Origin of the sequence: Streptomyces sp. NPDC097617 (genome assembly GCF_044761485.1) — a bacterium.
Classification (GTDB): Bacteria; Actinomycetota; Actinomycetes; order Streptomycetales; family Streptomycetaceae; genus Streptomyces.
Map to the genome: position 1 here is coordinate 159,531 of NZ_JBIWCL010000005.1, position 83,296 is coordinate 242,826.

The following is an 83,296-nucleotide window of genomic DNA, read 5'->3' on the forward strand; positions in this document are numbered from 1 at the left end:
TGGCGTACGGGGTGAGCACCGCGACCCGGAAGAAGGCCGAGCCCCGCAGCCGGTAGTTGAGCAGATGGGCCAGGCCCAGCGCGATCGCCAGCTGCGGCACCGTGGACAGCAGCCCGATGGTCACGGTGTTGCGGAGCGCGTTCCAGAAGAACTCGTCTTCCCACAGCCGGGTGAAGTTCCGCAGCCCCACCCACGTCATGCTGTCGGGGTCGGTCAGCTCCACCTGGTGCAGAGAGGCCCAGCCCGTATAGAGCAGCGGGAACAGCCCGAAGGCGGCGAAGAAGAGGAAGAAGGGCGCCACGAAGGCGTACGGGCTCCAGCGCAGGTCCCAGCGGTAGCGCCGAGAGCGCCACACCTGACCCGGGCGGCCCCGGTCGCCCCCCTCCGCCGCCGGCCGCTTCGGGCCGACGGTGGAAGGGGACAGAACAGCCGTCTCGTCCGTCACCCGTACCTCACTGGTCCAGGGCGTTGTCGATCGCCTTCACCGCGGCATCCCAGCCCTCCTGCGGGCTGCGGCCCTTCTGGTCGACCTGGAGCATCCCGATGTCCGCCAGGTTCTGCGCGATCACCAGGTCCTTCGGGCCGACCACGGTCACCGGCACCCCCTCGGCCGCCTTCGCGAAGATCTCGCCGATCGGGGCGCCGCCGAAGTACGCGTGCTGCGCGCCCGACACCGACGGCAGCTTGTACGCGGCGCTCGCGCTCGGGAAGCTGCCCCGCTTCTCGAAGAGCTTCGCCTGCTGCGCCGGGGCCGTCAGCCAGGCCGCGAGCTTGGCCGCCTCCTCGGCGTGCTTGCCCGCCTTCGGCACCACCAGGAAGGAGCCGCCCCAGTTGCTGGGCTTCGGCGCCTGCGCCACGTCCCACTTGTCCTTGCCCGCCGGGCCCGCCTTGTCCTGGATGTAGCCGAGCATCCAGGCCGGGCAGGAGAGGGTGGCGAAGTTGCCGTTGGAGAAGCCCTGGTCCCAGGCCGGGGTGAACTGCTGGAGTTTGGCGCTCAGTCCGTCTGTGGCGAAGGAGGCCGCCAGGTCGAAGGCCCCGCGCACCGCCGGGTTGGTCTTGTAGACGACCTTGCCCTGGTCGTCGTAGAACCGCTGGGCGCTGCTGCCGGTCACCGCCGCCATCACGCCGGACGCCGAGTCCACGAAGGCCTTCCCGTCACCGGCCTTGGCTTTGTACGTGCGGCCCGCCTCCAGGTACTTGTTCCAGTCGCCCGCCCACAGCGCCCCGACCGCCGCCCGGTCGGTGGGCAGCCCGGCCGCCTCGAAGAGGTCCTTGCGGTAGCAGATGCCCTGCGGGCCGATGTCGGTGCCGAGGCCTACCGTGGCCCCGCCCTTGGCCGCGCTCGCCGTTCCCTGCGCCCACTTCCAGGGCAGGTACGCGGCCTTGTCCACGCCGGGGGCCTTGGCCAGGTCCACCAGCTTGTCGGCCTGGGTGGCGGTGATCTCGGCGATGTTGTTGACCTCGATGGCCTGGACGTCGGCGAGCCCGCTGCCCGTGCCCAGGTGGGTGAGGAGCTGGGGGTAGTAGTTCTCGTTGCGCTCGATGGAGGTCTGTTCGATGCGGATCCCGGGATTCTGCGCCATGTACTCGTCGTAGAGCCCGGCCTCCTGGAGTCCGAAGGCACCGAAGACGCCGACGGTGAGGGTGGTCTGTGCCCCGCCGCCGGACTTGCCGGCGGCGGGGCCGTCCTTTCCGCCGCCCTCCTCGGGGTCCTGGGCGCACCCCGCGAGAAGCAGGGCCGCCGCTCCGACCGCGGTGACGGTCGTGAAGAGGGTTCTTCGGGTGCGGGCTCGGGTTCGGGCTCGGACGCGCATGGGCTTCCTCCCTGAAGGACGAAACGTGCCGGGTGTCGTGTGACACAGTGTGGGAGCGCTCCCACAGTCGTCAAGAGGTAGATTCACAACCGGGAGGAAGCCATGAGCGGGCACGGGCGCAGTGGGGGACGGCCGACCCTGGAAGAGGTCGCGGCGCGCGCCGGAGTCGGGCGCGGCACGGTCTCCCGGGTGATCAACGGATCCTCCAAGGTCAGCGAGCACACCAGGGTCGCCGTCGAGGCGGTCGTGGCCGAGCTGGGGTACGTACCGAACCGCGCTGCGCGCGCCCTCGCGGCCAACCGCACCGACGCCATCGCTCTCGTGATCCCCGAGCCCGAGGCCCGCTTCTTCGCCGAGCCCTACTTCTCCGAAGTGGTCCGCGGCGTCGGCGCCGCCCTCGCCGAGACCGAGGTCCAGCTCGTCCTCACACTCGCCGGCAGTGACCGCGAGCGCCGCCGCCTCTCCCAGTACCTGGCCGGGCACCGCGTCGACGGGGTGCTCCTCGTCTCGGTCCACGCCGGGGACCCGCTGCCGGAGCTGCTGGCCGAGCTCGGCATCCCGACGGTGATCAGCGGCCGCCGCTCGGCCGCCGAGACCCTGCCGAGCGTGGATTCCGACAACCTGGCGGGCGCGGCCGAGGCGGTACGCCACCTCCTCGACCGGGGCCGCCGTACGATCGCCACGATCACCGGACCGCTGGACGTGTACGGGGCCCAGTGCCGCCTCGACGGCTACCGCCAAGCCCTGGCCGCGGCCGGGCACGTCGTCGACGAGCCGCTGATCTCGGTCGGCGATTTCACCGAGGAGGGCGGCCGGCGGGCCATGCGCGAGCTGCTGGAGCGCCGGCCCGCACTCGACTCGGTCTTCGCCGCGTCGGACGTGATGGCGGCGGGCGCCCGGCTGGAGCTGCGGGCGGCCGGCCGCCGGATCCCCGAGGACGTGGCGCTGGTCGGCTTCGACGACTCGGTGGTGGCCCGGCACATGGACCCACCGCTGACCAGTGTCCGGCAGCCGATCGAGGAGATGGGCCGCACCATGACGACGATGCTGCTGGGGAGGATCGCGGGGGAGACGGGCGAGGCGGCCGCCGTCCTGCCGAACCGGCTGGTGGTCCGGGAGTCGTCCTGACGGTCCCGGACCGGCTCCGGACCGGTTCCGGGACCCGCCCCGGACCGGCTCCTCACGGGTGCCCGGTCATGCAGAAGGCCCCGGTCCGCTTTCGCGGACCGGGGCCTTCCATCAGGGTGAGTGACGGGACTTGAACCCGCGGCCACCTGGACCACAACCAGGTGCTCTACCAACTGAGCTACACCCACCATGTCCGGTCGGAAAACCGACCGGCCGAAGAAAAGGGTACAGGGTCCGGGAGGGTGCTCGCTCCCCCGTTTGACCCCACCCCCCTCCGGAGGGTTCTAGGCGCCCGGCACCACGTGCTTGGCGGCGATGGTCCTGGCCGTGTCCGAGTCGGGCCCGGGCTGCGGCACGAAGACCGCCTCGCGGTAGTAGCGCAGCTCGGTGATGGAGTCCTTGATGTCCGCCAGCGCCCGGTGGTTTCCGTTCTTCGGCGGGCTGTTGAAGTACGCCCGCGGGTACCAGCGGCGCGCCAGCTCCTTGACCGAGGACACGTCCACGATCCGGTAGTGCAGGTAGCTCTCGAGCGCGGCCATGTCGCGCAGCAGGAAGCCGCGGTCGGTGCCGACCGAGTTTCCGCAGAGCGGCGCCTTGCGGGGTTCCTTCACGTGCTCCCGCACGTAGGCCAGGACCTGCGCCTCGGCATCCGCGAGGGTGGTCCCGCCGGCCAGCTCGTCGAGCAGGCCGGAGGCGGTGTGCATTTCGCGCACCACGTCGGGCATGGTCTCCAGGGCGGCGTCCGGCGGGCGGATCACGATGTCCACGCCTTCGCCGAGCACGTTGAGCTCCGAGTCGGTGACCAGTGCGGCCACCTCGATAAGTGCGTCGTCCGTCAACGAGAGCCCGGTCATCTCGCAGTCGATCCACACCATGCGATCGTTCATGTGTCCCACCTTATGCGGTCCTCCGCGGCGCGGACCGCATATGCGGAAGGTCCCCCATCGGCGGTGACCGATGGAGGACCTTCGTGCGTCGTACTCGGTGAGCGGCTAGGCGTGTTCCCGCAGGGCCCGGCCCGGCGCGTACATCTCCGTCACCGTGGGACCCGACGCGGCCAGGGCCGCCGCCGCCCGGTGGGGCTGCGGGGTGCGCTGGTGCGGAACAGGACCCGAGTTGATCTCGGCCACCTGTGCCACGTCGGCCTGAGGCCGGCGTGCCCGGTAGGCGGATCGGTAGGCGGCCGGGGAGGACCCCAGCTGCCGCCGGAAGTGACCCCGCAGGGCGACCGGTGAACGGAAGCCGCAGCGTCCGGCGACCTCGTCGACCGAGTAGTCGGAGGTCTCCAGCAGCCGCTGTGCCTGGAGCACCCGCTGGGTGATCAGCCACTGGAGCGGAGCGCTGCCGGTGAGCGAGCGGAACCGCCGGTCGAAGGTGCGCCTGCTCATGTAGGCGCGGGCGGCCAGCGTCTCCACGTCGAATTGCTCGTGGAGGTGTTCCAGGGCCCAGGCGACGACCTCGGCCAGCGGATCGGCGCCGATCTCCTCCGGCAATGACCGGTCGAGATAGCGTTCCTGGCCGCCCGTGCGACGCGGCGGCACGACGAGCCTGCGGGCCAGGGCCCCGGCCGCCTCGCTGCCGTGGTCCGTGCGCACGATGTGCAGGCACAGGTCGATTCCGGCCGCCGTGCCGGCGGACGTGAGCACGTCGCCGTCGTCGACGAACAGTTCGCGCGGATCGACGTGCACGGACGGGTAGCGCTTGGCCAGCGTCGGCGCGTACATCCAGTGCGTCGTCGCGGGCCGGCCGTCCAGCAGACCGGCGGCGGCGAGCACGAAGGCTCCGGTGCACAGTCCGACGATCCGGGCCCCCTCCTCGTGCGCCAGACGCAGTGCGTCGAGCGCCTCGGGCGGCGGTGGTGAAGTGATGGAGCGCCAGGCGGGAACGACGACCGTTCCTGCCCGGGCGATCGCCTCCAACCCGTACGGCGCGGTCAGTTCGAGTCCGCCGGTGGTCCTGAGCGGACCGTCCTCACCGGCGCACACGAGCAATCGGTAGCGTGGAACTCCCGCGTCCTGCCGGTCAATGCCGAACACGGAAAGTGGAATGGAGCTCTCGAAGATCGGTCCGCCGCTGAAGAGCAGCACCGCGACGATCTCCCTGCGGCGACGCCCCGCGAGCTTCCGGCCGGCGTCTGCTGTGACGACGGCGGTGGAATCCTGGCTCATGGCGCTAAGCCCCCCTTGGGTGTCGCGACTCCTTGGTCTGGTCGCACCTGCACGTTTCCCCTCGGCCTTGCACGTGGATCCCCCGCCGTAAATACATGATCGAATCTACTGCGTCCCGTGGTGTCGGCGTGACAAGTTCAGCACGCAGCGCTATGTCGACTTCTCAACTTGGCGAAAAGCATTCGATCAGTAAGCGTTCCACTCCGCTACCCGAACAGGAAGCATGCCGCCCGGCCATGGCCAGTACCCGCAGGGCCAGAACGCCCCCCGCGCTCTGTCGTCGCTGGTGGTGAGGGGGGCGGGGGGACATTCCGGCAAGGAGGTCAACCTGCCGGGAAGTTGGCTGAAAACATGCGTGTGTGGGTGTGCGAATGAGTCAGTCCTGCGGGGAGGCGGGGTCGGAGCCCCGGTAGACGCGGCGGTTCCCGGCCCCGCCGCGCGAGTGCCGGCGGCGGTGCGCGGACGGCGGCGGCTCCTGCGAGCGCACGCGGGCCTCGACCCGCTGCATCTTCTCCGAGTGGCGCAGCAGGACCCGGCACGCGGCCGTGACGGCGAGCAGGCCGAGGGTCGCGACGGCGGCCCCGCCGTAGGAGGTCCCGTAGACGACGAGGACCACGGGGACGAGCAGGCAGCTGAAGGCGGCCCAGCGCACGACGTCACCCGCGGGGTCGTCAAGGGGGTGTCCGGCGTCGCGCACGGACGAGTGAAGGGATGGACGGGGGGCTTGCGTCGGCCGAGCTGGCTGGACGGGGTGATCCGGATGACCGGGCACGGCGTGCTCCCTTCGGGCTCTTACCTGTTGGTCGGACGCATGTCCCAACGCCCGGCAACGGGACTCGGTCACTGTGCGCACGGGTGGCGGTGCCGCGCCTCGTCACTGGCTGTAGGGGACAGTGGTCATTGCCAAGGCGCGCTCGCTCCGGCATGCTCCCTGGGACGCTCTCCAAGGGCGGCATGCCCTGTGCAGTACAGGAGTGTCGCCGTACCCTGGAGGGTATGGGCTTGGGAAGATGCTTCCCGGACAGAGCTCCGTCACACTGCGTCGCCGATTTCGCCCCTGTTGCTTCCTCCAAGGACCTCTTCGCCGAGACACCCATGGCCGGTCACGAATTCTCCGAACCTGCGGACCGCAAGCGCAAACGCGTCGCCGACCCCGCGTCGGCCGCCGATCTGCGCGCGGCGGAACAGACACGCACACACTGCGATCCGGCCTTCCGGCACGGGGTCGTTGTGGGATTCGACGGATCCACGTCGAGCGAGCGCGCGCTCGCCTATGCGATCGGCATGGCCCGTCGCTCCGGGTCCGGTCTGATCATCGTCCATGTCGCGAACCGGCTGCCCACCACGGTGTGGGCCGGCTGCGAGCCGCCCGTCTTCGTCGACGTGCCGGATCACCGCACCGAGGTGCTCGGGCTGGAACTCGCCTGCGCGGACTATCTGGCCGAAGTGCCGTGGATCCTGGTCGAGCGCGGTGGTGACATCTGCCATGAGCTGGAGGAGGTCGGCCGGGAGTATTCGGCCGACGCCATCGTGGTCGGCTCCACGCACGGGATCGTGGGCCGGATCTTCGGCTCGGTCGCCGGCCGGCTGGCCAAGCGCGCACAGCGACCGGTCGTCGTCATTCCTTGACTGCCCCCGACCTGACTCACCGTTGTCGTCCCGTGACCTTTCGTTAAGCCGCTTGTGCGGTTGTGCCCCCGTGTAAAGGGTAGATAAATGCTGCTGGGACGCAGCAAACAACTGCAGATCGAAGGGAGCCCGCCGTGGACAACGGTGTCTCTGCGGGAAGCACGGCCTCGACTTCGACCCTCGGGCACATCGCCCTGGGTCTCACCCTTCTCGCATTCGGTATCGGCCACACCGGAGTGATCGACGGTGTGTCCGCTGCCAGTTCCGTGTCACTCGCGACCTACGTCGGCGGTCTGGCCCTGTTCGTCATCGGAGTCCTCGAATTCCGCGGCGGCAACGGCTTCAACGGCACGGCGTTCGCGGGCCTCGGGGCCTTCTGGTTCACCTGGGCCGCAGGAGCCGACGGAAAGGTTTCGGCGGACGCCGCCGGAACGTTCCTCGTCCTGTTCGCCCTCCTCGGCATCACCCTCACCGTGGGCGCGGCGAGCGGACTCTTCGGGCAGGGCGTGTACGGCCTGTTCACCCTCTCCCTGCTGCTCCTGGCGATAGGTGCCTTCGCCGACAACAGCATGCTGGCCAAGGTGGCCGGCTGGGTGGCCGCGGTCGGCGGGCTCCTGGCCTGGTACGGCGCCACCGCCGCCCTCGCCCACTGGCCACTGGCCTTCGGCAAGTCCTCCAGCCGGGGCGCGGTCGCCACGGGCTGACGGGTACGGGTACGGCACGGTACGGCAGGCGCACGCGCACGGCCCCCGGGAGAAATCCCGGGGGCCGTGCGCGTGCGGGGTGCGGCTATTCGACCGTGACCGACTTCGCCAGGTTGCGCGGCTTGTCGATGTCCCGGCCCATGGCCAGGGCCGTGTGGTACGCCAGCAGCTGGAGCGGGATGCCCATGAGGATCGGGTCCAGCTCGTCCTCGTTCTTCGGGACCACGATGGTGTGGTCCGCCTTCTCCTGCTCGCGGTGGGCGACCGCCAGGATCCGGCCACTGCGGGCCTTGATCTCCTCGAGCGCCGCGCGGTTCTTCTCCAGCAGGTCGTCGTCCGGGACGATCGCGACCGTCGGGAGCGAGGGCTCGATCAGGGCGAGGGGGCCGTGCTTGAGCTCGGAGGCCGGGTAGGCCTCGGCGTGGATGTAGGAGATCTCCTTCAGCTTGAGGGAGGCCTCCAGCGCCACCGGGTAGCCACGCACCCGGCCGATGAACATCATCGACTTGGCCTCGGCGAACTCGGCCGCCAGCTTCTTGATGTCCTCTTCGCCGTCGAGGATCTCCTGGATCTGCGCGGGCAGCTTGCGCAGGCCCTCGATGATCCGCTTGCCGTCGGTGACCGAGAGGTCCCGGATGCGGCCCAGGTGCACGGCCAGCAGCGCGAAGGCCACGACCGTGTTGGTGAAGCACTTGGTGGAGACGACGCAGACCTCGGGGCCGGCGTGCACGTAGACGCCGCCGTCGGCCTCGCGGGCGATCGCGGAACCGACCACGTTGACCACGCCGAGGACGCGCGCGCCCTTGCGCTTGAGCTCCTGCACCGCCGCGAGCACGTCGTACGTCTCACCGGACTGGGAGACCGCGATGTAGAGGGTGTCGGGGTCCACGACCGGGTTGCGGTAGCGGAACTCGGAGGCCGGCTCGGCGTCCGCGGGGATACGGGCCATGCCCTCGATGAGGCCGGCGCCGATGAGGCCCGCGTGGTACGAGGTGCCGCATCCCAGGATCTTGACCCGGCGGATGCCGCGCGCCTCGCGCGGGTCCAGGTTCAGGCCGCCCAGGTGCACGGTGTTGAAGCGGTCGTCGATCCGGCCGCGCAGCACGCGGTCGACCGCGTCGGGCTGCTCGGAGATCTCCTTGTGCATGTAGGTGTCGTGACCGCCCATGTCGTACGAGGCGGCCTCCCACTCCACGGTCTCCGGGGTGGCGGTGGTGGTGGCGCCGCCGGTGGTGTAGGTGCGGAAGTCGTCGGCCTTCAGGGTGGCCATCTCGCCGTCGTCGAGGGTGACGACCTGGCGGGTGTGGGCGACCAGGGCGGCGACGTCCGAGGCGACGAACATCTCCTTCTCGCCGATGCCGAGGACGACCGGGGAGCCGTTGCGGGCGACGACGATGCGGTCGGCGAAGTCGGCGTGCATGACGGCGATGCCGTACGTGCCCTCGATCGCCTTGACGGCCTCGCGGACCTTGTCCTCCAGGGACTCGGCCCCGGAGCGGGCGATCAGGTGGACGATCACCTCGGTGTCGGTCTCCGAGAGGAAGACGACGCCCTCGGCCTCCAGCTTGGCGCGCAGCTCGGAGGCGTTGTCGACGATGCCGTTGTGGACGACGGCGACCTTGTTCTCGGCGTCCAGGTGCGGGTGCGAGTTGATGTCGCTCGGGGCGCCGTGCGTGGCCCAGCGGGTGTGGGCGATGCCGGTGGTGCCGGCGAAGCGCTTGGGGACGCGGGACTCCAGCTCGCGGACCCGGCCCTTGGCCTTGACCACCTTGAGGGCGGAGGCCTTCGGGCTGTTCACGACGATGCCCGCGGAGTCGTACCCGCGGTACTCCAGTCGCTGCAGGCCTTCGAGCAGCAGCGGTGCCACGTCACGCTTGCCGATGTAACCGACGATTCCGCACATACGGTTTAACCCCTCCTGAAGTTCGGTTCCTGTGCCCGCCCGCGGCCGCTTCCGCGGCCGCCGGCTCAGCCGTAGACGATGCGGCGCAACTGCCGGAGCGACAGCTCCGGCGGCGCCACGGCGCGGTGCGGCAGTTCGGCCGCGATCCGCTCGAAGATCTCCGCGTTGACCGATCCGCCGGACTGCAGTTCCCGGTGGCGGCGGCGGACGAACTCCTCGGTCGTCTCGTCGAAGTAGGCGAGCACGTCCAATACCACCCGGGCTGCCTCGCCGCGCTGCAGCGCGGTGCTGCGCACCAGGTGGTCGACGAGGTCGTCATGCGACGGGCGGCGATCGAGCACTCGTAGATATTGTCGGCTAACGGCGGCGAACGCAAAGATCCTGCCCGATTCCGGGCAGGATCCCACTGGTCTGGACCAGAAGTGCGTTCGGAGTGACCTCCTTCGGATGATTTCCGCCCGCCCTGGAGGACCGCACCGGACGCGACGGCCCGCTTGGCCTATACCTGTGCGCATGAGAGTCCTGCGACGTACGCTCGGCGCCCTCCTCGCCCTCGGCGCGGCCCCGGCCCTGCTCACGGCCTGCGCCTCCGCCCGCGGTGACGACGCCCGACCCGGCGACGACCCGCCCCCGGCCCTCGCCCCCTTCGAACGGCTGCTGCCGGCGCCCGTCTCCGCGCGCGCCGCGGGCACCGGGTACTCCTTCGGGGCGGGCACGGTCATCCGTACCGGCCGCGGCGCCGGCGAGGAGGTCCGCCGGGTCGGCGAACTCCTGGCCGAGCAACTGCGCGGCCCCAGCGGACTGCCGCTGCCGGTGGTCGACGGCGCCCCGGGCGACGGGATCCGGCTCAGGATCGACGAGGCCGCGGAGGGGACGGGTGAGGAGGGGTACCGGCTGGAGTCCGGCCCGAGCGGGGTCACCCTCACCGCGCGGACGCCGGCCGGGCTGTTCCACGCCGGGCAGACGCTGCGCCAGCTGGTGCCGGTGGCCGGTCCCGGGACGGTACCGGGCGGCACGGTCACCGACCGGCCGCGGTTCGCCTACCGGGGGGCCATGGTCGACATCGCGCGCCACTTCTTCACGGTGGAGCAGGTGAAGAGGTACGTGGACCAGCTCGCCCAGTACAAGGTCAACGCCCTGCACCTGCACCTGACCGACGACCAGGGCTGGCGCCTCGCGATCGACTCCTGGCCGCGGCTGGCGCCGTACGGCGGCGGCAGCGAGGTCGGCGGCGGACCGGGCGGCCACTGGACGAAGGACGAGTACCGCGAGCTGGTGGCCTACGCGGGACAGCGGTACGTGGACGTGGTCCCCGAGATCGACATGCCGGGGCACACGAACGCCGCGCTCGCCTCCTACGCCGAGCTGACCTGCGACGGGAAGGCCCCCGACCGGTACACGGGCATCAAGGTGGGCTTCAGCTCGCTGTGCGTGGCCGAGGAGCGGACCTACGAGTTCATCGACGAGGTGCTCGGCGAGCTGGCGGAGCTGACCCCTGGCCGCTACCTGCACATCGGCGGCGACGAGGCGCACGCGACGCCGGCGGCGGACTACGCGGCCTTCATGGACCGGGCGCAGGCGGTGGTGGGTCGGTACGGCAAGACCGTGGTGGCCTGGCACCAGCTGGCGGCGGCCCGCCCGGCGCCGGGCGCGGTGCTCCAGTACTGGGGCCACGACAAGACCCCGGCCGCGGACCAGGCCGCCGTGGTGGCGGCGGCGAAGGCGGGGCACCCGCTGATCCTGTCGCCGGCGGACCGGGTGTACCTGGACATGAAGTACGACCCGGCGACGAAGCCGGGCCTCGCGTGGGCGGGGTACGTCCCGGTGCGGCGCGCCTACTCCTGGAACCCGGGGGCGTATCTGAGCGGGCTCCCGGAGTCGGCCGTCCTGGGGGTGGAGGCCCCGCTGTGGACGGAGAACGTCTCGACGCGTGCGGAGTGGGAGCAGATGGCGTTCCCGCGGGTCATGGGCATGGCGGAGCTCGGCTGGTCCCCGGCGTCCGCGCTCGACTGGACCTCGTACAGCCGCCGGCTGGCCGCGCAGGCGCCCCGGCTGGACGCCCAGGGCATCGGCTTCTTCCGGTCGCCGGAGGTGCCCTGGCAGTGACCGGTGGGGCCGGGGGGCAGGTCCAGCAGGAGGTCTGGGCCCCGTCGGCCGCCCCGGCCTTGCGGTAGTGGTCGAGGACCTCCTGGCGGGTGCCGGGGTACACGTGGGTGCGCCCGGCGGACAGCCGGGCGTCACCGCTCTCGTCCGCGCACTCGGAGTGGGCGTCGTCGAAGCTGCGGGGGGCGCTCGCGCCCGGTGGCGGCGAGGAGAGCAGGGGCGGCGACTCCAGCTCCTTCATCCGGGCTTCGGACTCGGGCCGCGAACTGCGGCCACGGGAGCGGACACACGAAGGCGTGACCGCGAAGAGGGCCATGGTGCTTCGCAGTCACGCCGTCGAGATCTCGGGGGTGGGGAGAGGGAGGCGCCGAGGGACCGTATCGGTGCCTCCCCCGCCCCGTGTGTCACCGCCGGGCGAAAGCCGCGACGGGGTTCTTGAGGTTGCCGATCAGCTGGAGGGCCGCCGCCGGGTCGGCGAGGTCGACCATCTGCTTGTTGTTGCGCAGCTGGAGGCGGTTCAGGCAGGACAGCTGGAACTCCTGCGCGAAGAGGTCGTACCGCTCGAAGCGCTCCGCCAGCTGCGGCATCGACTCCTGGTACTCGTGGCCGCAGTCCGCGACCGCCTGCCAGAAGGTGTCCTCCTCGCAGATGCCCTCGTCCGCGAGGATCGCGCCGAGGAAGCGGAAGAAGCAGTCGAAGACGTCCGTGAAGATCGACAGGAGCTTCATGTCCTCGGGGATGTCCGCCCGGACCCGCTCGACCGCGGGCGGCAGCACCGCGTCCGCGTCCATGATGACGATCTCCTCGGCGATGTCCTTGAAGATCGCCCGCTTCACCAGGCCGCCCTCGATGACGAGGATGGTGTTCTCGCCGTGCGGCATGTACGCGAGGTCGTACTGGTAGAAGCAGTGCAGCAGCGGCACCAGGTAGGCGCGCAGGTAGTGGCGCAGCCACTCGGCCGGGGTCAGCCCCGACTCCGCGATCAGCGCGCCGACGAAGGACTTGCCCTCGGCGTCCACGTGCAGGAGCGAGGCCATCGTGGCGAGGCGCTCGTCGCCCTGGATCGAGTTGACCGGCGACTCGCGCCACAGCGCGGCCAGCATCTTGCGGTACGGGGAGTACCGGTCGGTGGCGCGCTCGTACTGGCGGTGGTGGTAGCCGATCGCCGCACGCTCGCGGATGATCGAGAAGTCCACCGACTTCAGGACCTCGTCGCCCTCGATCAGCTGGTGCAGCCAGTCGTTGATGGCCGGGGTGGCCTCCATGTACGCGGCCGACAGGCCTCGCATGAAGCCCATGTTCAGGACCGAGATGGCGGTCTTGACGTAGTGCTTGCGCGGCGCGCTCCGGTTGAAGAACGTGCGGATCGACTGCTGCGCGAGGTACGCGTCCGGGCCCTCGCCCAGCAGCACCAGGCGGTGGTTCGCGATCTCGGCCGCGAAGGTGACCGTCGTCTTGTTCCACCACTGCCAGGGGTGGATCGGGAACAGGTGGAAGTCGGCCAGGTCCAGGCCCAGCGCGGTCATCCGCTCCGCGAAGACGCCGATGGTCTCGTCGCCGAGCTCCTCGCGCATGAAGGAGTCGTGGTCCAGGCCGGCGCCCGCCGTGAAGGTGGAGACGTCCTTGCGGGCGGCCGCCCACACCAGGTGGACGGGGCTCGCGGTCTCCGGGGCGTACGAGAGGTACTCGTGCACGCCGAAGCCGAGCCGGCCGTTGTTCGCGACGAAGCAGGGGTGGCCCTCGGTCATGCCCGTCTCGATGTCCTGGAAGGAGGACTTCGCGAGGACGTCGGAGGAGACCTGCGGCTTCGTGTACTTGTAGCCGGTGCCGGCCAGCGTGGAGGAGATCTCCTCCAGGTAGACGGGCAGCACCTGCGGGCTCAGGCCCAGGGTCTCGCGCAGCTCGATGTGGAAGTCGAGCGCGTCCAGCGGCAGTTCGGCGCCGCCCTGGTGGCGGGTGATGGAGGCCTCGTCGACCGACCAGTGGTCGAGGGCGTGCAGGACCGCCTTGAAGCGGTACTCCACGGTGGAGTCGTCGCTGCGGACCGCGTACCAGGAGTCGCCGAGGGACTCGGGGGTCAGCAGGCGCTCGTGGGAGAACTCCGCGAGGCCCTTGCGGACCAGGGCGCGGTTGGCGCGGGCCCACAGCTCGGGGGAGAGGTGCGCGACGGCGTCGGTGAGGCTCATATGGAGACCCCCTGGGCGGCCGTGGCGGCCTCGAACTGCGCGCGGGTGCAGAAGCTCAGCAGGGCTTCCTTCTCCGGCTTGGTGACCTGGCGCTCCGCCGCGAAGCCGACGGCCTCGTTCAGGGCGTGCACGGCGGTGTTGGCGACGTCCGGCTCGACCACGACGCGTTCGGTGGCCGGGTCGGCGAAGACCGCGGCCATCACCGTGGTGATCACGGCGCGGGTGAAGCCGTGCAGCGGGGTGTCGCTCGGGGCGACGAGGAAGTGCATGCCGACGTCGCCCGGCAGGGCGTCGTAGAGGCCGACCAGCTCCAGCTCGGACGGGTCGTAGGTCTCCATCAGGAAGGCGGGACGGCCCTCGTGCAGACCGATGAAGGCCTGGTGGTGCTCGTGGGCGGCGATCCTCATGTACTCGCGCTCGACGTCCGGCAGGGACGCGTCCTGCATCATCCAGAACGACGCCTTCGGGTGGGTGACCCAGCCGTGGAGCAGCTCCGCGTCGGCGAAGGGGTCCAGGGGGCGCACGGCGAAGGAACCGAGTTCTTTGTCGGTGCGGGAGAAGAGGAGTTCGGTGGTGCTCATCAGAGGGTGCCTTCCGGGGCGGCGAACTGCTGGAACGCGATGGACTTCTCGACCTTGTAGTGCTCGCGGCCGAGGAGCTCACCGACGATGTACGCGTTCCGGTACGCCGCCATGCCCAGGTCGGGCGAGGTGAGGGAGTGGTTGTGGGTGGTGCCGTTCTGCAGGTAGACCCCGCGGCCCGTGGTGTCGATGCTGTAGTTGCGGGCGGCGTCGAGACGGCCGTGCCCGTCGAAGTTCAGGCGGCCCCGCACCGGGTTCAGGAATTCCGGGAAGGTGTACTTGTAGCCGGTGGCCAGCACCAGGCCCTCGGAGGTGAGGGAGAAGTCGCGCTCCTGCTCCTCCTGGCGCAGCCCCAGCGTGTACGTGCCCGTGGTGGTGTCGTACGCGGTGCTGCTCAGGGAGGTGTTGGTCAGCAGGGTCGTCGGGACCTCGCCCGGCATGCCGACCTTCTTCTGGTAGAGCAGGTCGAAGATGGCGTTGATCAGGTCGCCGTCGATGCCCTTGAAGAGGTTCTTCTGCTGGGTCTCCAGCCGGTACCGGGTGTCCTCGGGGAGCGCGTGGAAGTAGTCCACGTACTCGGGGGAGGTCATCTCCAGGGTCAGCTTCGTGTACTCGAGAGGGAAGAACCGCGACGAGCGGGTCACCCAGTTGAGCTGGTAGCCGTGGACGTCGATCTCGGCGAGCAGGTCGTAGTAGATCTCGGCCGCGCTCTGGCCGGAGCCGATGAGGGTGATCGACTTCTTCTTCTGCAGCTCCGCCTTGTGTCGCATGTAGGCGGAGTTGTGCAGGAAGTCGCCGCCCAGGTTCTCGCAGGACTGCGGGACGTGCGGCGGGGTGCCGGTGCCCAGGACCAGGCGGGGGGCCCGGTGGGTCTCGCCCTTGTCCGTGTGGACCTCGTACAGGCCGGCCTGCTCGTCGTAGGTGACCTCGGTGACCGAGGTGGACCACTGGACGTTGTCGAGGCGGTCGGCGGCCCAGCGGCAGTAGTCGTTGTACTCGGCCCGCAGCGGGTAGAAGTTCTCCCGGATGTAGAAGGAGTACAGCCGGTCCTTGTCCTTCAGGTAGTTCAGGAAGGAGAAGGGCGAGGTCGGGTCGGCGAGCGTGACCAGGTCCGACATGAACGGCGTCTGCAGGTGCGCGCCGTCCAGGAACATCCCGGCGTGCCACTCGAAGTGCGGCTTCGACTCGATGAAGAGGCCGTCGATCTCGTTGAGCGGGGCGGTCAGGCAGGCGAGTCCCAGGTTGAACGGACCGACGCCGATGCCGATGAAGTCGTGGGTCTTAGCGGTGGAGGGCAAGGGATTCTCCCAGGAACTGCTCGGCATGTGCGGCGAGAAGGTCGAGGACGGCCGCGATGTCGGCCGTCGTGGTCTGCGGGTTGAGGAGGGTGAACTTCAGGTACTGCTTCCCGTCCACCTTGGTGCCGGCGACGACGGCCTCACCGGAGGCGAACAGGGCCTTGCGGGCGTGCAGGTTGGCCTCGTCGACCAGGTCGGCGCGGACGTCCTCGCCCACGGGGACGTAGCGGAAGACGAGGGTGGAGATCTGCGGCTTGACGACGACCTCGAAGCGCGGGTCGGCGTCGATGATGTCCCAGCCGGCCGCGGCCAGGTCGATGACCTCGTCGAAGAGCGAGCCGACACCGTCGGCGCCCATGACGCGCAGGGTCACCCAGAGCTTGAGCGCGTCGAACCGGCGCGTGGTCTGGATCGACTTGTCGACCTGGTTGGGGATGCTCCCCCGTAGCCCTCCGGGCACGGGAGGTGCCCCCACCTCGGCCTCCCTCGGGCGCGGGTTGAGGTAGTCCGCGTGGTACGTGGCGTGCCTCAGGGTGTCGCGGTCGCGCACCAGCATGGCGCTGGAACTGACCGGCTGGAAGAACGACTTGTGATAGTCGACCGTGACCGAGTCGGCGCGCTCGATGCCGTCGAGGAGGTGGCGGCGGGTGGGCGAGGCCAGCAGTCCGCAGCCGTAGGCGGCGTCCACGTGCATCCACGCGGCGTGCTCGTCGGCCAGGCGGGCGATCTCGGGAAGCGGGTCGATGGACCCGAAGTCGGTGGTGCCGGCGGTGGCGACGACGGCCATCGGGAAGAGGCCTTCGGAGGCGCACTCCTCCAGTTCCAGGGCGAGGACCGCGGTGTCCATCCGGCGGTTGCGGTCGACCGGGACGCAGATGACGGCCTCGTAGCCGAGTCCGAGCATCGCGGCGGACTTCTGGACGCTGAAGTGGCTGGCCTCGGAGGTGAAGATGCGCAGCTTCGGCAGGAGTTCGGCCTTGGTGAGCTCGTGTCCCTGGTCGAGGGCCTTTTTCATGACGAGGCGGCAGGCCTCGTCACGGGCGAGGAGCAGCGCGTGGAAGTTGGACTGGCTGCCGCCGGAGGTGAAGATGCCGTCCGCGGCAGGGCCGAGTCCGATGCGCTCGGTGGTCCAGTCGATGAGGCGGCGCTCGATGAGCGTGCCCCCGATGGACTGGTCCCAGGTGTCGAGCGAGGAGTTGACGGCCGACAGGATCGCCTCGCCGAGCACGGCGGGGATGACGACCGGGCAGTTGAGGTGGCCGAGGTAGCGCGGGTGGTGGAAGTACACCGCGTCGCGCAGGTAGACGTCCTCGAGCTCGTCCAGGACGGCGGCCGCGTTCTCGAGCGGCTTGTCCAGGTCGATTGCGTTGATGACCGGGGCGAGTTCGTCGACGGATATACCGGTGTGGGGCCGCTGCGTCGTCGCGAGTTTGGTGGCGACGCGTTCGACGCCCTCGGTGACGCAGCGCCGGTAGAGGTCCGCGGTCGTCTCGTTCAGCAGATGCGAGCGCATCAACTTTCCTCCGGGCATGGGGGAGAGGGGTGGGGTGTGGCGTGCGTTGATTAGGTTAGCCTAACCTTAGTAATTGGCCAAATACGGAAGGGCCCCGGCTGAAAATGCCGGGGCCCGTCGCAACTGCTCTATGGGGTAAGGAAGCTGACTACAGGTCGGACGTCGGATCCTCGCTCGGAGCCTTGCCCGCGTACGCCTCGGCGAGGAGCTGCTCCTCGCTCGCGCCGAGTCGCCAGTAGCCGGTGAAACGCACGGCGCGGCGGTCGATGAATCGTTCCTGCACGAAGTGCCGGCGCACCGAGCGGATCGTGCCCGCCTCGCCCGCCAGCCAGGCGTACGGGGCTTCGGCCGCGGCGGGTTCGGCCGCGCGCAGCGCGCCCAGCACCTGCTCCGTCCGCTCCCGGCCGTCGCTCTCGCGCACGATCCAGGTGATGTCCGCGTCGGCGAGCGTCGCCAGGTCCAGCCGGTCGTCCTCGTGCGGGACCTCGAACCAGGCCCGGACCCTGCTCCCGGCGGGCAGCCGGTCCAGGATCGCGGCCGCGGCCGGCAGTGCGGTCTCGTCCGCGTACATCCAGATCGCGTCGGTGCCGGCCGGCGGCTGGAAGCGTACGGACTTGTTCTCCCGGACGGCCGGGCCGATCGCCAGGATCCGGCGGCCGGTCACTGCCTGCCCCGCCCAGCGGGACGCCGGGCCGGTGTCCCCGTGCAGGACGAAGTCGATGTCGACCTCGTCCACTCCCTCGGGCGTACGGCGCTGCTCGCGCACCGTGTAGGAGCGCATCACCGGCCGTTCCTCCTCCGGCATCGCGCGCCAGGCGGCGAACCAGGTGTCCTCGTCCGTGGACGGGAGCACCGTGTGCTCCTGGCCGGACGCGGGCAGGAAGAGCGACAGGCTCTGGTCGAAGCCGCCCGAGTGGAACCCCGCGAGGGACTCCCCGCCGAACGTGACCCGCAGGAACGAGTGGCCCAGACGGCGCGTGCGGACGACTTCGAGCTCGAAGAACCGGAAGTGTGCGACGGCCGGGGCGTCGGATGCGGTGGCGGTCATGCGGAGAGGTCCCCCTGGGAGTCGGTACGGCGTGCCAGGCGCCCGGGGTCACCGGGCGCCGGGGGTCAGCTGACCTTCTTGGCGCTCTGGATGGACTTCGCGAGGTCTTCCAGGAGCTGGGCGCACTTGTCGTACGAGAAGATCGGCTCGGTCACGCGCGGGGTGATCTGGCCGGCCTTGACGGCGGGGAGCTCGGCCCAGGTGGCCTTCTCCTTCAGCGTGTCGGGCTGCAGGGTGCCGGTGCGGTTGTCGAGCAGGACGACGTCGGCCTTGTACTTGCCGGCGTTCTCCCAGCTGAGGCTCTCGAAGAAGCCGCCCTCGTCCAGCTTCTCCGGGGTGACGAACTCGACGCCGAGCTGCTTGAAGTACTTCAGGTCGGCCGAGGTCTCCGGGGTGGAGACGTAGAACAGGTCGGCGGAGCCGGAGCCCACGAGCACCTTGATGCCCGGGTTGGCCTTGGTGGCCTCGCGCACCTTCGCGGCGGCGGCCTCGAAGCGGGCCTTCGCGTCGACGGTCTTCTTGGCGTTCATGTCGGCGCCGAGGGACTTGGCGAGGTCCGCGGTGCGCTCCAGCGCCTTGTCGAGGGTGACGTCGCCGCCCACCTTGATCGCGGCGGCGGGGGCCAGCTTCAGGATCTTGTCCTTGGAGGCCTCCGGGACGTACCAGTAGCTGCCGTCCCAGCTGTTGGTGACGAGGAGCTCGGGCTGGAGGGCCGCGTACTTCTCGACGTTGAACTCGTCGTAGACGTTGCCGAGGATCTCGACCTTGGAGATGTCCATCGAGCCGGCCTGGACGTCGGGCTTGCCGTCGGCGGTCTTGGTCGGGCCGAACACGCCCTTGACCGGGATGCCGTAGTCGTACAGCGCGGCGGCGGTGCCGGTGAAGGCGACGATGTTCTTCGGGGTGGACTTGGTGCTGACGTCCTTGCCGAGGTCGTCCTTGAAGGTCCAGGGGCCGGAGGCCGCGGCGCCGTTGTCCTTGCCGCCGTCACCCTTCGCCGAGTCGGTGCCACCGCACGCGGCGAGGACCGCTACGAGGCCGAGGGCGCCACCGGCCGCGACGAAGCCGCGACGGGTGAAGGAGGAGGTTCGGGACTTGGGCATGTCGATTCCGTTTTCGTGCGTGCCGGGCGGCCACTGAGCCGTTCGTGGGGAAGGTTAGCCTAACCTTGGCCTGAAACGGTAAGGGGGCCCTAAGTTTTTCAGGGCCCCCTCGTTTTCGCCCGGTTCCGGAGCTGTCCGGACGAGCCCCGGACAGCTCCGCGCGAGCTCTACGGCTAGCCGGCGAAGCCCAGTTCGCGCGCGATCAGCATGCGCTGGACCTCGCTCGTGCCCTCGCCGATCTCCAGAATCTTGGAGTCCCGCCACATGCGGGCCACCGGGTACTCGTTCATGAACCCGTAGCCGCCGTGGATCTGGGTCGCCTCGCGCGCGTTGTCCACGGCGACCGTCGAGGAGTACAGCTTCGCGATCGCCGCCTCCTTCTTGAACGGCTCGCCGGCCACCAGCCGGGAGGCCGCGTCGCGCCAGCCGACGCGGGCCATGTGCGCGCGCATCTCCATGTCGGCCAGCTTGAACTGGATGGCCTGGTTGTCGCCGATCGCCTTGCCGAAGGCGTGCCGCTCCTTGGCGTACTTCACCGACTCGTCCACACAGCCCTGCGCGAGGCCCGTGGCGAGCGCGGAGATGGCGATCCGGCCCTCGTCGAGGATCCGCAGGAACTGCGCGTAGCCGCGGCCCTCCTGGCCCACCAGGTTGGCCAGGGGGACCCGTACGCCGTCGAAGGACAGCTCACGGGTGTCCGAGGAGTTCCAGCCCACCTTGGAGTACGGGGCGGCCACCGTGAAGCCCGGGGTCCCGGACGGGACGATGATCGAGGAGATCTCCGGGCGGCCGTCCGCCTTGCGGCCCGTCACGGCGGTGACGGTGACCAGACCGGTGATGTCCGTACCGGAGTTGGTGATGAAGCACTTGGAGCCGTTGATGACCCACTCGTCGCCGTCCTTGACGGCGGTGGTGCGGGTGCCGCCCGCGTCGGAGCCGGCGCCCGGCTCGGTCAGGCCGAAGGCGCCCAGGATCTCGCCGGAGCACATCTTCGGCAGCCACTGCTGCTTCTGCTCCTCGGAACCGAACAGGTAGAGCGGCATGGCGCCCAGCGAGACGCCGGCCTCCAGGGTGATGGCGACCGAGGAGTCGACGCGGGCCAGCTCCTCCAGGGCGATGCCGAGGGCGAGATAGTCCCCGCCCATGCCGCCGTACTCCTCCGGGAAGGGCAGGCCGAACAGGCCCATGCGGCCCATCTCGGCGACGATCTCGTAGGGGAACTCGTGCCGCTCGTACAGGTCGCCGATCTTCGGGGCGACGACGTCGTGCGCGAACGCCTCCACGGTGCGGCGGAGTTCCTCGTGCTCAGGGGTGAGCCGGTGGTCGAGGGACATGGTGTGACTACTCCTTGTGGGAGAGGGCGCGGACGGTACGGGAGGGGCTGGGGCGTCCCAGCTGTTCGGCCATCCACACGCTCGTGGCGGTGAGGGAGGCCAGGTCGACCCCGGTTTCGATGCCGAGGCCGTCGAGCATCCACACCAGGTCCTCGGTCGCGAGGTTCCCGGTGGCGCTCTTCGCGTACGGGCATCCGCCGAGGCCGCCTGCGGAGGCGTCGACGGTGGTCACGCCGTGCTGGAGCGCGGCGAGGGTGTTCGACAGGGCCTGGCCGTAGGTGTCGTGGAAGTGCACGCCGATCCGGTCGGTCGTGACGCCGGCCTCGTTCAGCGCGGCGAGCAGCGCCTGGACATGACCCGGGGTGGCCACGCCGATCGTGTCGCCGAGGCTCAGTTCGTCGCAGCCGAGGTCGAGCAGGGCCTTGGCGACGGACACGACCTGGTGGACCGGGACCGCGCCCTCCCAGGGGTCCCCGAAGCACATCGAGAGGTAGCCGCGCACGTGCGCGTCGCCCTCCTTGGCCCGGGCCACGACGGGCTCGAACATGGCGAGGGACTCGGCGACGGTGCGGTTGAGGTTGCGGGAGGCGAAGGTCTCGGTGGCCGAACCGAAGACCGCGATGCGCCGGGCGCCGAGGGCGAGCGCGCGGTCGAGGCCGCGCTCGTTGGGGACGAGCACGGGCAGATCCGCCGCGACATCGGCGAGCTGCGGGAACAGCTCCTCGGCATCGGCCAGTTGGGGGACCCACTTGGGGTGCACGAAACTGGTGGCCTCGATGGTGGTCAGCCCGGCGGCGGCGAGGCGGTGGATGAACTCCGCCTTGACGGCCGTGGGGACCGCGCCCTTCTCGTTCTGCAGCCCGTCGCGGGCACCGACCTCGTGGATGCGGACCCGGGCCGGGAGGCCGGGGGCCGGGACGTTCATGGGCAGCCTGTTCACGCGCCCTCCTGCGTCTCTTCGTCCGGGGTGACGACGGCCAGGATCTGGTCCATGGCGACCGTGGTGCCGGGGGTCACGTCCAGCTCGGTGACGGTGCCGGCGTGCGGGGCGGAGATGACGTGCTCCATCTTCATGGCCTCGACGACCAGGAGGCTCTGGCCGGCCGCGACCCGGTCGCCGACGGCCACCTTGACCACGGTGACGGTGCCGGGCATGGGGGCGGCGAGGGTGTTCGCCCCTGCGCTCGCCGCGCCGTGAGCGGATACGGGGTCGTGGTGCTGGACGTGCCAGCTGTCAGCGTCACGGCCCAGCCAGGTCCCCTCCGGGGAGGCGACGTGGCTGAAGCGGTGGGTGACGCCGTCGAGTTCGATGGCGACGGTGTCGGTGGTGCGGGTGAGGACGCGGGCTCGCGCCGGTGTGCCGGGGCTCTGCCCCGGACCCCGCGCCTCAACCGCCGGCGAGGCTGGATTCGGCGCGGCCGGGTCGGAGATGACGAGCTCGGCGTCCGTGCCCACGGGGCGGATGCGAACCTCCACCGGGTCCTGGCCCGGGAGGCGGAAGTGGTGCACCGTCCAGGCAGGGGTGCCGCCCAGGCGCCAGCCGCTCCCCGCGTCGAAGGGGTCGACCCACCCCTCCTGCTGCGGCTTCGCGAGGGGCTGCGCCAGCAGCGCCGCCGCCGCGTACACCTCGTCCGGGACCCCTTCCGGTAGGAGGGAGAGGAGGTCGCGCTCCACGAGCCCGGTGTCCAGGTTGCCCGAGACGACGTCCGGGTGGGCCAGCAGCCGCCGCAGGAAGCCCGTGTTGGTCTGCACGCCCAGGATCACGGTGTCGGCCAGGGCCGCCCGCAGCATCCGCAGGGCCGTCGGACGGTCCGGGCCGTGGACGATGACCTTGGACAGCATCGGGTCGTACGTCGAGCCCACCGGCACGCCCGCCGTCAACCCGGAGTCCGTGCGCACCGCACCGCCCGAGGGCTCGGAGAGCGCCAGCACGGTCCCGCCGGACGGCAGGAAACCGCGCGCCGGGTCCTCCGCGCAGACGCGGGCCTCGATGGCGTGCCCGGTCAGCGTCACCTCGGACTGGTCGAAGCCGAGAGGGGCGCCCGCCGCGACGCGCAGCTGCTGCTCCACCAGGTCCAGCCCGGTGATCAGCTCCGTCACCGGGTGCTCGACCTGGAGGCGGGTGTTCATCTCCATGAAGTAGTAGGAGGAGGGGTCGCCGCCCGGGACGATGAACTCCACCGTGCCCGCACCGACGTACCCGCAGGAGCGCGCCGCGTCGACCGCCGCCGCGCCCATCGCCGCCCGGGTCTTCTCGTCGAGCAGGACCGACGGCGCCTCCTCGATCACCTTCTGGTGCCGGCGCTGCAGCGAGCACTCGCGCTCGCCGAGGTGCACCACGTTGCCGTGGGCGTCGGCCAGCACCTGGATCTCGATGTGCCGCGGCCGGTCCACCCACCGCTCGACCAGCAGCGTGTCGTCGCCGAAGGAGGACCGCGCCTCGCGTCGGGCCGCCGCGATCTCCTCGGCCAGGACCGCCTCGTCGCGCACCAGCCGCATGCCCTTGCCGCCGCCGCCCGCCGAGGGCTTCAGCAGCACCGGCATACCGATCTCCATCGAGGCGGAGACCAGTTCGGCGTCGGTCAGGCCGCTGCCCGAGGAGCCCGGCACGACGGGCACGCCCGCCGCCTTCACGGTCTCCTTGGCGCGGATCTTGTCGCCCATCAGGGAGATGGCGCTCGCCGGCGGCCCGATGAAGGCGAGTCCGGCGTCGGCGCAGGCCTGTGCGAACGCCGCGTTCTCGGCGAGGAAGCCGTAGCCGGGGTGCACGGCCTCGGCGCCGGTGCGCCGGGCGGCGTCGAGCAGCCGCTCCACCGAGAGGTAGCTCTCGGCGGCCGCGGCCGGGCCGATGCGGACGGCCGTGTCGGCCTCCCGGACGTGGCGGGCGTCCGCGTCGGCGTCGCTGAAGACGGCCACGGAGCGGATGCCGAGCTGCCGCAGCGTGCGGATGACGCGTACCGCGATCTCGCCCCGGTTCGCCACCAGAACAGTGCTGAACATCAGTGAGGTCCTCACGTCACATACGGAAGATGCCGAAAGCGGAGTCGCCCAGGGGGGCGTTCGCGCACGCGGTCAGGGCCAGTCCCAGCACCTGCCGGGTCTCCATCGGGTCGATGACCCCGTCGTCCCACAGCCGCGCGGTGGCGTAGTAGGCGTTGCCCTGCTCCTCGTACTGCGCGCGGACCGGGGCCTTGAAGGCCTCCTCGTCCTCGGCGGGCCATTGCTGGCCCGCGCCCTCGATCTGGTCGCGCTTGACCGTGGCGAGCACCGAGGCCGCCTGCTCCCCGCCCATGACGGAGATCTTGGCGTTGGGCCACATCCACAGGAAGCGGGGCGAGTACGCCCGGCCGCACATCGAATAGTTGCCGGCGCCGTACGAGCCGCCGACGACCACCGTCAGCTTCGGCACCCGGGTGCAGGCCACCGCCGTCACCATCTTGGCGCCGTGCTTGGCGATGCCGCCGGCCTCGTAGTCCTTGCCGACCATGAAGCCGGAGATGTTCTGGAGGAAGAGGAGCGGGATGCCGCGCTGGTCGCACAGCTCGATGAAGTGCGCGCCCTTCTGCGCGGACTCGGCGAACAGGATGCCGTTGTTGGCAATGATCCCGACCGGGTGCCCGTGGATCCGGGCGAAGCCGGTGACCAGCGTCTGTCCGAACTCGGACTTGAACTCCTGGAAGCGGGAGCCGTCCACGATCCGGGCGATGATCTCGCGGGCGTCGTACGGGGTGCGCGAGTCGACGGGGACCGCGCCGTACAGGCCGTCCGGGTCCACCTTGGGTTCTTCCGGCGCCTCGACCGACCAGGGCAGGTCCCCGCGCTCGGGCAGGGTCGCCACGATGTTCCGTACGATCCGCAGCGCGTGCGCGTCGTCCTCCGCGAGGTGGTCGGTCACGCCGGAGACCCGGGAGTGGACCTCGCCGCCGCCGAGCTCCTCGGCCGTGACCACCTCACCGGTGGCGGCCTTCACCAGCGGCGGACCGCCGAGGAAGATCGTGCCCTGGTTGCGGACGATGACGGCCTCGTCGCTCATGGCCGGTACGTAGGCCCCGCCCGCGGTGCAGGAGCCGAGGACGGCGGCGATCTGCGGGATGCCGGCCCCCGACATGCGGGCCTGGTTGTAGAAGATGCGGCCGAAGTGCTCCCGGTCGGGGAAGACCTCGTCCTGCATGGGGAGGAAGGCGCCGCCCGAGTCGACCAGGTAGAGGCAGGGGAGACGGTTCTCCAGCGCCACCTCCTGGGCGCGGAGGTGCTTCTTGACGGTCATCGGGTAGTACGTGCCGCCCTTGACGGTGGCGTCGTTCGCGACGATCACGCACTCGCGGCCGCTGACCCGGCCGATGCCCGCGATGACCCCGGCGGCGGGGGCCGAGCCCCCGTACATGCCCTCGGCGGCCAGCGGGGCCAGCTCCAGGAAGGGGGATCCGGGGTCGAGGAGGGTGTCCACGCGGTCGCGGGGGAGGAGCTTCCCGCGGGCGGTGTGGCGGGCGCGGGCCTTCTCGCCGCCGCCGAGCCGGGCCGCGTCGAGCCGGGCGCGCAGGCCCTCGGTCAGCTCGCGGTGGGCGGCCTCGTTGGTCCGCCAGGCCTCGGACGCCGGGTCCGCGGCGCTCGTCAGCACTGGTGCCTGCTGCATCGGTCGAGCTCCCTTGCTCGTTCCACTTGCTCGGTGCACGCTGTTAGTGAGCGTTAACGTGTGTGGGGCTTAGGTTAACGACCGCTAACGGCCCTGTCTAGAATGGTTTCCCATGAGCACCAGAGCGGCCGCCCCCACCCGTCGCGAGCAGATCCTCAGTGAGGCCGCTCGTCTCTTCGCCGCGCGTGGATTCCACGGCGTCGGCGTCGATGAGATAGGGGCCGCGGTGGGCATCAGCGGCCCCGGCCTGTACCGGCACTTCGCGGGCAAGGACTCCATGCTCGCCGAACTGCTCGTCGGCATCAGCGAGCGGCTGCTGACCGGCGGCCGCCACCGGGTGGCGCAGGCCGCGGGCGAACCGGCCCGGGTGCTGTCCTCCCTCATCGACGGCCACATCGACTTCGCGCTCGACGACCGGGCGCTGATCACCCTGCACGACCGGGAGCTCGACCGGCTCCGGGACACCGACCGCAAGCTCGTACGGCAGCTGCAGCGCCAGTACGTGGAGCTGTGGGTGGAGGTCGTACGGGAGCTGCACCCCGAGGTCGGCGAGGCCGAGGTGCGGGTCGCCGTGCACGCGGTCTTCGGCCTGCTCAACTCCACCCCGCACCTGGCGGCCCTGGGGCGCGAGGCCACGGAGGCCCTGCTGCGGCGCCTCGTGCACGGAGCGTTCGGGGCGCTGTCGGCATGAGCCGGGGCGTCCGCCGATCGGAATGGACGCGCCGGCTCCGGCCCGGCGGCGGCAGAATGGCCCGTATGCCGAAGCCGATAGAGCCGCCGAGCCGTGCCGAACTCATCGACCACCTGGTCCGTACGCGGATCGCGGGACAGGTCGCGACCCCGCGCGACAACAACCTCAGCCACTACAGGAAGCTCGCCAACGGCGACCGGCACTACTGGCTCGGCCTGGAGCTGGGCGACCGCTGGACGGACGAGCAGGACGTGCTCGCGGTGATGGCGGAGCGGTGCGGGGTCGTGGACGACCCCGAGTTCCGCCACGGCCAGGACACCATCGACCCGGAGCTGACCGTGGCCGGCCTGGACCGGCTGGCGGCCCGGCTGCGCAAGGCCGCGCTGGACCGGCAGAGCGTACTGTTCGCCACCGGGCACCCCGGCGGCCTGCTGGACGTCCACCGGGCCACGGCGGCGGCCCTGCGCGCCGCGGGCTGCGAGATCGTGGAGATCCCGCGCGGGCTGACCGCGAACGAGGGCTCGGTGTGGCAGTTCGCCGACGTCGCGGTCCTGGAGCGGGGCGCGACCCTGTGGCACACCCACTCGCCGGAGCCGATGGCCGCGATCCTGGACGGCCTGGCGGCCGAGAACCGTCCGCTGCCGGACCTGGTCGCCGCCGACCACGGCTGGGCGGGCTGCGCGGCCCAGCGCGGTCTGGACGCGGTGGGCTACGCGGACTGCAACGACCCGGCCCTGTTCATCGGCGAGGCGGAGGGCACCCTCCAGGTGACGATCCCGCTGGACGACCACGTCCGCGACCCGCGGTACTACGACCCGATGGTGGCGTACCTCCTGGACGCGGCGGGCCTGTCGGGCGCGTAGGCAGTCCGGGTCCGGTTGTCGGTGGCGGTGGCTACGGTCGCCGCATGCCGAAGTCCGCGAAGACGCACAACCCGCTGTCCGTACTGGCCGACGATCCCCAAGGGCGTTGCCTGGGGCCCCGGTTGCCGGCGGGGGAGCTCATCTCCCGGTCGGTCCGGCGGGGGTGGCGCAAGGCGGCCGAGCCGCTGCTCCGGGTGTCCGGCGAGGCCTTGGGGGTCGGGGCGCTCGCCGCGCACCGGACCCCCGAGCTCGAGGCCGCCGGACTGCAGGCCGTGCTGATCCAGGGGCGGCGGGGGCTGGAACGCTGGTGGCAGGAGCGGGAGTTCCTCCCGGAGCGGATGCCCGACCCCGACGACCACCATGTCGAGCCGGTGCTGCGCGACTTCTGGGCCGCGGTGGTTCCCGACCCCGAGGAGGGGACGGAGGGAGAGGAGCTCATCGCTCCCTTCGGCCGGGACTGGCCCGGGCTCGCCGAGGCGGGGCCGCAGGGCGGAGCAGACTCGGAGTCCGCCGCCTGCCAGCTCGCGGACGAGCTGATCGCGAGCGGTTTCCTGCCGAGCCCGCGGCTCGCCCTGGTCCCCGCGGGCCGCGGGGCGGACGTACCGACCGCGATGGGCTGGTGCGGGCCGACCAACCACGAGAACGACACGGCCCTCATCAGCACGGTCCTGCGCTCCTGGGAGGACCGCTTCGGCGCCCGCGTGGTCGCCCTCGGCTTCGACGAGCTCCACGTGTCCGTGGCGGCCCCGCCGCGTACGGTCGCCCACGCGCTCCCCGTCGCGGCGGAGCACTTCGCCGTCTCGCCCGACAACATCCGGCAGGGCTCCGGCAGCATCCGGGCCTACGCCGACGAGGCGGTCACCGGCAGCAGCCACTGGGGATTCTGGTGGGACTGAGTCGCGTGCTCCTCAGGCGCGCGGGACGCGGACGACGCCCTCCTGGATGACCGTCACGGCCAGCCGGCCGTCCTGCGTCCAGATGCGGGCCTGGCCCAGGCCCCGGCCCGCGGCCGCCGAGGGCGACTCCTGGTCGTACAGCAGCCACTCGTCCGCGCGGAAGGGCCGGTGGAACCACATCGCGTGGTCCAGCGAGGCGCCGACCACGTCGCCCACCGCCCAGCCGCCCCGGCCGTGCGCGAGCAGCACCGAGTCCAGCAGGGTCATGTCGGACACGTAGGTGGCCAGGCAGGTGTGCAGCAGCGGATCGGCGCTGTCGAGCTTGCCGGCCGTACGGAACCACACCTGAGAGCGCGGCTCCACCGGCTCGCCGACACTGCCCCAGGGCGGGGTCGTGGCGTAACGCAGGTCCACCGCCTCCCGGGTCTCGATCAGCCGCTCCACCGTGCCGGGATCGCGGAAGATCTCCCGGTAGGCGGGCAGTGACTCGGCCGCGGTGGGCAGGGACTCCGGGTCCGGGGCGGACGGCATGGCGACCTGGTGGTCGAGGCCGTCCTCGTACGTCTGGAAGGACGCGGAGAGGTGGAAGATCGGCTGGCCGTGCTGGACGGCGACGACCCGGCGCGTGGTGAAGGAGCGGCCGTCGCGGATCCGGTCCACCGAGTAGACGATGGGCGCGGAGGTGTCCCCGGTGCGCAGGAAGTAGGAGTGCAGCGAGTGCGCGATGCGGTCCGCGGGGACGGTCCGGCCGGCCGCGACCAGGGCCTGGGCCGCGACCTGGCCGCCGAAGACACGCGGTACCAGCGAAGGCCGGCTGGTACCGCGGAAGATGTTCTCCTCGATCTGCTCGAGGTCGAGCAGATCGAGGAGCGTCGTCAGTGCCTCGTTCATGGGGGAAGGGTAAGTGCCCTGATTCCTTACAGGCCCATGGACTTGGCGATGATGGACTTCATGACCTCGCTGGTGCCGCCGTAGATGCGGTTCACGCGGTTGTCGGCGTACAGGCGGGCGATCGGGTACTCGTTCATGTAGCCGTAGCCGCCGTGCAGCTGGAGGCACTTGTCGATGACGCGGTGCGCGACCTCGGTGCAGAACAGCTTGGCGGAGGCGGCCTCGGCGGCGGTCAGCTCACCGGCGTCCAGGGCCTCCAGGGCGCGGTCGGCGACGGCCTCGGCGGCGTCCACCTCTGCCTGGCAGGCGGCCAGCTCGAACTTGGTGTTCTGGAAGTGGGCGACCGGCTTGCCGAAGACGGTGCGCTCGGTCACGTACTGCTGGGCGAACCGGATGGCGGCCTTGGCCTGCGCGTACGCGCCGAAGGCGATGCCCCAGCGCTCGGAGGGCAGGTTGGCGCCGAGGTAGTAGAAGCCCTTGTTCTCCTCGCCCATCAGGTCCTCGACCGGGACCTTGACGTCGACGAAGGCCAGCTCGGCGGTGTCGGAGGTGCGCAGGCCCAGCTTGTCCAGCTTGCGGCCGATGGAGTAGCCCTCGGACTTGGTGTCCACGGCGAAGAGGGAGATGCCGAAGCGGCGGTCCTGCTCGCTGGGGGCGGAGGTGCGGGCGCAGACGATCACGCGGTCGGCGTGGACGCCACCGGTGATGAAGGTCTTGGAGCCGTTGAGGACGTAGTGCGTGCCGTCCTCGGAGAGCTTGGCGGTGGTCTTCATGCCCGCGACGTCGGAGCCGGTGCCCGGCTCGGTCATCGCGAGGGCCCACATCTCCTCGCCGGAGACGAACTTCGGCAGGTAGCGCTTCTTCTGCTCGATGTCGGCCAGCATCTTGATGTAGGGGAGGGCGAGCAGCACGTGCACGCCGGAGCCGCCGAAGTTGACGCCCGCGCGCGAGGTCTCTTCGTAGAGGACGGCCTCGAACTTGTGGGTGTCCAGGCCCGCGCCGCCGAACTCCTCGGGCACGTTGATGCCGAAGACGCCCAGCTCGCCGAGCTTGTAGTAGAAGTCGCGCGGCGCCTGGCCGGCTGCGAACCACTCGTCGTACACGGGGACGACCTCGGCCTCGATGAAGGCGCGAATGGTCTCGCGGAACGCCTCGTGGTCCTCGTTGAAAACGGTACGGCGCACTGTGGCGGCCTCCTTCGGTCGCGGCGGTCCGCCGCCGTGGGCTAAGCGCTTGCTCAGATTAAGTTACCGGCCAGTTGTCTGCCCTGTCCAGAGTGAGGTCCAGCACGCTCCAATGCCACCCAGCGCAAGCCGATGTCACCCCGTGCCATTACCCTGGCCGCGGAGAGGGGGCGGCATGCTGCTGAGGTTCCGCACTGCGAACGTACGGTCCCTGCGTGACGAGCAGGAACTGTCCTTCGTCGTACCCGAGGGCGAGCCGAGCGAGGCCGCCCGCCCGCTGGAGCTCGCAGGCAGCGGCTCGCTGGGGGTTCTGCCGCTCATCGGGATCTTCGGAGCCAACGCCTCCGGCAAGTCGAATGTGCTGGCCGCCATGACCGACATGCGCACGGCCGTCCTCAATTCGTACGCGCACTGGGCCTCGTACGACACCATCCCGCGCCGCTCTTTCGCACTGGACGCCAAGGAAGAGGGCGAGCCGAGTTTCTTTGAGGCCGACCTCGTGATCGACGGCGTGCGCTGGACGTACGGCTTCGAGCTCGGCCCGGCGCGGGTCGAGGCCGAATGGCTGCACAGCTACCCCCGGGGCCACCGCCAGGTCTGGCTGGACCGGGACGCCTCGCGGACCGAGGTCTACGAATGGCCGGGCGCCCGGGTCAAGGACCGGGTCCACCTGGCGCGGCGCACCCGCCCGAACGCCCTGCTGCTGTCCACCGCCGGCACGGACAACCACCCGCAGCTCTCGCCGCTCTTCCACTGGTTCCGCCGCAATCTGTGGCTGATCAACCCGGAGGACGAACGGGCGGAGCGGGCGGGATTCACCACCCGGGAGCTGTCCGGTGGCCGTGCCCGCCGGATCAAGGAACTCTTGCAGGTCGCGGATCTGGGCATCACCGGCGCGGAAGTCGTCCCCGAGGGCAAGGACGGGGTCGCGGTGAAGCTCACTCATCGCTCCGCCACCGGCAATGTGGCCTTCGACTGGGACCAGGAGTCCTACGGCACACGCTCCTGGTACGCCCTCCTGGGGCCCCTGCTGCTGGCGCTCGACGAGGGCGCCGTACTGCTGGTCGACGAGCTGGACGCCAGCCTGCACCCGCGCTTCGCCGCCGAGGTCGTCCGGCTCTTCCACGACCCGGACGCCAACCCGAATGGCGCGCAGCTCGCCTTCACCTCGCACGACCCCTCGGTGCTCACCACGCCGAGCGGTGCGCGCCTGCTGGAGCCGGGCCAGGTGTGGCTGACGGAGAAGGACAAGGACGGGGCTACCGATCTGTACCCGCTGAGCGCCGCCTCCCCGGGGGAGGGCGAGGACCTGATGAAGTCCTATCTGGCCGGGGCCTTCGGCGCGGTCCCCGACCTCATGGAGGGCCAGATCGCCCGGCGACTGCTGGCCGCCACAGGACAGGAACGTGAACGGGATCGTGGGCACGGGGCGGAGCTGAGCTGATGGCGCGTACGAGGGGGAAGGACTCGCTGGGGCCCGCGAAGCAGGAGCGCGGGCGGCGCCGCCGGGTCGTGCACGTCTTCACCGAGGGCAAGGTCACCGAGCCCGACTACATCCGGATCATCCGCGACCAGGGCGTCTACGCCGACCCGTCCCTGGCGGTCGAGGTACGGATCGCCAACGCCAGCGCTCCCGGGTCCCAGCGCAAGCCGATCAAGCTGGTCGAGGCGGCGGTGCGGCTGATGCGGGAGGAAGCCCGCGACGCGAAGCGCAGCGGCCTGAAGAAAGAGTTCTGGCCCCAGGTCTGGTGCCTGTTCGACCGCGACGAGCACGAGTCCATCGACACCGCGCTGAAGCAGGCCCGGGACGGGGACGTACGCGTGGCCTTCTCGCACCCTTGCTTCGAGGTGTGGCGGCTGCTGCACCACAAGCCGGTGACCGGCACCTTCGGCGGGGTCTGCGGCCAGGTGACGGACCGGCTCCCGTTCGCCAAGGACGCGGCGAACATCAAGAGCGTGCTGCCGGAACAGATCGCGCGGGGCAGTTTCGTCGAGGCCAAGAAGCGCGCCGTGAAGATGAACGCCGGGCACGGCGATCATGTGCCGCTGGTCAAGCGCGATCCGTACACCGACGTCTTCGCCTTCGTCGAGGACGGGCTCGGCATCGCCTCGTACTGACGGGACCGGCCCCAGTTCGGGGAACGGTTTCCGCCGGACCCCGCCGCCGCCGTAGGGTTCCTACGTCACACACCGGGGTCGTAGGGAGTCGTATTCGTGGCCAAGCTCACGCTCGCGCAGTTGGAGCGGCATCTGTTCGCCGCCGCGGACATCCTCCGCGGCACGATGGACGCCTCCGAGTACAAGGACTACATCTTCGGTCTGCTCTTCCTGAAGCGGGCCAATGACGAGTTCGAAGCCGCGCGGGACCTCATTCGGGAGTACGCGGCCAAGGAGCTGGGCCTCGACGGGGAGGTGCTGGAGAGCTACCTGGAGCAGGAGTCCGCGTACGGCGACCGTGACGTGTTGTTCGTACCGAAGGATGCCCGCTGGCAGCGGATCTCCTCGGCCACCCACAACATCAACGAGGACCGTCTGCGCCCCGCCCTCCAGGCGCTGGAAGGCCAGAACAGCAAGCTCAAGGGCCTCTTCGATCACCTGGACTTCAACCGCATCGGCGGCTCGGGTACGGCGGCCGGCGCGGCGAAGCTCGCCGATCAGCGGCTGAAGCTGCTCATCGCGCACTTCGGGCGCATCCGGCTGCGGACGGACGACTTCGAGTTCCCCGACCTGATCGGCGCCGCGTACGAGTACCTGATCAAGGAGTTCGCGGACTCGGCGGGCCGCAAGGGCGGCGAGTTCTACACCCCGCGCGCGGTGGTCCGCATGATGGTCGAGCTGCTCGGCCCCAAGCAGGGCATGCGCATCTACGACCCCTGCGTCGGCTCGGGCGGCATGCTCATCCACGCGAAGGAGTACGTGGAGGAGCACGGCGGCGACACCTCGGACATGTTCTTCGCGGGCCAGGACGCCAACAGCGGCTCCTGGATCATGTCCACGATGAACATGGTGCTGCACGGCGTCCGCCGCTTCGACCTGCGCACCGGCGACACCTTGGCTGAGCCGGCGCACGTACCGAGGACGGACGCGGACCGGTTCGACGGCGTGTTGAGCAACCCGCCGTTCTCCATGGACTACGCGCTCGCCGACCTCAAACACGGCGCTCAGCGCACGGCGTACGGGGTCACGAGCGAGCGTGGCAAGGCCGACCTGATGTTCCTCCAGCACATGCTGTGGGAGACCAAGCGGGAGGGGCGCGGAGGCATGGTCATCACGGTCATGCCGCACGGCGTGCTGTTCCGCGGGGGCGGCGAGCAGGAGATCCGCACGAAGCTGCTGGACGAGGACGCGATCGAGGCGGTCATCGGCCTCGCCCCGAACCTCTTCTACGGCACCGGCATCCCGGCGTGCATCCTGCTGCTGCGTCCTCCGGGTCGGAAGGACCCGGCGCGGGCGGGCAAGGTGCTGTTCATCAACGCGGACCGGGAGTACCGCAAGGAGTCGGCACAGAACGTCCTGCTGCCCGAGCACGCCGAGAAGATCACCTCCACCTTCCATGCGTACGCGGAGGTGCCGGGCTTCTCTCGGGCCGTGAGCCGCGAGGAGCTGCGGGAGAACGACGACAACCTCAACATCCGCCGCTACGTCGACAACACACCGCCGCCGGAGCCGCAGGACGTGCGGGCGCACCTCGTGGGCGGGGTACCGCGCGCGGAGATCGAGGCGAAGCAGGAGCTCCTCGACGCGTACGGGGTGAAGCTGACCGACCTGTTCGCCGAGCGCGACCCGGTGGATCCGGAGTACGTGGATTTCCTGCCGGAGGGGCAGCGCCCGGACGCGGCCCGGCTGGCGGAACTGGCGCGCCCGCGAGAGGACGCGCTGCGGGTCGCCTTCGCGAAGTGGTGGGAGGAGGAGGCCCGCCACCTGGAGGCGGTGGCGGCGACCCCCGAGCGCCTGGCCGACCTGACGCCCTCGGAGCGCAAGGTCGCGCTGATGGCGGTGCGCGGCTCGTTGATGGAGTCGTTCGTCGAGCGGCTGGGTGGGGTCGGTCTGCTCGACCGGTACGCGCTCGCCGGCGCGGTGGCCGGCTGGTGGTACGAGGCCAAATACGACCTGCTCGCCCTGTCGGAGAACGGGTTCGCGGGCGTCCTCGACGGCTGGGTGGAGAACGTCGACACACTGCTCGCTCCGGAACAGGACCCGAAGACCCGGAAGCTACGCAAGCGCACGGCCGCTGAGCGGCGCCAGGCCTACGCCCACAAGGTGGTCGCCGCGATCGCCCCGGACTTCTTGGAGAAGCTGGCGGAGGCGGACGCGCGGAAGGCGGAGCTGGACGCGCGCTGGAAGGAACTCAATGCCGAGCCAGAACCGTCCGAGGACGGCGAAGGCGGGGACGACGCGGACAGCGACGCCCCGGCACGCGAGGAAGTCGCTCTGAGCGTCGAGCAGTTGGCGGAGCTGGCCCAGGTGAAGAAGGACCGCACCAAGGCGGCCGCCCTGATCAAGCGCCTTGAGGCGGAGTTCTGGTTCCCCTGGCCGAGCGACCCGCCCAAGCTGGACGAGGACCCTCCGGGGCTCTTCGCGGGGAGGCAAGCGCTGGACCCGGAGGGCGAGCGGCGGGTGGTTCTGGAACTGCTGAGGGATGACCTGGCGGGCAAGTTGGACGGCCATGTGGTGCAGCGGCGACGTGAGCTGACCGATGCGTATGGAGTGTGCGAGGGCAAGTATGCCGTGTCGCTGCGGGAGATCCGGGCGGGGCGAGAAAAGGCGGCGGCGGTGCTGGACGGGTTCCTGAAGGAGCTTCGCTATGCGGAGTGAAGGAATTAAGGCTTGGCCGATTCGGCGCCTCACAGATCTTGTTAGTCTCCCTAGCGGGCAAGTCGATCCACGTGTTGAGCCCTACCGGAGCCGCGTGCTGCTTGCTCCAGACCACGTGGAATCGGGTACCGGGAGGATCCTCAAGCGCGCGTCAGCGGGGGATCAGGGCGCTTTGAGTGGCAAGTATGTCGTGCAGCCCGGGGACGTGGTGTTCAGTAAAATTAGGCCGTCTCTTCGCAAGGCCGCCCTCGCCGACTTTTCAGGCACCTGCTCGGCAGACATGTATCCGCTGACGCCTGGGGAAGAGATCCTTGGACGCTTCTTGATTTCGGTTATCCTCGGCGAGAGGTTCTCGAAATATGCAGAGAATCTCTCGGGTCGTACTGGAATTCCGAAGGTCAACAGGGGCGACTTGGCGGGGTATTCTTTCCCGCTTCCCCCGATTGTTGAGCAGCGTCGGATCGTCGAGGTGCTTGACGCCGTGTCGGAACAGGAGCGTTCCATCGAGGCGTCGATTGCCAAGCTTGGAGCCGCCAAGGCAGGCGCCATAGAGGGCCTGCTCGACGCTCTTGACTGGGACCGCACCTTGGGGGACGTCGTGGACGATGGCATCCGCAACGGATTTTCTCCCGTGGAGAGTGAGACGTGGACTGGCATCCAGATGCTGGGGCTTGGCTGTCTGACTCCTGTGGGGTTCGAGCCGGTCCAGCTCAAGAACGCCCCTCCGTCCGTCACGGCTCACCATCCTGCCGTCTTGAGGGAGGGGGATCTTCTGATGAGCCGAGCCAACACCCGAGACCTGGTCGGATTGGCTGGCGTATATCGGGGCGTGGGGACGCCCTGTATTTATCCGGACCTCATGATGAGAATTGGAACATCGGGGCGTTACTCCGCTGACTTCTTGAGTGTTGTTCTCATGTCAATGCGGACTCGCCGGTATGTTCGGTCGATGGCGCAAGGTACATCGGAAAGTATGGTGAAGATTTCCGCGAAATCGGTTCGAGGTATTCCTGTTCCCCTGCCAACTCCCGAGGAGCAGGCGCAGGTCCTTGCAGTCGTTGCTTCTTTTTCGCAACAGGTAGGTGCGGAGACCGAAGAGCTGGCCAAGCTGCGCAGCATCAAGCGTGGGATCGCGAACAGTCTCCTCGCTTTTCCTTGCTGAGACTAGATGAGTCGGCGGTGGGGGCATCGGGTGGGCATCGGCGTATGGCGATGTCCGTCCGTCGATAGGTGCAAGGTTTACATGCGGATGTTCTCAGGTCTCACGCGTGGAAATGCCTGTCCTTGACGGCCGTGACGAACGATGACCAGCCAGCCGCAGGGAAGACCAGAGCGGGGCCGTGCGAGGCCTTGGAGTCGCGGACGGGCACGCCTGACGGGTAGCCGTCCAATACCTCGACGCAGCTGCCGCCTTCGCTGCCGCTGTAGGTCGACTTGCGCCAGCCGGTCAGTGAGGAAGCATCTGGGATGGTGTGTTCAGTCATGGTGTCCGTAGTCCTTTGCAGTCGCCCTCAGCAGGGCCAATGACTCCTTCAGCGGCAGTGCGTCGCTCAGCGCAAGATCGTAGCGGCCTTGCAACTCCTGAACCACGGAAGGGGAGTCATGCACCTTGCCCATACGAAGGCCCTCGCTGTACGCCACAGGCGGTTGATCCTCGAACCACATCAGCGTGAGCATGCTTTCCATCAGCGGGTGAAACCCCAGGGCGAACGGCACCACATGTACGCGGATGCGCTCAGCCTCGACCAAGCGGACGATGTGCATGATCTGCTCCGCCATGACGCCCGACCCGCCGACCGCGCGACGTAGCACCGCCTCGTCCAGCAACGCCCAAACTACCGGCTGTACCGGATCGTCAAGCACCTTTGCCCGCCCAAGCCGTGTGACAACGAGCCTGTCACATTCCTGTTCACCCACTGGAGGGAACGACGTGCTCAGAACCGCACGCGCGTACCTTTCCGTCTGCAGGATGCCCGGAACGAACGACAGCGCGAACTCTCGGATCATCGTCGCCTGTTGTTCGAGTTGGAGGGCCGCCTCAAAGTAGTCGGCGACCGCTGCGTTCTCATCCGGCAGGAAGCTGCTCAGCACATTCCCCGTGTTCAGAGCCCTGTCCAAGCGCCGCGCGTCCTCCTTCGACGGGATGCGGCGGCCCGCCTCGATGTGTGAGATGTGCGAACGGGTCATGACAGCCGCGTTGGCCAGTTCCTGTTGGGTCAGGCCGGCCGCCATGCGCTGTTCCTTCAACCAGTCCCCATAGATGTTGCTCATCGTCAACTCCCGTGTGACAAAGCATTCGTCACGCTCTACCCCCTGGCGAGCCTAGTCCGCGCCGTCTCACTCTGTGAGCGGATCGCTACACAGCGATGCCCGCGCGTCGACTGATGCCGTCGTGACGGGCCCGGCCGGATCTTTCGCCGGACATGGAGGACCCCCGCGACCGCAGTGAACGGTCCGGGGGCGTGGCCATCAACCTCAACGGAGTTGACGACGTGTCGCACTGTATCGCCCGCATGCTTGAGCCGCTGCTGCGGTTCCTGTGGCCCACCGCGGGCCACCACCCCGCCGCGCCGCCCGGGGCCGGCCCGCGCGTCCGCCCGTACCGCCCGGCGCGCGAACAGCGAGCGGAGGCCCGGCGCCAGCGCGCCCGCCGACACGCGCTGTGGCTGGCCGTGCACGGCATCGACATCGGGCCACGTCTCATTCACGGCAGGATGGTGACCGCGTGATCAGCGAGACGGCGGGCGGGGCACGGCTGCTGCCGTGGACCGGCACGGACGACAAGCCCTGTTATCTCATCGGCGACGGCACCGGATACCTCTCCCGGGTCGCCGACAACATCGAGAGCGTCCAGCTCGGCATGGCCGGCGAACTCCTCGACCACGCCGCCGACATGCTCGCGGACCGCAAGGTCACCGCCCTTCAGCTCCGCTACCTCGCGGCCCGTATGACCGAGTCGCTGCGTGACGTTCACCGGATCGCGCTGAGCCGGGGCGCCCGTCTTCCCGTACCTGCTGCACCCGTCCTTGACGGCGCCGGTGAGAGGGGCGAGCCCTCGGCGGGGGCCTGAACCACCCCGCCCGACCCGGTGGCGTACCCCACTTGTCCGGTACGTCACCGGGCTCCGCCGTGTCCCGCGCGGCCGGAACCCTCCCCTCCAACCCCCTCAGGACGCAGAATGGATCACCTGAGCAGGCACAGCGGTGCGGCGGGGCGGAAGGTGCGGGGGCATGGCGGCGCAGCAGGTCGAGCGGGACGAGGTGGAGCGGCCGATCGTCGCGCAGCTTGAGGCGATGGGATGGACGCACGTCCCGGGCAAGGAGATCGGCACACTCGACGCCGATACCCCACTGCTCGCCGACCGGCTGGGCGAGGCCCTGGACCGTATCAACACCCGGGCCTCCGACGGCGAGCCGTGGATGGACGAGAGTGACATCCGGCGCAGCATCGCGGAGCTGGCGGCCGTCCCCCTCGGGAAGGGCGTCGCGCACGCCAACTTCGCCGCCACCGACCTGCTGCTCAGCGGCTACGTCCTGAACGGCCCGTCCGCCGCGCACGGCGGGGCCTCCGCCACCGTCCAGTACATCGAGTGGCACGAGGAGCGCGGCGGGCTCAACGAGTTCACCGTCGTCGACCAGCTCCGCGTCCGCAGCCGCTCCGGCGACCTGTCGATACTCGACATAGTCCTCTTCGTGAACGGCATCCCGCTCGTCGCCGTCGAGTGCAAGAGCCCGGATGCCGCCGACCCGATCCGCAGCGCCGTACTCGACCTGCGGCACTACGCGGGCGATCCGGTCGACGACGAACGCGACGGCACCGATCTCCCCGTGCCCGCCGGCGTCCCCGAGCTCTTCCGCACCGTTCAGCTGCTGATCGCGGCGACCGGCGAGACCGCGTATCTCGGGACGGTCACCTCCACGCCCGACCACTTCCATCCCTGGCGCAGTATCGAGCCGGAGAAGGAAGCGACGCTCCGCTCCGAGCTGCCCGGCGAGGTCGGCAGACTGAACGAGCGGCACAAGCTCGTAGGCGTCGTCCTGCGGCCCGCCGCGCTCCTCACTTTCGTACGTCACTACGTCATCCCGCTCCCCGTCGAGACCGAGGCCGGCGGGACCCGCACGGTCAAGGCCGCCGCCCGGCACCAGCAGTACCGGGCAGGGGAGAAGGCCGTACGCAAGCTGCTCACCGGCCGGACCCGTGGCCCCCTCGTGGCCGACGACGAGCGCGGCGGGGTCATCTGGCACACCCAGGGCTCCGGCAAGAGCCTGACCATGACCTTCCTCGTCCGCCGGATCCATCTGCACCACCGGCTCAGTGAGTTCACGGTGGTCGTGGTCACTGACCGCACGCAGTTGCAGGACCAGCTCTCCCGGACTCTGAAGCTGAGTGAGTCCGACGTCGAGACGGCCGAGACCCGTACGCAGGTGGAAGGGCTGCTGCGCGACGGCGGTCGGCGGGTCGTCTTCGCGATGATCCAGAAGTACGGGACCGGGGGCGCGTTCGCCGCGGACGGAGGCGACGGGGACGGCGACGACCGGAACCTGGCGGGCGAGTACGAGGCCGCCGAGCGGGACAGGAAGGAAGGCCGGGCCGCCGCGCAGCCGGCCGAGCCGGACTTCCCGGAGTGCAACACCTCCTCCGACATCCTCGTGCTGGTCGACGAGGCGCATCGCTCGCACACCAGCGTGCTGCACGCGGCCCTGCGCAAGGCCATCCCCAACGCCGCGAAGATCGGCTTTACGGGTACGCCGATCATGACCGGCCGGACCGAGGACACCCGCCGCATCTTCGGCGGGTTCCTCGACACGTACCGGATGGCGGAGGCCGAGCACGACGGTGTGGTCGTACGCATCCGCTACGAGGGCCGTACCGGTGAGGGCAAGGTCTTCGACAAGGAAGGCCTGGACCGGAACTTCGCCGACCTGATCCGGGGGCGTACGGACGAGGAGCGCAAGGCGCTGCTGCGTCGCTGGCCCACCGAACGCGACGTGGCCGAGTCCCTGCCGATGATCCGGGCCAAGGCCGAGGACATGCTGGAGCACTGGGTCACCTGGGTGCTGCCGGGAGGCGGCTTCAAGGCGCAGGTCGCCGCCGTCAGCCGGAAGGCGGCCGTCGCGTACCACCTCGCGCTGCGCCAGGCACGCGACGCCCTCATGATCGAACTGGCCGCGTTCGACCCGGAGTCGGTGACCGGGACCCCGCTGGAGCAGCTGGCCCGGCGGGAGCGCTACCTCTACCAGGCCCACCAGTACCGTTCCCTGCTGCGCCGCATCGACTTCGTGCCGGTGATCTCCCCGGGCGAGGAACGCAAGCGCCGCGAGTGGCTGCACTGGACGGACAAGGAGCGGCAGAACGCGTACGTCGAGCGCTTCCACCAGGCGTTCCCGCATCTGCCCGCCGAACCGGACTGGGTCACCACCACGCCCTTCCACACGGCGGCGCAGGACGTTGCGGCGGCAGCAGCAGCCGGTGACCACCCCTGGTCCCAGGAGGCCACCGGTCCGCGGCAGGCGCAGTCTGCGCCAGTGCCCGATCCCGTGCACCCGGAGAGCCCCGTCGCCTTCCTCATCGTCAAGTCCATGCTGCTCACCGGCTTCGACGCCCCGCGCGAGCAGGCGCTCTACCTGGACCGGCCGATCCGCGACGCCGAGCTGCTCCAGGCGGTCGCCCGCGTCAACCGGCCGATGCGGGGCAAGGAGATCGGCTACGTCGTCGACTACTACGGTGTCTTCGAGCACCTGACGGGAGCGCTGGCCGAGTACCAGCAGGCCGATGTCGACGACACCATGCTGAGCCTGTCGAAGGAGATCGGAGGGCTGGCGCCGGCCGCCGAGAAGGTACGCGCCTTCCTGCGTGCGCACGGGATCACGGATGCGGATCTCGCCGATCCCGCCGCCCTGGGATCGGCCGCGCAGGTCTTCGAGCCCGAGTCGGTGCGGTTCGGGTACGACGAGGTGCTCCACGAGTTCCTCCGGGTACTGGAACGGGTACTGCCGCACGAGGACGGCCTGGCCCACGTGGCGGACGCCCGCCGGTGGGGGATGCTCCAGAAGCGCGTCCGCAGGCTCTACCGCGACGCGCCGGGCGGGACGTTCACGCTGCGCCGCTACGGCCGCAAGGTCCGCGCGATGATCGCCGACCACCTGGAGGGTCCGGAGATCGAGCAGGTCATCGCGCCCGTCTCGCTCGCCTCCCCCGTCTTCGACGACGCGGTGCGCGCCATGCCGCCGCGCGAGGCCGCCGCGGAGATGGGGCACGCGCTCCGCTTCCACCTGGAGGAGCGGGTCAAGAGGGAGGACCCGGAGAAGTACACCCGGCTCTCGGAGCGGCTGGAGGAGATCCTGCGGGACCTGCCCGGACGCTTCGATGACCAGATCAAGGAGTTCGGCCCACTGTTCGAGCAGGCCCGGCAGGAGGACGAGGAGGACCCGGCGCTCGCGGGACTCAGCCCGCTGGAGCAGAAGGTGTACCGACTGCTCGACAAGCTTCTGGCGGACAACCCGGGCGTCGTCCGGAAGGTGGCGGACACCCGGCTCCTGGTCGGTGCGGTGTGCGACATGGCGGCGCGGACCATGGGCAAGGCGTCCTACCAGGGGCAGCACCAGGACCTCAGCGCGCTGGCGAAGATCATTCACGCCCAGCTGCTCCAGGGCGGCCTGCGGCCGGCCGCCACGGACTGGGCTCCGCTGAACGACATCGCGCAAGGGCTCGCGGCGTACGCGGCGGACAACAAGCGACAGTTCCTGGCCAGGTACCGGGGAGAATAGGCCGGGTGACCGTGACCGCTCCCGCCGACGACCGAATCCCTCCGTCTCTTGCCGAGGGGAACCTGCTCACGGTCGACGGGCTGGCGCTCCGCGTGCGCGTGAGCGGGCGGCGTAAGCGGTTCGCGCTGACCGTGGAGCCGGATGCGGGGCTGACCCTGCACGCCCCGCAGGGGCGGCCCGTGGCGGAGGCGGAGGATTTCGTCCGCGCCCACCGGTCTTGGGTCGTGACCAAGGTGGGGGTGCGCGAGCGCACACGCCCGCTGAATCCGGCCAAGCGTTTGACGGACGGCGAGGTCTTCCGCTACCTGGGGCGGACATACCGGCTGGGGATCGTCGAGAACGAGCCCGAGACAGGCAGGATCCGGCTGATCGCCGGACGCCTGGTCATCGGCCGGGAACAGGCCGAGGACCCGGACCGGGGGCGGGCCGCGTTGGTGGACTGGTACTGCCGGGCAGGGCGAAACTGGGCAGCGGGGCGGCTCCAGCCCTGGGCTGCTCGTATGGCGGTTGCCGAGCCCGCACTGGACGTTTGCGACCTGGGAAGTCGCTGGGGGCGCTATCGTCCCGGTCAGAGCGAGCGCGGCCCCGGCCGGATGAGCCTCGGCTGGCCGCTCTTCCAGCTCCCCATGCATCTGGTGGACTACGTGGTCGCTCACGAGCTCGCCCACGTCCGGGTGCCCGGGCATCAAGCGGACTTCTGGCGGCTACTGGGACAGGCATTGCCTGAGTACGAAGAGCGCCGGGCAGAGCTCGACGAACTGGGGCGGCGTATGTGGATGGGCGAAATCGCTTAGTTAGCCCGCTGGGCTACTCCGGAACCGTCCGCAGTGCGAACCACAGCTCCATCCGGACGTCCGGGTCGTCCAGGTTCCGGTCCAGCAAGTCGCCGGTGCGCGCGAGGCGCTGGCGGACGGTGTTGCGGTGGACGCCCAGCGCCGCGGCCGTGCGGTCCCAGTTGCCGTGGTGGGCCAGCCAGCCGCGCAGGGTCTCCCGCAGGGCGGGGGAGAGCGGCCCGAGCAGGGCCTCGGCGTGGGCGCGGGCCTCGGCCTCCCCGACCAGGCCCGCGAAGCCGGGGTCGGTGTGGCGGGTCAGCGGGGAACGGGCCGCCTCCGCGCGCCCCAGGGCCCGCTCGGCCTGGGCGTCGGCCGTGGCCAGGGCGGCGGGTGCGGCCGGGGCGCTCACCCCCAGCCGCCAGCCGGGCTGCGGATCGGGCTCCCGGTCGGTGAGCAGCCGTACGCCGCCCTCGTGCGGGTCCAGCAGTACGGTGCCCAGCGCGGCCGCGAGGCCCTGCGGATCCCCGCTCCCGCGGGCGTGGACGGCGTACCAGGGGCCGGCTGCCAGGGCCGCGGACGGATCCCCGTCGAGCAGCAGCCGGGTCAGGGCCGCGGCCTCGGCCCCGGCGGGCCGCTCGGCGGTGAGCAGGGTCAGCAGTACGGCGGCCACCGAGGCCACGGTGTGGTCGCCGGGCGCGCGGGCCGGGGTCGCGGTGCCCAGCGCGGCCCGCCCGGCCAGGGCGTAGGCGGCCAGATGGTGTCCGCCCGCCCGGTCCGTGGCGGTGACGGGCCCGCCCTCGCGGCCGACCCGGGCCAGCAGCGCGGCCAGCGCCTCCCGAGCCGTGGCGGGCAGCTCCGGGCCCGCCGTCCGGCCACCCGGCCACAGCGCGACCGACCCGCCCAGGCTCGCGGCGAGCCGGGCCAGCACCGCCGGGACCGGATCGGGCCGGGCCGCGGCCGCTGCCAGGGCCTGCTGGGCCTCGGTGATCCGGCGCAGCTCCCGGGTGCGGGCCTCCGCCGTCAGCCGCCCCACCGCGCGGGCGACCGCCGAGAAGGGGGTCCGCGGCGGAACCTCCAGCAGCGGCAGCCCGTGCCGGGCACAGGCCTCGGCCAGCGCGGCCGGGACCTCCTCGTGCACCGGGGCCACGCCGAAGCCGAGGGCGGCCGCCCCCGCCCCGGCCAGCCGGGCCACGTACCCGTCGGGGTCCTCGGCGGGGCCCGCCCCGGCGGTCAGCAGCAGCTCGCCGCCGAGCAGGTACGGGGAGGGGTCGGGCATCTCGGAGGCGTGCACGCCGTGCACCCCGGCGGCGGCGGGCCCGGCGAGGTGGCGCAGGCCGAGCTCCCGGTCGGCGAGCAGCGAGGCGAGGAGCACCGGCGGGGTGAGCGGCTCTCCCGCGGGGCCGTTGCCGTACTCCGGATCGCGGGGAGCGGCGGTCATGGATACTCCATACATTTCAGCTCTGCCAGATGGATGAAACGTACACTGCCCACCCCCGGGCAGCCCGCTTACGCTCGAAGGACCGCACACGTCAGGCCAGAGAAAGAGGCACAGCCATGAGCACGCAGCCGCGCGGACCCGTCGACTCCTCCCGCATCCCGCGCTACGCGGGCCCGGCGACCTTCGCCCGCCTGCCCCGCCTCGACGAGGTCGGCTCCGCCGACGTCGCCGTCATCGGCGTGCCCTTCGACTCCGGCGTGTCCTACCGCCCCGGCGCCCGCTTCGGCGGCAACGCCATCCGCGAGGCCTCGCGCCTGCTGCGCCCGTACAACCCGGCCCAGGACGCCTCCCCCTTCGCGCTCGCGCAGGTCGCCGACGCCGGTGACATCGCGGTGAACCCCTTCAACATCAACGAGGCCGTCGACCAGGTCGAGGCCGCCGCCGACGAGCTCCTCGGCGCCGGCTCCCGCCTGATGACCCTCGGCGGCGACCACACCATCGCCCTCCCGCTGCTCCGCTCGGTCGCGAAGAAGCACGGCCCGGTCGCCCTGCTCCACTTCGACGCCCACCTGGACACCTGGGACACCTACTTCGGCGCCGAGTACACCCACGGCACCCCGTTCCGCCGCGCCGTGGAGGAGGGCATCCTCGACACCGAGGCGCTCTCCCACGTCGGTACGCGCGGCCCGCTGTACGGCAAGCAGGACCTGGACGACGACGCCAAGATGGGCTTCGGCATCGTCACCTCGGCCGACGTCTACCGCCGCGGCGCCGACGAGGTCGCCGACCAGCTGCGCCAGCGCATCGGCGACCGCCCGCTGTACATCTCCATCGACATCGACGTGCTCGACCCGGCGCACGCGCCCGGCACCGGCACCCCGGAGGCGGGCGGCATGACCTCCCGCGAGCTGCTGGAGATCATCCGCGGCCTGTCCTCCTGCAACCTCGTTTCCGCCGACGTCGTCGAGGTCGCCCCGGCGTACGATCACGCCGAGATCACCTCGGTCGCGGCCTCGCACACCGCGTACGAGCTGACCACGATCATGTCGCGACAGATCGCGCAGGCGAAGGGCAAGTAAGCGAAGTGACGCACGACCACGACCTGGTACTCCGTCCCACCGAAGCCCAGAAGGCGGCCGCGCTCGCGCCGCCGCCGGGGCGGACGGGCGGGGACCTGGTCGTGGAGACGCTCCGCGGCCTCGGCGCGACCACGGTCTTCGGTCTGCCGGGGCAGCACGCGCTCGCCCTCTTCGACGCGGTCGGCCGCTCCGACCTGCGCCTCGTGGGCCTGCGTACGGAGAACAACGCGGGCTTCGCAGCCGACGCGTACGGCCGGATCACGGGCGAGGCGGTACCGCTGCTGCTCTCCACCGGCCCGGGCGCGCTGATGGCGCTGCCCGCCCTGGCGGAGGCGGCGGCCGCCTCCGCGCCGGTCCTCGCGATCTCCTCGCAGGTCCCCGTGGTGGGCCTGGGCGGGGGGCGGCGCGGACACCTGCACGAGCTGCGGGACCAGTCGGCGTCCTTCCGGGACGTGGTCAAGTCCGTCCACACGGTGCGCACCCCCTCCCAGATCCCCTCCGTGATCGCCGAGGCCTGGGAGTCGGCGCTGAGCGCCCCGCACGGCCCGGTGTTCGTCGAGATCCCGGAGGACGTGCTGCGGGCCGAGACGATCGTCCCGCAGGTCACGGGCGTGGACGCGACCCCGCACGAGCTCGCGCCGCGGCCCGAGCTCACGGCGCTCGCCGCCCACTGGCTGGAGAACGCCGCCCGACCGGTGATCATCGCGGGCGGCGGGGTCGTCCGCTCCGACGCGGCGGGCAAGCTGAAGCAGCTCGCCGAACGGCTGAACGCACCCGTCGTCACCACCTTCGGCGGCAAGGGCGCCTTCCCCTGGACCCACCCGCTCTCCCTCCAGTCCTGGCTGGAGGACCGCCACATGACGGACTTCCTGGAGGACGCGGACGTCCTGCTGGTCGTCGGCTCGGGCCTCGGTGAGCTCTCGTCGAACTACCACACGTTCTTCCCGACGGGCCGGGTCGTCCAGATCGAGGCGGACCTCGGCAAGCTGGAGTCGAACCACGCGGGCCTCGGCATCCACGCGGACGCCCGGTTGGCGCTCCAGGCCCTGCTGGAGACGGTCGCCGAGCGCGAGGACCCCTCGGCCCCGGAGCGCGTGCGCATGGTTCTCGCGGACATCGCGGCCCGCCTCGCCGGCCAGGACCTGGCGCGCGAGCAGCAGCTCCTCGCCTCGATCAGGGCCGCCCTTCCCGCGCGTTCCCCGTCCTTCTGGGACATGACGATCCTGTCCTACTGGGCCTGGTCCGCCTTCGACCCGAAGCACCCCAACACGATGCACTCGGCCCAGGGCGCGGGCGGCCTCGGCTACGCCTTCCCGGCGGCCCTCGGCGCGTGCGTGGCGGAACCGGACACCCCGGTCCTGGCGGTCTCCGGCGACGGCGGCGCGATGTACTCCGTCGCGGAACTGGCCACGGCCGAGCAGCACGACCTCGACGTCACCTGGCTGATCGTGGACGACGGCGGCTACGGCATCCTGCGCGACTACGGCTGCACGACCGGCACGGAGCTGCCCGGCCCCGACTTCGTGGCCCTGGCGCAATCCTTCGGCGTCCCGGCCGCCACCACCTCCCCGGACTCCCTGACCTCCGACCTCAAGAAAGCCCTGACCACCCCGGGCCCCTCGGTCCTGGTCCTGCCGACCACCTTGCGCATGTTTGCCCCGACGCACCTTTAGCGGCACCCGCGGGGCTGGTTAGGGTGGCCGGTGATCAGGGCCGTGCACGAACCACGAGGGGGAGCAGTGTCGTTCGAGGAAGAATGGGGCCGGCACCAGCAGACGGCCGGGCCGACGCAACCGTCGCCGCAGATGCGCCTGAACCAGCTCCCCGCCGATCAGGGCGGCTCCCCGGCGCCCGGCACCGGTAGCGGGTACGGGGTGCTGGCCACGGCCCCGCCCGAGAAGAAGAAGGCGGCCAACACCATCGAGAACGTCCTGCAGCCCGGCACCACGAAGGCGGCGGACGCGGCCGACGAGCCCACCAGGACCGCGGTCAAGGCCTTCACCGGCTGGGACACGGCCGCAGGACTGTCGAAGGCGCACACGCACTGGGACGACCAGGTGAAGCGCCTGATGGGACGCCTGAACTCGGAGAAGACGGCCCTGCGCGGCGCGTCGAACCTGTTCACCGGGAACGACCAGCTGACGGGCAGCAGCTTCCAGCCCGTTCAGTCCAAGGTCGCGGGACTGTAGGGGGAGACGTGCCGAACTACTCCGAGATCATGCAGACGGACCTCTCCGCGCTCACCACGGCCGCCGATGGCTGGAAGGCCATGGCGACACAGTTCAAGACCATGGAGGACGTCTACAAGGACGAGGTCCAGAGCGTCTCCGCGGGCAACGGCTGGCTGGGCTCCAGTGCCACGACCGCCGCCACGAACTCCTCCATGACGCGCAAGGAATTCGCGTCGGCGCAGAAGGAGGCCCTGGCCATGGAGTCCCTGCTCCGTGACGCGCACGCCAGGTTCACCGACCTCAAGGGCCGGGTGGTCTCGGCCGTGGCGGACGCCAAGACCGCCGGAATGAAGGTCTCGGACGCCGGCACAGCGAGCTACGACTTCTCCAAGGCCGACCCGGCCAGCGTGAACGCGATCCGCCACGACCCCGATCTCCCGGAGATCGAGCGCTCCTGGACGAGCCGGATCAACGACACGGTCAAAGCGGTCACGGAGTTCGACCAGGACGTCAAGACGGCCCTGCTCAACGCGTCGGGGGCCGACGGCACCTCGATGTTCGGCTTCAATTCCACGCCCGTCAACGACGTCGAGGCCGTGGAGGCGCTGGCCCTGACGAGCAAGATCCGTTCGGGCAAGGCCTCTCCGGAGGAGCTGCAGCACTACAGCGACGTGCTGCGCCAGAACTCGGCAGACCCGCACTTCGGTGAGGCGTACCTGCACGCGCTGGGGGCGAAGGACACCCTGCTGCTGGCGGACCAGATGAACCTGGCATCCAACGACCGCGGTGCCTCGGCGGCCGACAAGAAGCTCTACGAGTCGATCAACTCCGGCCTCGCGGGAACGATCGCCTCGGGCACCAAGGATCCGGACAGCTACGCGTACAAGCCGTTCGTCAACGGGCTCAAGGAGCAGGGCCCGGAGCTCGTCGCCAAGGGCCTGCGCCCCACCTACGGCTACCAGGCACTCGTCACCCTGATGACGAACGGCGACGGCTACGGCAAGCAGTTCCTCAACGACCTCGGCGACGGCATGATCGAGGCCGAGAAGTCGAAGCCGCACATGTACTCCCACGCCTACGATTCCCAGCGCCCGAACCTGGTCTCCGACCCGCTGGACGGCCTCCTGGGCATCATGGCCAAGGACCCGGACTCGGCGACGTACTTCCTCGACCCCGAGGCGGCCGGCAACAAGAACGAGCACCTGAAGTACATGCTCACCGACCGTGACATGCCGGACCCCTGGATCTCGACCGGTTACGGCCCGCCGATCGAGATGGACGTCGACAAGACGGCGGGCCTGGGCGCCGCCATCCAGGCGGCGGCCACCGGCCACGTGGACGGCGAGAGCCTGGGCGCGCCCGGCCCGCACACCGAGGGCCAGGCCCGCGTGATGCACGACGCCATCCGGCTCCTCGACAGCGAGATGGGCGGGGACGAGTTCCCGGAGGATCTGGAGGGCCTGCGCCGGCCCATGGCGAAGGCACTGGTCGACTACGTCGGCGACACGCACGAGATCCTCGGCGGCCAGAACTCCGACCTGGGCCTGATCAAGGGCAGCGACTCCATCCACGGATCGGGGGACCAGGCCCAGATCGCGGTGGGCCAGGGCAGCCTGATCCGCGTGATGCGCGGCATCGCGGACGACGGCCCGTCCTACGCCCTGCTGGTCGAGGCGGAGCAGGCGTACTCGGCGGAGCAGCTCGCGACCGCCGCCCCGTTCAAGGCCGACTCCCCGCACTCGGTGAGCGCCGACTGGGACAACCGCGCACACGACATCGGCGTGGCCAACGGCGCCCTCAACGGCATCGGGGCCGACGTCTACAAGGACAAGGAAGACGACCAGGTCAAGTGGGCGGAAGGCACCGCCGAGTACACGGCTGCCGGCGTCAACGGACTCATCGGCGAGATTCCGGTCGTGAGCACGATCGGAGGATCCCTGATCGATGTGGCCAAGTACGACTGGGTCGAGAGCGTCAAGGACGCGGCCGAGGAACAGAGCAAGCAGGACTCCAGTAAGAACTACTCGGCCGGTATGGAGGGGACCAACAAGTTGCTCGACGCATGGAGAGACGATCGGAAGCTGGAGGGAGACCCCGCGTTCGATCACGCCAGGAACGAGGCGGGCGACGGGTACACGACAGGTCGGGAGGCTGCACGTGCTCACCTCCGGCCCTGACGCGCTCAAGGTCCTCGCACGGTCGACGGCCGTGCTCCTCGTTGTCCTGTCGCTGGCGTCGTGCACCTCCGGCGGCTCCGAGGCCAGGGCGGCGAACCCGTGCGGGATCGCTTCGCCCTCCGAGGAGGAAGCGCTCGTGCGCGAAGTGCTCGATACGGAGGGCTTCACGACGAAGGACTACGGCCCCACCAGTCAACTGGTGGACAAGGCGAAGCGCGCACTGCCCGTGATCAGCCCCAAGAAGGACGTCTTCTACACGAACGTGTGCAGATACAGCACGGGTGACGAGCAGGGCGACGCCAACGCGACCTTTCTCGCCGGGTGGGTCCTTCGGGACGCCGCGGTCCCCTCGACCCCCAACGACTCGGCCTACATGGTGAACGGTGCGCGGGGCGCGGCGAACGGCAGCCGTTCGGCCCTGCTCGTCCAGTGCGACATGCCGGGTGACCTCGGGGCGAAGTCGCGGGAAGTGTGGCTCACCGCGGACCTCACGTTCGGCCCGTCCCGGCCGGACGTGGACCAGACGGCCAAGGACCGCAGGATGACCCTCACCTACCTCATGGCCCGCCGCGTCACCGACGCGCTCGGCTGCGAGAACAAGCCGCTGGAGAAGCCCCCCGTGGTGAAGCCCCTGACTGCCCCCTGACCGGTACCGCGGAGCACGGGGCGGCGGTCACGACTCGGCCTCCTCCTCGTCGCTCTCGTAGGGGTGGAACAGCAGGCTGATCACGGCCACCCCGACCGCCGTCGCCAGCCGGGTCCACCCGTTGTCGGTCACCAGGCTCACCGCCTTCGCCGCGAACAGCGCGACGAGGAAGGCGGTGACGAAGGGGACGACAGCGCGGGCGGTCCGCTGCACGAAGCTGTGGTCGGCGGGGTGGGGGTGTTCGTGAGTGCTCATGGCCCTGGATCCCTTCGGTCCCGCCACCACGGTCGGCGGTCGGCATCGGCTGTGCTTCCAGCATCGGCAGCGCGGCCCGCCGTGCCCAGATCCGGAAAGTCGTGTCTTGACAGGCCCGCGCACCGCCTGCTCGCGCGCCCCGCACGGCCTCCCGCCGCCCTTCGCCACCTCCCCGCCCCGTCTCCCGCCCCGGTCGGACGCGGTCCGCGCGCCCCCGCCGTACGACAGTGCGATTGTTGCGGCGGGATGAAATCCGCCGGTCGGAGCGTTGGCGCTTCCGGCAGGTCAGGACGAACGGGGAGGCCTCACGTGGCGGCGGCAGAGACAGCGACCGGGGGAAAACAGGGCTGGGGCAGGCGGCTGGCGGCCTACACCTGGCGGTACAGGACCAATGTGCTGCTCGCGCTCGGCTCCTCCCTGGTCGGCATGGCCGTCATGGCGGTCGTCCCCCTGGTCACCAAGGTGATCATCGATGACGTCATCGGGGACGAGACCAAGCCCATGGCGCCCTGGGCCGGCATGCTCATAGCCGCGGCCCTGCTCGTGTACGTGCTGACCTACATACGCAGGTACTACGGCGGGCGGCTCGCCCTCGACGTGCAGCACGACCTGCGCACCGACATGTACGCCACGATCGCCCGCCTCGACGGGCGGCGGCAGGACGAGCTGAACACCGGCCAGGTCGTCGGCCGCGCCACCAGCGACCTCCAGCTGATCCAGGGCCTGCTGTTCATGCTGCCCATGACGATCGGGAACTTCCTGCTCTTCGGGATGTCCCTCGGGATCATGATCTGGCTCTCGCCGCTGCTGACCGTCGTCGCCCTGCTCATGGCACCCGCCCTGTGGTTCATAGCCAAGCGCAGCCGCAAGAAGCTCTTCCCCGCCACCTGGTGGGCCCAGGGCCAGGCCGCAGCCGTCGCGACCGTCGTCGACGGGGCCGTGACCGGTGTCCGCGTCGTCAAGGGCTTCGGCCAGGAGGAGCAGGAGACCGGCAAGCTGCGCGAGGCGGGCCGCAAGCTCTTCGCCGGGCGGATACGGACCATCCGGCTCAACTCGCGCTACACCCCCGCCCTCCAGGCCGTGCCCGCGCTCGCCCAGGTCGCCATGCTGGCCCTCGGCGGCTGGATGGCCACCAACGGGCAGGTCACCCTCGGTACCTTCGTCGCCTTCTCCACCTACCTCGCGCAGCTGGTCGGGCCCGTCCGGATGCTCGCCATGGTCCTGACCGTCGGCCAGCAGGCCCGCGCCGGCGTTGAGCGCGTCTTCGAGCTCATCGACACCGAGCCCGAGATCCACGAGGGCACCCATGAACTGCCCGCCGACGCCCCCGCCACCGTCGAGTTCGACGACGTCCGCTTCGGCTACGACCCCGGGCGGCCCGTCCTCGACGGGTTCTCGCTCACCGTGGCGGAGGGGGAGACCGTCGCCGTCGTCGGGTCCTCCGGCAGCGGCAAGTCCACCGTCGCCCTCCTGCTGCCCCGGTTCTACGACGCGGACGGCGGTACGGTCCGCGTCGGTGGCCACGACGTCCGCGAGCTGACCTACGACTCCCTGCGCGGCGCGATCGGCCTCGTCCCCGAGGACTCCTTCCTCTTCTCCGACACCATCCGCGCCAACATTGCCTACGGGCACCCCGGCGCCACCGAGGAGCAGATCGAGGCCGCCGCCCGCGCCGCCCAGGCCGAGGGGTTCATCCGGGCGCTGCCCGCCGGGTACGACACCACGGTCGGTGAGCAGGGGCTCACCCTCTCCGGCGGCCAGCGCCAGCGCATCGCCCTGGCCCGCGCCATCCTCACCGACCCGCGGCTGCTGCTCCTCGACGACGCCACCTCCGCCGTGGACGCCCGCGTCGAGCACGAGATCCACGAGGCCCTGCGCTCCGTCATGGCCGGCCGGACCACCCTGCTGATCGCCCACCGCCGCTCCTCGCTCGCGCTGGCCGACCGGATCGCCGTACTGGACCGCGGACGGCTCGCCGACATCGGGACGCACGAGCAGCTGGAGAGCCGGTCGGCGCTCTACCGCAGGCTGCTCACCGACCCCGAGGCGCTCGGCGCCGCCTCGCCGCGCACCCCCGACGGCCGCGTGATGACCGAGTTCGAGCGCGAGCTCGACCGTGACCTCGAACGCGGCATCGAGCTGGAAGCCGAGATCGACTCCGAGCCCGTCAACGCCAAACGCAGGGTCGCCGGCGGGGTCACGCCCGAGCTCTGGCGCCGCCAGGAGGAGGACGCCGAGAGCACCGCCGGACCCACCGGGACCGTCGGCGCCACCACGGCCCCCGCCGGGAGCGGCGGGCCCGGGCCCGGGCACTCCATGGCCGGGTCCGTTACCGGGATGCCCGCCACCCCCGAACTCCTCGCCCAGGTCGCCGCGCTGCCGCCCGCCGACGACCTGCCCGAGGTCGACGAGACCCGCGCCGCGGCCGCCGAGGAGAGCTACGGCCTGCGCCGCCTGCTCCAGGGGTTCTGGGCGCCGCTCGCCATCAGCCTCGCCCTCGTCGCCGCGGACGCGGGAGCCGGGCTGCTCCTGCCGATCCTGATCCGGCACGGCATCGACCAGGGCGTGGAGCAGGCCGTGCTCGGCGCGGTCTGGGTGGCCGCCGGGCTCGCCCTCGTGGTCGTCGTCGCGCAGTGGGCCGCGCAGTTCGCCGAGACCCGGATGACGGGACGCACCGGCGAGCGCGTGCTGTACGCCCTCCGCGTCAAGATCTTCGCCCAGCTCCAGCGCCTCGGACTCGACTACTACGAGCGCGAGCTGACCGGCAAGATCATGACCCGGATGACCACCGATGTGGACTCGCTGAGCTCGTTCCTGCAGACCGGGCTGGTCACCGCCGTGGTCTCCGTCTTCACCTTCTTCGGCATCCTGGTCGCCCTGCTCGTCCTGGACGTCGAGCTCGCGCTGATCGTCTTCGCGACCCTGCCGGTCCTGGTCGTCGGCACGATCGTGTTCCGCCGCAGGTCGGTCGCCGCCTACGAGCTCGCCCGCGACCGGGTCAGCCTGGTCAACGCCGACCTCCAGGAGTCCGTCTCGGGCCTGCGCATCGTCCAGGCCTTCCGCCGCGAGGGCTCGGGCGCCAAGCGCTTCGCCGAGCGGAGCCACTCGTACCGCGAGGCCCGGGTCCGCGGCCAGTGGCTGATATCCGTCTACTTCCCCTTCGTGCAGCTGCTGTCCTCGGGCGCCGCGGCCGCCGTGCTGATCGTCGGCGCGGGCCGGGTGGAGGCCGGGACGCTCACCACCGGCGCGCTGGTCGCGTACCTGCTCTACATCGACCTGTTCTTCGCCCCCGTCCAGCAGCTCTCCCAGGTCTTCGACGGCTACCAGCAGGCCACCGTCGCCCTCGGCCGCATCCAGGGGCTGCTGCGCGAGCCCACCACCACCCCGCTGCCCGAGCGGCCGCGCGCCCCGAAGACGCCGGTCGGCGAGATCGCCTTCGAGAACGTCCGCTTCCAGTACGGGACGGCCGAGGAGCGGGGCGAGAAGGCAGATGCGCTGGCCGGTATCAGCCTGCGGATACCCGCCGGGCAGACCGTCGCCTTCGTCGGAGAGACCGGAGCCGGAAAGTCCACGCTGGTCAAGATGGTGGCCCGGTTCTACGACCCGACCTCCGGCCGAATCACCGCCGACGGCGCCGACCTGCGGGAGCTGGACCTCACGGCGTACCGCCACCGTCTGGGGGTCGTCCCCCAGGAGTCCTACCTCTTCCCGGGGACGATTCGTGACGCCATCGCCTACGGGCTCCCCGGCGCGAGCGACGCGGAGGTGGAGGCCGCCGCCCGCGCGGTCGGCGCCCACGACATGATCGCCACCCTCGACGGCGGCTATCTGCACACCGTCGCCGAGCGCGGCCGCAATCTCTCCGCGGGCCAGCGCCAGCTGATCGCGCTCGCCCGGGCCGAGCTCGTCGACCCGGACGTTCTGCTGCTCGACGAGGCCACCGCCGCCCTCGACCTGGCCACCGAGGCCCAGGTCAACCAGGCGACGGACCGGCTCGCGGGCAAGCGCACCACCCTGGTGGTCGCGCACCGGCTGACCACGGCGGCACGGGCCGACCGGGTCGTGGTCATGGACCGCGGCCGGGTCGTCGAGGACGGCACCCACGCCGAACTCCTGGCGCGCGGCGGCCGGTACGCCGAGCTGTGGCGCACCTTCGTCGGCGAGGACGAGCGCGCCGCCGCCTGAGCCGACACCCGCCCGTGAGGGGCCGCCCCGGGATCAGAACTCGCCGAAGAGCAGGTTCCCCGGGGCGTCTTCGTCGGTGCCGGTGTAGTACTCGCGTACCGCGTCGAGCAGTTCGTCCACCGTCAGCGAGCCGTCCCCGTCCGCGTCGATGCGCCGGAAGAGCGCCTCGGTGTCGGCGGGGCCGAGCTGCGTGTCGAAGGCCTCCTGCGCCCGGTGGAACTCCTGAGGGCTGATGCGCCCGTCGTCGTCCGTGTCGACGATCGTCAGGATCGCCCGCATCATCGGCCGGAACGAGCGGTCGTAGGCGGGCCCGCCCTGCGCGTACAGGCGGGTCATGCCCAGCTTGTACTCCTCGGGCGTGACCTTGCCGTCCCGGTCGATGTCCAGCTCGGTGAACAGGTCCTGCCAGAAGTCGGCCAGCCCGCCCATCACCAGGTCCGCCTTGGGCGAGGAGGCCGGCTCCGCGAGAGCCGTCAGCAGCCGGGAGCCGAGCGCGATGATGTCGGCGGCGTCGATCACGCCGCTCCCGTCGGCGTCCAGGTGCGTGAAGGCGCGCTCCAGCTTGCGGTCGAGCAGGTCGTTCGTCATCTCATGGCCTTTCACGGCTGAGGCTGCGGTTGCCGCTACGGCGAGCGGGTATCTCGTGACCTAGCGTAATCGCCCCTCCGGGTGCCAACTCCCGCTGTTCCGCCGGGAGGTGGTGGATGCACTCGTACGAGGGAGGGGTGGCCGGTACCGGCCGGCCGGGTCCTTGCGTGCGGCAACCTTCCGGGAACCTCGGGCGTCGTACGTGTGTACGTGCGCTGCACGTACGACCGATCGGGGGCAGGGTGTTACAGGGACGGGGAGGGTGGGGCCGCCGGGTCGTGTCTCTCGGGGTTTTCGCCGCGGTGCTGGGGCTCTGTGCGGGCGGGCTGTTCACGCCGTCGGCGGCGCGGGCCGCGAGTGAGGGCTGTGGGGGGCGACTGGCCAGGACGGTGGCGTTCGAGACGGGTGAGGTGCGCGTCTACAAGAGCCGCAACCAGGCCTGCGCGATGACCGTGGCCAGGGATTTCGGTGAGCGGCGGCGGATGGCGGTGAGCATCCAGCCGCGCGGTGGGGCCCCGGTGCGCGAAGCCGGGCGATTCACCCGATATGCCGGTCCCGTCACGGTGGGCGCGATCAGCCGCTGCGTGTATGTAAAGGGGAGCGTGGGGTCCGGATCGGTCGATTCCGGCTGGATCCTGTGCTGAGGGTCAGGCCCAACTAGGTCTGGTCAGTGGCGCGTTGGCCCGGCTAGGTTCACGGCGACCGAAGTGAACTCAAGGGGAGGGTGAATGCGCAAGACGCTCGGATGGCTGCTGTCGCTCGTGGTGCTCATCGGCACCATGGGCGCGGCCGGCTCCACGGCGCAAGCGGCCACAGCCGCGGAGCCCGCGGCCGCCACGGACATCAAGGACCAGATCCTCGGCATTCCCGGGATGAGCCTGATCGAGGAGAAGCCGTACCCCGGCTACCGCTTCTTCGTACTGAACTACGAGCAGCCGGTGGACCACCGGCAGCCGTGGAAGGGCACCTTCAAGCAGCGCCTGACCCTGCTGCACAAGGACGTGTCGCGGCCGTCGGTGTTCTTCACCTCCGGCTACAACGTCAACACCAGCCCGCGCCGCAGTGAGCCGACGACCATCGTCGATGGCAACCAGGTGTCTCTGGAGTATCGATTCTTCACTCCCTCCCGGCCTGACCCGGCCAACTGGTCGAACCTGGACATCTGGCAGGCCGCGAGTGACCAGCACCGCATCTTCACCGCGCTGAAGAAGATCTACAAGAAGAACTGGCTGGCCACCGGCGGCAGCAAGGGCGGGATGACGGCGACGTACTACGAGCGCTTCTACCCGCGCGACATGGACGGTGTCGTCGCGTACGTCGCGCCCAACGACGTCGTCAATAACGAGGACTCCGCCTACGACCGGTTCTTCGCCAGGGTCGGCACCAAGGAGTGCCGCGACCGGCTGAACGCGGTGCAGCGCGAGGCGCTCGTGCGCCGCGAGCCGCTGGAGGCCAAGTACGCGGTCGCCGCCGCCGAGAACGGCTGGACCTTCACCACGGTCGGCAACCTCGACAAGGCCTACGAGGCCGTCGTGCTCGACTACGTGTGGGCCTTCTGGCAGTACAGCCTGCTCGCCGACTGCGCCTCCGTCCCGGACGCCAGGGCCGCGAGCGACCAGGAGATCTGGGACACGATCGACGCGATCTCCGGCTTCTCGGCCTACGCCGACCAGGGCCTGGAGACCTACACGCCGTACTACTACCAGGCGGGTACGCAGCTCGGTTCCCCGGACATCAAGCTGCCGCACCTGAAGGGCCTGAGCCGTTACGGCTACCAGCCGCCGCGCAACTTCGTGCCCCGCGACATCCCCATGACCTTCCAGCCGGGGGTCATGGCGGACGTCGACAAGTGGGTGCGCAACAACGCCGACCGGATGCTCTTCGTTTACGGGCAGAACGACCCGTGGGGCGCCGAGCCGTTCCACCTCGGCTACGGGGTGCGCGACAGCTACGTGATGATCGCGCCGGGTGCCAACCACGGGGCGAACGTGGCCAAGCTGATGGACGGCGAGAAGGCCCTCGCCACCGCGAAGATCCTGCAGTGGGCCGGGGTGGCCCCGGCCGCCGCGCTCGCCGACGCGGGCCGGGCGGCGCCGCTGGCCGCGCCGGACGCGCAGCTCGACCAGCGCGACCTGGAGCGCGAGCCGCAGCTGCGGCCGTAACCGGGACGCACGCGGGCCGCGGGCCGGCGCGAGTGATCAGCGCGTCAGCCCGTGGCCCAGCGGGTAGCGGCCCGGGACCGGGACGGGGAGGCGGCCCACGGGCCGCGCCGCCCCGGTGAGCACCCGGGCCGCCGCCCGCATCTCCACGTCCGTCCAGCCGTACGTGGCCAGCTCCGCCGCGCAGACCGGCAGCCGGGCCGGGTCGTACGGGTTGCGGACGGCCAGGGTGATGACCGGGACGCCGGTCGCGATCAGGTCCGCCACCAGCGTGCGCTGCGGACTCTCGCCCTCCGGCACGTTGTACGTGCACACGAGCACCGCCGCGTGACCGGCCGCGGCGGCCACGGCGCGGGTGGGCGCCATCGCCGTCGCCCGGCAGCCCAGGGCGGTCAGCTCCCGGGCCAGTACGACCGTAGGGGGTCCGGTGCTACCCGTGGGGGAGACCGGGTCCGTCCCGGTGACCAGCAGCCGTGGTCCGTCCGTCGCGTCGATCGGCACCAGCCCGCGGGGATCGGCCAGCAGGGTGGTCGTGGCGGCCGCGATCGTGTCGGCGGCATCGAGGTGCTCCTGGACGCCCACGACGGTGTCCACCTCCCGGCCCGTGGTGTAGGCCTCGTCGAACAGGCCCCGGCGGGCCTTCAGTTCCAGGATCCGCAGCACCGACTCCTCGACGCGCGCCTCCGTCAGCTCGCCCGACTCGACGGCCGCCCGCACGCTGCGCTGCGCGAGCGCGAGGTCCGGCGCGTTCAGCAGCTGGTCGCAGCCCGCCAGCAGGGCCAGTACGGGCACGCGGTCGTTCCCGTACTTCTGGCGGACCCCGGCCATGTCGAGGGCGTCGGTGACCACCACCCCCTCGAAACCGAGGCGTTCGCGCAGCAGGCCGGTGACGATCGGCCGGGAGAGGGTCGCCGGGTCCCCCGAGGGATCGAGCGCGGGGAAGACGATGTGCGCCGTCATGATGGCGTCGACGCCCGCCTCCACCGCGGCCCGGAAGGGCGGCTCGTCCAGCTCCTCCCAGTCGGCCCGGCTGTGGCGCATCACCGGCAGGCCGACGTGGCTGTCGGTCTCGGTGTCCCCGTGCCCCGGGAAGTGCTTGGCGGTGGCGGCCACCCCGGCGCCCTGGTAGCCGCGGACCTGGGCGGCGACCAGCTCCGCCACGGCCCGCGGGTCGGAGCCGAAGGACCGGACGCCGATCACCGGATTGGCCGGGTTGACGTTGACGTCGGCCACCGGCGCGTAGTCCTGACGGATGCCCAGGGCCGCCAGCTCGGCGCCCGCGATGCGCGCCGCCCGCCGGGCATGGGCGGTGGACCCGGCAGCGCCCAGGGCCATCGCCCCCGGGAGCAGGGTCGCGGGCCTGCCGATCCGGGCGACGGCGCCGTGCTCCTGGTCGGTGGAGAGCAGCAGGGGGATCCGGGCCGCGGTGGTGAGGGCGGCCTGCTGGAGGCCGACCGAGAGCGCGGAGATCTGCTGGGGGTCGCGGGTGTTGTGGGCCCAGGCGAAGTAGATGATCCCGCCGAGGTGGTAGCGGGAGACCAGCTCGGCGGCGGTGCGCACCCCGAACGCCGCCAGGTTCTGCTCGGCGTCCGCCGGATCGGGATCGGTCGCCGAATGCCCGTACGCCCGGGAGACGAACAGCTGCCCGATCTTCTCGTCGAGGCTCATCCGGTCGACCAGGGCGCGCAGCCGCGCCCGGCCGGGGCGACGGCCGGGCCCGCTGCCGGGTCCGCTGCCGGGGGGTCGCGAGTCGTCGGGGGTGCGGTGGGGGCCGACGGCTGCGGAAGCCGCCCCGGCGGCCGTGACGGCGACCATGGCGGCTGCGGCGAGCAGATTCCGGCGCGAGGCTTGGTACGGCACGCGCCGGACCCTACTGCCGGGGTACGCCCGGGGAGTGACGGACACTCGGGGGTTCCCCCGGATGACACCCCCTAGTCCTGCCGGTCCGCCCAGTGCTGCTGAAGGGTCCGTACGGCCTCGGTGATGGCGGGTCGGCGGGCCGCCCCGGTCCGCCACAGGGCGTACACCCGGCGTACGGGGCCCGGTTCCAGCGGTACCACGACCGCTCCCGGCGGCAGCGCACCGGTGCCCAGCCGGGGCACGACGGCCACCCCGAGACCGGCCGCGACCAGGGCGACGATGGTGTGGTTCTCCTCCGCGACGTGCGCGACATCGGGCTCGAACCCGGCACTGCGCAGGGTCCGTACCAGCCAGTCGTGGCAGACCCGGCCGGGCGGCTGGCAGACCCAGCGCTCCCCGCCGAGGTCGCCGCGCCGGACGACCCGGCGCGTGGTGAAGGGATGCCCGGCCGGCACCACGAGGTCGCAGAGGTCGTCCCCGATCACCGCCTGTTCGATCCCCTCGGGTGCGGGCAGCGGCGCGATGTCCCAGTCGTGGGCCACCGCCAGATCGGTGACCCCGCGGGCCACCAGCTCCACCGACAGGTGCGGGTCCACCTCCGTGAGCCGTACGTCCAGCGCCGGATGTCGGCGGGCCAGATCGGCCAGGACCTGCGGCAGCAGACCGCGCGCCGCCGACGCGAAGGCTGCCACCGTCAGCAGCCCGCCGGGCTGCCCGCGCCGCTCCTCCAGGGTGGTCTCGGCGCGCTCCACGATCGCCAGCAACTCCTGCGCGGTGTCGGCCAGATGGCGGGCCTCCTCGGTGAGTGCGACCCCGCGCCCGCGCCGTTCCAGCAAGGTGGTGCGGGTCTCCCGCTCCAGCTTGGAGATCTGCTGCGAGACGGCCGAGGGGGTGTAGCCGAGGGCGGCAGCGGCGGCGGCGACCGAGCCGTGGACGGAGACGGCGTGCAGGGCGCGCAGCCGGGCGAGATCGAGCATGAATCCATCGTGGCACCACAAGCATTCGTAAGCAACGCTTCATCTGTGCCGGAAGAGATCCGCGCTGGTGCTACACGGTCAAGCGTCCGATGCTCGGAGCATGCGTCCCGTACACACCGCACTCGCCGTGCTCGTCGCCGCCGTCTGGGGCTTCAACTTCGTGGTGATCGAGATCGGCCTCGACCACTTCCCGCCCCTGCTCCTGTCCGCCCTGCGCTTCCTCGTCGCCGCCCTGCCCGCCGTGTTCTTCGTCGGGCGGCCCAAGGCCGCCTGGAAGTGGATCGTCGGCGTCGGGCTCGCCCTCGGAGTCGCCAAGTTCGGCCTGCTCTTCACCGGCATGGACGCCGGCATGCCGGCCGGGCTGTCCTCGCTCGTCCTGCAGGTCCAGTCCGTCTTCACCGCCGTCCTCGCCGCCGTCGTGCTGCGGGAGCGGCCGGGCCGGGTGCGGGTGCTCGGGATGGCCGTGGCGCTCGCCGGGATCGCGGTCGCCGCGGTGGACGGCGGGACCTCGGGGCCGGTGCTCGGCTTCACGCTGGTCGTGGCGGCCGCCGCCTGCTGGGGCGTGTCCAACGTGCTGACCCGCAAGGCCGCCCCGCCCGACGCCCTGAACTTCATGGTGTGGGTGTGCACGGTCCCGGTCCTGCCGCTCCTCGCGCTCTCGCTGCTGCTGGAGGGCCCCGAGCGGGACCTGGCCGCGCTGCGGGCCCTGGACTGGTCCGGGGTCGCCGTCATCGGCTACGTCGCCTGGGTGTCCACCGTCTTCGGCTTCGTCGTCTGGAGCCACCTGCTGCGCCGCTACCCGGCCTCCTCGGTGGCCCCGTTCTCGCTGCTGGTCCCGGTGTTCGGGATGTCCTGCGCGGCGCTGGTCCTCGGGGAGTCCGTCTCGGGGCTGCGCTGGCTGGCGGCCGTACTGCTGGTGGGCGGGGTGGCGCTGACCTCGCGGGCCCCGGCGGGGGCGGCGCGGCGGGCCCCGTCGCCGGCCGGGCTCAGCGCGGTCGGTCCTCCTGGAGCGGCAGCCGCCAGTCCTGTCCCGTCAGACTCACTCCGTACGAGCGGTGCGGCCGCTCCGCGATCAGGGTGAACCCGGCCTTCAGGTAGAGCCCGCGGGCGTCGCTCGGCACGTCGTTGGTCCACAGCACCAGCTCGCGGTAGCCGACCGAACGGGCGAAGGCCACGACGGTGTCCACCAGCAGGGTGCCGACGCCCCGGCCGCGCCCTCCTCCCGTACGCACATCACCGAGCCGACGGGCCGGCCGTCCAGCTCCGCGATCCACACCCGTTCGAGGTGGGGGTCGTGGTCCTGGGCGAAGTCCGCGACGATCCGGGCGACCAGGCCCTCGAAGTCGCTGTTCCAGCCGTACTCGGCGGCGTACAGCGCGCCGTGGCGCTGCACGATCCACCCCAGGTCCCCCGGTTCCGGGTCGCGGAGCCCCACGCTCTCAGCCATGGGGGCAACTCTAGGCGGACCGGCTGGCGGTGGGCCCCCGGGAGCGGCTACTTCCTGCCGCCGCCGAGGATCTGGCCCAGCAGGTCGCCGAGGCCGCCGCCCGGGGCGGGGGAGGCGCCGGGCGCTGCGCCCGCCCCGCCCGCCGCCTTGCCGGAGGCGCGCCTGGCGAGGACCGCGAGCACCACCGGGATCAGCATCTCGATGACCCTGCTGATGGTGGCCGCGGGGATACCGGTCTTCTTCGAGACGGCGTTGGCCACGGGCTTGCTCACCTTGGCCAGTACCCCGGCCATCATGGTGCCGCTGAGCAGACCGCCGAGGCCGCCGAGCGTGGCCACACCCTCCAGCGGCGGCTCGGCCACCTCGGCGAAGGCCTGGCGCACCTCCGCGCCGTCGGCGTCGTCCGCGGCGGCCTTCTGCCGGAGGTCGCCCGTCATCGCGCCGACGGTCTCCTCGACGGTCGCCCTGGCGCCGTCGGCGTCCGTGCCGATCAGCCCGGCGATCTCGTTCAGCCTGTCGTCGCCGAGTTCGCCGAGCACGTCGTCCTGGAATGAAGATTCACTCATGCCTGAAACGCTACTTCTGTGGCGATTCACCGGCACCTTGAGTAGGCGTTGGGTAACGGAAACGTAAAGCTGTCATCCCGCATGCAACCCTCCAGGCATATCGAGGGTCGTATGGTGCGTCGGTGCTTCCGGGGAGGGATCTGGGGGGATCGGGAAGTCCGACACGGGAGGGGTAACCGTGAGGGGGTCCGGCCGCGAGGCGGGACCCCCTTTGCCTTGCCCTGCCGCGCTGCCCGCCTCGTGGCCCCTTCGCGTTGTCCACAGGACCGGCGCGCTGTCGGCGCCGCCCGGTAGTTTCGGGTCATGACAGCAGTGGAGGGAGCGCCGCGGGCGGTGCAACTGGCGGTGGTCGACGGCGTTCTGGAACGCATCACCTACGCCAATGAGGAGAGCGGGTACACGGTCGCCCGCGTGGACACCGGCCGGGGCGGCGGCGACCTGCTCACGGTGGTCGGCTCGCTGCTGGGCGCCCAGCCCGGCGAGTCCCTGCGCATGGAGGGTCGCTGGGGCTCCCACCCGCAGTACGGCAAGCAGTTCACCGTCGAGAACTACCGGACCGTCCTGCCGGCGACCATCCAGGGCATCCGCCGCTACCTCGGCTCCGGCCTGATCAAGGGCATCGGCCCGAAGATCGCCGACCGGATCGTGGAGCACTTCGGCACCGACACCCTCGACGTCATCGAGGGCGAGCCGAAGCGGCTGATCGAGGTGCCCGGGCTCGGCCCCAAGCGGACGAAGCTGATCGGCGCGGCCTGGGAGGAGCAGAAGGCCATCAAGGAAGTCATGGTCTTCCTCCAGGGCGTCGGCGTCTCCACCTCCATCGCCGTGCGCATCTACAAGAAGTACGCCGACGCCTCGATCTCGGTGGTGAAGAACCAGCCCTACCGGCTCGCCGCCGACGTGTGGGGCATCGGCTTCCTCACCGCCGACCGCATCGCCCAGGCCGTCGGCATCCCGCACGACAGTCCCGAACGGGTCAAGGCGGGCCTCCAGTACGCCCTGTCCCAGTCCACCGACCAGGGGCACTGTTTCCTGCCCGAGGAGCGGCTCATCGCCGACGGGGTCAAGCTGCTCCAGGTGGACACCGGGCTGGTGATCGACTGCCTGGCCGAGCTGGCCGCGGACCCGGAAGGGGTCGTACGGGAGCCCGTACCGGATCCGCAGGGCGGGCCGGACCCGCTGACCGCCGTGTACCTGGTGCCCTTCCACCGGGCCGAGCTGTCCCTGGTGGGGCAGGTGCGGCGGCTGCTGCACGCCGAGGACGACCGGATGCCGGGCTTCCAGGACGTGGACTGGGACAAGGCCCTGGGCTGGCTCGCCGGACGGACGGGGGCCACGCTCGCTTCCGAGCAGCGCGACGCGGTCAGGCTGGCGCTGACCCGCCGGGTCGCCGTGCTCACCGGCGGGCCGGGCTGCGGCAAGTCCTTCACCGTGCGCTCGATCGTCGAGCTGGCCCGGGCGAAGAAGGCCAAGGTGGTGCTGGCCGCGCCCACCGGCCGCGCGGCGAAGCGACTGGCCGAGCTCACCGGGGCCGAGGCCTCCACGGTGCACCGGCTGCTGGAGCTCAAACCGGGCGGGGACGCGGCGTACAACCGGGACCGCCCCCTGGACGCGGACCTGGTCGTGGTCGACGAGGCCTCGATGCTCGACCTGCTGCTGGCCAACAAGCTCGTCAAGGCGGTGGCGCCGGGTGCGCACCTGCTGCTGGTCGGCGATGTGGACCAACTGCCCTCGGTCGGCGCCGGGCAGGTGCTGCGGGACCTGCTGGCCGAGGGCGGCCCGGTGCCCGCGGTACGGCTGACCCGGATCTTCCGGCAGGCCCAGCAGTCCGGGGTGGTCACCAACGCCCACCGGATCAACACCGGCCTGCCGCCGATCACCGACGGACTCCCCGACTTCTTCCTCTTCCCGGAGGAGGACACCGAGGCGGCCGGCGTGCTGGCCGTGGACGTGGCGGCCCGAAGGATTCCGGCCCGGTTCGGGCTCGACCCGCGGCGGGACGTCCAGGTGCTCGCACCGATGCACCGCGGCCCGGCCGGCGCCGGAAACCTCAACGGGCTGCTCCAGCAGGCGATGACGCCGGCCCGGCCGAACCTGCCGGAGAAGCGGTTCGGCGGCCGGGTCTTCCGGGTGGGCGACAAGGTGACCCAGATCCGGAACAACTACGAGAAGGGCGCGAACGGCGTCTTCAACGGCACGGTCGGCGTGGTCACCGACCTGGACGTGGACGAACAGCGCCTGACGGTGCGGACGGAGGAGGATGAGGAGATCGTGTACGAATTCGGTGAGCTCGACGAGCTGGCCCACGCGTACGCCGTCACCATTCACCGTTCACAGGGGAGTGAATATCCGGCCGTGGTGATCCCCGTCACCACCGGGGCCTGGATGATGCTCCAGCGCAACCTGCTCTACACGGCGGTGACCAGGGCGAAGAAACTGGTCGTCCTCGTCGGGTCCCGCAAGGCCCTCGGGCAGGCGGTGCGTACCGTTTCCGCAGGCAGGAGGTACACGGCGGTCGCTGCCAGGCTGTCCGGCCGGATACCGGTGGGAAACATCACCTAAATGATCGATCATTTGGGGTTCCCGCACCGGTGTGAAGGGGGCAGGATGAGCAGCTTGACGGCACTCAGTGCCGTCGAATGCACCAAACGCCGACCCCGAGTGCACTCTCCTGCGCCAAATGGGGGAAGGTAGGGGCAGTCAGGGCACCTCGAAGAAGAGGCACTACGTCGGTGAGGGATGACGTGAGCGACAACTCTGTAGTACTCCGGTACGCGGACGGTGAATACACCTACCCGGTGGTCGAGAGCACCGTCGGTGACCAGGGCTTCGACATCTCGAAGCTGCGGGCCCAGACCGGGCTCGTCACCTTGGACAGTGGCTACGGCAACACCGCGGCCTACAAGTCCGCGATCACCTACCTCGACGGTGAGCAGGGCATCCTGCGATACCGCGGCTACCCGATCGAGCAGCTGGCCGAGCGTTCGACCTTTATCGAGGTCGCGTACCTGCTGATCAACGGCGAGCTGCCGACTGTCGACCAGCTCGCGTCGTTCCGCAACGACATCACCCAGCACACGCTGCTCCACGAGGACGTGAAGCGCTTCTACGACGGCTTCCCGCGTGACGCGCACCCGATGGCGATGCTGTCCTCCGTGGTCAGCGCGCTGTCGACGTTCTACCAGGACAGTCACAACCCGTTCGACGAGACGCAGCGCAACCTCTCGACGATCCGGCTGCTGGCCAAGCTCCCGACGATCGCGGCCTACGCGTACAAGAAGTCGGTCGGCCACCCGGTGGTCTACCCGCGCAACGACCTCGGCTACGTCGAGAACTTCCTGCGCATGACCTTCTCCGTGCCGGCCCAGGAGTACGACCTGGACCCGGTCGTGGTCTCCGCGCTCGACAAGCTGCTGATCCTGCACGCGGACCACGAGCAGAACTGCTCGACCTCCACCGTGCGTCTGGTCGGCTCCTCGCAGGCGAACATGTTCGCCTCGATCTCCGCCGGCATCTCGGCCCTGTGGGGTCCGCTGCACGGTGGCGCCAACCAGTCCGTCCTCGAGATGCTGGAAGGCATCAAGAACGACGGCGGCGACGTCGACGCCTTCATCCGCAAGGTGAAGAACAAGGAGGACGGCGTCCGGCTCATGGGCTTCGGACACCGCGTCTACAAGAGCTTCGACCCCCGGGCGAAGATCATCAAGGCTGCGGCGCACGATGTCCTCTCGGCGCTCGGCAAGAGCGACGAGCTGCTCGACATCGCGCTCAAGCTGGAAGAGCACGCGCTGGCCGACGACTACTTCGTCGAGCGCAACCTCTACCCGAACGTGGACTTCTACACCGGTCTGATCTACCGGGCGATGGGCTTCCCCACCGAGATGTTCACCGTGCTCTTCGCACTCGGCCGGCTGCCCGGCTGGATCGCCCAGTGGCACGAGATGATCAAGGAGCCGGGTTCCCGCATCGGTCGCCCGCGCCAGATCTACACCGGCGAGGTCCTGCGCGACTTCGTTCCCGTAGAGGCCCGCTGACCCGAGGCTTTCCCGTCGCGCGGCGTGCGGCCGCGCGGACGGCACCACAGGTGACCGGAGTGCGAGAAGCGCCCCGCCGTCGATCCCCCCACGGGTCGACGGTCGGGGCGCTTCCCTTTTCCCCGAAACGGATTCCCCCCACGGGACCCGAGCCGGGGCGTCGGTGTGCCGGGACCCGTTCGTCCGGGAGGGCCGCTCAAAGCCTCCCGCGGGTACGTGTCCCGGCCGGCGGATACCCACGGAAACCCCCCAGGTCTCCGTGAAACGTCCCCCAAGACGTTCTTGGTATCGCCCCATTAGACCCACGGCGACCCCGGATGGTTACGTTGTGGTCACTGTGATCTGCGTCTCCTGTGAAGGAAGTGTGCGGACCGTGCGGAGGGGGGTCCGTTAGCGGAAGGACCGCAACCGGAGGCTGTTGGTCACCACGAAGACCGAGGAGAAGGCCATCGCGGCCCCGGCGATCATCGGATTGAGCAGGCCGGCCGCGGCCAGCGGCAGGGCCGCCACGTTGTAGCCGAAGGCCCAGAACAGGTTGCCCTTGATCGTGGCCAGGGTCCGGCGGGAGAGCCGGATCGCATCCGCCGCGACCCGCAGGTCGCCCCGTACGAGGGTCAGGTCGCCCGCCTCGATGGCCGCGTCCGTGCCGGTGCCCATGGCCAGCCCCAGGTCCGCCTGGGCCAGCGCGGCCGCGTCGTTGACCCCGTCGCCGACCATCGCGACCGTACGGCCCTGCGCCTGCAGGCGGCGTACGACGTCCACCTTGTCCTGCGGGAGCACCTCGGCGATCACCTCGTCGATGCCCACCTCCCGGGCCACCGTCTCGGCGACGGCCCGGTTGTCGCCGGTCAGCAGCACCGGGGTGAGGCCCAGCGCCCGCAGCCGGGCGACCGCCTCGGCGCTGGTCTCCTTGACCGCGTCGGCCACCGTCAGGACCCCGCGCGCCGCCCCGTCCCAGGCCACCAGGACGGCCGTGCTGCCCGCGGCCTCGGCGGTTTCCTTGGCCTCGGCGAGGGCGGCCGGCAGCTCGATCGACCAGTCGGCCAGCAGCCGCTCGCGGCCCACCAGGACGGCGTGGCCGTCGACGACGCCCTGGACGCCGAGCCCGGCGATGTTCTCGAAGGACTCCGGTACGGGAAGGGCGCCGGCCCGCTGCGCCGCCCCGGTGGCCACGGCCCGGGCGATCGGGTGCTCCGACGCGTTCTCCAGGGACCCCGCGAGGCGCAGCAGTTCGTGTGCGTCGACGCCCGCGGCGGGGAGGACGCCGTCGAGGGTCATCCGGCCGGTGGTGACGGTGCCGGTCTTGTCCAGGACGACGGTGTCCACGCGGTGGGTGGACTCCAGTACCTCGGGCCCCTTGATCAGAATGCCGAGCTGCGCGCCGCGCCCGGTGCCGACCATCAGCGCGGTCGGGGTGGCCAGTCCCAGGGCGCACGGGCAGGCGATGATCAGGACGGCCACGGCGGCGGTGAAGGCGGCGGTGGGGTCGTCGGTGATCAGCAGCCAGGTGATCCAGGTGCCGAGCGCGAGCACCAGGACGACGGGCACGAAGATCCCGGAGATCCGGTCGGCCAGTCGCTGCACCTCGGCCTTGCCGTTCTGCGCCTCCTCCACCATCTTCGCCATCCGGGCGAGCTGGGTGTCGGCGCCGATCCGGGTGGCCTCGACGACCAGGCGTCCGGAGGTGTTGACGGTGGCTCCGGTGACGGAGTCGCCCGCGGTGACGTCGACCGGGACGGACTCACCGGTCAGCATGGAGGCGTCCACGGCGGAACTGCCCTCGACGACGGTGCCGTCGGTGGCGATCTTCTCGCCGGGGCGGACGACGAACCGGTCGCCGACGGCGAGCGCGCCCACCGGGATCCGGACCTCCCGGCCGGCGCGCAGGACGACCACGTCCTTGGCGCCCAGTTCCATCAGGGCCTTGAGGGCCGCGCCTGCCTTCCGCTTGGAGCGGGCCTCCAGATAGCGGCCCAGCAGGATGAAGGAGACGACGCCGGCCGCCACCTCCAGGTAGATGGCGGAGGAGCCGTCCGTACGGGAGATGGTGAGGTCGAAGCCGTGGCGCATGCCGGGCATGCCGGCGTGGCCGAAGAACAGGGCCCACAGCGACCATGCGAAGGCGGCAAGCGTGCCGACCGAGACCAGGGTGTCCATGGTGGCGGCGCCGTGCCGGGCGTTGGTCCAGGCGGCCTTGTGGAAGGGGAGGCCGCCCCAGATGACGACGGGGGCCGCGAGGGTCAGGGAGAGCCACTGCCAGTTGTCGAACTGGAGCGCCGGGACCATCGCGAGCAGGACGACGGGCAGGGCGAGCGCGACGGAGACCAGCAGCCGCTGCCGCAGCGCGGCAAGCACCGGGTCGGGGGTTTCGGCCCCGGCCTCGGCACGTACCTCTTCGGCGGCTTCCGGGGCGGGCGGCGGCGGGGGCTCCTCGGCGGTGTAGCCGGTCTTGACGACGGTCGCGATCAGGTCGGCGACCCGGACGTCACCGGTGTAGGAGACGCGGGCCTTCTCGGTGGCGTAGTTCACCGTGGCCTCGACGCCGTCCATCCGGTTGAGCTTCTTCTCGATGCGGGCCGCGCAGGAGGCGCAGGTCATCCCGCCGATCGAGAGTTCGACCGCCGCTATCGGTCCGTCGTGCACAGTGCTGCTGCTCATGTTCCGGCTCCAGGGGGATGGCCGGGCCGTACGGGACCAGTATGAGCTGGCCGGCACGGCCCGGCAGGGTTCCGCGGGGCTGCCGCGGGTGCCGTACGGGAGGGGCGGCCGCTCAGACCCGTCCGGCGAACTCGTAGCCGGCCTCGTCCACGGCGGCGCGTACGTCCTCGTCCGCGAGCGGGCCGGCGGAGACCACGGTGACCTCACCGGTCGCGGCGACGGCCTTGACCGTGCTGACGCCCGGCAGGGCGGAGATCTCGGTGGTCACCGCGCCCTCGCAGTGTCCGCAGGTCATGCCGGTCACCCGGTAGACGGTGGTGGTCTGGGTGTCCGTCTCGGCGGTCATGTCGTTCTCCTCTTCAGGGGCGTGTGCCGGTCACCGGGAGGGGTGGCCGATGGCTCCACCGTCCTCCCGACACTTCGAGATTATACCCCTGGGGGGTATGAATGCGAGTATCGGCTCCCAGTCTTTCGCTCCGCGTGGGAAAACTGGGCGGTATGGGCGTGCTGTACGTAAATGGCTGATATGGATCACTCGGGAAGCCTCGTCCTGATCATGGCCGCCGCCGTCCTCGCCCCCCTGCTCGTCTTCGGGGTCTCGCGCTGGCTGTCGGTCCCGCTGGTCATCTTCGAGATCCTGCTCGGCATCCTGATCGGCCCGGACGTGCTCGGCTGGGCCGGGACGGGCGAGGTGGTCGACGTACTGAGCCAGCTCGGGCTGGCCGTGCTGATCTTCCTGGCCGGGTACGAGATCCAGTTCAGGGGCGGTTCGGGGCCGTGATGATGGCGATGGGAGCGGTGGGCGAGTTCGGGCCGATCATCGCCATGTCGCTGCTGCTCGGCGGCCGGGCCCCGGCCGGCTCGGCGGCGCTGCTGGCGGCCTTCGCGCTACTGACGGCGGCGGCGGTGTTCTGGGCCCTGCGGCCCAAGCCGCCGTGGTTCTCCCGGGTCATCGCCAAGACCCTGCACGGCAGTGCGCAGTTCGCCGTACGACTCGTGCTCCTGCTCCTGCTGCTGGTGGCGATGCCGGCGCTGTCCGAGGCGCTCGGACTCAACGTGCTGCTCGGCGCCCTCGCGGTCGGACTGATCACGCGACTGGTCCTGCACGGGGCGGCGCCGGAGAGCAGCGGGACCGTGCTCTCGACGGTGGAGGCCATGGGCTTCGGCTTCCTCGTGCCGCTGTTCTTCGTGGTCACGGGGATCGAGTTCGACCTGAAGGCGCTGCTGTCGGGCGGGCGGGTGCTGGTCCTGCTGCCGGTCTTCCTGCTGCTGTTCCTCGTGGTGCGCGGGCTGCCCATGTGGCTGCTGGCGCCGCGCGACCTGGGGCGGCCGCAGCGGTCGGCCCTCGTGCTGTTCGGGTCCACCGCGCTGCCGCTGGTGGTGGCCATCGCGACGCTCGGCGTGGACGACGGGATGATGACCCCGGGGGAGGCGGCGGCGCTGGTGGGGGCAGGGATGGTGTCCGTCCTGGTGTTCCCGCCGGTGGGGCTGCGGCTGCTGGCCCGCGCCCGGGGCCCGGAGGGCGCCGAGGTGGAGCGGACCGGCCGGGCCGGGCGGGTCAGCGAGGGGGAGTCGTGGTGATCATCGGCTCCAGGTAGCGCAGCAGGACGGTCTTGAGCTCGGCGGTGTAGGCGGCGCGCTCGTCGCCCTCGTGGGCCAGGATCAGGTCGAGGGACGACTTGAAGATGCCCAGGATCATGTTCGAGGTGTGGGCGATCTCGTGGGTCGTGGCCGCGGGGCAGAAGTCGCGCAGCACGGCCTCGACCCGGGTGAGCAGGCCCTCGTGCAGCTCCTCGTGCTCCTGGGCGATGCCGGGGACGCCGGTGCCGTGCATGAGGGCCCAGAAGGCCGGGTTCTCGCAGTTGAAGGCGATGACCGGGTCGAGGACGGCATCGAGCAGCTCGGGCAGGGGGCGCCGCAGGTTCTCGGGGCGGAAGGCCTGGCCGTGCGTCTCCTTGGCGCGCTGGAGCAGCAGGCCGCCGAGCTCGATCGCGATGGCCTCCTTGTTCGGGAAGTACTGGTAGAGGGTGCCCGGCGAGACACCCGCCTCGCGCGCGATGGCGTTGGTGCTGGCGGAGGCGTAGCCGGTACGGCAGAACACGCCTGCGGCGGCCGCGAGCAGCTGGGAGATCCGGCGTTCGCCGCGGGCCTGGCGGCGGCGGGGGGTGGCGGGGCTCTTGGCGGCGGTGGGATTCTCGCTCGCGGCGGAGTTCTTGATCCCCTTTTCGTTGCTTTTGCCCGTGGGTGTCCCCGGCATGTCCAATCCCCTGCTTCCCGTGGGTGATTGACAAACGCGAGAGATCGCTCGCATTCTTGAAAAACGCGAGCGAGTGCTCGTGTTTGCCAGTCTATGCGGCCTGGCAATCACGGTGAAGGGGACACCGAGTCATGTCCGAAGTCAAGAATCCGCCGTCCTCCGGGGCGGACGGGGGGTGGACCCGGTTCGTCACGGCCCGGCCGCGGCTCACGCTGCTGCTCGCCCTGCTGGTCACGGCCCTGGCCGTGGTCGCGGGCGGCGGCGTCGCCGACCGGCTGGGAAGTGGTGGCTGGGAGGACCCGGGCGCCCAGTCCACCTACGCCGCGCGGGCCCTGGAGCGCGAGTTCCCGCACTCCGAGCCCAACCTGCTCCTGCTCGTCGACGCCCCGGCGGGCACCGCCGGGGTCGACGACCCCGCCGTCGCCGCCGAGGCCGAACGGCTCACCACCGCACTCGCCGCCGAACGGGGGGTCATCGGCGTCGGCTCGTACTGGCGCGCGCACCTGCCCGCGCTGCGCTCCGAGGACGGCCGACAGGCGCTCATCGCCGCCCGGGTCCAGGGCGACGAGAAGACGGCCACCGCGACCCTGGAACGCATAGCCCCGCGCTACGAAGGCGCGCACGGCCCGGTGCGGGTGTCGCTCGGCGGTCCCGCCGCCGTCCAGCGCGAGGTCACCGAGACCATCCAGGAGGACCTGCTGCGCGCCGAGCTGATCGCGCTGCCGGTCACCCTCGTCCTGCTCGTCCTCGTTTTCGGCAGCGCGGTCGCCGCCCTGCTCCCGCTGGGTGTCGGCATCGTGGCCATCCTCGGCACCAATGCCGTCCTGCGCGGACTGACGGAGGTCACCGACGTCTCGGTCTTCGCGCAGAACCTGACCACCGCGCTCGGTCTCGGACTCGCCATCGACTACGCCCTGTTCATCGTCCGCAGGTTCCGAGAGGAACTCGCCGCCGGGCGCGATCCGGTGGCGGCCGTCGGGGCCACCCTGCGCACCGCCGGGCGCACCGTGCTGTTCTCGGCGCTCACCGTCGCCGTCTCGCTCTCGGCCATGCTCTTCTTCCCGATGTACTTCCTGCGCTCCTTCGCCTACGCCGGGGTCGCGGTGGTCCTGCTCGCGGCGGCGGCAGCACTGATCCTGCTGCCGGCCGCGCTGGTACTCCTCGGCGAGCGTGTCAACGCCCTCGACCTGCGCCGGCTGTGGCGGCGCGGCCGTCCCGCGGCCGCCGCTGCCGGGGCCGCGGAGACGGGGAGGGGCTGGGGGCGGACGGCAGCCCTCGTGATGCGGCGCGCCCCGGTGTTCGCCGTGGCCACCACGGTGGGCCTGCTGCTGCTCGGACTGCCCTTCACCGGGGTCAAGTTCGGCACGGTCGATGACCGGCAGCTCCCGAAGGACGCCCCCTCCCATGTGGTGCAGGAGCAGATCCGGGACCACTTCCCGGGCAGCCCCGGCGGCGGTCTCACCGTGCTCGTCGAGGGCTCACCCGGACCCGACCACCTCGAGGCCTACCGGGACCGGCTGGCCGCCCTGCCGGGGGTGGTCCGGGTCGACGGTCCGGTCGGCTCCGCGAAGGGAAGCGCGTACTCCTCCTTCTCGGTCGCCGTGGAGGGCGAGGCCGTGGGGGAGCGAGCCCAGGACCTGGTCGACGAGGTCCGCGCCGTGGACCCCGGCTTCACGACCTCGGTCACCGGACAGGCAGCCGTCCTCGTGGACGCGCAGAAGGCCATCGCGGGCGCCCTGCCCGCGGCGGCGGCCCTGGTGGTCCTGGCCACCCTGCTGCTGGTGTTCCTGCTCACCGGAAGTCTGCTGATACCCCTGCAGGCGGTGCTGCTCAACGCCCTCAGCCTGACGGCCATGTTCGGGGCCGTGGTGTGGGTGTTCCAGGAGGGCCACCTCTCGGGGCTCCTCGCCTTCACCGCCACCGGTGACATAGAGACCACCCTGCCGGTGCTGATGTTCTGCATCGCCTTCGGGCTCTCCATGGACTACGGGGTGTTCCTCATATCCCGTATCAAGGAGGAGTACGACCGGACCGGGGACCACGAGAGCGCCGTCCGGACCGGGCTGGCCCGTACCGGCGGGCTGATCACCGCGGCCGCCGTGATCCTGGCGGTGGTGATGGTGGCCATCGGTACTTCCCGGGTGACCAACACCAAGATGCTGGGCCTCGGGATCGCGCTGGCGGTCCTGATGGACGCCATGGTCGTCCGCAGCCTCCTGGTCCCGGCGGTGATGAAGCTGACCGGCCGGGCCACGTGGTGGGCGCCCGCCCCGCTGCGCCGGCTGCACGCCAGGTTCGGGCTCAGCGAGGGTGAGTCCGCGCCCCCGCCCCCGGTGCCGGAGGCGGACCGGATACCCGTCGGGGCCGGGACGTAAGGGCGGGCGCAGGCCCGGGAGGAGAGGGCCGGGCGCAGGGGCCGGGTGAGGGGCCCGGGGGTGGGTCCCCTCATCCGGCGCCGCGGCGGTCAGTCCTCGCGGCGGCCCCGGTTCCCGGGCCGGCGGGCCACCCAGGCGCGCACGGTGTCGGCGTACCAGTAGGGCTTGCCCCCTTCCACGTGATCGGGGGCGGGGAGCAGGCCGTGCTTGCGGTAGGAGCGCACGGTGTCCGGCTGGACCCGGATGTGGGCAGCGATCTCCTTGTACGACCAGAGCTGTCGGTCGCTCATGCTGGACACCTCCTTGTCCACGCCGCGGGGCCGGCCGGGAGGCCGTCGGGGGAGCCGGCGCGTGGACACTGACGATCACTCGGGTTCTGCCCGGGGAACGACGCGCGGTGAGCACAGGGGAGGGCCTGTAGACCGCCTGTGACGGAAGACCCGAGTAATGCGGACATGCGTGACAGAAGGGTGACCTCTGTGACAAGAGAGCCACAGGGGTCCGGGGAGGTCCGGCGGCGAGTCACTGGCGGGGCGTCAGAGGTAGAGGGCCGGGCGCTGCGCCAGCTCCACCACGGTCCGTACGCCGCTGCGCGCCGCCGCGAGGCCCGTCTCGGAGACGGCGGCAGCCGCGTAGCCGTCCCACGCGTCGGGTCCCGCCACCCGGCCGTGCCCGGCCGCGGCCACCCAGCTGCGCAGCTGCCGGTCGTAGGCGTCGGCGAAGCGCACCGTGAAGTCCTGGTCGATCGCGCCGCCCCAGCGGCCCGCCGACTGCACCACCATCGCGTGGCCGTCGCCGATCCGGGCACTGCCCGCCTCGCCGACCGCCTCGCACTGCACCTGGTAGCCGAAACCGCAGTTGACGAAGATCTCCACGTCGACGACGGCCCCGCCGGAGGTCTCCAGCAGCACCAGCCGGGGATCGCTGAGCCCTTCGGGAGCGGCCGCCGAGGGCCGGGGGGAGAGCACGGTCACGGCGGTGATCTCCTGACCCAGCAGCCAGCGGGCCGCGTCCACCTCGTGCACCACCGAGTCGCTGATCAGCATGTCGCTGGTGAAGAACGACGGCGAGGAGGCGTTGCGGTGCCGGCAGTGCAGGAAGAGCGGGCGCCCGATGCCGCCCGCGTCCAGCAGCTTCTTCAGCTGCTCGTACTCCGAGTCGTACCGCCGCATGAAGCCCACCTGCACCAGGCGCCGCCCCAGCCGCTGTTCGGCCTCCATGACGCGCAGCGCCCCCGCCGGGTCGGGGGTCAGCGGCTTCTCGCACAGCACCGGAAGCTCCCGCTCCAGCGCGTGCAGGATCGCCTCCTCGTGGGCGGGTCCGGGCGAGGCGATCAGGACGGCCTGAACCCCGGGTGCGGCTATCGCGGCCGCCGGGTCGGTGTGCGCCGTCACCCCGTCCAGGGTGCCCGCGACCTCCTTGACCCGGTCCCCGTCCGGGTCGGCCACGGCCACCACGCGGGCCCCGCCGACCGTCCCCCCGATCCGGCGTACGTGGTCGGCGCCCATCTTCCCGGTGCCGATGACGGCGATGCCGAGCGTGCTCATGTCGTACTCCTCTGGTTCTTCCGAAGGGTCAGCGGGCGCCGCAGGAGCGGAGGTAGGCGCGGGTCCGCCGGGCGATCGGCAGCGGCCGGTCGGGCGGACACGGATACATGTCCTGCTCCACGATGGCGAAGAGGTCCACGTCCAGACGCTGGGCCGCCGCGAGGACCGGTTCCAGCGCGGGCACCCCGGAGGGCGGTTCGCACATCACCCCACGGCCCACGGCCGGCCCGAAGGGCAGCCCCTCCGCGACGACTTCGGCGAGGATCCGCGGATCCACCTGCTTGAGGTGGAGGTAGCCGATCCGTTCGGCGAAGGCCTCGATCGCCTGCACGCTGTCGCCGCCGCAGTACGCGTAGTGCCCGGTGTCCAGGCAGAGGGAGACGAGATCGGGGTCGGTGGCGTCCAGGAAGCGGGCCACGTTCGACGGGGTGTCGATGTGGGTGTCGGCGTGCGGATGGACGACGATCCGCAGCCCGTACCGGTCCTGCACCTCCCGGCCGAGGCGCTCGGTCTGGGAGGCCAGTTCATGCCATTGGGCGGGTGTGAGGGTGCGGTCCTCCCGTACCTCCCCGGTCTTGTCGTCCCGCCAGAAGGAAGGGATGACGACGAGGTGGGCCGCGCCCATGGCCCGGGTGAGCGCCGCGATCCGCGACACGTGCTCCCAGGTGTCCTCCCACACGGCGGGCCCGTGATGGAGTCCGGTGAAGACGGTTCCGGCCGAGACGCGCAGCCCGCGCTTGGCCGTTTCCTCGGTGAGTCGGGCGGGATCGGTGGGCAGGTAGCCGTAGGGGCCGAGCTCGATCCATTCGTACCCGGCGTCGGCGACCTCGTCGAGGAACCGTTCCCACGGGGTCTGCCCGGGGTCGTCGGGAAACCAGACACCCCAGGAGTCCGGGGCCGAACCGATGCGGATACGGGTCAACGCGGGCGGGGAGGACGTCATAACGGCCACCTTAGGGTGGAGGACCGATGGGAGGACTGACTGTGACCGGCACCGGCGATCCGCTCGCCTTCGACCTGATCACGATGGGCCGGATCGGGGTGGATCTCTACCCGTTGACGACCGGCATTCCACTGGCCGAGGTGGAGACCTTCGGCAAGTTCCTCGGCGGCTCCCCGACCAATGTGGCCGTCGCCGCGGCCCGCCTGGGGCGGCGGGTGGCGGTGATCACCCGGACCGGCGCGGACCCCTTCGGCGGGTACCTGCGCTCCGAGCTGCGGGGGTTCGGGGTGGACGACCGGTGGGTGTCCGAGGTCCCCGGGCTGCCGACCCCCGTCACCTTCTGCGAGATCTTCCCGCCGGACCATTTCCCGCTGTACTTCTACCGGTTGCCGAAGGCGCCGGACCTGGAGATCGCGGTGGACGAGGTGGACCTGGCAGCGGTCCGGGCGGCCCGCGTGTTCTGGATGACGGGCACGGGCCTGAGCGAGGAGCCCTCACGGGAGGCGACACTGGCGGCGCTGGAGGCCCGCGCGCGGACGGGGACCACGGTCTTCGACCTGGACTGGCGGCCGATGCTGTGGCGGGAGAAGCCCGAGCCGTTCTACGAACGGGCGCTGCGGTCGGCGACGGTGGCCGTGGGCAACGTGGAGGAGTGCGCGATCGCCACGGGCGAGTCGGACCCGCACGCGGCGGCGCGGGCGCTGCTCGAGGCGGGCGTGGAACTGGCGGTCGTCAAGCGCGGACCGCAGGGCGTGCTGGCGGTCCACCGCGACGGGACGGCCCTGGAGGTCCCGCCGGTGCCGGTGGAGGTGGTCAACGGGCTGGGCGCGGGAGACGCGTTCGGCGGGGCGCTGTGCCACGGGTTGCTGGCGGGATGGGAGCTGGAGACGGTGATGCGGTACGCGAACGCGGCCGGGGCGATCGTCGCCTCGCGGCTGGCGTGTGCGGCGGCGATGCCGTTCTCTCACGAGGTGGAGGAGGTGGTGGGACGTGCCGGTGGTGTCTGAGTGGCGGATGGAATGGACGAGGTTGCTGGTTCTCGACCTGGCCCCGGGGGAGGTGTACGCGCACCCGTGCGGGGAGTCGGAGTGGATCGTGCTCCCGCTGTCGGGTGCCTGCGAGGTCCGTTGCCGGGCCCTGCCGGATCAAGCCTCGCCGGCGAGTGAGGCGCGGGGTCCGGGGCAGAGCAGCCCCGGGAGCGGACCGGAGGTGTTCCCACTGCAGGGGCGGACAGGGGTGTTCGACGGGACCACCGACTTCGCGTACCTGCCCCGCGACGCGCACGCGGAGGTCGTCTCCGGGAACGGCGGGCGCTTCGCCCTGGCCGGGGCCCGGTGCGAGCGGCAACTCCCCGCCAGGTACGGCCCGGCCGAAGCCGTCCCCGTGGAGCTGCGCGGGGCAGGGCACTGCTCCCGCCAGGTCAACAACTTCGCCGCCGCCGGCACGGACGGCTTCGACTGCGATCGCCTCATCGCCGTCGAGGTGCTCACCCCCGGTGGGAACTGGTCCTCGTACCCGCCCCACAAGCACGACGAGCAGCACCCCGGCGAGGAGTCCCGCCTGGAGGAGATCTACTACTTCGAGATCGCCCCGCACGGGGACACGCCCGGGCTCGGCTACCAGCGCGTCACCCCCTCTCCGGCGGGGAAGACCGACATCCTCACCGAGGTCCGCACCGGGGACGCGGTGCTGATCCCCGACGGCTGGCACGGCCCGTCCATCGCCGCCCCCGGGCACGCCATGTACTACCTGAACGTCATGGCCGGACCGGGCGGGACCCGGGAGTGGCTGATCCGCGACCACCCCGACCACGGCTGGATCCGCGGCAGCTGGGACGGGCAGGACATCGACCCCCGGCTGCCCTTCCCCCGGCCGCCCCACCCCCGGACGGAGGACCACCGGTGAGGCTCACCGTCGCGCAGGCGCTCGTCCGCTTCCTGTCCCGCCAGTACACCGAGCGCGACGGGCACCGGTACCGGCTGATCGCCGCCACCTGGGGGATCTTCGGCCACGGGAACGTCGCGGGCATCGGCCAGGCCCTCCTGGAGAGCGGGCCGCAGGCCATGCCCTTCCTCCAGGGCCGCAACGAGCAGGCCATGGTGCACGCCGCCGTCGGGTACGCCCGCCAGTGCGGCCGGCTGTCCGCGCACGCGGTGACCACCTCCATCGGGCCCGGCGCCACCAACCTCGTCACCGGCGCCGCCCTCGCCACCATCAACCGGATCCCGGTGCTCCTGCTGCCGGGGGACACCTTCGCCACCCGGCCCGCCGATCCCGTGCTCCAGCAGCTGGAGGTCCCCTACGCAGGGGACATCTCCGTCAACGACACGCTGCGGCCCGTCTCCCGCTTCTTCGACCGGATCACCCGCCCCGAGGCCCTGGTCCCGGCCGCGCTCCAGGCCGTGCGGGTGCTCACCGACCCCGTGCAGACCGGCGCCGTCACCCTCGCGCTGCCGCAGGACGTACAGGCGCAGGCGTACGACTGGCCCGAGGAGTTCTTCGCCGAGCGGGTGTGGGGCGTGCGCCGGCCGCGGCCCGACCGGCACGAGCTGGCCCGCGCCGCCGGGGCCGTACGGGGCTCCGCGCGCCCGCTGATCGTCGCCGGCGGCGGGATCCGGCACAGCGAGGCCCGCGCCGCCCTGGCCGCCTTCGCGGAGGCCACGGGGATCCCGGTGGCCGTCACCCAGGCGGGCAAGGGCGTCCTGCCGTACGGCCACCCCGCCGACGTGGGCGGGATCGGCCCCACCGGGACCTCCACCGCCGCCGCGCTCGCCCGGGAGGCCGACCTCGTCATCGCCGCCGGGACCCGGCTGACCGACTTCACCACCGCCTCCGCGACCCTCTTCCAGAATCCGGCCGTCCGCTTCGTCGGCCTCAACCTCGACCCGTACGACGCGCACAAGCTCGCCGCCCTGCCCCTGGTCGCCGACGCCCGTGAGGGGCTCGACGAACTGCGGGGCGGCCTCACCGGCCACCGCACGGACCCGGCGTACGGAGCGGGATACGCGGCGGAGCGGGCGCGCTGGGAGGCCCGCGTCGACCGGGCCTACGCCGTCACGGAGGCGGACGAGGACGCTCCGCCCACCCAGGCCCAGGTGCTCGGGCTGCTCGACGCCCTGGTCGACGACACCGACATCCTGATCAACGCGGCCGGATCCCTCCCCGGCGACCTGCACAAACTGTGGCGGGCCCGGTCGCACGACCAGTACCACGTGGAGTACGGCTACTCCTGCATGGGCTACGAGATCCCCGCGGCCATCGGCGTCGCCCTGGCCGCACCCGGCCGGCCGGTGTGGGCGCTGGTCGGCGACGGGACGTACCTGATGAATCCGACCGAGATCGTCACGGCCGTCCAGGAGAGGATCCCGATCAAGGTGGTGATCCTCGACAACCACGGCTACGCCTCCATCGGCGGCCTGTCGGGGGCGGTGGGCGGCGAGGGCTTCGGCACCGCGTACCGCTTCCGGGCGCCTGATTACGGGTATACGGGGGATCCCCTTCCGGTGGACCTCGCGGCCAACGCGGGCTCTCTCGGGATGGCCGTGATGCGCGCCCGCACCACACGTGACCTGCGCGAAGCCCTCGCCGAGGCCCGCTCGGCGACCCGTCCCACATGTGTCTACGTACAGACCCGAACGCCCGACACTGTGTCGGGCCCACCCCCGGCACAGGCGTGGTGGGATGTTCCTGTGGCCGAGACCGCGACCCGCAAGGACGCTGCAACGGCCCGCGAAGAGTACGACCGGCAAGCCGCGCAGCGACGTCGCCATCTGTGAAGGAGCAAGGCATGAAGACCGTCAACCACTGGATCGGTGGCAAGACCGTCGAGGGCGCGTCGGGCAACTACGGCCCGGTCACCGACCCGGCCACCGGCGAGGTCACCACGCAGGTCGCGCTCGCCTCGGCCGCCGAGGTCGACGCGGCCGTACAGGTCGCCCAGGAGGCCTTCCTCATCTGGGGCCAGTCCTCGCTGGCCGCCCGTACCAAGGTGCTGTTCGCCTACCGCGCCCTGCTGGATGCCAACCGCGACGCCATCGCCGCCCTGATCACCGCCGAGCACGGCAAGGTCCACTCGGACGCGCTGGGCGAGGTGGCCCGCGGCCTGGAAATCGTCGAGCTGGCCTGCGGCATCACCACGCAGCTCAAGGGCGAGCTGTCCACCTCCGTCTCCAACCGGGTGGACGTCTCCTCGATCCGCCAGCCGCTGGGCGTCGTCGCCGGCATCACCCCCTTCAACTTCCCGGCGATGGTCCCGATGTGGATGTTCCCGCTGGCCGTGGCCTGCGGAAACACCTTCATCCTCAAGCCGAGCGAGAAGGACCCGTCGGCCGCCAACAAGCTCGCCGAGCTGGCGACCGAGGCCGGTCTGCCTGCGGGCGTGCTGAATGTGCTCCACGGCGACAAGGTGGCCGTCGACGCGCTGCTCGCCCACCCCGGCATCGCGGCCGTCTCCTTCGTCGGCTCGACCCCGATCGCCCGCCACATCCACACCACCGCCTCCGCCAACGGCAAGCGCGTCCAGGCCCTGGGCGGCGCCAAGAACCACATGCTGGTGCTGCCGGACGCCGACCTGGACGTCGCCGCCGACGCGGCCGTCTCCGCGGCCTACGGCTCGGCCGGTGAGCGCTGCATGGCGATCTCCGCCGTGGTGGCCGTCGGCGCGATCGGCGACGAGCTCGTCGAGAAGATCCGCGAGCGCGCCGAGAAGATCAAGATCGGCCCCGGCAACGACCCGGCCTCCGAGATGGGTCCGCTGATCACCGCCGCGCACCGCGACAAGGTCGCCTCCTACGTGAAGGGCGCGGCCGACCAGGGCGCGGACGTCGTCCTCGACGGCACCGGCTTCACGGTCGAGGGCAACGAGAAGGGCCACTGGATCGGCCTGTCGCTGCTGGACCGGGTGAAGACCGACTCCGACGCCTACCGCGACGAGATCTTCGGCCCGGTGCTGTGCGTGCTGCGCGCCGAGACCTACGAGGAGGGTGTGGCCCTCATCAACGCCTCGCCGTTCGGCAACGGCACCGCGATCTTCACCCGCGACGGCGGCGCCGCCCGCCGCTTCCAGCTGGAGGTCGAGGCCGGCATGGTCGGCGTCAACGTGCCGATCCCGGTGCCGGTGGGCTACCACTCCTTCGGTGGCTGGAAGGACTCGCTCTTCGGCGACCACCACATCTACGGCAACGACGGCATCCACTTCTACACCCGCGGCAAGGTCGTCACGACGCGCTGGCCGGACCCCTCCGAGGGCCACCTCGGCGTGGACCTGGGCTTCCCGCGCAACCACTGACCGCGCGCGGGTCGCGCAGGAACCACTCGCAGGAACCACTCGCAGGACCGACTCGCAGGACCGACTCGCCCCCGCAACCCTCACCGCGGGGGCGAGTTCCGTTTCCCGACGACCGTCCGACGACCGTCCGGCAGCCCCGTCCGGCAGCGGCCCGGCGGCGGTCGGCTGCCGTCCGGCTGTCGTCAGAATCTCGACCAGACGTCCGCCGCGGCCTTGGCGCCCCAGACCACGTCGCCGTGGCCGTAGCCGGGGACCACGGTGAAGGTCACCCGCTCGTTCCCGGCCGCGCGGATCAGCTCCGCGCCCCGGGGGTGGTCGCCGCGGCCCAGGGCGGCATTCACCCAGAGGACCTCGGTGCGGATCCGGTGCCAGTCGATCCCGTACGTGTCCCCGTCGCCCGCCCAGATCGCCGCGAGGTCCCGCATCAGGGCGGTCGGGACGAGGCCGCTGCCGAGGGCGGCGGTGGCCGCGTGCCAGGTCGACAGCGGGGTGTGGGTGAGGTCGAACCGGTCCTCGGCCGGGGTGGCGCCGAAGGCGTGGCTCCCGGCGCTGTGGCCCCGGGAGTGGATCCAGTTCGCCGCGCCCGGGAGGGCCGCGGTGCGGATCAGCGCGAAGTGGGCGAGCCCCGCGTGGGTGAAGCGCAGGACCGGGTCCGCAGGCCAGGGCGCCGCGGAGGAGCCGGCCGGATCGGTCACCGCCCGGGCGACCAGCGCCGCGAGCCCCGGGTCGGTGGCGCGGACGCCCTGCGCGAGCTGGGTGGCGTACGCGTCCCGGGTCGCGGCGGCCCGCAGCGCCAGGTCGCCCGTGTACGGGCCGGTGGTGTCCAGCACCAGCACCCGGCGCAGCCGCGGGGAGGCGTCGTGCGAGGCCGCGTCCAGGGCGAGGGCGGCCCCGGCGGAGTGCCCCGCGTACTCGTACGGCAGGCCCAGTACGCAGTCCAGCGCGCGCACCACCCCGGCCAGGTCCCGGCGGTGCGCCGCGAGCCCCCACTCGGCGGTGATGTCGGCGGCCGCGGCGGCGTCCTCCCGCGGGGTGACCCCGACGACGAGCAGGCCCCGGCCGCGCAGTTCGTGGGCGAGGTTGTGCTCGCCCCGGCCGCCCGGGGTGAAGAAGTCCGCCGCGAAGTTCAGCCCGCCGCCGGGCAGCAGGTACACGATCCCCTCCGGCGCCCGCCTCGTGTCGGCGATCACGTCCACCGTGACGGGGGCCGGTCCGCCGTCCTCCAGCGGGAGGGTGAGGCGGATCCAGCCGTCGCCGGGCAGATAGGCGGCGGTCCCGGTGCCCAGCGCCCGCTCGATGCGGGTCAACAGCCCGATGCCCTTGGCCGTGTCGCCGTGCTGTCGTTCCATGAGGTGCCTCCCCGCCCCGAGGGTGATGGCCGAATACCGTCACCCGGGGACACCCTCGCCGGTCAGCGCATCCCAGCCAAGTCCGGTAGGACATCTTGCTGTTCGCCCTCGGCGTGGCGCCGGCGGCGCAGCGCCCACATCGTGGCCCCCGCGCCCGCCAGCACCAGGAGCAGGCCGACGGCCGGCCAGGGCACGGCGATGAAGTCCGTCCCGGACTCCGAGACCAGATCGGGGTGGGCGGCCGCTCCCGCCGTGACCTTGACGCTCACCCGGTCCGACTGGGGCGCGTCCGGCCACGGTTCGGTCAGCTCGATCCGCTGGCCCGGCAGCAGGGACAGCCTCAGCTCCCGGGCGGGCCGGTTCAGCACCTCGCGGCCGAACACCCCCTCGGCGGAGACCGCCACCCTGGGCTCGACGACCACGTTGCCCCGGTTGACGAGCGCGTACGAGACGGTGGCGCGGGCGTTCTTGACCCACGGCAGCAGCGGCGCCGACCGGCTGACCCGTACGTCCTCCACGCTCAGCCCCGCCGTGACCGGCCCCGGCACCCGGAAGTACAGCCGGGCGCCCACCGAGCGCTTCACCCCGACCTGGACCTTGCCCTCCTGCTGCACGCCCTCCACGGCGGTGCCCAGGGCGACGATCCCGCCGACATGGTCACCGGGCGTCGCGTCCGCCGGGACCTTCACGGTGAACGGAATGTCCTTGCGGCCCTTGGCGGGCACGGTGACGGTGCTCGCGGCCTCCGGCGCCAGGGCGATCCAGGCTCCGACGTCCTTGGGCTTCGTCTCCACCGGCAGCAGCGCGAAGGCGCCGCCCGCCGGGGTGTTGAGGGCATCCGTGGCGAAGACCTGGAACGTCAGCTCCTTGTCGGAGGAGTTCAGGATCGTCACGCTGTCGCTGAGCGCGCTCCCGGCCGCGCCCTGGTGGAAGAAGTACGCGCGGTCGGTCACGGCCGCACCGGCCGCGGGCGTTGGGAACACCCCCCACGTGCCGTTGTCCGCGGCCGTCGCAGCGGTGGCCGGCAGCAGGCCCGCGCCGAGCAGCAGGCCGAGGAGCAGACCGTACAGGAGGGTGCGGGTGCGGCAACGGGTGCGGCTACGAGGGCGCATGGGCGGTCTCCAGTCGGCGCGGAAAGGGGAAAGGGGTGGTGGGGGGGCCGCGCGCCCCCCCCCCCCCCGGGGGGGGGCCCCCGGGGGGGGGGGCTGGGCAAGGTCAAACACCGCATTTTTGGTGTCGGCCAAATCAAATGGCGGGGCCGGGAAAAATACGA

66 protein-coding genes, 1 tRNA gene and 2 pseudogenes (1 of these 69 running past the window's edge) are annotated in these 83,296 nt (G+C 71.1%); 32 read left to right on the plus strand and 37 right to left on the minus strand.

The annotated features are described in order from the left end of the window. Together ACIQZO_RS11790 and ACIQZO_RS11795 are read right to left on the minus strand one after the other, a co-directional pair. Nucleotides 1–445 carry the 5' end (the start) of a carbohydrate ABC transporter permease gene (locus ACIQZO_RS11790; RefSeq protein WP_403623797.1) on the minus strand. Its footprint begins 554 nt before the window's first position, so only the first 445 of its 999 coding nucleotides appear in the window; the start codon lies at nt 443–445; its stop codon lies off the left edge, out of view. 7 nt (nt 446–452) lie between these two features. Next, nucleotides 453–1,814, minus strand: coding sequence for an extracellular solute-binding protein (locus ACIQZO_RS11795; RefSeq protein WP_403623800.1), 1,362 nt, complete (start codon nt 1,812–1,814; stop codon nt 453–455). Nucleotides 1,815–1,916: 102 nt separating this feature from the next. Here ACIQZO_RS11795 and ACIQZO_RS11800 point away from each other — a divergent pair, with 102 nt between their 5' ends. Next, a complete protein-coding gene (locus ACIQZO_RS11800; protein WP_403623802.1) occupies nt 1,917–2,942 on the plus strand; it encodes a LacI family DNA-binding transcriptional regulator in 1,026 nt (341 codons plus the stop codon). Between the two features lie 115 nt (nt 2,943–3,057). Here ACIQZO_RS11800 and ACIQZO_RS11805 read toward each other — a convergent pair. The 4 genes from ACIQZO_RS11805 to ACIQZO_RS11820 form a co-directional block, all read right to left on the minus strand. After that, a tRNA-His gene (locus ACIQZO_RS11805) sits at nt 3,058–3,130 on the minus strand. Nucleotides 3,131–3,226: 96 nt separating this feature from the next. After that, nucleotides 3,227–3,829: an oligoribonuclease gene (gene orn, locus ACIQZO_RS11810; protein ID WP_403623804.1), complete on the minus strand. Its 603-nt coding sequence runs from the start codon at nt 3,827–3,829 to the stop codon at nt 3,227–3,229. A gap of 105 nt (nt 3,830–3,934) precedes the next feature. Next, complete coding sequence (locus ACIQZO_RS11815; protein WP_403623807.1) at nt 3,935–5,110, minus strand: helix-turn-helix domain-containing protein; 1,176 nt, start codon at nt 5,108–5,110, stop codon at nt 3,935–3,937. A 376-nt stretch (nt 5,111–5,486) separates the two neighbouring features. Continuing rightward, nucleotides 5,487–5,807 (minus strand): hypothetical protein, encoded by a 321-nt coding sequence (locus tag ACIQZO_RS11820; RefSeq protein ID WP_403623810.1) that lies wholly within the window; start codon nt 5,805–5,807, stop codon nt 5,487–5,489. A gap of 398 nt (nt 5,808–6,205) precedes the next feature. On the opposite strand from ACIQZO_RS11820, the gene ACIQZO_RS11825 reads away from it, so the two are divergent. Together ACIQZO_RS11825 and ACIQZO_RS11830 are read left to right on the plus strand one after the other, a co-directional pair. Continuing rightward, nucleotides 6,206–6,739 carry a universal stress protein gene (locus ACIQZO_RS11825; RefSeq protein ID WP_403623813.1) on the plus strand — a complete coding sequence of 178 codons (534 nt, stop codon included), beginning with the start codon at nt 6,206–6,208 and terminating at the stop codon, nt 6,737–6,739. Nucleotides 6,740–6,873: 134 nt separating this feature from the next. Beyond that, nucleotides 6,874–7,443, plus strand: coding sequence for an acetate uptake transporter (locus ACIQZO_RS11830; RefSeq protein WP_403623816.1), 570 nt, complete (start codon nt 6,874–6,876; stop codon nt 7,441–7,443). Nucleotides 7,444–7,528: 85 nt separating this feature from the next. On the opposite strand, the gene glmS is transcribed toward ACIQZO_RS11830, so the two are convergent. Both glmS and ACIQZO_RS11840 read right to left on the minus strand, forming a co-directional pair. Then, entirely contained in the window at nt 7,529–9,346 is a 1,818-nt protein-coding gene (gene glmS / locus ACIQZO_RS11835) for a glutamine--fructose-6-phosphate transaminase (isomerizing) (protein WP_403623819.1), read from the minus strand. Nucleotides 9,347–9,411: 65 nt separating this feature from the next. After that, nucleotides 9,412–9,687 carry a hypothetical protein gene (locus tag ACIQZO_RS11840; protein WP_327132195.1) on the minus strand — a complete coding sequence of 92 codons (276 nt, stop codon included), beginning with the start codon at nt 9,685–9,687 and terminating at the stop codon, nt 9,412–9,414. A gap of 172 nt (nt 9,688–9,859) precedes the next feature. Between ACIQZO_RS11840 and ACIQZO_RS11845 the strand changes: the two genes are divergently transcribed. Continuing rightward, on the plus strand, nt 9,860–11,452 hold the full coding sequence (locus tag ACIQZO_RS11845) for a beta-N-acetylhexosaminidase (RefSeq protein WP_403623822.1): 1,593 nt from the start codon (nt 9,860–9,862) through the stop codon (nt 11,450–11,452). Nucleotides 11,453–11,853: 401 nt separating this feature from the next. Here the strand turns inward: ACIQZO_RS11845 and ACIQZO_RS11850 are convergent, their stop codons facing one another. The 10 genes from ACIQZO_RS11850 to ACIQZO_RS11895 form a co-directional block, all read right to left on the minus strand. Next, complete coding sequence (locus tag ACIQZO_RS11850) at nt 11,854–13,635, minus strand: IucA/IucC family protein (RefSeq protein WP_403623825.1); 1,782 nt, start codon at nt 13,633–13,635, stop codon at nt 11,854–11,856. Continuing rightward, entirely contained in the window at nt 13,632–14,216 is a 585-nt protein-coding gene (locus ACIQZO_RS11855; protein ID WP_403623828.1) for a GNAT family N-acetyltransferase, read from the minus strand. Before ACIQZO_RS11855 ends, ACIQZO_RS11850 begins: the two co-directional genes overlap by 4 nt. Then, on the minus strand, nt 14,216–15,514 hold the full coding sequence (locus tag ACIQZO_RS11860) for a lysine N(6)-hydroxylase/L-ornithine N(5)-oxygenase family protein (protein ID WP_403623831.1): 1,299 nt from the start codon (nt 15,512–15,514) through the stop codon (nt 14,216–14,218). Before ACIQZO_RS11860 ends, ACIQZO_RS11855 begins: the two co-directional genes overlap by 1 nt. Then, the gene (locus ACIQZO_RS11865) at nt 15,498–17,027 is read right to left on the minus strand and encodes a pyridoxal phosphate-dependent decarboxylase family protein (protein ID WP_403623834.1); all 1,530 of its coding nucleotides are present in this window, start codon (nt 17,025–17,027) and stop codon (nt 15,498–15,500) included. The genes ACIQZO_RS11860 and ACIQZO_RS11865 overlap by 17 nt, the downstream gene beginning before the upstream one ends. A 148-nt stretch (nt 17,028–17,175) precedes the next feature. Beyond that, nucleotides 17,176–18,075 carry a siderophore-interacting protein gene (locus ACIQZO_RS11870; RefSeq protein WP_403623836.1) on the minus strand — a complete coding sequence of 300 codons (900 nt, stop codon included), beginning with the start codon at nt 18,073–18,075 and terminating at the stop codon, nt 17,176–17,178. 65 nt (nt 18,076–18,140) lie between these two features. Further along, nucleotides 18,141–19,178 (minus strand): ABC transporter substrate-binding protein, encoded by a 1,038-nt coding sequence (locus ACIQZO_RS11875; RefSeq protein ID WP_403623839.1) that lies wholly within the window; start codon nt 19,176–19,178, stop codon nt 18,141–18,143. Nucleotides 19,179–19,351: 173 nt separating this feature from the next. After that, entirely contained in the window at nt 19,352–20,512 is a 1,161-nt protein-coding gene (locus ACIQZO_RS11880; RefSeq protein WP_403623842.1) for an acyl-CoA dehydrogenase family protein, read from the minus strand. A 7-nt stretch (nt 20,513–20,519) separates the two neighbouring features. After that, the gene (locus ACIQZO_RS11885; RefSeq protein WP_403624263.1) at nt 20,520–21,437 is read right to left on the minus strand and encodes a hydroxymethylglutaryl-CoA lyase; all 918 of its coding nucleotides are present in this window, start codon (nt 21,435–21,437) and stop codon (nt 20,520–20,522) included. Between the two features lie 11 nt (nt 21,438–21,448). After that, entirely contained in the window at nt 21,449–23,512 is a 2,064-nt protein-coding gene (locus ACIQZO_RS11890; protein ID WP_403623845.1) for an acetyl/propionyl/methylcrotonyl-CoA carboxylase subunit alpha, read from the minus strand. Nucleotides 23,513–23,528: 16 nt separating this feature from the next. Next, nucleotides 23,529–25,145 carry a carboxyl transferase domain-containing protein gene (locus tag ACIQZO_RS11895; RefSeq protein ID WP_403623848.1) on the minus strand — a complete coding sequence of 539 codons (1,617 nt, stop codon included), beginning with the start codon at nt 25,143–25,145 and terminating at the stop codon, nt 23,529–23,531. A gap of 112 nt (nt 25,146–25,257) precedes the next feature. Between ACIQZO_RS11895 and ACIQZO_RS11900 the strand changes: the two genes are divergently transcribed. The 3 genes from ACIQZO_RS11900 to ACIQZO_RS11910 are packed head-to-tail and all read left to right on the plus strand — an operon-like array spanning nt 25,258 to nt 27,595. Then, complete coding sequence (locus ACIQZO_RS11900; RefSeq protein WP_403623851.1) at nt 25,258–25,836, plus strand: TetR/AcrR family transcriptional regulator; 579 nt, start codon at nt 25,258–25,260, stop codon at nt 25,834–25,836. Between the two features lie 56 nt (nt 25,837–25,892). After that, nucleotides 25,893–26,699 carry a phosphatase gene (locus ACIQZO_RS11905; RefSeq protein ID WP_403623854.1) on the plus strand — a complete coding sequence of 269 codons (807 nt, stop codon included), beginning with the start codon at nt 25,893–25,895 and terminating at the stop codon, nt 26,697–26,699. 44 nt (nt 26,700–26,743) lie between these two features. Further along, nucleotides 26,744–27,595 (plus strand): DUF4253 domain-containing protein, encoded by an 852-nt coding sequence (locus ACIQZO_RS11910; protein WP_403623857.1) that lies wholly within the window; start codon nt 26,744–26,746, stop codon nt 27,593–27,595. A gap of 12 nt (nt 27,596–27,607) precedes the next feature. Here the strand turns inward: ACIQZO_RS11910 and tesB are convergent, their stop codons facing one another. Together tesB and ACIQZO_RS11920 are read right to left on the minus strand one after the other, a co-directional pair. Then, entirely contained in the window at nt 27,608–28,486 is an 879-nt protein-coding gene (gene tesB, locus ACIQZO_RS11915) for an acyl-CoA thioesterase II (protein ID WP_030757002.1), read from the minus strand. Nucleotides 28,487–28,512: 26 nt separating this feature from the next. Then, nucleotides 28,513–29,670: an acyl-CoA dehydrogenase family protein gene (locus ACIQZO_RS11920; protein WP_403623862.1), complete on the minus strand. Its 1,158-nt coding sequence runs from the start codon at nt 29,668–29,670 to the stop codon at nt 28,513–28,515. Between the two features lie 175 nt (nt 29,671–29,845). Between ACIQZO_RS11920 and ACIQZO_RS11925 the strand changes: the two genes are divergently transcribed. The 4 genes from ACIQZO_RS11925 (at nt 29,846) to ACIQZO_RS11940 (ending at nt 35,647) form a co-directional block, all read left to right on the plus strand. Next, the gene (locus ACIQZO_RS11925; protein ID WP_403623865.1) at nt 29,846–31,114 is read left to right on the plus strand and encodes an ATP/GTP-binding protein; all 1,269 of its coding nucleotides are present in this window, start codon (nt 29,846–29,848) and stop codon (nt 31,112–31,114) included. Then, nucleotides 31,114–31,788 (plus strand): RloB family protein, encoded by a 675-nt coding sequence (locus ACIQZO_RS11930; protein WP_403623868.1) that lies wholly within the window; start codon nt 31,114–31,116, stop codon nt 31,786–31,788. Before ACIQZO_RS11925 ends, ACIQZO_RS11930 begins: the two co-directional genes overlap by 1 nt. Before the next feature lie 96 nt (nt 31,789–31,884). Further along, on the plus strand, nt 31,885–34,485 hold the full coding sequence (locus ACIQZO_RS11935; protein WP_403623871.1) for an N-6 DNA methylase: 2,601 nt from the start codon (nt 31,885–31,887) through the stop codon (nt 34,483–34,485). A 172-nt stretch (nt 34,486–34,657) separates the two neighbouring features. Beyond that, the gene (locus ACIQZO_RS11940; protein ID WP_403623874.1) at nt 34,658–35,647 is read left to right on the plus strand and encodes a restriction endonuclease subunit S; all 990 of its coding nucleotides are present in this window, start codon (nt 34,658–34,660) and stop codon (nt 35,645–35,647) included. A 100-nt stretch (nt 35,648–35,747) separates the two neighbouring features. On the opposite strand, the gene ACIQZO_RS11945 is transcribed toward ACIQZO_RS11940, so the two are convergent. Then, complete coding sequence (locus ACIQZO_RS11945) at nt 35,748–35,969, minus strand: DUF397 domain-containing protein (protein ID WP_403623877.1); 222 nt, start codon at nt 35,967–35,969, stop codon at nt 35,748–35,750. Beyond that, a complete protein-coding gene (locus ACIQZO_RS11950; RefSeq protein ID WP_403623880.1) occupies nt 35,962–36,756 on the minus strand; it encodes a Scr1 family TA system antitoxin-like transcriptional regulator in 795 nt (264 codons plus the stop codon). Before ACIQZO_RS11950 ends, ACIQZO_RS11945 begins: the two co-directional genes overlap by 8 nt. Before the next feature lie 221 nt (nt 36,757–36,977). On the opposite strand from ACIQZO_RS11950, the gene ACIQZO_RS11955 reads away from it, so the two are divergent. The 4 genes from ACIQZO_RS11955 to ACIQZO_RS11970 all read left to right on the plus strand — a co-directional run bounded on the left by ACIQZO_RS11955 (nt 36,978) and on the right by ACIQZO_RS11970 (nt 42,046). Beyond that, entirely contained in the window at nt 36,978–37,214 is a 237-nt protein-coding gene (locus ACIQZO_RS11955) for a hypothetical protein (protein ID WP_403623883.1), read from the plus strand. Then, entirely contained in the window at nt 37,214–37,555 is a 342-nt protein-coding gene (locus tag ACIQZO_RS11960) for a hypothetical protein (RefSeq protein ID WP_403624266.1), read from the plus strand. Before ACIQZO_RS11955 ends, ACIQZO_RS11960 begins: the two co-directional genes overlap by 1 nt. A gap of 160 nt (nt 37,556–37,715) precedes the next feature. After that, nucleotides 37,716–41,252, plus strand: coding sequence for a type I restriction endonuclease subunit R (locus tag ACIQZO_RS11965; RefSeq protein ID WP_403623886.1), 3,537 nt, complete (start codon nt 37,716–37,718; stop codon nt 41,250–41,252). Nucleotides 41,253–41,257: 5 nt separating this feature from the next. Beyond that, nucleotides 41,258–42,046, plus strand: a complete 789-nt coding sequence (locus ACIQZO_RS11970) for a M48 family metallopeptidase (RefSeq protein ID WP_403623889.1) — start codon at nt 41,258–41,260, stop codon at nt 42,044–42,046. Between the two features lie 13 nt (nt 42,047–42,059). Here ACIQZO_RS11970 and ACIQZO_RS11975 read toward each other — a convergent pair whose 3' ends face one another. Beyond that, nucleotides 42,060–43,463 carry a helix-turn-helix domain-containing protein gene (locus tag ACIQZO_RS11975; protein WP_403623892.1) on the minus strand — a complete coding sequence of 468 codons (1,404 nt, stop codon included), beginning with the start codon at nt 43,461–43,463 and terminating at the stop codon, nt 42,060–42,062. Between the two features lie 116 nt (nt 43,464–43,579). Between ACIQZO_RS11975 and speB the strand changes: the two genes are divergently transcribed. From speB to ACIQZO_RS12000, 5 genes are all read left to right on the plus strand, one after another. Next, complete coding sequence (speB, locus tag ACIQZO_RS11980) at nt 43,580–44,542, plus strand: agmatinase (protein WP_403623895.1); 963 nt, start codon at nt 43,580–43,582, stop codon at nt 44,540–44,542. A 5-nt stretch (nt 44,543–44,547) separates the two neighbouring features. After that, nucleotides 44,548–46,215, plus strand: a complete 1,668-nt coding sequence (locus ACIQZO_RS11985; protein WP_403623898.1) for a thiamine pyrophosphate-binding protein — start codon at nt 44,548–44,550, stop codon at nt 46,213–46,215. A 66-nt stretch (nt 46,216–46,281) separates the two neighbouring features. After that, complete coding sequence (locus ACIQZO_RS11990; protein WP_403623900.1) at nt 46,282–46,731, plus strand: hypothetical protein; 450 nt, start codon at nt 46,282–46,284, stop codon at nt 46,729–46,731. An 8-nt stretch (nt 46,732–46,739) separates the two neighbouring features. Beyond that, nucleotides 46,740–48,890, plus strand: coding sequence for a hypothetical protein (locus tag ACIQZO_RS11995; RefSeq protein WP_403623903.1), 2,151 nt, complete (start codon nt 46,740–46,742; stop codon nt 48,888–48,890). Then, nucleotides 48,871–49,536 carry a hypothetical protein gene (locus ACIQZO_RS12000; RefSeq protein ID WP_403623907.1) on the plus strand — a complete coding sequence of 222 codons (666 nt, stop codon included), beginning with the start codon at nt 48,871–48,873 and terminating at the stop codon, nt 49,534–49,536. Before ACIQZO_RS11995 ends, ACIQZO_RS12000 begins: the two co-directional genes overlap by 20 nt. 27 nt (nt 49,537–49,563) lie before the next feature. Here ACIQZO_RS12000 and ACIQZO_RS12005 read toward each other — a convergent pair whose 3' ends face one another. Next, complete coding sequence (locus tag ACIQZO_RS12005) at nt 49,564–49,791, minus strand: hypothetical protein (protein ID WP_403623910.1); 228 nt, start codon at nt 49,789–49,791, stop codon at nt 49,564–49,566. A gap of 309 nt (nt 49,792–50,100) precedes the next feature. On the opposite strand from ACIQZO_RS12005, the gene ACIQZO_RS12010 reads away from it, so the two are divergent. Continuing rightward, a complete protein-coding gene (locus ACIQZO_RS12010; RefSeq protein ID WP_403623913.1) occupies nt 50,101–53,976 on the plus strand; it encodes an ABC transporter ATP-binding protein in 3,876 nt (1,291 codons plus the stop codon). A 33-nt stretch (nt 53,977–54,009) separates the two neighbouring features. Here ACIQZO_RS12010 and ACIQZO_RS12015 read toward each other — a convergent pair whose 3' ends face one another. Continuing rightward, nucleotides 54,010–54,564 carry an EF-hand domain-containing protein gene (locus ACIQZO_RS12015; RefSeq protein WP_403623916.1) on the minus strand — a complete coding sequence of 185 codons (555 nt, stop codon included), beginning with the start codon at nt 54,562–54,564 and terminating at the stop codon, nt 54,010–54,012. A gap of 389 nt (nt 54,565–54,953) precedes the next feature. Here ACIQZO_RS12015 and ACIQZO_RS12020 point away from each other — a divergent pair, with 389 nt between their 5' ends. Both ACIQZO_RS12020 and ACIQZO_RS12025 read left to right on the plus strand, forming a co-directional pair. Continuing rightward, nucleotides 54,954–55,208 carry a hypothetical protein gene (locus ACIQZO_RS12020; protein ID WP_403623919.1) on the plus strand — a complete coding sequence of 85 codons (255 nt, stop codon included), beginning with the start codon at nt 54,954–54,956 and terminating at the stop codon, nt 55,206–55,208. An 84-nt stretch (nt 55,209–55,292) separates the two neighbouring features. After that, nucleotides 55,293–56,726, plus strand: coding sequence for a S28 family serine protease (locus ACIQZO_RS12025; RefSeq protein ID WP_403623922.1), 1,434 nt, complete (start codon nt 55,293–55,295; stop codon nt 56,724–56,726). A gap of 36 nt (nt 56,727–56,762) precedes the next feature. On the opposite strand, the gene ACIQZO_RS12030 is transcribed toward ACIQZO_RS12025, so the two are convergent. Together ACIQZO_RS12030 and ACIQZO_RS12035 are read right to left on the minus strand one after the other, a co-directional pair. Further along, nucleotides 56,763–58,538, minus strand: a complete 1,776-nt coding sequence (locus tag ACIQZO_RS12030; protein WP_403624269.1) for a glycoside hydrolase family 3 N-terminal domain-containing protein — start codon at nt 58,536–58,538, stop codon at nt 56,763–56,765. Nucleotides 58,539–58,654: 116 nt separating this feature from the next. Beyond that, complete coding sequence (locus tag ACIQZO_RS12035) at nt 58,655–59,560, minus strand: LysR substrate-binding domain-containing protein (protein WP_403623925.1); 906 nt, start codon at nt 59,558–59,560, stop codon at nt 58,655–58,657. 100 nt (nt 59,561–59,660) lie between these two features. Here ACIQZO_RS12035 and ACIQZO_RS12040 point away from each other — a divergent pair, with 100 nt between their 5' ends. Then, nucleotides 59,661–60,641, plus strand: coding sequence for an EamA family transporter (locus ACIQZO_RS12040; protein WP_403623928.1), 981 nt, complete (start codon nt 59,661–59,663; stop codon nt 60,639–60,641). Here the strand turns inward: ACIQZO_RS12040 and ACIQZO_RS12045 are convergent. Together ACIQZO_RS12045 and ACIQZO_RS12050 are read right to left on the minus strand one after the other, a co-directional pair. Next, nucleotides 60,547–61,010: pseudogene (locus ACIQZO_RS12045) on the minus strand (GNAT family N-acetyltransferase); the annotation flags it as partial. The gene ACIQZO_RS12040 and the pseudogene ACIQZO_RS12045 sit on opposite strands and share 95 nt — an antisense overlap. Before the next feature lie 44 nt (nt 61,011–61,054). Further along, nucleotides 61,055–61,573 (minus strand): DUF937 domain-containing protein, encoded by a 519-nt coding sequence (locus ACIQZO_RS12050; RefSeq protein WP_403623931.1) that lies wholly within the window; start codon nt 61,571–61,573, stop codon nt 61,055–61,057. Nucleotides 61,574–61,876: 303 nt separating this feature from the next. Here ACIQZO_RS12050 and ACIQZO_RS12055 point away from each other — a divergent pair, with 303 nt between their 5' ends. Continuing rightward, the gene (locus ACIQZO_RS12055; protein WP_403623934.1) at nt 61,877–64,135 is read left to right on the plus strand and encodes an ATP-dependent RecD-like DNA helicase; all 2,259 of its coding nucleotides are present in this window, start codon (nt 61,877–61,879) and stop codon (nt 64,133–64,135) included. 182 nt (nt 64,136–64,317) lie between these two features. Further along, a complete protein-coding gene (locus tag ACIQZO_RS12060) occupies nt 64,318–65,607 on the plus strand; it encodes a citrate synthase (RefSeq protein ID WP_030716028.1) in 1,290 nt (429 codons plus the stop codon). Nucleotides 65,608–65,997: 390 nt separating this feature from the next. On the opposite strand, the gene ACIQZO_RS12065 is transcribed toward ACIQZO_RS12060, so the two are convergent. Together ACIQZO_RS12065 and ACIQZO_RS12070 are read right to left on the minus strand one after the other, a co-directional pair. Beyond that, a complete protein-coding gene (locus ACIQZO_RS12065; protein WP_403623937.1) occupies nt 65,998–68,265 on the minus strand; it encodes a heavy metal translocating P-type ATPase in 2,268 nt (755 codons plus the stop codon). 112 nt (nt 68,266–68,377) lie between these two features. Continuing rightward, nucleotides 68,378–68,611, minus strand: a complete 234-nt coding sequence (locus tag ACIQZO_RS12070) for a heavy-metal-associated domain-containing protein (RefSeq protein ID WP_403623940.1) — start codon at nt 68,609–68,611, stop codon at nt 68,378–68,380. A 180-nt stretch (nt 68,612–68,791) separates the two neighbouring features. On the opposite strand from ACIQZO_RS12070, the pseudogene ACIQZO_RS12075 reads away from it, so the two are divergent. Then, nucleotides 68,792–69,846 (plus strand): annotated as a pseudogene (locus ACIQZO_RS12075) (cation:proton antiporter). Here ACIQZO_RS12075 and ACIQZO_RS12080 read toward each other — a convergent pair. Beyond that, nucleotides 69,824–70,522 carry a TetR family transcriptional regulator gene (locus ACIQZO_RS12080; protein ID WP_403623943.1) on the minus strand — a complete coding sequence of 233 codons (699 nt, stop codon included), beginning with the start codon at nt 70,520–70,522 and terminating at the stop codon, nt 69,824–69,826. The pseudogene ACIQZO_RS12075 and the gene ACIQZO_RS12080 sit on opposite strands and share 23 nt — an antisense overlap. 131 nt (nt 70,523–70,653) lie before the next feature. Between ACIQZO_RS12080 and ACIQZO_RS12085 the strand changes: the two genes are divergently transcribed. Next, nucleotides 70,654–72,897: an MMPL family transporter gene (locus tag ACIQZO_RS12085; protein WP_403623946.1), complete on the plus strand. Its 2,244-nt coding sequence runs from the start codon at nt 70,654–70,656 to the stop codon at nt 72,895–72,897. A gap of 89 nt (nt 72,898–72,986) precedes the next feature. Here the strand turns inward: ACIQZO_RS12085 and ACIQZO_RS12090 are convergent, their stop codons facing one another. The 3 genes from ACIQZO_RS12090 to ACIQZO_RS12100 form a co-directional block, all read right to left on the minus strand. Further along, on the minus strand, nt 72,987–73,187 hold the full coding sequence (locus ACIQZO_RS12090) for an AlpA family transcriptional regulator (RefSeq protein WP_030384769.1): 201 nt from the start codon (nt 73,185–73,187) through the stop codon (nt 72,987–72,989). Between the two features lie 246 nt (nt 73,188–73,433). Further along, the gene (locus tag ACIQZO_RS12095) at nt 73,434–74,444 is read right to left on the minus strand and encodes a Gfo/Idh/MocA family protein (protein ID WP_403623950.1); all 1,011 of its coding nucleotides are present in this window, start codon (nt 74,442–74,444) and stop codon (nt 73,434–73,436) included. Nucleotides 74,445–74,472: 28 nt separating this feature from the next. Further along, the gene (locus tag ACIQZO_RS12100) at nt 74,473–75,387 is read right to left on the minus strand and encodes a sugar phosphate isomerase/epimerase family protein (protein ID WP_403623953.1); all 915 of its coding nucleotides are present in this window, start codon (nt 75,385–75,387) and stop codon (nt 74,473–74,475) included. A gap of 26 nt (nt 75,388–75,413) precedes the next feature. Here ACIQZO_RS12100 and iolC point away from each other — a divergent pair, with 26 nt between their 5' ends. The 4 genes from iolC to ACIQZO_RS12120 are packed head-to-tail and all read left to right on the plus strand — an operon-like array spanning nt 75,414 to nt 80,674. Further along, complete coding sequence (gene iolC / locus ACIQZO_RS12105; protein WP_403623956.1) at nt 75,414–76,394, plus strand: 5-dehydro-2-deoxygluconokinase; 981 nt, start codon at nt 75,414–75,416, stop codon at nt 76,392–76,394. Nucleotides 76,395–76,401: 7 nt separating this feature from the next. After that, entirely contained in the window at nt 76,402–77,292 is an 891-nt protein-coding gene (gene iolB, locus ACIQZO_RS12110) for a 5-deoxy-glucuronate isomerase (RefSeq protein ID WP_403624272.1), read from the plus strand. Continuing rightward, nucleotides 77,289–79,163 carry a 3D-(3,5/4)-trihydroxycyclohexane-1,2-dione acylhydrolase (decyclizing) gene (iolD, locus tag ACIQZO_RS12115; protein ID WP_403623959.1) on the plus strand — a complete coding sequence of 625 codons (1,875 nt, stop codon included), beginning with the start codon at nt 77,289–77,291 and terminating at the stop codon, nt 79,161–79,163. Before iolB ends, iolD begins: the two co-directional genes overlap by 4 nt. An 11-nt stretch (nt 79,164–79,174) precedes the next feature. Next, nucleotides 79,175–80,674, plus strand: a complete 1,500-nt coding sequence (locus ACIQZO_RS12120) for a CoA-acylating methylmalonate-semialdehyde dehydrogenase (protein WP_403623962.1) — start codon at nt 79,175–79,177, stop codon at nt 80,672–80,674. Nucleotides 80,675–80,856: 182 nt separating this feature from the next. On the opposite strand, the gene ACIQZO_RS12125 is transcribed toward ACIQZO_RS12120, so the two are convergent. After that, a complete protein-coding gene (locus tag ACIQZO_RS12125) occupies nt 80,857–82,023 on the minus strand; it encodes a hypothetical protein (protein ID WP_403623964.1) in 1,167 nt (388 codons plus the stop codon). A gap of 62 nt (nt 82,024–82,085) precedes the next feature. Further along, nucleotides 82,086–83,135, minus strand: coding sequence for a WxL protein peptidoglycan domain-containing protein (locus ACIQZO_RS12130; RefSeq protein WP_403623967.1), 1,050 nt, complete (start codon nt 83,133–83,135; stop codon nt 82,086–82,088). Between the last annotated feature and the right edge of the window lie 161 nt (nt 83,136–83,296).

Excerpts from the sequence above, each read along its gene's own strand:
- ACIQZO_RS11795 (WP_403623800.1), bottom strand. The coding sequence starts at position 1,814 with ATGCGCGTCCGAGCCCGAACCCGAGCCCGCACCCGAAGAACCCTCTTC.
- ACIQZO_RS11800 (WP_403623802.1), top strand. The coding sequence starts at position 1,917 with ATGAGCGGGCACGGGCGCAGTGGGGGACGGCCGACCCTGGAAGAGGTC.
- orn (WP_403623804.1), bottom strand. The coding sequence starts at position 3,829 with ATGAACGATCGCATGGTGTGGATCGACTGCGAGATGACCGGGCTCTCG.
- ACIQZO_RS11815 (WP_403623807.1), bottom strand. The coding sequence starts at position 5,110 with ATGAGCCAGGATTCCACCGCCGTCGTCACAGCAGACGCCGGCCGGAAG.
- ACIQZO_RS11825 (WP_403623813.1), top strand. The coding sequence starts at position 6,206 with ATGGCCGGTCACGAATTCTCCGAACCTGCGGACCGCAAGCGCAAACGC.
- glmS (WP_403623819.1), bottom strand. The coding sequence starts at position 9,346 with ATGTGCGGAATCGTCGGTTACATCGGCAAGCGTGACGTGGCACCGCTG.
- ACIQZO_RS11845 (WP_403623822.1), top strand. The coding sequence starts at position 9,860 with ATGAGAGTCCTGCGACGTACGCTCGGCGCCCTCCTCGCCCTCGGCGCG.
- ACIQZO_RS11850 (WP_403623825.1), bottom strand. The coding sequence starts at position 13,635 with ATGAGCCTCACCGACGCCGTCGCGCACCTCTCCCCCGAGCTGTGGGCC.
- ACIQZO_RS11855 (WP_403623828.1), bottom strand. The coding sequence starts at position 14,216 with ATGAGCACCACCGAACTCCTCTTCTCCCGCACCGACAAAGAACTCGGT.
- ACIQZO_RS11865 (WP_403623834.1), bottom strand. The coding sequence starts at position 17,027 with ATGCGCTCGCATCTGCTGAACGAGACGACCGCGGACCTCTACCGGCGC.
- ACIQZO_RS11870 (WP_403623836.1), bottom strand. The coding sequence starts at position 18,075 with ATGACCGCCACCGCATCCGACGCCCCGGCCGTCGCACACTTCCGGTTC.
- ACIQZO_RS11875 (WP_403623839.1), bottom strand. The coding sequence starts at position 19,178 with ATGCCCAAGTCCCGAACCTCCTCCTTCACCCGTCGCGGCTTCGTCGCG.
- ACIQZO_RS11880 (WP_403623842.1), bottom strand. The coding sequence starts at position 20,512 with ATGTCCCTCGACCACCGGCTCACCCCTGAGCACGAGGAACTCCGCCGC.
- ACIQZO_RS11885 (WP_403624263.1), bottom strand. The coding sequence starts at position 21,437 with ATGAACGTCCCGGCCCCCGGCCTCCCGGCCCGGGTCCGCATCCACGAG.
- ACIQZO_RS11890 (WP_403623845.1), bottom strand. The coding sequence starts at position 23,512 with ATGTTCAGCACTGTTCTGGTGGCGAACCGGGGCGAGATCGCGGTACGC.
- ACIQZO_RS11895 (WP_403623848.1), bottom strand. The coding sequence starts at position 25,145 with ATGCAGCAGGCACCAGTGCTGACGAGCGCCGCGGACCCGGCGTCCGAG.
- ACIQZO_RS11900 (WP_403623851.1), top strand. The coding sequence starts at position 25,258 with ATGAGCACCAGAGCGGCCGCCCCCACCCGTCGCGAGCAGATCCTCAGT.
- ACIQZO_RS11905 (WP_403623854.1), top strand. The coding sequence starts at position 25,893 with ATGGCCCGTATGCCGAAGCCGATAGAGCCGCCGAGCCGTGCCGAACTC.
- ACIQZO_RS11910 (WP_403623857.1), top strand. The coding sequence starts at position 26,744 with ATGCCGAAGTCCGCGAAGACGCACAACCCGCTGTCCGTACTGGCCGAC.
- tesB (WP_030757002.1), bottom strand. The coding sequence starts at position 28,486 with ATGAACGAGGCACTGACGACGCTCCTCGATCTGCTCGACCTCGAGCAG.
- ACIQZO_RS11925 (WP_403623865.1), top strand. The coding sequence starts at position 29,846 with ATGCTGCTGAGGTTCCGCACTGCGAACGTACGGTCCCTGCGTGACGAG.
- ACIQZO_RS11930 (WP_403623868.1), top strand. The coding sequence starts at position 31,114 with ATGGCGCGTACGAGGGGGAAGGACTCGCTGGGGCCCGCGAAGCAGGAG.
- ACIQZO_RS11945 (WP_403623877.1), bottom strand. The coding sequence starts at position 35,969 with ATGACTGAACACACCATCCCAGATGCTTCCTCACTGACCGGCTGGCGC.
- ACIQZO_RS11950 (WP_403623880.1), bottom strand. The coding sequence starts at position 36,756 with ATGAGCAACATCTATGGGGACTGGTTGAAGGAACAGCGCATGGCGGCC.
- ACIQZO_RS11965 (WP_403623886.1), top strand. The coding sequence starts at position 37,716 with ATGGCGGCGCAGCAGGTCGAGCGGGACGAGGTGGAGCGGCCGATCGTC.
- ACIQZO_RS11975 (WP_403623892.1), bottom strand. The coding sequence starts at position 43,463 with ATGACCGCCGCTCCCCGCGATCCGGAGTACGGCAACGGCCCCGCGGGA.
- speB (WP_403623895.1), top strand. The coding sequence starts at position 43,580 with ATGAGCACGCAGCCGCGCGGACCCGTCGACTCCTCCCGCATCCCGCGC.
- ACIQZO_RS12005 (WP_403623910.1), bottom strand. The coding sequence starts at position 49,791 with ATGAGCACTCACGAACACCCCCACCCCGCCGACCACAGCTTCGTGCAG.
- ACIQZO_RS12015 (WP_403623916.1), bottom strand. The coding sequence starts at position 54,564 with ATGACGAACGACCTGCTCGACCGCAAGCTGGAGCGCGCCTTCACGCAC.
- ACIQZO_RS12025 (WP_403623922.1), top strand. The coding sequence starts at position 55,293 with ATGCGCAAGACGCTCGGATGGCTGCTGTCGCTCGTGGTGCTCATCGGC.
- ACIQZO_RS12030 (WP_403624269.1), bottom strand. The coding sequence starts at position 58,538 with ATGGTCGCCGTCACGGCCGCCGGGGCGGCTTCCGCAGCCGTCGGCCCC.
- ACIQZO_RS12035 (WP_403623925.1), bottom strand. The coding sequence starts at position 59,560 with ATGCTCGATCTCGCCCGGCTGCGCGCCCTGCACGCCGTCTCCGTCCAC.
- ACIQZO_RS12040 (WP_403623928.1), top strand. The coding sequence starts at position 59,661 with ATGCGTCCCGTACACACCGCACTCGCCGTGCTCGTCGCCGCCGTCTGG.
- ACIQZO_RS12050 (WP_403623931.1), bottom strand. The coding sequence starts at position 61,573 with ATGAGTGAATCTTCATTCCAGGACGACGTGCTCGGCGAACTCGGCGAC.
- ACIQZO_RS12055 (WP_403623934.1), top strand. The coding sequence starts at position 61,877 with ATGACAGCAGTGGAGGGAGCGCCGCGGGCGGTGCAACTGGCGGTGGTC.
- ACIQZO_RS12065 (WP_403623937.1), bottom strand. The coding sequence starts at position 68,265 with ATGAGCAGCAGCACTGTGCACGACGGACCGATAGCGGCGGTCGAACTC.
- ACIQZO_RS12070 (WP_403623940.1), bottom strand. The coding sequence starts at position 68,611 with ATGACCGCCGAGACGGACACCCAGACCACCACCGTCTACCGGGTGACC.
- ACIQZO_RS12080 (WP_403623943.1), bottom strand. The coding sequence starts at position 70,522 with ATGCCGGGGACACCCACGGGCAAAAGCAACGAAAAGGGGATCAAGAAC.
- ACIQZO_RS12085 (WP_403623946.1), top strand. The coding sequence starts at position 70,654 with ATGTCCGAAGTCAAGAATCCGCCGTCCTCCGGGGCGGACGGGGGGTGG.
- ACIQZO_RS12090 (WP_030384769.1), bottom strand. The coding sequence starts at position 73,187 with ATGAGCGACCGACAGCTCTGGTCGTACAAGGAGATCGCTGCCCACATC.
- ACIQZO_RS12095 (WP_403623950.1), bottom strand. The coding sequence starts at position 74,444 with ATGAGCACGCTCGGCATCGCCGTCATCGGCACCGGGAAGATGGGCGCC.
- ACIQZO_RS12100 (WP_403623953.1), bottom strand. The coding sequence starts at position 75,387 with ATGACGTCCTCCCCGCCCGCGTTGACCCGTATCCGCATCGGTTCGGCC.
- iolC (WP_403623956.1), top strand. The coding sequence starts at position 75,414 with ATGGGAGGACTGACTGTGACCGGCACCGGCGATCCGCTCGCCTTCGAC.
- iolB (WP_403624272.1), top strand. The coding sequence starts at position 76,402 with ATGGAATGGACGAGGTTGCTGGTTCTCGACCTGGCCCCGGGGGAGGTG.
- ACIQZO_RS12120 (WP_403623962.1), top strand. The coding sequence starts at position 79,175 with ATGAAGACCGTCAACCACTGGATCGGTGGCAAGACCGTCGAGGGCGCG.
- ACIQZO_RS12125 (WP_403623964.1), bottom strand. The coding sequence starts at position 82,023 with ATGGAACGACAGCACGGCGACACGGCCAAGGGCATCGGGCTGTTGACC.
- ACIQZO_RS12130 (WP_403623967.1), bottom strand. The coding sequence starts at position 83,135 with ATGCGCCCTCGTAGCCGCACCCGTTGCCGCACCCGCACCCTCCTGTAC.